At 51.4% G+C, this 104,312-nt stretch carries 103 protein-coding genes, 1 tRNA gene and 3 pseudogenes (1 of these 107 only partly in view); 34 read left to right on the forward strand and 73 right to left on the reverse strand.

Going from position 1 to position 104,312, the window contains the following annotated elements:
• The 5 genes from cysZ to crr all read left to right on the forward strand — a co-directional run.
• On the forward strand, window positions 1-394 hold the 3' portion of the coding sequence (gene cysZ / locus C4F37_RS16330) for a sulfate transporter CysZ (RefSeq protein WP_000254839.1). 368 nt of this gene lie to the left of the window's left edge; 394 of the gene's 762 nt are visible here — the last part of the coding sequence; the start codon falls outside the window, past its left edge; its stop codon occupies window positions 392-394.
• A gap of 184 nt (window positions 395-578) precedes the next feature.
• On the forward strand, window positions 579-1,550 hold the full coding sequence (gene cysK, locus C4F37_RS16335) for a cysteine synthase A (RefSeq protein WP_000034402.1): 972 nt from the start codon (window positions 579-581) through the stop codon (window positions 1,548-1,550).
• 383 nt (window positions 1,551-1,933) lie between these two features.
• A complete protein-coding gene (gene ptsH / locus C4F37_RS16340) occupies window positions 1,934-2,191 on the forward strand; it encodes a phosphocarrier protein Hpr (RefSeq protein WP_000487600.1) in 258 nt (85 codons plus the stop codon).
• Window positions 2,192-2,235: 44 nt separating this feature from the next.
• Window positions 2,236-3,963: a phosphoenolpyruvate-protein phosphotransferase PtsI gene (ptsI, locus tag C4F37_RS16345; protein ID WP_000623136.1), complete on the forward strand. Its 1,728-nt coding sequence runs from the start codon at window positions 2,236-2,238 to the stop codon at window positions 3,961-3,963.
• A 40-nt stretch (window positions 3,964-4,003) separates the two neighbouring features.
• The gene (crr, locus tag C4F37_RS16350) at window positions 4,004-4,513 is read left to right on the forward strand and encodes a PTS glucose transporter subunit IIA (RefSeq protein ID WP_000522247.1); all 510 of its coding nucleotides are present in this window, start codon (window positions 4,004-4,006) and stop codon (window positions 4,511-4,513) included.
• Between the two features lie 42 nt (window positions 4,514-4,555).
• Here crr and pdxK read toward each other — a convergent pair whose 3' ends face one another.
• Entirely contained in the window at window positions 4,556-5,407 is an 852-nt protein-coding gene (gene pdxK / locus C4F37_RS16355; RefSeq protein WP_000096640.1) for a pyridoxine/pyridoxal/pyridoxamine kinase, read from the reverse strand.
• 104 nt (window positions 5,408-5,511) lie between these two features.
• Here pdxK and C4F37_RS16360 point away from each other — a divergent pair, with 104 nt between their 5' ends.
• Window positions 5,512-5,880, forward strand: a complete 369-nt coding sequence (locus C4F37_RS16360) for a YfeK family protein (protein WP_000719965.1) — start codon at window positions 5,512-5,514, stop codon at window positions 5,878-5,880.
• 2 nt (window positions 5,881-5,882) lie between these two features.
• On the opposite strand, the gene cysM is transcribed toward C4F37_RS16360, so the two are convergent.
• From cysM to ucpA, 6 genes are all read right to left on the reverse strand, one after another.
• A complete protein-coding gene (gene cysM, locus C4F37_RS16365) occupies window positions 5,883-6,794 on the reverse strand; it encodes a cysteine synthase B (RefSeq protein ID WP_001539293.1) in 912 nt (303 codons plus the stop codon).
• Between the two features lie 134 nt (window positions 6,795-6,928).
• The gene (cysA, locus tag C4F37_RS16370) at window positions 6,929-8,026 is read right to left on the reverse strand and encodes a sulfate/thiosulfate ABC transporter ATP-binding protein CysA (protein WP_000021034.1); all 1,098 of its coding nucleotides are present in this window, start codon (window positions 8,024-8,026) and stop codon (window positions 6,929-6,931) included.
• Window positions 8,016-8,891: a sulfate/thiosulfate ABC transporter permease CysW gene (gene cysW, locus C4F37_RS16375; protein ID WP_000852686.1), complete on the reverse strand. Its 876-nt coding sequence runs from the start codon at window positions 8,889-8,891 to the stop codon at window positions 8,016-8,018. Before cysW ends, cysA begins: the two co-directional genes overlap by 11 nt.
• Window positions 8,891-9,724, reverse strand: a complete 834-nt coding sequence (gene cysT / locus C4F37_RS16380; RefSeq protein WP_000458408.1) for a sulfate/thiosulfate ABC transporter permease CysT — start codon at window positions 9,722-9,724, stop codon at window positions 8,891-8,893. Before cysT ends, cysW begins: the two co-directional genes overlap by 1 nt.
• Window positions 9,724-10,740, reverse strand: a complete 1,017-nt coding sequence (gene cysP, locus C4F37_RS16385) for a thiosulfate/sulfate ABC transporter substrate-binding protein CysP (RefSeq protein ID WP_000290263.1) — start codon at window positions 10,738-10,740, stop codon at window positions 9,724-9,726. Before cysP ends, cysT begins: the two co-directional genes overlap by 1 nt.
• A gap of 157 nt (window positions 10,741-10,897) precedes the next feature.
• On the reverse strand, window positions 10,898-11,689 hold the full coding sequence (gene ucpA / locus C4F37_RS16390; protein WP_000517443.1) for an SDR family oxidoreductase UcpA: 792 nt from the start codon (window positions 11,687-11,689) through the stop codon (window positions 10,898-10,900).
• Window positions 11,690-11,968: 279 nt separating this feature from the next.
• On the opposite strand from ucpA, the gene murQ reads away from it, so the two are divergent.
• The 3 genes and pseudogenes from murQ to C4F37_RS27880 all read left to right on the forward strand — a co-directional run.
• Window positions 11,969-12,865: an N-acetylmuramic acid 6-phosphate etherase gene (gene murQ, locus C4F37_RS16395; RefSeq protein WP_001539296.1), complete on the forward strand. Its 897-nt coding sequence runs from the start codon at window positions 11,969-11,971 to the stop codon at window positions 12,863-12,865.
• A 3-nt stretch (window positions 12,866-12,868) separates the two neighbouring features.
• Entirely contained in the window at window positions 12,869-14,293 is a 1,425-nt protein-coding gene (murP, locus tag C4F37_RS16400; RefSeq protein ID WP_001040459.1) for a PTS N-acetylmuramic acid transporter subunit IIBC, read from the forward strand.
• 2 nt (window positions 14,294-14,295) lie between these two features.
• Window positions 14,296-14,382: pseudogene (locus tag C4F37_RS27880) on the forward strand (hypothetical protein); the annotation flags it as partial.
• A gap of 88 nt (window positions 14,383-14,470) precedes the next feature.
• On the opposite strand, the gene yfeX reads toward C4F37_RS27880, so the two are convergent.
• The 4 genes from yfeX to C4F37_RS16420 all read right to left on the reverse strand — a co-directional run bounded on the left by yfeX (window position 14,471) and on the right by C4F37_RS16420 (window position 16,963).
• Window positions 14,471-15,370: a porphyrinogen peroxidase gene (gene yfeX / locus C4F37_RS16405; protein WP_000084590.1), complete on the reverse strand. Its 900-nt coding sequence runs from the start codon at window positions 15,368-15,370 to the stop codon at window positions 14,471-14,473.
• Between the two features lie 95 nt (window positions 15,371-15,465).
• Window positions 15,466-16,041: an RpoE-regulated lipoprotein gene (locus C4F37_RS16410; RefSeq protein WP_000838948.1), complete on the reverse strand. Its 576-nt coding sequence runs from the start codon at window positions 16,039-16,041 to the stop codon at window positions 15,466-15,468.
• Between the two features lie 60 nt (window positions 16,042-16,101).
• Window positions 16,102-16,551 (reverse strand): DUF2919 domain-containing protein, encoded by a 450-nt coding sequence (locus C4F37_RS16415; protein ID WP_001539298.1) that lies wholly within the window; start codon window positions 16,549-16,551, stop codon window positions 16,102-16,104.
• Window positions 16,538-16,963, reverse strand: coding sequence for a GNAT family acetyltransferase (locus C4F37_RS16420; RefSeq protein ID WP_000406000.1), 426 nt, complete (start codon window positions 16,961-16,963; stop codon window positions 16,538-16,540). The genes C4F37_RS16415 and C4F37_RS16420 overlap by 14 nt, the downstream gene beginning before the upstream one ends.
• Window positions 16,964-17,176: 213 nt before the next feature.
• Here C4F37_RS16420 and amiA point away from each other — a divergent pair, with 213 nt between their 5' ends.
• Together amiA and hemF are read left to right on the forward strand one after the other, a co-directional pair.
• On the forward strand, window positions 17,177-18,046 hold the full coding sequence (gene amiA, locus C4F37_RS16425; RefSeq protein WP_000102910.1) for an N-acetylmuramoyl-L-alanine amidase AmiA: 870 nt from the start codon (window positions 17,177-17,179) through the stop codon (window positions 18,044-18,046).
• A gap of 3 nt (window positions 18,047-18,049) precedes the next feature.
• A complete protein-coding gene (hemF, locus tag C4F37_RS16430) occupies window positions 18,050-18,949 on the forward strand; it encodes an oxygen-dependent coproporphyrinogen oxidase (protein WP_001298446.1) in 900 nt (299 codons plus the stop codon).
• Between the two features lie 5 nt (window positions 18,950-18,954).
• Here hemF and eutR read toward each other — a convergent pair whose 3' ends face one another.
• The 18 genes from eutR to maeB all read right to left on the reverse strand — a co-directional run bounded on the left by eutR (window position 18,955) and on the right by maeB (window position 36,673).
• Window positions 18,955-20,007, reverse strand: a complete 1,053-nt coding sequence (gene eutR, locus C4F37_RS16435) for an HTH-type transcriptional regulator EutR (protein WP_000753709.1) — start codon at window positions 20,005-20,007, stop codon at window positions 18,955-18,957.
• Between the two features lie 45 nt (window positions 20,008-20,052).
• Window positions 20,053-20,553, reverse strand: a complete 501-nt coding sequence (gene eutK / locus C4F37_RS16440; protein ID WP_001295463.1) for an ethanolamine utilization microcompartment protein EutK — start codon at window positions 20,551-20,553, stop codon at window positions 20,053-20,055.
• Between the two features lie 12 nt (window positions 20,554-20,565).
• Window positions 20,566-21,225, reverse strand: a complete 660-nt coding sequence (gene eutL, locus C4F37_RS16445) for an ethanolamine utilization microcompartment protein EutL (protein ID WP_001774013.1) — start codon at window positions 21,223-21,225, stop codon at window positions 20,566-20,568.
• Window positions 21,226-21,234: 9 nt separating this feature from the next.
• Window positions 21,235-22,122 (reverse strand): ethanolamine ammonia-lyase subunit beta, encoded by an 888-nt coding sequence (gene eutC, locus C4F37_RS16450; RefSeq protein ID WP_000372316.1) that lies wholly within the window; start codon window positions 22,120-22,122, stop codon window positions 21,235-21,237.
• Window positions 22,123-22,142: 20 nt separating this feature from the next.
• Entirely contained in the window at window positions 22,143-23,504 is a 1,362-nt protein-coding gene (eutB, locus tag C4F37_RS16455; protein WP_000769961.1) for an ethanolamine ammonia-lyase subunit alpha, read from the reverse strand.
• Window positions 23,505-23,515: 11 nt separating this feature from the next.
• The gene (gene eutA, locus C4F37_RS16460; RefSeq protein WP_001539303.1) at window positions 23,516-24,919 is read right to left on the reverse strand and encodes an ethanolamine ammonia-lyase reactivating factor EutA; all 1,404 of its coding nucleotides are present in this window, start codon (window positions 24,917-24,919) and stop codon (window positions 23,516-23,518) included.
• A complete protein-coding gene (eutH, locus tag C4F37_RS16465) occupies window positions 24,916-26,103 on the reverse strand; it encodes an ethanolamine utilization protein EutH (protein ID WP_001539305.1) in 1,188 nt (395 codons plus the stop codon). Before eutH ends, eutA begins: the two co-directional genes overlap by 4 nt.
• Window positions 26,104-26,619: 516 nt before the next feature.
• Window positions 26,620-27,807 (reverse strand): ethanolamine utilization ethanol dehydrogenase EutG, encoded by a 1,188-nt coding sequence (gene eutG, locus C4F37_RS16470; RefSeq protein ID WP_001539307.1) that lies wholly within the window; start codon window positions 27,805-27,807, stop codon window positions 26,620-26,622.
• Window positions 27,797-28,633 carry an ethanolamine utilization protein EutJ gene (gene eutJ, locus C4F37_RS16475; RefSeq protein WP_001539308.1) on the reverse strand — a complete coding sequence of 279 codons (837 nt, stop codon included), beginning with the start codon at window positions 28,631-28,633 and terminating at the stop codon, window positions 27,797-27,799. The genes eutG and eutJ overlap by 11 nt, the downstream gene beginning before the upstream one ends.
• A gap of 10 nt (window positions 28,634-28,643) precedes the next feature.
• A complete protein-coding gene (locus C4F37_RS16480; protein WP_001075694.1) occupies window positions 28,644-30,047 on the reverse strand; it encodes an aldehyde dehydrogenase family protein in 1,404 nt (467 codons plus the stop codon).
• An 11-nt stretch (window positions 30,048-30,058) separates the two neighbouring features.
• The gene (eutN, locus tag C4F37_RS16485; RefSeq protein ID WP_000762196.1) at window positions 30,059-30,346 is read right to left on the reverse strand and encodes an ethanolamine utilization microcompartment protein EutN; all 288 of its coding nucleotides are present in this window, start codon (window positions 30,344-30,346) and stop codon (window positions 30,059-30,061) included.
• 106 nt (window positions 30,347-30,452) lie between these two features.
• The gene (eutM, locus tag C4F37_RS16490) at window positions 30,453-30,746 is read right to left on the reverse strand and encodes an ethanolamine utilization microcompartment protein EutM (RefSeq protein ID WP_000387713.1); all 294 of its coding nucleotides are present in this window, start codon (window positions 30,744-30,746) and stop codon (window positions 30,453-30,455) included.
• A 38-nt stretch (window positions 30,747-30,784) separates the two neighbouring features.
• A complete protein-coding gene (gene pta / locus C4F37_RS16495; protein WP_000584519.1) occupies window positions 30,785-31,801 on the reverse strand; it encodes a phosphate acetyltransferase in 1,017 nt (338 codons plus the stop codon).
• Window positions 31,798-32,601 carry an ethanolamine utilization cob(I)yrinic acid a,c-diamide adenosyltransferase EutT gene (gene eutT / locus C4F37_RS16500; RefSeq protein WP_000651298.1) on the reverse strand — a complete coding sequence of 268 codons (804 nt, stop codon included), beginning with the start codon at window positions 32,599-32,601 and terminating at the stop codon, window positions 31,798-31,800. Before eutT ends, pta begins: the two co-directional genes overlap by 4 nt.
• Entirely contained in the window at window positions 32,598-33,299 is a 702-nt protein-coding gene (gene eutQ, locus C4F37_RS16505) for an ethanolamine utilization acetate kinase EutQ (RefSeq protein WP_000733877.1), read from the reverse strand. The genes eutT and eutQ overlap by 4 nt, the downstream gene beginning before the upstream one ends.
• Window positions 33,274-33,753: an ethanolamine utilization acetate kinase EutP gene (eutP, locus tag C4F37_RS16510; protein WP_000820792.1), complete on the reverse strand. Its 480-nt coding sequence runs from the start codon at window positions 33,751-33,753 to the stop codon at window positions 33,274-33,276. The genes eutQ and eutP overlap by 26 nt, the downstream gene beginning before the upstream one ends.
• A gap of 12 nt (window positions 33,754-33,765) precedes the next feature.
• Window positions 33,766-34,101 (reverse strand): ethanolamine utilization microcompartment protein EutS, encoded by a 336-nt coding sequence (gene eutS, locus C4F37_RS16515; protein ID WP_000356956.1) that lies wholly within the window; start codon window positions 34,099-34,101, stop codon window positions 33,766-33,768.
• A 292-nt stretch (window positions 34,102-34,393) separates the two neighbouring features.
• Window positions 34,394-36,673, reverse strand: a complete 2,280-nt coding sequence (maeB, locus tag C4F37_RS16520; protein ID WP_001774014.1) for an NADP-dependent oxaloacetate-decarboxylating malate dehydrogenase — start codon at window positions 36,671-36,673, stop codon at window positions 34,394-34,396.
• Window positions 36,674-36,961: 288 nt separating this feature from the next.
• On the opposite strand from maeB, the gene tal reads away from it, so the two are divergent.
• Entirely contained in the window at window positions 36,962-37,912 is a 951-nt protein-coding gene (tal, locus tag C4F37_RS16525; RefSeq protein ID WP_001003709.1) for a transaldolase, read from the forward strand.
• A 19-nt stretch (window positions 37,913-37,931) separates the two neighbouring features.
• Window positions 37,932-39,935: a transketolase gene (gene tkt, locus C4F37_RS16530; RefSeq protein ID WP_000087285.1), complete on the forward strand. Its 2,004-nt coding sequence runs from the start codon at window positions 37,932-37,934 to the stop codon at window positions 39,933-39,935.
• Window positions 39,936-40,011: 76 nt separating this feature from the next.
• Here the strand turns inward: tkt and C4F37_RS16535 are convergent, their stop codons facing one another.
• The 3 genes from C4F37_RS16535 to aegA all read right to left on the reverse strand — a co-directional run bounded on the left by C4F37_RS16535 (window position 40,012) and on the right by aegA (window position 43,803).
• A complete protein-coding gene (locus C4F37_RS16535) occupies window positions 40,012-41,055 on the reverse strand; it encodes a DUF1176 domain-containing protein (protein ID WP_001270493.1) in 1,044 nt (347 codons plus the stop codon).
• A gap of 125 nt (window positions 41,056-41,180) precedes the next feature.
• Window positions 41,181-41,756, reverse strand: coding sequence for a GDP-mannose pyrophosphatase NudK (gene nudK, locus C4F37_RS16545; protein ID WP_001296284.1), 576 nt, complete (start codon window positions 41,754-41,756; stop codon window positions 41,181-41,183).
• A gap of 67 nt (window positions 41,757-41,823) precedes the next feature.
• The gene (aegA, locus tag C4F37_RS16550) at window positions 41,824-43,803 is read right to left on the reverse strand and encodes a formate-dependent uric acid utilization protein AegA (RefSeq protein WP_001539314.1); all 1,980 of its coding nucleotides are present in this window, start codon (window positions 43,801-43,803) and stop codon (window positions 41,824-41,826) included.
• Window positions 43,804-44,008: 205 nt separating this feature from the next.
• Here aegA and narQ point away from each other — a divergent pair, with 205 nt between their 5' ends.
• On the forward strand, window positions 44,009-45,709 hold the full coding sequence (gene narQ, locus C4F37_RS16555) for a nitrate/nitrite two-component system sensor histidine kinase NarQ (protein WP_001296285.1): 1,701 nt from the start codon (window positions 44,009-44,011) through the stop codon (window positions 45,707-45,709).
• Between the two features lie 163 nt (window positions 45,710-45,872).
• Window positions 45,873-48,986: a multidrug efflux RND transporter permease AcrD gene (gene acrD / locus C4F37_RS16560; RefSeq protein ID WP_001774016.1), complete on the forward strand. Its 3,114-nt coding sequence runs from the start codon at window positions 45,873-45,875 to the stop codon at window positions 48,984-48,986.
• A gap of 98 nt (window positions 48,987-49,084) precedes the next feature.
• Here the strand turns inward: acrD and ypfM are convergent, their stop codons facing one another.
• Complete coding sequence (ypfM, locus tag C4F37_RS16565; RefSeq protein ID WP_001386977.1) at window positions 49,085-49,144, reverse strand: protein YpfM; 60 nt, start codon at window positions 49,142-49,144, stop codon at window positions 49,085-49,087.
• Window positions 49,145-49,524: 380 nt separating this feature from the next.
• Here ypfM and C4F37_RS16570 point away from each other — a divergent pair, with 380 nt between their 5' ends.
• From C4F37_RS16570 to C4F37_RS16580, 3 genes are read left to right on the forward strand one after another with little or no spacing between them, the layout of a single operon-like run.
• Window positions 49,525-49,881, forward strand: coding sequence for an ArsC family reductase (locus C4F37_RS16570; RefSeq protein WP_000258253.1), 357 nt, complete (start codon window positions 49,525-49,527; stop codon window positions 49,879-49,881).
• A 3-nt stretch (window positions 49,882-49,884) separates the two neighbouring features.
• Window positions 49,885-51,012 (forward strand): succinyl-diaminopimelate desuccinylase, encoded by a 1,128-nt coding sequence (gene dapE / locus C4F37_RS16575; RefSeq protein ID WP_001277797.1) that lies wholly within the window; start codon window positions 49,885-49,887, stop codon window positions 51,010-51,012.
• 27 nt (window positions 51,013-51,039) lie between these two features.
• Window positions 51,040-51,240: a YpfN family protein gene (locus tag C4F37_RS16580; RefSeq protein WP_000383836.1), complete on the forward strand. Its 201-nt coding sequence runs from the start codon at window positions 51,040-51,042 to the stop codon at window positions 51,238-51,240.
• An 80-nt stretch (window positions 51,241-51,320) separates the two neighbouring features.
• On the opposite strand, the gene ypfH is transcribed toward C4F37_RS16580, so the two are convergent.
• The 6 genes from ypfH to dapA form a co-directional block, all read right to left on the reverse strand.
• Window positions 51,321-52,019, reverse strand: a complete 699-nt coding sequence (gene ypfH / locus C4F37_RS16585) for an esterase (RefSeq protein WP_000679819.1) — start codon at window positions 52,017-52,019, stop codon at window positions 51,321-51,323.
• Between the two features lie 73 nt (window positions 52,020-52,092).
• Window positions 52,093-54,108: a tRNA cytosine(34) acetyltransferase TmcA gene (gene tmcA, locus C4F37_RS16590; protein WP_001539318.1), complete on the reverse strand. Its 2,016-nt coding sequence runs from the start codon at window positions 54,106-54,108 to the stop codon at window positions 52,093-52,095.
• Window positions 54,109-54,122: 14 nt separating this feature from the next.
• Complete coding sequence (gene ypfJ, locus C4F37_RS16595) at window positions 54,123-54,986, reverse strand: KPN_02809 family neutral zinc metallopeptidase (RefSeq protein WP_001267498.1); 864 nt, start codon at window positions 54,984-54,986, stop codon at window positions 54,123-54,125.
• Between the two features lie 167 nt (window positions 54,987-55,153).
• A complete protein-coding gene (gene purC / locus C4F37_RS16600) occupies window positions 55,154-55,867 on the reverse strand; it encodes a phosphoribosylaminoimidazolesuccinocarboxamide synthase (RefSeq protein ID WP_001295467.1) in 714 nt (237 codons plus the stop codon).
• A 212-nt stretch (window positions 55,868-56,079) separates the two neighbouring features.
• Window positions 56,080-57,114 (reverse strand): outer membrane protein assembly factor BamC, encoded by a 1,035-nt coding sequence (gene bamC / locus C4F37_RS16605; RefSeq protein WP_001539320.1) that lies wholly within the window; start codon window positions 57,112-57,114, stop codon window positions 56,080-56,082.
• Window positions 57,115-57,130: 16 nt separating this feature from the next.
• Window positions 57,131-58,009, reverse strand: a complete 879-nt coding sequence (gene dapA, locus C4F37_RS16610) for a 4-hydroxy-tetrahydrodipicolinate synthase (protein ID WP_001295469.1) — start codon at window positions 58,007-58,009, stop codon at window positions 57,131-57,133.
• A 145-nt stretch (window positions 58,010-58,154) separates the two neighbouring features.
• On the opposite strand from dapA, the gene C4F37_RS16615 reads away from it, so the two are divergent.
• Together C4F37_RS16615 and bcp are read left to right on the forward strand one after the other, a co-directional pair.
• Complete coding sequence (locus C4F37_RS16615; RefSeq protein ID WP_000176187.1) at window positions 58,155-58,727, forward strand: glycine cleavage system transcriptional repressor; 573 nt, start codon at window positions 58,155-58,157, stop codon at window positions 58,725-58,727.
• Complete coding sequence (bcp, locus tag C4F37_RS16620) at window positions 58,727-59,197, forward strand: thioredoxin-dependent thiol peroxidase (protein ID WP_001068682.1); 471 nt, start codon at window positions 58,727-58,729, stop codon at window positions 59,195-59,197. Before C4F37_RS16615 ends, bcp begins: the two co-directional genes overlap by 1 nt.
• Before the next feature lie 98 nt (window positions 59,198-59,295).
• Here the strand turns inward: bcp and C4F37_RS16625 are convergent, their stop codons facing one another.
• Entirely contained in the window at window positions 59,296-60,357 is a 1,062-nt protein-coding gene (locus tag C4F37_RS16625) for an AI-2E family transporter (RefSeq protein ID WP_000892033.1), read from the reverse strand.
• A 212-nt stretch (window positions 60,358-60,569) separates the two neighbouring features.
• Between C4F37_RS16625 and bepA the strand changes: the two genes are divergently transcribed.
• A complete protein-coding gene (bepA, locus tag C4F37_RS16630) occupies window positions 60,570-62,033 on the forward strand; it encodes a beta-barrel assembly-enhancing protease (RefSeq protein ID WP_000489658.1) in 1,464 nt (487 codons plus the stop codon).
• 20 nt (window positions 62,034-62,053) lie between these two features.
• Entirely contained in the window at window positions 62,054-62,413 is a 360-nt protein-coding gene (gene arsC / locus C4F37_RS16635; protein WP_001539322.1) for an arsenate reductase (glutaredoxin), read from the forward strand.
• Between the two features lie 137 nt (window positions 62,414-62,550).
• Here arsC and C4F37_RS16640 read toward each other — a convergent pair whose 3' ends face one another.
• The 3 genes from C4F37_RS16640 to upp all read right to left on the reverse strand — a co-directional run bounded on the left by C4F37_RS16640 (window position 62,551) and on the right by upp (window position 65,348).
• Complete coding sequence (locus C4F37_RS16640; protein ID WP_001307333.1) at window positions 62,551-63,252, reverse strand: DnaA inactivator Hda; 702 nt, start codon at window positions 63,250-63,252, stop codon at window positions 62,551-62,553.
• A 94-nt stretch (window positions 63,253-63,346) separates the two neighbouring features.
• Window positions 63,347-64,636 (reverse strand): uracil permease, encoded by a 1,290-nt coding sequence (gene uraA, locus C4F37_RS16645; protein WP_000198327.1) that lies wholly within the window; start codon window positions 64,634-64,636, stop codon window positions 63,347-63,349.
• Between the two features lie 85 nt (window positions 64,637-64,721).
• Entirely contained in the window at window positions 64,722-65,348 is a 627-nt protein-coding gene (gene upp, locus C4F37_RS16650) for a uracil phosphoribosyltransferase (protein WP_001295473.1), read from the reverse strand.
• Window positions 65,349-65,672: 324 nt separating this feature from the next.
• Between upp and purM the strand changes: the two genes are divergently transcribed.
• The 4 genes from purM to ppx all read left to right on the forward strand — a co-directional run bounded on the left by purM (window position 65,673) and on the right by ppx (window position 71,132).
• A complete protein-coding gene (gene purM, locus C4F37_RS16660) occupies window positions 65,673-66,710 on the forward strand; it encodes a phosphoribosylformylglycinamidine cyclo-ligase (RefSeq protein WP_001296287.1) in 1,038 nt (345 codons plus the stop codon).
• Window positions 66,710-67,348, forward strand: coding sequence for a phosphoribosylglycinamide formyltransferase (purN, locus tag C4F37_RS16665; protein WP_001028626.1), 639 nt, complete (start codon window positions 66,710-66,712; stop codon window positions 67,346-67,348). Before purM ends, purN begins: the two co-directional genes overlap by 1 nt.
• A 171-nt stretch (window positions 67,349-67,519) precedes the next feature.
• The gene (gene ppk1 / locus C4F37_RS16670) at window positions 67,520-69,586 is read left to right on the forward strand and encodes a polyphosphate kinase 1 (protein ID WP_001467886.1); all 2,067 of its coding nucleotides are present in this window, start codon (window positions 67,520-67,522) and stop codon (window positions 69,584-69,586) included.
• Window positions 69,587-69,590: 4 nt separating this feature from the next.
• Entirely contained in the window at window positions 69,591-71,132 is a 1,542-nt protein-coding gene (gene ppx, locus C4F37_RS16675; RefSeq protein ID WP_001121350.1) for an exopolyphosphatase, read from the forward strand.
• Between the two features lie 38 nt (window positions 71,133-71,170).
• On the opposite strand, the gene pdeF is transcribed toward ppx, so the two are convergent.
• Together pdeF and C4F37_RS27570 are read right to left on the reverse strand one after the other, a co-directional pair.
• Window positions 71,171-73,414: a cyclic-guanylate-specific phosphodiesterase PdeF gene (gene pdeF / locus C4F37_RS16680; RefSeq protein ID WP_000772715.1), complete on the reverse strand. Its 2,244-nt coding sequence runs from the start codon at window positions 73,412-73,414 to the stop codon at window positions 71,171-71,173.
• Between the two features lie 181 nt (window positions 73,415-73,595).
• Complete coding sequence (locus tag C4F37_RS27570) at window positions 73,596-73,748, reverse strand: hypothetical protein (protein ID WP_000017558.1); 153 nt, start codon at window positions 73,746-73,748, stop codon at window positions 73,596-73,598.
• Window positions 73,749-73,765: 17 nt separating this feature from the next.
• On the opposite strand from C4F37_RS27570, the gene C4F37_RS16690 reads away from it, so the two are divergent.
• The 3 genes from C4F37_RS16690 to C4F37_RS16705 all read left to right on the forward strand — a co-directional run bounded on the left by C4F37_RS16690 (window position 73,766) and on the right by C4F37_RS16705 (window position 75,341).
• Window positions 73,766-73,957, forward strand: coding sequence for a YfgG family protein (locus C4F37_RS16690; RefSeq protein ID WP_000076001.1), 192 nt, complete (start codon window positions 73,766-73,768; stop codon window positions 73,955-73,957).
• Window positions 73,958-74,267: 310 nt separating this feature from the next.
• Window positions 74,268-74,786, forward strand: a complete 519-nt coding sequence (locus C4F37_RS16700) for a glycine zipper 2TM domain-containing protein (protein WP_001311989.1) — start codon at window positions 74,268-74,270, stop codon at window positions 74,784-74,786.
• A gap of 15 nt (window positions 74,787-74,801) precedes the next feature.
• Window positions 74,802-75,341, forward strand: coding sequence for a DUF5384 family protein (locus tag C4F37_RS16705; RefSeq protein ID WP_001774017.1), 540 nt, complete (start codon window positions 74,802-74,804; stop codon window positions 75,339-75,341).
• Between the two features lie 194 nt (window positions 75,342-75,535).
• On the opposite strand, the gene C4F37_RS16710 is transcribed toward C4F37_RS16705, so the two are convergent.
• From C4F37_RS16710 to C4F37_RS16730, 5 genes are all read right to left on the reverse strand, one after another.
• Window positions 75,536-76,033 carry a DUF2514 family protein gene (locus tag C4F37_RS16710; RefSeq protein ID WP_000637727.1) on the reverse strand — a complete coding sequence of 166 codons (498 nt, stop codon included), beginning with the start codon at window positions 76,031-76,033 and terminating at the stop codon, window positions 75,536-75,538.
• Window positions 76,030-76,659: a glycoside hydrolase family 19 protein gene (locus C4F37_RS16715; RefSeq protein ID WP_032153852.1), complete on the reverse strand. Its 630-nt coding sequence runs from the start codon at window positions 76,657-76,659 to the stop codon at window positions 76,030-76,032. The genes C4F37_RS16710 and C4F37_RS16715 overlap by 4 nt, the downstream gene beginning before the upstream one ends.
• The gene (locus C4F37_RS16720) at window positions 76,649-76,957 is read right to left on the reverse strand and encodes a phage holin family protein (RefSeq protein ID WP_016245479.1); all 309 of its coding nucleotides are present in this window, start codon (window positions 76,955-76,957) and stop codon (window positions 76,649-76,651) included. The genes C4F37_RS16715 and C4F37_RS16720 overlap by 11 nt, the downstream gene beginning before the upstream one ends.
• Entirely contained in the window at window positions 76,944-77,348 is a 405-nt protein-coding gene (locus C4F37_RS16725; protein WP_000009883.1) for a putative holin, read from the reverse strand. The genes C4F37_RS16720 and C4F37_RS16725 overlap by 14 nt, the downstream gene beginning before the upstream one ends.
• A 72-nt stretch (window positions 77,349-77,420) precedes the next feature.
• Entirely contained in the window at window positions 77,421-79,883 is a 2,463-nt protein-coding gene (locus tag C4F37_RS16730; protein WP_032153853.1) for a tail fiber domain-containing protein, read from the reverse strand.
• 196 nt (window positions 79,884-80,079) lie between these two features.
• On the opposite strand from C4F37_RS16730, the gene C4F37_RS28280 reads away from it, so the two are divergent.
• Both C4F37_RS28280 and C4F37_RS16740 read left to right on the forward strand, forming a co-directional pair.
• Window positions 80,080-80,337, forward strand: a complete 258-nt coding sequence (locus tag C4F37_RS28280) for a hypothetical protein (protein WP_016245482.1) — start codon at window positions 80,080-80,082, stop codon at window positions 80,335-80,337.
• 317 nt (window positions 80,338-80,654) lie between these two features.
• Window positions 80,655-81,311, forward strand: a complete 657-nt coding sequence (locus C4F37_RS16740) for a phage antirepressor Ant (protein ID WP_000993735.1) — start codon at window positions 80,655-80,657, stop codon at window positions 81,309-81,311.
• A gap of 71 nt (window positions 81,312-81,382) precedes the next feature.
• On the opposite strand, the gene C4F37_RS16745 is transcribed toward C4F37_RS16740, so the two are convergent.
• From C4F37_RS16745 to C4F37_RS16755, 3 genes are all read right to left on the reverse strand, one after another.
• Window positions 81,383-81,544 carry a hypothetical protein gene (locus C4F37_RS16745; protein ID WP_000708858.1) on the reverse strand — a complete coding sequence of 54 codons (162 nt, stop codon included), beginning with the start codon at window positions 81,542-81,544 and terminating at the stop codon, window positions 81,383-81,385.
• Window positions 81,545-81,642: 98 nt separating this feature from the next.
• Window positions 81,643-82,275 carry a hypothetical protein gene (locus C4F37_RS16750; protein ID WP_001260052.1) on the reverse strand — a complete coding sequence of 211 codons (633 nt, stop codon included), beginning with the start codon at window positions 82,273-82,275 and terminating at the stop codon, window positions 81,643-81,645.
• 146 nt (window positions 82,276-82,421) lie between these two features.
• Window positions 82,422-83,117, reverse strand: coding sequence for a BRO-N domain-containing protein (locus C4F37_RS16755; RefSeq protein WP_000127505.1), 696 nt, complete (start codon window positions 83,115-83,117; stop codon window positions 82,422-82,424).
• A gap of 386 nt (window positions 83,118-83,503) precedes the next feature.
• Here C4F37_RS16755 and C4F37_RS16765 point away from each other — a divergent pair.
• Window positions 83,504-83,815: pseudogene (locus C4F37_RS16765) on the forward strand (phage antirepressor N-terminal domain-containing protein); the annotation flags it as partial.
• An 81-nt stretch (window positions 83,816-83,896) separates the two neighbouring features.
• On the opposite strand, the gene C4F37_RS16770 reads toward C4F37_RS16765, so the two are convergent.
• From C4F37_RS16770 to C4F37_RS16845, 16 genes are all read right to left on the reverse strand, one after another.
• Window positions 83,897-84,193: a hypothetical protein gene (locus C4F37_RS16770; protein ID WP_001555166.1), complete on the reverse strand. Its 297-nt coding sequence runs from the start codon at window positions 84,191-84,193 to the stop codon at window positions 83,897-83,899.
• Between the two features lie 77 nt (window positions 84,194-84,270).
• Window positions 84,271-85,119 carry a hypothetical protein gene (locus C4F37_RS16775; RefSeq protein WP_032153854.1) on the reverse strand — a complete coding sequence of 283 codons (849 nt, stop codon included), beginning with the start codon at window positions 85,117-85,119 and terminating at the stop codon, window positions 84,271-84,273.
• 1 nt (window position 85,120) lies between these two features.
• Window positions 85,121-88,510: a DUF919 family protein gene (locus tag C4F37_RS16780; protein ID WP_032153855.1), complete on the reverse strand. Its 3,390-nt coding sequence runs from the start codon at window positions 88,508-88,510 to the stop codon at window positions 85,121-85,123.
• The gene (locus tag C4F37_RS16785; protein ID WP_032153984.1) at window positions 88,510-91,257 is read right to left on the reverse strand and encodes a bacteriophage protein; all 2,748 of its coding nucleotides are present in this window, start codon (window positions 91,255-91,257) and stop codon (window positions 88,510-88,512) included. Before C4F37_RS16785 ends, C4F37_RS16780 begins: the two co-directional genes overlap by 1 nt.
• Entirely contained in the window at window positions 91,257-91,823 is a 567-nt protein-coding gene (locus C4F37_RS16790) for a virion core protein, T7 gp14 family (RefSeq protein WP_001555169.1), read from the reverse strand. The genes C4F37_RS16785 and C4F37_RS16790 overlap by 1 nt, the downstream gene beginning before the upstream one ends.
• Window positions 91,823-92,287 (reverse strand): hypothetical protein, encoded by a 465-nt coding sequence (locus C4F37_RS16795; RefSeq protein WP_000568023.1) that lies wholly within the window; start codon window positions 92,285-92,287, stop codon window positions 91,823-91,825. Before C4F37_RS16795 ends, C4F37_RS16790 begins: the two co-directional genes overlap by 1 nt.
• The gene (locus C4F37_RS16800; protein WP_022645084.1) at window positions 92,287-94,758 is read right to left on the reverse strand and encodes a hypothetical protein; all 2,472 of its coding nucleotides are present in this window, start codon (window positions 94,756-94,758) and stop codon (window positions 92,287-92,289) included. Before C4F37_RS16800 ends, C4F37_RS16795 begins: the two co-directional genes overlap by 1 nt.
• Window positions 94,758-95,363, reverse strand: coding sequence for a hypothetical protein (locus C4F37_RS16805; RefSeq protein WP_000179264.1), 606 nt, complete (start codon window positions 95,361-95,363; stop codon window positions 94,758-94,760). Before C4F37_RS16805 ends, C4F37_RS16800 begins: the two co-directional genes overlap by 1 nt.
• Window positions 95,363-95,686 (reverse strand): capsid staple protein, encoded by a 324-nt coding sequence (gene gp10, locus C4F37_RS16810; protein WP_000424495.1) that lies wholly within the window; start codon window positions 95,684-95,686, stop codon window positions 95,363-95,365. The genes C4F37_RS16805 and gp10 overlap by 1 nt, the downstream gene beginning before the upstream one ends.
• A 50-nt stretch (window positions 95,687-95,736) precedes the next feature.
• Window positions 95,737-96,072: a hypothetical protein gene (locus tag C4F37_RS16815; protein WP_032153857.1), complete on the reverse strand. Its 336-nt coding sequence runs from the start codon at window positions 96,070-96,072 to the stop codon at window positions 95,737-95,739.
• Between the two features lie 10 nt (window positions 96,073-96,082).
• On the reverse strand, window positions 96,083-96,520 hold the full coding sequence (locus tag C4F37_RS16820) for a Bbp16 family capsid cement protein (RefSeq protein ID WP_032153858.1): 438 nt from the start codon (window positions 96,518-96,520) through the stop codon (window positions 96,083-96,085).
• 51 nt (window positions 96,521-96,571) lie between these two features.
• Window positions 96,572-97,558 (reverse strand): major capsid protein, encoded by a 987-nt coding sequence (locus C4F37_RS16825; RefSeq protein WP_000268715.1) that lies wholly within the window; start codon window positions 97,556-97,558, stop codon window positions 96,572-96,574.
• Window positions 97,559-97,572: 14 nt separating this feature from the next.
• A complete protein-coding gene (locus tag C4F37_RS16830; RefSeq protein WP_032153859.1) occupies window positions 97,573-98,268 on the reverse strand; it encodes a peptidase in 696 nt (231 codons plus the stop codon).
• A 2-nt stretch (window positions 98,269-98,270) separates the two neighbouring features.
• Window positions 98,271-98,567 carry a Bbp19 family protein gene (locus C4F37_RS16835; protein WP_021517651.1) on the reverse strand — a complete coding sequence of 99 codons (297 nt, stop codon included), beginning with the start codon at window positions 98,565-98,567 and terminating at the stop codon, window positions 98,271-98,273.
• Entirely contained in the window at window positions 98,564-100,243 is a 1,680-nt protein-coding gene (locus C4F37_RS16840; protein ID WP_000852419.1) for a portal protein, read from the reverse strand. The genes C4F37_RS16835 and C4F37_RS16840 overlap by 4 nt, the downstream gene beginning before the upstream one ends.
• A 14-nt stretch (window positions 100,244-100,257) precedes the next feature.
• Window positions 100,258-100,464, reverse strand: coding sequence for a hypothetical protein (locus C4F37_RS16845; protein WP_000335899.1), 207 nt, complete (start codon window positions 100,462-100,464; stop codon window positions 100,258-100,260).
• A 427-nt stretch (window positions 100,465-100,891) separates the two neighbouring features.
• Between C4F37_RS16845 and C4F37_RS16850 the strand changes: the two genes are divergently transcribed.
• Window positions 100,892-100,968 (forward strand) — tRNA-Arg (locus tag C4F37_RS16850).
• A 198-nt stretch (window positions 100,969-101,166) separates the two neighbouring features.
• Window positions 101,167-101,589, forward strand: a complete 423-nt coding sequence (locus C4F37_RS16855) for a hypothetical protein (protein ID WP_001600316.1) — start codon at window positions 101,167-101,169, stop codon at window positions 101,587-101,589.
• A gap of 43 nt (window positions 101,590-101,632) precedes the next feature.
• On the opposite strand, the gene C4F37_RS16860 is transcribed toward C4F37_RS16855, so the two are convergent.
• The 4 genes and pseudogenes from C4F37_RS16860 to C4F37_RS16875 form a co-directional block, all read right to left on the reverse strand.
• Window positions 101,633-103,108, reverse strand: a complete 1,476-nt coding sequence (locus tag C4F37_RS16860) for a hypothetical protein (protein ID WP_032153863.1) — start codon at window positions 103,106-103,108, stop codon at window positions 101,633-101,635.
• Entirely contained in the window at window positions 103,105-103,779 is a 675-nt protein-coding gene (locus C4F37_RS16865; protein WP_001090112.1) for a terminase small subunit, read from the reverse strand. Before C4F37_RS16865 ends, C4F37_RS16860 begins: the two co-directional genes overlap by 4 nt.
• A 40-nt stretch (window positions 103,780-103,819) precedes the next feature.
• Entirely contained in the window at window positions 103,820-104,158 is a 339-nt protein-coding gene (locus tag C4F37_RS16870; RefSeq protein ID WP_016235741.1) for a hypothetical protein, read from the reverse strand.
• A pseudogene (locus C4F37_RS16875) lies at window positions 104,151-104,312 on the reverse strand (ASCH domain-containing protein); the annotation flags it as partial. The gene C4F37_RS16870 and the pseudogene C4F37_RS16875, both read right to left, overlap by 8 nt.

Consider the following 104,312-nt stretch of genomic DNA (forward strand, 5'->3'; position numbering starts at 1 on the left):
CGGAATTTTCGGTATCATGAAAGATGTGCCGCGAATCATGAAACGCGAATGGCAAAAATTTGCCTGGTATCTGCCGCGCGCAATTGTATTGCTAATTCTTTACTTCATCCCTGGCATTGGGCAAACCGTCGCGCCGGTACTGTGGTTCCTGTTTAGCGCCTGGATGTTAGCCATCCAGTATTGTGATTACCCCTTCGATAACCACAAAGTGCCGTTTAAAGAGATGCGCACCGCCCTGCGCACACGCAAAATCACCAATATGCAGTTTGGTGCTTTAACCAGCCTGTTTACGATGATCCCGCTGCTTAATCTGTTCATTATGCCCGTTGCCGTTTGTGGCGCGACGGCGATGTGGGTCGATTGCTATCGCGATAAACACGCCATGTGGCGGTAACAATCTACCGGTTATTTTGTAAACCGTTTGTGTGAAACAGGGGGGGCTTATACCGCCCCTTATTCCATCTTGCATGTCATTATTTCCCTTCTGCATATAGATATGCTAAATCCTTACTTCCGCATATTCTCTGAGCGGGTATGCTACCTGTTGTATCCCAATTTCATACAGTTAAGGACAGGCCATGAGTAAGATTTTTGAAGATAACTCGCTGACTATCGGTCACACGCCGCTGGTTCGCCTGAATCGCATCGGTAACGGACGCATTCTGGCGAAGGTGGAATCTCGTAACCCCAGCTTCAGCGTTAAGTGCCGTATCGGTGCCAACATGATTTGGGATGCCGAAAAGCGCGGCGTGCTGAAACCAGGCGTTGAACTGGTTGAACCAACCAGCGGTAATACCGGGATTGCACTGGCCTATGTAGCTGCCGCTCGCGGTTACAAACTTACCCTGACCATGCCAGAAACCATGAGTATTGAACGCCGCAAGCTGCTGAAAGCGTTAGGTGCAAACCTGGTGCTGACCGAAGGTGCTAAAGGCATGAAAGGCGCAATCCAAAAAGCAGAAGAAATTGTCGCCAGCAATCCAGAGAAATACCTGCTGCTGCAACAATTCAGCAATCCGGCAAACCCTGAAATTCACGAAAAAACCACCGGTCCGGAGATCTGGGAAGATACCGACGGTCAGGTTGATGTATTTATTGCTGGCGTTGGGACTGGCGGTACGCTGACTGGCGTCAGCCGCTACATTAAAGGCACCAAAGGCAAGACCGATCTTATCTCTGTCGCCGTTGAGCCAACCGATTCTCCAGTTATCGCCCAGGCGCTGGCAGGTGAAGAGATTAAACCTGGTCCGCATAAAATTCAGGGTATTGGCGCTGGTTTTATCCCGGCTAACCTTGATCTCAAGCTGGTCGACAAAGTCATTGGCATCACCAATGAAGAAGCCATTTCTACCGCACGTCGTCTGATGGAAGAAGAAGGTATTCTTGCTGGTATCTCTTCTGGAGCAGCTGTTGCTGCGGCGTTGAAACTACAAGAAGATGAAAGCTTTACCAATAAGAATATTGTGGTTATTCTGCCGTCATCGGGTGAGCGTTATTTAAGCACTGCATTGTTTGCCGATCTTTTCACTGAGAAAGAACTGCAACAGTAATGCCAGCTTGTAAAAAATGCGTAAAAAAGCACCTTTTTAGGTGCTTTTTTGTGGCCTGCTTCAAACTTTCGCCCCTCCTGGCATTGATTCAGCCTGTCGGAACTGGTATTTAACCAGACTAATTATTTTGATGCGCGAAATTAATCGTTACAGGAAAAGCCAAAGCTGAATCGATTTTATGATTTGGTTCAATTCTTCCTTTAGCGGCATAATGTTTAATGACGTACGAAACGTCAGCGGTCAACACCCGCCAGCAATGGACTGTATTACGCTCTTCGTGCGTCGCGTCTGTTAAAAACTGGCGCTAACAATACAGGCTAAAGTCGAACCGCCAGGCTAGACTTTAGTTCCACAACACTAAACCTATAAGTTGGGGAAATACAATGTTCCAGCAAGAAGTTACCATTACCGCTCCGAACGGTCTGCACACCCGCCCTGCTGCCCAGTTTGTAAAAGAAGCTAAGGGCTTCACTTCTGAAATTACTGTGACTTCCAACGGCAAAAGCGCCAGCGCGAAAAGCCTGTTTAAACTGCAGACTCTGGGCCTGACTCAAGGTACCGTTGTGACTATCTCCGCAGAAGGCGAAGACGAGCAGAAAGCGGTTGAACATCTGGTTAAACTGATGGCGGAACTCGAGTAATTTCCCGGGTTCTTTTAAAAATCAGTCACAAGTAAGGTAGGGTTATGATTTCAGGCATTTTAGCATCCCCGGGTATCGCTTTCGGTAAAGCTCTGCTTCTGAAAGAAGACGAAATTGTCATTGACCGGAAAAAAATTTCTGCCGACCAGGTTGATCAGGAAGTTGAACGTTTTCTGAGCGGTCGTGCCAAGGCATCAGCCCAGCTGGAAACGATCAAAACGAAAGCTGGTGAAACGTTCGGTGAAGAAAAAGAAGCCATCTTTGAAGGGCATATTATGCTGCTCGAAGATGAGGAGCTGGAGCAGGAAATCATAGCCCTGATTAAAGATAAGCACATGACAGCTGACGCAGCTGCTCATGAAGTTATCGAAGGTCAGGCTTCTGCCCTGGAAGAGCTGGATGATGAATACCTGAAAGAACGTGCGGCTGACGTACGTGATATCGGTAAGCGCCTGCTGCGCAACATCCTGGGCCTGAAGATTATCGACCTGAGCGCCATTCAGGATGAAGTCATTCTGGTTGCCGCTGACCTGACGCCGTCCGAAACCGCACAGCTGAACCTGAAGAAGGTGCTGGGTTTCATCACCGACGCGGGTGGCCGTACTTCCCACACCTCTATCATGGCGCGTTCTCTGGAACTGCCTGCTATCGTGGGTACCGGTAGCGTCACCTCTCAGGTGAAAAATGACGACTATCTGATTCTGGATGCCGTAAATAATCAGGTTTACGTCAATCCAACCAACGAAGTTATTGATAAAATGCGCGCTGTTCAGGAGCAAGTGGCTTCTGAAAAAGCAGAGCTTGCTAAACTGAAAGATCTGCCAGCTATTACGCTGGACGGTCACCAGGTAGAAGTGTGCGCTAACATTGGTACGGTTCGTGACGTTGAAGGTGCAGAGCGTAACGGCGCTGAAGGCGTTGGTCTGTATCGTACTGAGTTCCTGTTCATGGACCGCGACGCGCTGCCCACTGAAGAAGAACAGTTTGCTGCTTACAAAGCAGTGGCTGAAGCGTGTGGCTCTCAGGCGGTTATCGTTCGTACCATGGACATCGGCGGCGACAAAGAGCTGCCATACATGAACTTCCCGAAAGAAGAGAACCCGTTCCTCGGCTGGCGCGCTATCCGTATCGCGATGGATCGTAAAGAGATCCTGCGCGATCAGCTCCGCGCTATCCTGCGTGCCTCTGCTTTCGGTAAATTGCGCATCATGTTCCCGATGATCATCTCTGTTGAAGAAGTGCGTGCACTGCGCAAAGAGATCGAAATCTACAAACAGGAACTGCGCGACGAAGGTAAAGCGTTTGACGAGTCAATTGAAATCGGCGTAATGGTGGAAACACCGGCTGCCGCAACAATTGCACGTCATTTAGCCAAAGAAGTTGATTTCTTTAGTATCGGCACCAATGATTTAACGCAGTACACTCTGGCAGTTGACCGTGGTAATGATATGATTTCACACCTTTACCAGCCAATGTCACCGTCCGTGCTGAACTTGATCAAGCAAGTTATTGATGCTTCTCATGCTGAAGGCAAATGGACTGGCATGTGTGGTGAGCTTGCTGGCGATGAACGTGCTACACTTCTGTTGCTGGGGATGGGTCTGGACGAATTCTCTATGAGCGCCATTTCTATCCCGCGCATTAAGAAGATTATCCGTAACACGAACTTCGAAGATGCGAAGGTGTTAGCAGAGCAGGCTCTTGCTCAACCGACAACGGACGAGTTAATGACGCTGGTTAACAAGTTCATTGAAGAAAAAACAATCTGCTAATCCACGAGATGCGGCCCAATTTACTGCTTAGGAGAAGATCATGGGTTTGTTCGATAAACTGAAATCTCTGGTTTCCGACGACAAGAAGGATACCGGAACTATTGAGATCATTGCTCCGCTCTCTGGCGAGATCGTCAATATCGAAGACGTGCCGGATGTCGTTTTTGCGGAAAAAATCGTTGGTGATGGCATTGCTATCAAACCAACGGGTAACAAAATGGTCGCGCCTGTAGACGGCACCATTGGTAAAATCTTTGAAACCAACCACGCGTTCTCTATCGAATCTGATAGCGGCGTTGAGCTGTTCGTCCACTTCGGTATCGACACCGTTGAACTGAAAGGCGAAGGCTTCAAGCGTATTGCTGAAGAAGGTCAGCGTGTGAAAGTTGGTGATACTGTCATTGAATTTGATCTGCCGCTGCTGGAAGAGAAAGCCAAGTCTACCCTGACTCCGGTTGTTATCTCCAACATGGACGAAATCAAAGAACTGATCAAACTGTCCGGTAGCGTAACCGTGGGTGAAACCCCGGTTATCCGCATCAAGAAGTAATTCTTGCCGCAGTGAAAAATGGCGCCCATCGGCGCCATTTTTTTATGCTTCAGCCAGAGGCGGCAAAATCAATTCATCGCTCTCATGCTGCTGGGTATAGCGCATCACTTCCAGTACGCGCAATCCCGCGCGGTGTACCGCATCGGTTAACGCCTTCCCTTTCAGCAATCCACTGATAAGCTGAGCACAAAACAGGTCGCCAGTCCCTTTCAGGTCAGTTTTAACCCGGGAATGGGAAATGACATTCACGCTGTCGGCACTGACCACCACCACCTGCATCTCCTGATTTTCTTCATTGCCGGAGGCGCTGGTAATCACCACCCACTTTAATGTGTCTGAAAGCAGACTTTTTGCGGCAGCAATGGCACTGTCGAGATCGCGGCAATCTTTACCGGTCAGGATTTCCAGCTCAAAGATATTGGGGGTAATTCCCTGTGCCAGCGGCAGTAAATATTGTCGATACGCCTCGGGAAGGTCAGGTTTGACATAAATTCCGCTATCAATATCGCCAATCACCGGATCGACCATGATCAATAGGTCAGGATGGTCTTTGCGTAGCGCAGTCAGCCACTCGGCAAGGATTTTGATTTGCGATGCCGTTCCCATATAGCCCGTGGTTACAGCACGAAGTTGGCGCAGCGCATCACGCTCCTGAAGCGCACGCAAATAACCGCTAAACCATTCATCCGGAATCGCACCACCGTAGAAAGTGTCATAATGCGGCGTATTGCTCAGCAATACCGTCGGCACGGCAAAGACATTCAGGCCGTTCTGCTTTATAGCAGGCACCGCAATGCTGTTGCCTACGCTGCCGTACACTACCTGCGACTGCACGGCGACGATATCCGCCTGCAGTGCCCTGCTCTTATCGTTAAACAACAACAAACTACTCATTTAATTTTTTCTCCTTGCCGATGATCCTCATCGTATTCCAGCCGAAACTTTACCTGATTCTGGCAGTCAAATCGGCTATTACAAAACAAGGATAAGGTAATTCAGTGAAGAAAATCATTTGTCTGGTCGTTACGCTGCTAATGACACTCCCCGCTTATGCGAAGTTAACGGCCCATGAAGAAGCCCGTATCAACGCCATGCTGGAGGGATTAGCACAGAAAAAGGATTTGATATTTGTGCGCAACGGTGATGAACATACCTGCGATGAAGCGGTTTCTCATCTGCGCCTGAAGCTGGGCAATACCCGTAATCGCATTGATACAGCCGAGCAGTTTATTGACAAGGTGGCCTCGTCGTCATCGATTACCGGGAAGCCGTATATCGTGAAGATGCCCGGTAAGAGCGATGAGAACGCACAGCCTTTTTTACATGCGTTAATTGCGCAGACGGATAAAACGGTGCCTGCGCAATAATCTTAAATCCCCGCCCCCTGGCTAAAATGCTCTTCCCCAAACACCCCGGTAGAAAGGTAGCGATCGCCACGATCGCAGATGATCGCCACCACCACCGCGCCAGGGTTAGCTTTTGCCACCCGCAGTGCTCCGGCAACCGCGCCGCCGGAGCTTACGCCGCAGAAAATCCCTTCCCGCACTGCCAGTTCGCGCATGGTGTTTTCCGCATCGCGCTGATGAATATCCAGCACCTCATCCACCAGAGAAGCATTGAAAATCCCCGGCAGATATTCCGCAGGCCAGCGGCGAATGCCGGGAATACTGCTGCCTTCTTCCGGCTGCAGGCCAACAATGGTCACCGGTTTGGATTGTTCGCGCATAAAGCGTGACACGCCGGTGATAGTGCCGGTTGTTCCCATGCTGGAGACAAAATGGGTAATACGCCCGCCAGTTTGCTGCCAGATTTCCGGCCCGGTAGTGGTGTAATGGGCGTAAGGGTTATCGGGATTATTGAACTGATCGAGCAACTTTCCTTCGCCGCAATTCGCCATCTCCAGCGCCAGATCGCGTGCGCCTTCCATGCCCTGTTCTTTGGTGACCAGAATCAGTTCTGCACCGTAGGCACGCATCGCCGCACGGCGTTCCTGGCTCATGTTGTCGGGCATCAGCAATTTCATGCGATAGCCTTTAAGCGCCGCAATCATTGCCAGCGCAATGCCGGTGTTACCACTGGTGGCTTCGATCAGCACATCACCCGGTTTAATCTCGCCGCGCTTTTCCGCCTCGACAATCATCGAAAGCGCCGCACGGTCTTTTACCGATCCCGCCGGGTTATTGCCTTCCAGTTTTAACCACACTTCACTGCCGTTATCCGGCGCCATTCGCTGCAACTTCACCAGAGGCGTATTGCCTATTGTTTGTTCTAATGTACTCACGATCTCTGTCCATACGTGGTGTTGCCTGATGCGACGCTTACGCGTCTTATCAGACCTACAGGTTACAAAACCTTGCCATTAAAAAACCCGGATCGCGGGAAGCGCCTCCGGGCGTTTAACATTCACTCAACCTATCAGGCGCTTTGTGCGAGAGCAAGTTCCTCATCGCGGGTTTCAATACGCTCATCGCCGTTATACAGCCGCGCATGTTGCAGACCAACGTATAAACGATCGCCACGCTGCGGGGCATCGTCGCCATGCATCACGACCGTCAGCGGTTCGTTGTACCACCCCAGCGGCTGCACCACTAATTGGGTGTAGTGACCTTTCGGGCTGGCTTCCAGTACCTGTACGGGTAGCGGCGAATCGAGGCTGGTACGGCGGCTGATATCCACTTCCCACGGGCGCAGGAAGAGATCCACCGGCCCCTGATACGCGGGGGTGTATCCCAGCGGCCAGCGATGTGCGCCAACGTGGAACTGCCCGCCGCGAATGGTTCCCTGCAGGCGGTTTACCTCGCCCATAAACTCCAGCACAAAACGAGTCGCCGGTTCACGCCATACCTGATCCGGTGCGTCAGCTTGTTCAATATTGCCCTGACTCATCACCACTACACGATCAGCTACTTCGGTCGCCTCTTCCTGGTCGTGGGTCACGAACACGCTGGTGAATTTCAGTTCTTCATGCAGTTGACGCAGCCAGCGACGCAGCTCTTTACGCACCTGCGCATCCAGCGCGCCAAACGGTTCATCAAGCAGCAAAATTTGCGGTTCCACAGCCAGCGCGCGTGCAAGCGCCACACGCTGTTTCTGACCGCCGGAAAGCTGCGCCGGATAACGATCCGCCAGATGAGCAAGCTGCACCATCTCCAGCAATTTTGTCACTTTCGCTTTGATCGCCGCCGCATTCGGGCGTTCACGCCGTGGCAACACCGTCAGGCCAAAAGCGATATTGTCAAACACCGTCATATGGCGAAACAGCGCGTAATGCTGGAACACGAAACCGACTTTACGGTCCCGCGCGTGCAGACGGCTCACGTCGGTACCGTGAAAGCGAATATGCCCACTGGTTTGATGCTCCAGCCCGGCGATAATGCGCAGCAGCGTAGTTTTTCCGGAACCGGACGGCCCAAGCAACGCGACCATCTGACCAGAAGGAATATCCAGTGAGATATCGTTCAGCACCTGGGTGCGACCAAAAGACTTCTTAATATTGGCAATCTCAATGCTCATGATGTTCCTCCTGCTGCGCGCGTTTTTCCTGATTTTCCAGGCGCCACTGCAACATACTCTTTAAAAACAGGGTGATAATCGCCATCAGCGTCAACAACGCGGCGGCGGTAAAGGAGCCGACGGTGTTGTAGTCCTGCTCCAGCAATTCAATCTGTAACGGCAGCGACAGGGTTTCGCCACGAATCGAGCCGGAAACCACCGATACCGCGCCAAACTCGCCAATCGCGCGGGCGTTGGTCAGCACCACGCCGTAAAGCAGCGCCCAGCGGATGTTCGGCAGCGTGACGCGACGGAACATCTGCCAGCCGGACGCGCCAAGTAAAATCGCCGCTTCGTCTTCCTGGCTGCCCTGACTTAACATTACCGGTACCAGTTCGCGCACCACAAACGGACACGTCACGAAGATGGTGACCAGCACCATACCCGGCCAGGAGAACATAATTTGCAGATTATGTTCATCCAGCCAGCCGCCCAGCGGGCCGTTAGAGCCGTAGAACAGCAGATACACCAGACCAGCAACCACCGGCGACACGGCAAACGGAATGTCCAGCAGCGTCAGCAATAGCTGGCGTCCGGGGAAGTTAAAGCGCGTCACCAGCCAGGCCAGCAGAATGCCGAACACCAGGTTTACCGGTACGGCAATCAGCGCGATCATCACCGTCAGCCAGATGGCGTGCAGCATGTCCGGATCGGCCAGATTTTGTAACACCGGCATCAGTCCTTTGCTGAACGCCTGTACGAAGATATAAATCATCGGCACCAGCAGGATGAACGCCGATACCAGCATCCCGATGCCAATCAGAAACCATTTGCCCCAGTTAATCGGGCGCGCGTCATAACGCTTCAATTGTGTCACTTCCGCCATTAATGACCTACCACACGCCGACCAAAGCGACTTTGCAGAGTGTTAATTGAGAACAGCAACAGCAGCGATGCCGCGAGGATCACCGAGGCAATCGCGCTCGCCGCCGGGTAATCAAACTCCTGTAAGCGAACAAAGATCATCAGCGACGTCACTTCTGTTTTCCAGGCGATATTCCCGGCGATAAAAATCACCGCGCCAAACTCACCGAGGCTGCGGGTAAACGACAGCGCCACACCCGCCACCAGCGCCGGAGATAGTTCCGGCAGCACCACTTTGCGAAAACTCTGCCAGCGTGTTGCGCCGAGCGTTTCTGCCGCCTCTTCATATTCCGGGCCTAACTCTTCCAGCACCGGCTGCACGGTGCGCACCACAAACGGAATGCTGGTAAAGGCCATCGCCACCGCAATCCCCAGCCAGGTATAGGTGACTTTGATATCAAACTTCGCCAGCCATTCACCGTAAAAACCGTTCACGGAAAAGAGCGAGGCCAGCGTTAAACCGGCGACTGCCGTTGGCAGCGCAAAGGGTAAATCCATCAGCGCATCAAGCAGCGTGCGACCCGGAAAGCGATAGCGGGTTAAGATCCACGCCATCAGCAGACCGAAAACGCCGTTAAAAATCGATGCCACAAACGCCGACAGCAGCGTCACTTTATAGGCTGCGACCACCTGCGGGTTGGTGATCACCTCCCAGTACTGCGCCCAGCTCATCTGGGCCAGTTGCATCACCAGCGCGGAGAGCGGCAGCAGCAAAATCAGGCACACAAACAGCAGACTGGTGCCGAGGCTTAAGGTAAAGCCCGGCAGCACGCGTCTTGAAGAAACTGCAAACATTACTTACGCCCCGCCGCTAACAGCTTGTCTAACTCGCCGCCGCTGGTGAAGTGGGTTTTCATCACTTCCGGCCAGGAGCCAAATTTATCTTCCACGCGGAACAGCTCGGTCTGCGGGAATTTATCTTTCAGTTTGCCCATGACTTCCGGGTTATTTACGCGGTAGTAATAGTCGGTGATGATGGTTTGCGCCTGCGGGCTGTAGAGCCAGTTCAGGTAGGCTTTTGCCGCTTTTTCCGTGCCGTTGGCCTGTACGTTTTTATCCACCCACGCCACCGGGAATTCCGCCAGAATGTTGGTTTTCGGAATCACCACTTCAAAGCCCTGCGCTTCATACTGTTTACGGATGTTGTTCACTTCCGACTCGAAGCTGATCAGCACATCGCCCAGGCCGCGCTCGGCAAAAGTGGTGGTCGCGCCACGACCGCCAGTATCGAACACTTCAACGTTTTTCAGGAACTGGGTCATAAACTGTTCGGTTTTGGCTTTATCACCACCGTCGGCTTTGTCCGCTGCGCCCCATGCCGCAAGGTAGGTATAACGCGCGTTACCCGACGTTTTCGGGTTCGGGAAAATCAGCTTCACGTCAGAGCGTACCAGGTCGTTCCAGTCGTGGATATTCTTCGGGTTGCCCTTACGCACCAGGAAGCCCATGGTGGAGTAGAACGGCGAGCTATTATTCGGCAGGCGCGACTGCCAGTCCGCTGGGATCAGCTTGCCTTTATCGTGCAGGATTTGTACGTCGGTCACCTGGTTATAAGTGACAACGTCGGCTTTTAAACCCTGCAAAATTGCCAGCGCCTGTTTTGATGATCCGGCATGAGATTGTTTAATCGTCAGTTTGTCGCCACCGTTATCTTTTGCCCATTGTTGCTCAAACGGCGGGTTCAGGGCGGCAAACAGCTCGCGGGAGACGTCATAAGAACTGTTCAGCAGTTCCGTTGCCTGTACATGGCCCGCCAGTAGCAGAGAAGCAACCAGCACGAGTGAGTTCTTTTTCAGTAAGTTAACGGCCATTGCGCACCCTTATAAATTTAATGACTTTCTAATAGCCATCATATTTATAACGGACGTGAAAGGAGTAACGGTTTTATATACCGTTTGGTGATTTGGAAGTTGAAAAGGGAATAAGACGAAATCCTCCCCACAAATGCAGGGAGGAAACAGAGGTGAATCAGATGCCGACGCTAACCGTCTCCGGCAGTGTGCTGCCGCCATCAATCACATTCTGTGTACCGGTTAAATAGCTGGATTCATCCGATGCGAGGAAGGCCGCCAGTTCGCCGACTTCCAGCGGATCGGCGAGGCGACGCATCGGGATTGCTTTCGCCATTTCAGTCAGCACCGATTCTGGATCTTCCGGGTTCGACTGGCGGGCAATGCTTTCCGCCATTGGCGTGCGAACGTATCCAGGGCAGATGGCGTTAACGCGAATACCAGACTGCGCGTACTCCACCGCCAGCGATTTAGTCAGGCCAACAATCGCCGCTTTCGTTAAGGCGTACGCCGTTTCGCCCGGGTCTGCCACCATATCGCCAGTGACTGAAGACATCATCACAATCCGGCCATCTTTGCGGGCAATCATCTCCGGCAGCACCGCCTTCGTGACGTTCCATACGCCTTTTATATTGATATCAATATGGAAATCGCGATCTTCATCGCTCATATCAAGGAAACTGCCCAGACGACAAACGCCTGCGTTATTCACCAGAATATCAATGCGCCCTTCTTTTTCCTTAGCGCGCTTAATAGCTGCGGCTACCGACGCCGGGTCACGCACATCGGCGACAACCGCCGTACAGCGATGACCACGGCCACACAGTTCGTCCGCCAGCTTTTCGATCTCAGGGGAGATATCCAGCAAGATTAGGTTTGCGCCATGACGCGCAAAAGTTCTGGCAATTCCTTCGCCAATTCCCTGCAATGCGCCCGTAATCAGTGCTGTCTTGCCCGTGAGTTTACCCATTTTAATGCTCTCCTTGTTAATACAGAGCGTTACACTCCATTCCCTCTGAAAATACAGGATAAACAAAATATTGCTGCGGATCAGCTCACTAATTCAGGAAAATCTCAATTTAGTCGCTGCTTTATGCAGCACCTCAAACGTTACGTCAGCGCGCAATCATTTTCAGTGACATCACATGAGTAATATTCGGACTTAATGATTCCTTTGTGTCTATCAAATCGGGATATATGATCCCATTTATCTGCAATTATTTGATCGCAAATATTAAGGTCACCACCGATGCAACTTGAAAAGATGATTACCGAAGGCTCGAACGCCGCCTCGGCTGAAATTGACCGCGTATCAACGCTGGAAATGTGCCGGATTATCAACGATGAAGATAAAACCGTACCACTCGCCGTTGAGCGCGTACTGCCGGATATCGCCGCGGCGATCGATGTTATCCACACCCAGGTAAGCGGCGGCGGCCGTCTGATTTATCTCGGTGCGGGAACATCCGGTCGTCTGGGGATTCTGGATGCCAGCGAATGTCCGCCGACCTACGGCGTGAAACCGGGCCTGGTAGTTGGTTTGATTGCTGGCGGCGAATATGCCATTCAGCACGCGGTGGAAGGCGCAGAAGATAGCCGGGAAGGTGGTGTTAATGATCTGAAAAATATCGGCTTAACCGCGCAGGATGTGGTGGTTGGTATTGCGGCCAGCGGACGCACGCCGTATGTGATTGCCGGGCTGGAATACGCGCGCCAACTCGGCTGCCGTACAGTGGGCATTTCCTGTAATCCGGGGAGTGCCGTTTCATCCACCGCAGAGTTTGCTATTACGCCGGTAGTTGGTGCCGAAGTTGTTACCGGTTCTTCGCGAATGAAAGCAGGCACGGCGCAGAAACTGGTGCTCAACATGCTCTCCACCGGGCTGATGATTAAATCCGGCAAAGTGTTCGGCAACCTGATGGTCGATGTGGTCGCCACCAACGAAAAACTGCATGTGCGCCAGGTCAATATCGTCAAAAACGCTACCGGATGTAATGCCGAACAAGCGGAAGCGGCGTTAATTGCTTGCGAGCGCAACTGTAAAACGACCATTGTGATGGTACTGAAAAATCTCGATGCCGATGAAGCTAAAAAATGCCTGGATCAACACGGCGGTTTTATTCGCAAGGCTCTGGAAAAGGAATAACCCATGGCTAAAGAGATCAGCAGTGAACTTCTGAACACCATTCTTACCCGGGTCGGCGGACCGGGAAATATCGCCAGTTGTGGTAACTGTATGACGCGCCTGCGTCTGGGTGTACATGACAGTTCATTGGTTGATCCCGATATCAAAACGCTGGAAGGCGTGAAGGGCGTCATTTTGACCAGCGATCAGGTGCAGGTGGTTTTTGGGCCAGGCAAAGCGCATCGTGCAGCAAAAGCCATGAGCGAGCTGCTGGGCGAGGCACCGGTACAGGATGCCGCAGAAATCGCCGCCCAGAATAAACGCCAGTTAAAAGCCAGACAAACTTCCGGCGTGCAACAATTTCTCGCCAAATTCGCCACCATCTTCACGCCGCTGATCCCCGGTTTTATTGCCGCCGGTCTGCTGCTGGGGATAGCGACGTTAATTGCCACGGTGATGCACGTTCCGGCAGATGCTCAGGGCACGCTACCCGATGCGCTGAATTTTATGAAGGTGTTCAGCAAAGGCCTGTTCACCTTCCTGGTAATTCTGGTGGGCTATAACGCGGCCCAGGCATTTGGTGGCACGGGCGTAAATGGCGCAATTATCGCTGCGCTCTTTTTGCTTGGTTATAACCCAACTGCAACCACGGGTTACTACGCCGGATTTCACGATTTCTTTGGTCTGCCCATCGATCCGCGCGGCAATATTATCGGCGTGTTGATCGCCGCGTGGGCCTGCGCCCGCATCGAAGGCATGGTGCGCCGCTTTATGCCCGACGACCTCGACATGCTGTTGACCTCATTAATCACCCTGCTGATCACCGCTACGCTTGCGTACCTGATCATTATGCCGCTGGGCGGCTGGCTGTTTGAAGGTATGTCATGGCTGTTTATGCACCTGAACAGTAATCCGCTCGGTTGTGCGGTTTTAGCCGGGCTGTTCCTGATCGCCGTGGTATTTGGCGTGCATCAGGGCTTTATTCCTGTTTATCTGGCGTTAATGGACAGCCAGGGATTCAACAGCTTATTTCCCATCCTTTCAATGGCAGGCGCAGGCCAGGTGGGCGCGGCGCTGGCGCTCTACTGGCGGGCGCAACCGCACAGTGCATTACGCAGTCAGGTCCGCGGGGCGATTATTCCCGGTCTGCTTGGCGTTGGCGAACCGCTGATTTACGGTGTCACCCTGCCCCGCATGAAACCGTTTGTTACCGCCTGTTTAGGCGGCGCGGCGGGCGGTTTGTTTATCGGCCTGATAGCCTGGTGGGGTCTGCCGATGGGCTTAAACAGCGCATTCGGGCCGTCTGGTCTGGTGGCGCTGCCGCTGATGACTTCCGCGCAAGGCATCCTTCCGGCAATGGCGGTTTACGCTGGCGGTATTCTGGTGGCATGGGTTAGTGGGTTTATTTTCACCACACTCTTTGGCTGCCGTAACGTCAATCTGGACTGATTATGAAACGGACAATGCTCTATCTTTCTCTGCTGGCTATTAGCTGTAGCGTCAGCGCCGCAAAATACCCTGTTCTGACAGAAAGTAGTTGATCAAGTGTATGCGGCGTTAAAGCAGTAATAAAAAGGCCAGTCAGTTGTGTTACTGGCTGGCCTTTAATCAATGAATCAGAAACGCTTACAGCGCCATCAACTTGTCCAGCGACGGCGCGAAGTAATAGCCGCCAGTGACCGGTTTGGTGAAACGCAACATCGCATCACGCTTACCATCTGTATCGCCAAACATGCTCAGCAGTTGCTGCTCAATGTTATGCAGACGCGCGCAGTAGGCGCAGAAGTACAGACCGTGAGTGCCACTGGCGGTGCCGTACGGCAGGCTCTGACGAACAATCTTCAGCCCTTTGCCATCTTCTTTCAGATCAACGCGGGTCAGGTGAGAGGTTTCCGGACGTTCGTCGCCGTCAATCTCTTCGTTGGCCTCTTTGGTGCGCCCGATCATCATCTCTTGATCGTGAACGCTCATCCGATTGAGCTGTTTCAGGTTGTGCTCCCAACGCTGCACAAACACATAGCTGCCGCCCGCATCCACGCCGTCTTTGATAACAGCCACTTCGCGGCGCGTCTCTTCACCCGCCGGGTTTTCTGTACCGTCAACAAAGCCGCTCAGGTCACGCTCTTCAACCCAACGGAAGCCGTGGATCTCTTCTTTCACTTCAATGCAGTCACCAAAGGCTTCCATCGCCGCCTGAGCGACAGAGAAGTTCACGTCGTGACGCAGAGAAAGAATGTGGATCAACACATCGAACTGGGTCGTCGGTGCAAGACCTTTACCGTAGCCCGGAAAATCTTTCAGCTCTTCGGCCCCAACGCCGCCGCTCAGAGCGCGCCAAGTATTGTTACCAAAGGCAACCACCGCACCAAGATGCGCGTCCGGGAATTTCGCTTCAAAAGTTGCCAGTTTGTCGGCAAATGTTTTACTGGCCGCACGCAGGGCGTCAACTTCCCCTTTCACGTTGGCTTCGATCCAAATCGCCGCGCGGCAATGTTCTGGCAAAATGCCACTCTGAACCTGAGACATTGTTCCTCCTGAAAATAATAATGCCACGCAATCCGTGGCATTGTTGGGCGCTATTTTACGTGTTTTTTCGCGGCGGCGGTTTGTTCAGACGCAAATTAACGCCGCCAGATAATTTTACTGACTTTCCAGTTTTTCAGGGTATCGTCCGAAGGCATTAACCCTTCAGGGCCACTCCATTCCCCGCTGAACTGGTAGCTAATATGTTGACTGCCTTCGGCTTTACATTCGACGGCACGATTATCATCACTGTCGGCCTTTTGGCAATTGCCAAATGCTTTGCTGTAAAGGTCACTAAACGGTGTACCGATTTTAACACCGGTGTCAGCAGGAATATCGCTATCCAGCACATCAATGCGGCTGATCGTGCCTTGATCACCGTTAATCACCATCGCCACGTTGTCGCCTTTCATCACTTCAAAAAAGCGCACCACGTTGCCGTTCGCGGTTTTCATTCCGCTGCGCAGGCGATAATCGCCATCAAGCGCATCAGCAATGGCTTGTTCTTGCAGTGGTGTGGACGCCGTTAATTCACCCACGCCCTGCTCGCTCACTTTGGTGGATGATCCAAACCAGTTCCACGGGTTAGCGGCCGACCAGTTAACTGACGACATCGTGGAACAGCCGGTCAGCATCAACGGCATAGCGCATAACATTAAACGCAGCGATTTCATGTCACTTCCTTTGGTTATTCAATAACGTTGATTGGAGTGCAAATTCACCAAAAAGTGCCGTTATTCTTTTTCTTCATTAAAACAAGCGCGTAAACGTCGATTGGTCAGCAGCCAGATTAACGCCACGATATCCGCCACTACCAGCGCCAGACCGATACCGCTAACGGATTCACCGTTCAGCCGCAGCCACGGTTGCCAACAAAGTAAAACCACTTGCGCCAACAGCAACAGAAAATAGAGCACATGCCAGATACGGGGAAATAAAGCCCGCCGACCACTCAGCAAAAATGCCAGCACCGCCGGAATACCGGGAATCAACCCCAGCCAGAAATTATCGTGATCGGGATAAAACAGATTCAGCAGCGCAGTACCCTGCTCGCGCGACGCTCCGGCAATGACAAACAGCACCCAGGTTCGCGCCTGAAGCAATAGCACAAGCCAGAAGAGCAAGGGTAAACGCAGGCGACCGTGCGCATCATAATGGACAGGATGAAACTCAGTACTCTTCATCTTCAATCAAACGCTTACCCAGACTCAACACGTCGGCGTGTTCATATCCCAGGCGTTCATACATTCCGAGCACCATGTCGTTATCTTCCGGCACGTTGATCTGAATTTTCGGACAGCCGCGAGCAATCAGCTTTTTCTCCAGCCGATTAAGCAACGCATTAGCAATCCCACGCCCACGAAACTCGGGATGCACGCCAAGATAATAAGCAGACCCGCGATGCCCGTCATAACCGCCCATCACCGTTCCGACCACTTCACCGTTCACCTCAGCGACCAGAAACAAACTGACGTCATGGTTCATCTTACGCTCGATGTCCATTTCCGGATCGTTCCACGGACGCAGCAAGTCGCAACGCTCCCAAAGGGTGATGACCTCTTCGAAATCTTCCTGGCGAAATACGCGTATCTCCATGGTATTCGTTACCTTTTTGCGGGTTAAAAGGCTGATTATGGCGTGAACGGTCGAATTAGCCAATATCTGACGAAAATCGGTTGAAAAAGTGGCATAATGGGGAGTTGTCAACTATTGAAATGAAAAGTAAAACAATTCTCAACAGCAAACCGTCGTAACGGATTACGCGATACGATATAACATCTGGAACTTTATTATTACAACTCAGGCCGTATGAGCACTTTTAAACCACTAAAAACACTCACTTCGCGCCGCCAGGTGCTGAAAGCCGGTTTGGCTGCCCTGACGTTGTCAGGAATGTCGCAAGCCATCGCCAAAGAAGAACCGTTAAAAACCAGTAACGGACACAGCAAGCCGAAAGCAAAAAAAAGCGGCGGCAGACGTGTCGTTGTTCTCGATCCTGGCCACGGCGGGATTGATACCGGAGCGATCGGACGCAACGGTTCGAAAGAAAAACATGTGGTGCTGGCAATTGCCAAGAATGTCCGTTCCATATTGCGTAATCATGGCATTGATGCGCGTTTAACGCGTTCTGGCGATACGTTTATCCCACTGTACGATCGCGTTGAAATCGCCCATAAACATGGCGCAGATCTGTTTATGTCAATTCATGCCGACGGCTTTACCAATCCGAAAGCTGCCGGTGCTTCGGTATTTGCCCTCTCTAACCGTGGGGCAAGTAGCGCAATGGCAAAATACCTGTCTGAACGCGAAAACCGCGCCGATGAAGTTGCCGGTAAAAAAGCGACTGACAAGGATCACCTATTGCAGCAAGTGCTGTTTGATCTGGTGCAAACCGATACTATTAAAAACAGCCTGACGCTCGGCTCGCATATTCTGAAAAAGATTAAGCCGGTGCATAAACTGCACAGCCGCAACACCGAACAAGCCGCGTTTGTGGTGTTGAAATCGCCGTCGGTTCCGTCGGTGCTGGTGGAAACCTCGTTTATCACCAACCCGGAAGAAGAGCGGCTGTTAGGCACTGCAGCGTTTCGCCAGAAAATCGCCACAGCGATTGCCGAAGGCGTGATCAGTTATTTCCACTGGTTTGACAACCAGAAAGCACACTCGAGAAAGCGGTAAGTGATGAAACCCGACGCACACCAGGTTAAACAGTTTCTGCTCAACCTTCAGGATACGATTTGTCAGCAGTTGAGCGCCGTCGATGGCGCAGAATTTGTCGAAGATAGCTGGCAGCGCGAAGCTGGCGGCGGCGGGCGTAGTCGGGTTTTGCGTAATGGTGGTGTTTTCGAACAGGCAGGCGTCAACTTTTCACATGTCCACGGTGAGGCGATGCCTGCTTCCGCCACCGCTCATCGTCCGGAACTTGCCGGGCGCAGTTTCGAGGCGATGGGCGTTTCGCTGGTGGTACATCCGCATAACCCGTATGTCCCCACCAGCCACGCGAATGTGCGCTTTTTTATTGCCGAAAAACCGGGTGCAGAGCCCGTCTGGTGGTTTGGCGGCGGCTTCGATTTAACCCCTTTCTATGGTTTTGAAGAAGACGCCATTCACTGGCACCGCACCGCCCGTGACCTGTGCCTGCCATTTGGCGAAGACGTTTATCCGCGTTACAAAAAGTGGTGCGACGAATACTTCTACCTCAAACATCGTAACGAACAGCGCGGCATTGGCGGGCTGTTCTTTGATGATCTGAACACGCCAGATTTCGACCACTGTTTTGCCTTTATGCAGGCGGTAGGCAAAGGCTACACCGACGCTTATTTGCCAATTGTAGAGCGACGAAAAGCGATGGCCTACGGCGAGCGCGAGCGCAATTTTCAGCTCTACCGTCGCGGTCGTTATGTCGAGTTCAATCTGGTCTGGGATCGCGGCACGCTGTTTGGCCTGCAAACTGGCGGGCGCACCGAGTCGATCCTGATGTCAATGCCGCCACTGGTACGCTGGGAGTATGATTATCAGCCAAAAGATGGCAGCCCAGAAGCGGCTTTAAGTGAGTTTATTAAGGTCAGGGATTGGGTGTAACTCCCTCACCCCCACTCCCGCATCCGCTGATGCAGCGTCAGTGACGGCTTCTCGGCAAACAGTTGCTGATAATCCGTGGCAAATTGCCCAAGATGCCAGAATCCCCACTGCATGGCGGCGTCTTTTACCGTTGTGCTTTGTGACCACGGACTTATGAGTTCGCGGCGCACGGCGTTCAGGCGAATACGTTTCAGCCACGCGTTCGGACCAATGCCCAAAATGGCGTGAAACGCGTTTTGTAGCGTGCGGCGGCTGACATGCAGTTGATTACACAAGTCCAGCACCGTCACCGGTTCGGACATGTTTTCCAGCACATATTCACGGGCGCGGGAAAGCAACCGACGGTAACTCTGATGACTGATGCTTTCCGCCGTCACCATTGGCTGCGCTTCTTCCAGCATCGCCCCCATCGCCATTAGCAAATTATCCCCCAGCACTTTACGCACAGCAGGCTGATGAAGATTTTCCGGGTTCTCGCAAAATGTCGCCAGCGCCTGTTGGACAAAGCCCCACAGCGCGGCTTTATGCTGCTCTTTCACTTCCAACGCCGACTGGCTACGCAGCATATGTAATACCCGATCCGGATTATGCAAAAAGTTAGCCTGACGGGTGATGACATCTTCAGAAAGCACTACGCCAAGGATGGTGTAATCGTCCGGCGTACTTAATTCAAACTCGGTTCCACCAGGGCGCGTCGCTATTTCTGCGCTTCCCAGACATTGCGAACCGATAAATCCCTGCTCACCGCGCGTCGCCGGAATGCCAAACCAGAACGAATTCGGCCAGACCAGGCACGACTGACGCAGCGCCAGACCGGTGTATTCACGAAAAACCTGAATATCATCGAGTAGAATTTCCGTAAATTCACCATGAAACTTGCCCGGATGCAGCTGATCGTAAATCTGCTGCCAGGCGGTAATTGTCAAAGCATGTTCATAGACGTCCGTTGTCTGTCGTTGATGAACATTATCCACTTCGACCTTCGGCGTGAGCTTCAGGTTTTCGGGTAAGGGTTCATGATAAAGATGGTGCAAATTGGCTGTACGGGTCTTTTTCATGATGTTAATGCCGGGTGTTGTAGGACACCCGGCACCTCCGACAGGTTAATGGGGCTTGAGACGATAACGACTACTGCGTTTACGTAACGTCCCGGCAGAAAAGAGCTGTTCGAGCGCATTTCTGGCTTTTTCGAGCGGCCAGCCAAAGTGGGCTGCCACTTCTCCTGCCGTCATTCCCTGACGTACTGATGTTAACAGCGCCAACAACTCGTCAGCAGATTCCGCGACGATAACTGGCGCGTCGGGTTCCTTTACGGGTTGCTTAGGCTGGCGGTTAAAGCCAGTAACCAGCCACTGGGTGTCATCGTCTGGCCGACCGATCTCCTTGCGGCTGATGACACGCCCGGTACGCATCGCGGCAGCACAACCTGCGTCCAGCGCCGCACGACACGCCGCCAGATCGCCTTCCACCACCAGCGTTAGGCGACCAGGGTCAAGCACTTCGTGACTGAGCAGACGAACGTTAGCTGCTTTGAGCATGGCATCAGCTGCATCTATCGCGGCGACCATGCCGTCCACTTCCAGCAATCCCAGTGCATTGATCATCGGCAACCTCCGTTACGCACGCTGGATTGGATTACGCGCGATTTCCAGCACTGCATCGGTAAAGGCGTTACAGGCTGCTTTACACGCGGCCTGGCTACCGGTTAAAAATGCTGCCGAGTAGTTGGTTTCAGACGGTGGCGGGACATAGGTCACCAGCTGCACGTCGGCAGATTTCAACGCTGCATCAATGCCGTAGGTCGCTTCCAGCGGCGGTGCCACCAGATACGCCATCGGATCGCCAAGCGTGATCCCGGCGGTTGATGAGAGATAAGAACCGGTACGCGAAACTACATGTGCCAGGAAGGCTGTGTTTTCTGCGTCATTAGCCCACTGGAAAGCAGCGCCATTTTCAATATTCGCAACCATCGCATCCAGACCAGCACGCACTTCCGCCGGGTTTGGTCCACCAAGCATAATCAGCACCTCACCGACAGTCGGTGACGGACCGTGTGCAGCGCCCGCATACAGCGATCGACCATATACCACTTCGACCATCGCCTGCTTGGTCGCTTCGTCAGCCGCAATGTAGGTGACGTCATCTGAATCAGCAGAAATCAGCCCGAGGCTACGAATATGCGGCGGCAATTTCAGTTCACGTGCAAATTCGGCGTTAACGGAGGCAATCACCCGCATGGCGGTTACTGACGGTCGAATCAAATCTAAAGCTGGCATGATGCCTCCTTATCGGGTCATGTTGATGCCGGATGCTTTCTGCTCCAGCATACGTTTCGCCAAATCCACAATGACGGCTGCGGCTTCAACCGGCGGCGTGCCGCCCTGGTGAATGTTAGAGATACAGGTGCGATCGGCCTCAACGGTGGTCGCCATACGCGGCGAGTAAACGGCGTAGCAGGAGAGGCTTTCTGACTGCCCCAACCCCGGACGTTCGCCCACCAGCAGGATCACTACTTTCGCGCCTAGGATCTCACCGATCTGATCTTCAATCTTCACGCGACCATAACGTACAAAGAATGGCGTACCGACTTTCAGCCCGGCTTGCTTCAGGCCCGCCATCAGCGGCGGCAGGATCTCTTCGTAGTTCACGGTGATCGCATCAGTTGACAGGCCATCAGAAATAACGACCTGCACGTCCGGATTAGCAACACACTGTGCTTTCAGCGCTTCAACAGCTTCTGCACACAGGCGGCGGCCCATATCCGGACGAGTCAGGTAGAGATTTTTGTCGCTGATTTCGGAGCGGACTTCCAGCAAGCCCTGCGCTTTCACCCACTCTTCCGGTACTTCTTTCAGTACGGTATCTTTCGAACGAGAGTGATCGGCCAGGAAACGCAGCAACGCCTGGGTACGCGGACGCGGACCGGCACGACCGGTACAAACGCGGGCCACGGTGCTGCGACGCAGTTCTGTTAATACGTCCGCGCGATGTGGGTTTTCCACACCAATCCACGCTTTTGCTTCCGCAGAACCTAAATCCAGCGCGCAGCTTTCCGAGGTCACCGGTGCCGCACAGTTGGTGGTGGCGCACTTTGCTTCTGACGGCGCGGGGGCCGCTTGTCCCATTGACGCCATCACGCTGCGTACAATTTCTTCAATCTGTTTTTGATCCATGATGTGTTATCTCCGCGTCATCAGAAGAACAGTGACGGATCGCCCGCCCGTTTGGTCAGGCGACCGTTTGCCATAATGCCCATGCTTTCCAGCCAGCGTTCAAACTCCGGTGACGGACGCAGATTCAGTAACTGACGCACAGTGGCAGTGTCGTGGAATGCGGTGGTCTGATAGTTGAGCATGATGTCATCGCCCAGCGGCATCCCCATGATGTAGTTACAGCCTGCGGTGGCGAGCAGGATCATCAGGTTTTCGTTGAGGTTCTGGTCAGCGTCAGCGTGGTTGGTGTAGCAGCAGTCACAGCCCATAGAGATGCCGCTCAGCTTGCCCATAAAGTGATCTTCTAAGCCTGCGCGGATAATCTGGCGGTCGTTGTAGAGATACTCCGGCCCAATAAAACCGACCACGGTGTTGACGATAAACGGATCGTAATGACGCGCCAGCCCATAGTTACGCGCTTCCATCGTCACCTGGTCTGCGCCGAAGTTAGCGCCAGCGGATAGCGCCGAGCCTTGTCCGGTTTCGAAGTAGAGACAGTTTTCCCCGGCGATACGGTTGAACTCCGCGCCCACTGCGCGTGCTTCATCGAGCATCGCCAGCTCTACACCAAACTCTTTCAGCCCTTTTTCGCTGCCGCAGATACTCTGGAAAATCAGCCCGCCTGGTGCGCCACGACGGATCGCTTCGATCTGGGTGGTGACGTGCGCCAGTACGCAGCCCTGAGTTGGGATGTTGAATTTGTCGATCACGCCATAAATGGTATCCAACACGCGGCTTAAGTTTTCCACGTCGTCAGTCACCGGGTTAACGCCAATCACCGCATCGCCCACCCCAAAGGAAAGCCCTTCGTAGATTTGCGCGGCGATACTTTGCACGTCGTCACGGGTATCGTTCGGCTGCAAACGGGCGCTAAAGGTGCCCGGAATACCGATGGTGGTATTGGCCTTTTTGATCACCGGCATTTTCTTCGCGCCGTAGATCAGGTCCGCGTTGGAGCAAATCTTCGCTACCGCCGCCACCACTTCCGAGGTCAACCCTTTGCGAGTAAAGGCAATGTCGTCAACGCTGGTTTCGTCGCTCAGGACGTATTCACGCAGTTCGCTGATGCTCCAGTTTTTAATCTGGTTGTAGGCCGTTTCGTTAACGTCGTCCTGAATCAGCCGCGTCACGCAGTCATCTTCATAGGCAATCACCGGATTATTGCGGATGTCTGCTACGGTCATTTCCGACAACACCTGCTTTGCCGCCACGCGCTCCTGTGAGCTTGCCGCAGCAACGCCCGCCAGCACATCCCCCGAACGCAGTTCGTTGGCTTTAGCCAGCACCTCTTTTACATCCTTAAACTGATATACATTGCCGAACAATGTGGTCTTTAGTTTCATAAGTCGTTCCCTCAGGAAGGAAATGCGAGTGATTTCACCGTCACCGGCACAACCGATCCGCCAAAAAGAGGCGTACCAATGTCGATATAGTCCCCCGCGCGGACAATCACTTCGTCAATGACTGCCAACGGGAGTTGTTGTAGCTGTGGGCGCAACAACATGCCCAGAGCTTTACCAAAGTCCTGCCCGGCCACCACCAGCAGGGGATGCGGATTCGGAAAACGCGCGACGAAATCGACCAGCGCGTTGATGACCGTCAGTACCGCGGCGTAACGCACAGGCAGCGAGGCGGGAAGCGCCAGCACGTACGCGTCAGTTTTGGGGCAAAGATCCAGTTGAATCAGCGCCTGTTGCCAGGCACTGACCAGATCCGTTTCATCAATCGGGATCGCCACTGGCAAATTGCGCAGCGGCAGTTGTACGCCCTCCAGCCAGATTGTGCTGCCAGAGAGCGAAAGGGTATGAGCACCCGCGCCAATCACCGTGGCGCGCACGGTTTGCGCCGGAAACTGCACGTTCATCTCACGCAGACGCGGATGGTCATGCAGCGCCGTTGCCAGAAGCGGGCCGATATCGGCAAAACAGAACGGGTCGGTGGGCTGGTGGCGATAACATTCGCCTACCCCGCCAGAAAGCGTAATGATTTCGGGCGTAACACCTGCGGGCAGCAAACCGGTTTGCATCAATGCCTGCGCGAGCGGCGAGAGCGTTCCGTCAATCACTTCGACAATCAGCTCTGCCATCCGGCGGGTAACCTGCACCAGCTGCCCGCCAGTCAGCGAACGGGCGTCAGTACCGGCACCGAAGCACTCATCCACAATCATCTGCCCCGGTTTATGAGCGTAAACCACGCGCCCCTGGCTGTCGGTTTCCAGCAGGCGACCGCCGACGTTGAGGCAGGCAGTGCCGCTGATTTTTCCGGCATCGAACAGGGCGTAGTTCGCGGTGCCACCGCCGATATCGATATTCAGGACCCGACACAGCCGTTGTTCAGAAAGGGTTTGCGCCCCGGCACCGTGTCCGGCGATCACGGATTCAAGATGCGGCCCGGCGCTGGCGACGACAAAATCGCCCAGCGACCGGGAGAGCGCCATCACCGCCGGGCGAGCGTTGCGGGTTTTTGCGCTTTCACCGGTGATAATGATGGCACCAGAATCAACGCTTTCCGGCGCAATGCCCGCAGCCTGATATTGCTCGAGGATTAAGGTTTTCAGTTCCGCTTCTTTTAAACCACCCTGTTTATCGACAGGGGTAAAGAACACCGGGCTTTGCCAGCTAATTTCGCGTTTGATGAATTCGTAGCGCGGCACCTGCGACACCGCCGCACGGTTAACCAGCTCCAGGTGGGAGAAGATCACCTGGGTGGTGGTGGTGCCGATATCGATACCGACGCTCAGTAGCTGGCGAGTGTTCACGATTGCGCCTCCGCTTCAGTTTTAGCCGCGGTCGCGTCTTCTTTTGGCACCAGCATCATCGCCACGCCAATTGCCGTTACGCCGCCGATCAATTTGCCGACAATCATCGGGAAGATCATGGCGTTCATGTTGGCAGCGGCGAAGCCTAAATGGTCGCCCAGGGCGAAAGCAGCGGAAACGGCGAAGGCGCAGTTGATGACTTTGCCGCGGGTATCCATCTGCTTCATCATGCCAAACATCGGAATGTTGTTGGCAAGCGTTGCCACCATGCCGGCTGCCGCGATATTGTTCATATTCAGCACCTTACCGACGCTCATCAGCGGTTTTTCAAACCAGCGAGTCAGCAGCAGTACCATTGGATACGCCCCTAACAGAACGCAGGAGATCGAGCCGATAACTTCAATGGCGCGCATCACTTCACCGGGTTTATCGCCAGGGGCCATAAAGATAGGATCAAGACCCGGGATCAGTTCCCAGCCAAGGAGGAATTTCACTACCGCAGCGGCAAGACCGAGGGTGATCAATGCAACGAGGAATTTGGCGAAGATCTGGAAGCCGTTGATCATTTTTTCCGGGATGAATTTCAGCCCCAGCGCCACCAGCACCGCAACGATAAGTACCGGGATCATGTTCATCAGGATCAGCGCAAAGGTGAATTCAACAGGCTGGCCGTTGATCTGCACACCGGAGTACATCGCTACCAGACCACCAGCGATACAGCCAATCGGAATGGTCACTATGCCCGCCAGCACGCCGAGCGCCACCGGAATGGAAAACACAATCGTTGGCCCCATCATCGACCCGAGAATTAACCCAGAGTATAGCCACGCTGCTACGTCACCGCCCGCCAGCTCTTTGGCGAGGAAGAAGCCGCCCATATCGCACGCCAGCAGTGTTCCGGCGAACATTGACGGGTTTGCGCCGAGCATTTCGTAAACCGGGATAATCACCGGTCCGAGAACGTGGGCCAGTACCGGTGCCAGTGCGGTCATACCGACCATCGCCAGGCCCAGAGCGCCCATTGCCATAAAGCCTTCTTCGAACTGACCGCCGGATCCTTCGATACTTTTACCGAACTTACCGAGGAAACGAGCAGAACCGCCGAACTGCGACAGGATCCTGTCTACGGCAGCTATCAGCATAAAGAACATCATGATGTACATGATGATTTCGTTAATTCCCATCGCCTTTACTCCCTGTTAGTTGTTATTTATTGGCGGATGCGGCGTGAACGCCTTATCCGCCCTACATGTGCAATCCCGAAGGCCAGATAAGACGCGGCAAGCGTCGCATCCGGCAATTGCACCGCGCCACTGGCGGATGCGGCGTGAACGCCTTATCCGCCCTACATGTGCAATCCCGTCGGCCGGATAAGACGCGGAAAGCATCGCATCCGGCAATTGCACCGCGCCACTGGCGGATGCGGCGTGAACGCCTTATCCGCCCTACATGTGCAATCCCGTCGGCCGGATAAGACGCGGCAAGCGTCGCATCCGGCAATTGCACCGCGCCACTGGCGGATGCGGCGTGAACGCCTTATCCGCCCTATATGTGCAATCCCGTCGGCCGGATAAGACGCGGCAAGCATCGCATCCGGCAATTGCACCGCGCCACTGGCGGATGCGGCGTGAACGCCTTATCCGCCCTACATGTGCAATCCCGTAGGCCGGATAAGACGCGGCAAGCGTCGCATCCGGCATTTATTGCGCCGCTGCGTACAGGCCGACAATCTGCTCCAGGCTGGCGGTACGCGGGTTACTGCGCAGACAAATATCTTCCAGCGCGGCCTGCGCCCATGCGCCGTAATGCGCAGATGTCGCACCAACATCGCCCAGTCGTTTACCAATCCCAACTTCCGCTATCAGCTCACTTACCGCATTAATAGCGTCACGATCGTCGGATTTTTTAGTTCGCAGCGCCCGACCAACCTGACTAAAGCGTTCACGACAGACCATCCGGTTGAACTCCATCACCGTTGGCAGCAACATGGCGTTCGCCAGACCGTGCGGAATATGCAGCGCCGCCCCTGGCTGATGCGCCATCGCGTGGCATAACCCAAGCCCCGCGCTGGAAAACGCCATTCCCGCCATACATGAAGCCAGCAACATGCTCTCGCGCGCGGCAAGGTCATGGCCGTAGCCCACCGCTTTCGGCAGTGATTTGCCAATCATCGCAATGGCACCAATCGCCAGGCTGTCGGTAAACGGTGTAGCGTTCAGCGCGCTGTACGCTTCAATGGCATGGGTTAACGCATCAATGCCAGTCATCGCCGTGACATGCGACGGCACGCCTTCGGTCAGCACAGCGTCGAGAATCGCCACATCCGGCATCAGCGAGGCGTGGGCTAACACCTGCTTGCGCCCGCTCACCGCGTCGATAATCACCGTCACGTTAGTCGTTTCAGAGCCGGTTCCGGCGGTCGTTGGAATGGCAATCAACGGCAGGCGCGGTTGCAGAACGCTGGTTTCTGACATTTCTGCCAGCGTGCTATCCGGGTTCGTCACCAGCAACGCCACGGCTTTCGCCGCATCCAGCACCGAGCCGCCGCCAAACGCGATCACCCCGTCACAACCTGATTCACGCAACTGCGCCACGGCTGCACACACGTCGGTGATGCACGGTTCGCCCACCGGACATGGCCAGAGCGTCATGGCGATACCTTTAACGGCCAGGCTACGTGTCAGCCCGGCGGTCATCCCTGCCTGATGCAAAAAGCTGTCTGCCATCACGAACAGATGTTTCAACCCACGCGTTTGCGCTTGCTGCCCGCAACTGCTCACCGCGCCCGGACCGCAAAGCGTCACCGGTGGAACGCTAAATGTTTTTACCCGTTGCAGATTCAGGGTATCGAACGCCTGAAAAAGCGCCGTTTGCAATTCACTTTGCATAGATCCCCTCCGCTTTCTCTCGCCCACTACTGGCGATTGCCAGCGGGGTCATAAACAAACTGTGCTGCGGTAAATGCACCTGTAACGCCGGAAATTGTTTGCAAAACAGCGCCGCTACGCCCGGTTGCATACAGGAACCGCCCGCCAGCCATAAATCCGTAATGCCCTGCCCTTCAATATGCCGGGCCACAATGTCCGCCATTTTTTCGTACACCGGTTTCACCGCGGGCCAAATCTCGTCACCGTGACCGCGTTTGTACTGCTCTGCCTCTTCCAGCGAAATACGGCGATTTCCGGCGAGAGTCAGAGAGATGTGATGTCCGCCGGTGGCTTCATCCGCCGAGTACGTCACTTTGCCCTTTTTCACGATGGCAATGCCGGTAGTGCCGCCGCCGATATCCACTACACCGGCGTTGTCCAGTTGCAGCAGATCCGCAACTGCGGTTGGCTCATCCAGCACATGGCTCACTTCCAGTCCGGCAGACTCCAGCACGTTGATGGAAATACGCGGGTCCGTACCAGGAGGAAATGAGGTCGCCGCATGGCTAAAACGGCGACCGAATTGCTGCTCAAGGGTGTCGAGATGGCGACGAACAATGGTGACCGCACCGAAGAAATCCCAGACGATGCCGTCGCGGACCACATCGGCCCAGTCGAGGCATACCGCCACCGGCTGACCGTTGCGGTCGACAACCATCGACACCACATCGCAAGTGCCCAGATCCACCCCCAGCCACAGCGGAGATTCCGTCGCGGCAGGCGTCTGGTTACACAGCGTTGCCGCCGTTTGCAGACGTGGGGTGAGCCATTGTTCATCGTGCGCCATCGGTTACTCCTTAAACAATGCGAAACGCATCGACTAATACACAGCGACGCAGACGGACAAACGTCCGCGCGCTGGTTACCCCTTCACCGGTTGGCGTGGTGATGGTCATCGTGGTCCAGCCTTCCCCGCCCAGCCCCAGCCCGGCAATACACGGTCCGTTCTTAACGAAAATGCTGGTATCAATGGCGTTCGCCATCTGGTTCATGTTTTCGATATTGCGCGAGTGCATTGCCGCCGTGTGGTGGCAACCGCCTTCCAGTTTCACCGCCAGCGCAATGGCATCCGCCACGTTGGCGACGCGCACGACGGGCAGCACCGGCATCATCAGTTCGGTCACGGCAAACGGATGTTCTGCGGTGGTTTCTACAAACAGCAGTCGCGTTTGTTCCGGAACTTTAAGGTCGATTGCCGCCGCGATTTTCGCCGCATCGCGACCAACCCAGTCACGGCTGACGGTGCCTTTTCCGCACTCGTCGATATTTTTCAGCAACACCGATTGCAGTTGCTGCGCCTGCTCTGCGGTCAGTTTCACCGCATGCTGGCCTTCCATCAGACGCATCAGTTCATCGGCTACGCTATCCACAACAATCAGTACCTTTTCGTCGGCACAAATGATGTTGTTATCGAAAGACGCGCCTTTGACGATGGACTGAGCAGCACGGGCGAGGTCGGCGGTTTCATCCACCACTACCGGCGGGTTGCCAGCGCCTGCGGCAATCAGACGTTTATTGGTGTGTTTACGCGCCGCTTCCACTACCGCTTCGCCGCCGGTCACCACCAGCAGGCCGATACCCGGAAACTTGAACAAGCGTTGCGCGGTTTCGATATCCGGATTTGCTACGGTAACCAGTAAGTTTTCCGGCCCGCCTGCGGCAACAATCGCCTGGTTGAGCAGCGTAATCGCCCGCTGGGAGACTTTTTTCGCCGCCGGATGCGGGGCAAAAATGACGCTGTTGCCCGCGGCAATCAGGCTGATGGCGTTGTTAATTACGGTTGCCGCCGGGTTAGTGGAAGGCGTCACCGAAGCCACCACGCCCCAGGGTGCGTTTTCAATTAGGGTCAGGCCGTTGTCGCCAGTCAGCACTTGCGGAGAGAGGCACTCAACGCCTGGTGTGCCGCGCGCCTGAGCGACGTTTTTGGCAAATTTATCTTCAACGCGCCCCATGCCGGTTTCACTGACGGCAAGTTCCGCTAAATCTCTGGCGTGTTTTTCGCCTGCTTCACGAATGGCAGCAATGGCTAACTGGCGCATTGCCACGCTTTTTAACCCTTGCTGGGCGACTTTGGCTGCCGCAACGGCGTCATCCAGGGACGCGAAAACGCCCATCTCATGAACGGCGGCGGGCGGCGTGTCACTGCTTTGCATTTTCAGCAGTACCGCTTTCACCACCTGTTCAATATCCTGTTGATTCATGATGTTCTGCCTTATTTGTGGAAAATGACCTGACCGCCAGACACCACCTCATCGACAATGCCAATCACGCACAGATCGACCGGTGACGTTTCGCTTTTATGCGCCTGGCGGGCGGAACTGCCACTCACCAGTAACACCCACTCCCCGGTTCCCGCGCCAATATTGTCGATGGCGACGGCGCATTGCCCGTCAGGATTACCTTGTGGATCAATCATTTCCACCATCAGCAATTTGTCATGCGCCAGTCCGTGATGGCGTACGGTACAAACAATTTGTCCAGTGACGACTGCCAGTTTCATACCCGCCTCCGTGGCGTATTTCAGGTAAAAGCTCCCCCTACCCTCCGCAGAAGGTAAAATGAAAAAGGAGAGAGCGTGACGCCCGAATCGACGTCACACAAGGTGATTACAGGTTGCTGCTATCGCCTTTCAGGCCGATCGGGAAGACTTCTTCCAGGTCGCCGTGCGGACGCGGGATAACGTGTACAGATACCAGCTCGCCGATACGCTGTGCCGCTGCGGCACCTGCATCGGTCGCGGCTTTACAGGCTGCAACATCACCACGAACCATGGCAGTACACAGGCCGCCGCCAATCTGCTTAACACCAACCAGCTTGACGCGCGCAGCTTTAACCATCGCGTCAGAAGCCTCAATCAGTGCAACCAGGCCCCGGGTTTCGATCATTCCTAATGCTTCCATTGTGCTTTCCTCTTTATCAGGGTCCAGAACGGGACCGTTCATTCAACCAGTGTTTGTAAACTGCTTTCGTGGTTCACTTCTGTCTGACGCGGCACAGCTGCCACCAGCGCCAGTTCGATAATTTCCTGCACGCTACAACCACGAGAGAGATCGTGCATCGGCGCGGCAAGTCCTTGTATCAATGGCCCGACGGCACGATATCCGCCAAGTCGTTGTGCGATTTTGTAGCCAATATTTCCTGCCTCCAGCGACGGAAAAACCATCACATTAGCTTTGCCCTGTAACGGGCTGGCAGGCGCTTTTTGCGCCGCCACTTCCGGCACGAAGGCGGCGTCAAACTGCAACTCGCCATCGACAACCAGCTTTGGTGCGCGCTCACGGACGATTTCTGTCGCCTGCTTGACGTTGGCAACGCAGGGGTGACGGGCACTACCGTTGCTGGAAAACGACAGCATCGCCACGCGCGGTTCTTCTCCGGTGATGGCGCGCCAGGTTTCGGCGCTGGCAAGCGCGATATCCGCCAGTTGTGCCGCCGTCGGCTGTGGCACCACGCTGCAATCGGCAAAGCCCAACGCCGGACCGCTGTACTGTGGCAGCATCAGGAAAATGGATGAGAGCGTTTTACAGCCTGGCTGCAAGCCGATAATGCGTAATCCGGCACGCAGCACATTCGCCGTGGAAGAGAGGTTGCCCGCGATACAGACATCCGCTTTACCGGCGCTGACCATTGCGGCGGCGAACATCAGCGGATCGGTAAGTTTTTCCAGCGCATCCGGCGGCGTTTTTTCGCCCGCGCGGGCCAGCCAGCGATGAGCAAATTCTTCCCGCATTGCGAGGTTGCCATGCGGATCTATCACCTGTAGCCCGTCCATCGCCACGCCGTGACTGAGCGCAAACTGACGAAGTTCAAACGGATTGGCGACCAGAATGGGCGTTGCCAGACCTTGTTGATGTAAATATTGCGCAGCTTTCAGCACACGTTGATCTAACGCATCCGGAAAAACTACTCTGGCGGGCGCTCGCAACGCCAGTTCACGACAACGTTTAATAATCATTGCGTTTCCCCCAGTCGTTGTTGGATCTGCTTCACCGTTAGCGGCTGCTTCGTTACGCTCAGGATCATCATCACGTAGACCGTGCTGGAAAGGCGGTTCAGCGCCTGCAAAATGTCCGGGCGTAATACTTCAAAGCTGCGGGTGATAAAGACCTGCGCCGCTACGGTTTCGGTTTCCCGCACTTTGGTGCGTAACAGATTCAGCAACGCCGCATCGCGCCCGTGGCTGGCTTCCGGCACCAGATGATCGTGGTCGAGATAACGCAGCGGCTGGTGAGAAAGCCGATGCAGATCTTCGTCAGAAAGCCCGACAATCGCCTGACAGCCCAACGGTTCCCCCAGCGCATCGGCACGCATAATGTTGCCAAGACGCGAACGGATATCCGCCAGCCACGGCTGCCACGGTTCCGCCAGTTCAATTTGCAGCCACACTGCCAGCGCAATGGTGCTGTCGAGAACAGCGCGAAAACCCAGACGCGGATCGCTTTTGGCGACCATTTTTTCCGCCGACAGGTGAGTCAGCGTATCCGGCTTTTTTGCTACCGGCTGGCGGCACAGTTCGCAGCACGCCTGCGGATGTTCATCGCTACTGGTCAGCCCGTGAACGGGCTGCGGCTGCTGCTGTTCATCGTCAACAAACAGGCGGCCCTGCTCGTCAATAAACTTGATGCGCAGATGGCGGCTTTCCAGTAACTCCCGGGCAGAGGGCGTCAGGCGACTGTCCGCAGGGAGATGGATCTCTGCGCCTTCGCTGAGCGTATGGTTCGCTCTTAGCCATGCTTCGGTGATGAAATCTTTCATAGGGATTGCCAGTTAGCCGGCCAGGCGACATACAGGAATTTCACGCTGGATGTCGTACCAAATTCGATACTGGAGCCTTTCGGGATAAACATCACATCGCCCGCTTTGGCGATCATAGTTTCGCCTTCGTGGCGAACATGCAGCTCCCCTTCCAGCACCATGTCGATTTCGTCGTAGTTCAGGGTCCACGGGAAGAATGCGTTCTCCCACTGCATAAAACCAGCGGCCATACTGCTGCCGTCGTCTCCGGTCACGAGATCAGTCAAGCCTACGCAGTGTGGCTGTGCGCCGTCGAAACGACCAAACTTGACGCTGCTGCCATCAATAACTTTGATGCCGCCTTTGCCGGTCACCGATTTAAAGCTCGGCTGCAGTGCACCCTGTTCCAGCGACTGTTTTTCCTTCATCACTTTTTCCATCAGCTGCGCGACCAGGCTTTCGGTAAACTGACCTTCCGGCAGTTGGGCGATAATGGTTTCACGGATGCGCTGGCTTTCGGTTTTATCGGCTGATGCGCTGGCGGGAACAGACGCCGTTACCGGGATCGATTCATCACATTCGGTGATGGTAAAACCCAACAGATCAGCCACTTCACGAGCTTCCGGGGTAATAATGCTGGCGCGCAGAACCACGGACATTGCCAGTTCGCCGCGCGCGTGTGCTTCACGAATATCATTCGCTGTGATGAGTTTTTTCACCTGCTTCCTCCTGTTTGGTGAGAGATGCCAGATAATCCACCAGTTGCTGCACGCTTTGCGGGTCGTGGCTGTTTAGCTCGAAAATCGGCTCTTCGAAGCCCGTCTCAAGCAATAACTTTCGCGTTGCGGCGACGTCAGCATCTGGCATGTCCGTTTTACTGATGACGGCGATTTGCCGTTTGCTGACGCCAATATCCAGCAACCCAGCAGGCAACCGACTTTCCGGGTCATTCGCGCCGTGGACATAGATCAGCATGTCCACATCCTGTAGCGTGGTAATTAAGGCGTGATACCAGCGGGGATGGCTAAAATATTCACCCGGTGTATCAATATCGCCATTATCATTAAATTCCACGGTCTGTGTTTTTCTTGCGAGGGTATAATTCCCCTGCAACGCATTAAATAACGTTGTTTTTCCTGCCCCGACGGTACCCACAAACGCAATTCGTTTCATGAATGCCTCGTATTAACTTTTGGTCATTTCACAAAGCGTATAATTTAATAAGCGTCCTAAACCACTGACGGTTTGTGATAACGCTTCTTCTACTGCGCCCACCGAGCCATAAATCACCAGCGCGCCGCTAAAACGGTCGAGAAAACCGATATGCACATCGGCGGCTTTCAACGCTAAATCACCGGCGATCATCGCCGTTTCTCCGGGAGTTAGCGTCATAATGCCGATTGCGCCCGCATCCGGAACGCCGATTTTCTTCGCCAGTTCCTCGCCGGGATGCGCGATGAGATGCGCCAGTGTGACCTGTTTACCGGGCACAAATTCCTGAATGATGCGTTCTTTATCCATGAGTCGCCGCCTGTGAAAAACTTTCGTGTATCGTGACAATTTTTCGTCAGAGTAAATAACAAAATTCGGCAAGCGCGTTTAAAAGGTGAGGTAGATCACTAAGAATGGAGAGATATTTGCTGTGGTGCATAAACTTTCATATGCAACGCATGAATATAAATAAAATAATATCGAGATATTTTATATACTGATTTTTTTATTATTCGCAAACTCAGTAATAAACTTTACTAATATATTGCAGCTAAACCGCTTACCCTGAATATTCAGGGTAAGCGTGAGAGTTAAAAAAGAATTACAGCGGTTGGGTTTGCGCTTCAACCACGGCCAGCGCCACCATGTTGACGATACGACGTACCGATGCGATCGGCGTTAACACGTGAACCGGTTTCGCCACGCCCATCAGCACCGGACCGACAGTCACACCTTCCGAGCTGGAAACGCGCAGTAAGTTGTAACTAATGCGGGCAGCTTCCATGTTCGGCATCACCAGAATATTAGCGGAACCTTTCAAAGGGCTGTCCGGCATACGGTCGTTGCGAATCGCTTCCACCAGCGCTGCATCGCCGTGCATTTCACCATCAATCATCAGTTCTGGCGCACGTTCCCTGACCAGTTCCAGCGCCTGACGCATTTTGCTCGACGACGGGCAGTCAGAAGAACCAAAGTTGGAGTGCGACAACAGAGCCACACGCGGCTCAATACCAAAACGACGAACAGTTTCTGCCGCCATCAAGGTGATCTCCGCCAGCTCTTCTGCATCAGGCTCATCATTGACGTAGGTATCGGCAATAAAGGTATTACCACTCGGCAACAGCAGCGCGTTCATTGCACCTGCGGTGTGAACGCCATCGCGATAACCAAAGACATTTTTCACCACGCTAAAGTGTTCATGATAATCGCCCACCGTACCGCAAATCATTGCATCGGCTTCGCCACGCTGAACCATGATCGCGCCGATCACTGTCGGGTTACTGATCAGCGCACGCTGCGCCTGTTCCTGAGTGACACCGCGACGCTTCATGATCTGGAAGTATTCGGTCCAGTACTCTTTAAAGCGCGGATCGGATTCGTTATTGACGATCTCAAAATCAACGCCCGCCTTGATCTGCAAGCCCAGTTTCTGAATGCGCATTTCGATCACGTTCGGACGACCAATAAGGATCGGTTTCGCCAGTCCCAGCGTTACCAGTTCCTGAGTGGCATGCAGAACGCGCGCCTCTTCCCCTTCCGGCAGAACTACGCGCTTCGGCGCTTTGCGAGCCTGGGAGAAAATCGGCTTCATAAACAGGTTAGTTTTGTAAACGAACTCTGTCAGCTTGTCGATGTAGACGTCGAAATCAGCAATCGGACGCGTCGCCACGCCCGACTCCATCGCCGCTTTCGCCACCGCAGGAGCGATCTTAACGATCAAGCGCGGATCAAACGGTTTTGGAATGATGTATTCCGGACCAAAGCTCAGATCCTGATCGCCATACGCTGAAGCCACCACTTCACTCTGTTCCGCATGGGTCAGTTCTGCAATCGCGCGTACCGCCGCCAGTTTCATCTCTTCGTTGATGGCGGTTGCGCCAACGTCCAGCGCGCCACGGAAGATAAACGGGAAGCAAAGGACGTTGTTCACCTGGTTCGGGTAGTCGGAACGGCCGGTACAGATGATGGCATCCGGACGCACTTCTTTCGCCAGCGGCGGCAGAATTTCCGGTTCCGGGTTCGCCAGCGCCAGGATCATTGGCGCACGGGCCATTTTCTTCACCATTTCCTGGGTCAGCACTTTCGGGCCGGAACAGCCGAGGAAAATATCCGCGCCTTCAATCACATCATCGAGGGTACGTTTACCGTCATCCACCACCGCGTATGCGGCTTTGGTTTCCGCCATGTTTGGCTCACGGCCCTGATAGATAACGCCTTTTGAATCGCAAACCACGATGTTATGTTTTTGCAGACCCAGCGCTACCAGCAGGTTCATACAGGCGATTGCTGCGGCACCCGCGCCAGAAACCACCATCCGCACGTCGGAGATGTTTTTCTCCACCACGCGCAAGCCGTTGAGGATGGCGGCAGTGCTGATAATTGCCGTGCCGTGCTGATCGTCGTGGAATACCGGAATATTCATCCGCTCGCGCAGTTTCTGTTCAATATAGAAACATTCTGGCGCTTTAATGTCTTCGAGGTTGATGCCGCCGAAGGTCGGTTCGAGCGCAGCGACGACTTCAATAAATTTGTCCGGGTCGAGTTCATCAACTTCAATGTCAAATACATCAATCCCGGCGAATTTCTTAAACAGAACGCCCTTGCCTTCCATCACCGGTTTGCCTGCCAGCGCGCCAATGTTGCCTAACCCCAGCACCGCCGTACCGTTAGAGATCACCGCTACCAGGTTACCGCGCGCGGTATATTTGTAGGCTTTTAACGGGTCTTTTTCGATTTCAAGACAAGGTGCGGCAACGCCTGGTGAGTAGGCCAGCGCCAGATCGCGCTGCGTTGCCAGAGGCTTGGTTGGAGAAACCTGGATTTTCCCTGGAACTGGAAATTCATGGAAATCAAGTGCACTTTGTTTTAACTGGTCATCCATTTGGTTGTTCCTTTCACGTAACGTTCACAAATAAAGTGTGTGGGCAACAGCCCCTGTCCACAACGTGGCGCACATTATTACCCTGCCGGAGTCTACAGACTTTGAGCAAGTCCAAACTCTCACCATTAATATAATGTTTTGGTAATAATCCTATAACACTGATGTTACCTGCTTAATCCAGCAATACCATGCCTGTCTGCTATGCTTTTTTGATGCGTTTAGCGAAATTTCTCAGAAGTGTGAATTAACGCACTCATCTAACACTTTACTTTTCAAGGAGTATTTCCTATGAACGAGTTAGACGGCATCAAACAGTTCACCACTGTCGTGGCAGACAGCGGCGATATTGAGTCCATTCGCCATTATCATCCCCAGGATGCCACCACCAATCCTTCGCTGTTACTCAAGGCTGCCGGATTATCACAATATGAGCATTTAATAGACGATGCTATCGCCTGGGGTAAAAAAAATGGCAAGACCCAGGAACAACAGGTGGTCGCAGCGTGTGACAAACTGGCGGTCAATTTCGGTGCTGAAATTCTCAAAATCGTACCCGGTCGCGTGTCAACAGAAGTTGATGCACGCCTCTCTTTTGATAAAGAAAAGAGTATTGAGAAGGCGCGCCATCTGGTGGACTTGTATCAGCAACAAGGCGTTGAGAAATCACGCATTCTGATCAAGCTGGCTTCGACCTGGGAAGGAATTCGCGCGGCAGAAGAGCTGGAAAAAGAAGGTATTAACTGCAACCTGACGCTGCTGTTTTCTTTTGCACAGGCGCGGGCCTGTGCAGAAGCAGGCGTTTTTCTGATTTCGCCGTTTGTCGGGCGTATTTATGACTGGTATCAGGCACGCAAGCCGATGGACCCGTATGTGGTGGAAGAAGATCCAGGCGTTAAATCAGTACGCAATATCTACGACTACTATAAGCAACACCACTATGAAACCATTGTGATGGGCGCGAGCTTCCGTCGCACCGAACAAATCCTCGCCTTAACCGGCTGCGACCGACTGACTATCGCACCGAATTTGCTGAAGGAGCTACAGGAAAAAGTTTCGCCAGTGGTACGTAAATTAATCCCACCTTCTCAGACGTTCCCACGCCCAGCTCCCATGAGCGAAGCGGAGTTCCGTTGGGAGCACAATCAGGATGCGATGGCGGTAGAAAAACTGTCTGAAGGCATTCGTCTGTTCGCCGTTGATCAACGCAAACTGGAAGATCTTCTTGCCGCCAAACTATAAACCAGCCACGGAGTGTTATATGTCCCGAAAAGACCTTGCCAATGCGATTCGCGCACTCAGTATGGATGCGGTACAAAAAGCCAATTCTGGTCATCCCGGCGCGCCGATGGGCATGGCTGATATTGCCGAAGTGCTGTGGAACGATTTTCTTAAACATAACCCCACCGACCCAACCTGGTATGACCGTGACCGCTTTATTCTTTCCAACGGTCACGCGTCGATGCTGCTCTACAGTTTGCTGCATCTGACCGGTTACGACCTGCCACTGGAAGAACTGAAGAACTTCCGTCAGTTGCATTCGAAAACCCCTGGTCACCCGGAAATCGGCTATACGCCAGGTGTTGAAACCACCACCGGTCCTCTTGGACAAGGTTTGGCGAACGCCGTCGGGCTGGCGATAGCAGAGCGTACGCTGGCGGCGCAGTTTAATCAGCCGGATCATGAAATTGTCGATCACTTCACCTATGTGTTTATGGGCGACGGCTGCCTGATGGAAGGTATCTCTCACGAAGTCTGTTCGCTGGCGGGCACGCTGGGGCTGGGCAAGCTGATTGGTTTTTACGATCACAACGGTATTTCCATCGACGGTGAAACCGAAGGCTGGTTTACCGACGATACCGCAAAACGATTTGAAGCCTATCACTGGCATGTGATCCATGAAATCGACGGTCACGATCCACAGGCGGTGAAGGAAGCGATCCTTGAAGCGCAAAGCGTGAAAGATAAGCCGTCGCTGATTATCTGCCGTACGGTGATTGGCTTTGGTTCGCCGAATAAAGCAGGTAAGGAAGAGGCGCACGGCGCACCACTGGGGGAAGAAGAAGTGGCGCTGGCACGGCAAAAACTGGGCTGGCACCATCCGCCATTTGAGATCCCTAAAGAGATTTATCACGCCTGGGATGCCCGCGAAAAAGGCGAAAAAGCGCAGCAGAGCTGGAATGAGAAGTTTGCCGCCTATAAAAAGGCTCATCCGCAACTGGCAGAAGAGTTTACCCGTCGGATGAGCGGCGGTTTGCCGAAGGACTGGGAGAAAACGACTCAGAAATATATCAATGAGTTGCAGGCGAATCCGGCGAAAATCGCTACCCGTAAGGCTTCGCAAAATACGCTTAACGCTTACGGGCCGATGCTGCCTGAGTTGCTCGGCGGTTCGGCGGATCTGGCTCCCAGCAACCTGACCATCTGGAAAGGTTCTGTTTCGCTGAAGGAAGATCCGGCGGGCAACTACATTCACTACGGGGTGCGTGAATTTGGTATGACCGCTATCGCCAACGGCATCGCGCACCACGGCGGCTTTGTGCCGTATACCGCGACGTTCCTGATGTTTGTTGAATACGCCCGTAACGCCGCGCGGATGGCGGCACTGATGAAAGCGCGGCAGATTATGGTTTATACCCACGACTCAATTGGTCTGGGCGAAGATGGTCCGACGCACCAGGCTGTTGAGCAACTGGCTAGTCTGCGCTTAACGCCAAATTTCAGCACCTGGCGACCGTGCGATCAGGTGGAAGCGGCGGTTGGCTGGAAGCTGGCGGTTGAGCGCCACAACGGACCGACAGCACTGATCCTCTCCAGGCAGAATCTGGCACAGGTAGAACGAACACCGGATCAGGTTAAAGAGATTGCTCGTGGCGGTTATGTGCTGAAAGACAGCGGCGGTAAGCCAGATATTATTCTGATTGCCACCGGTTCAGAGATGGAAATCACCCTGCAAGCGGCAGAGAAATTAGCGGGAGAAGGTCGCAATGTTCGCGTAGTTTCCCTGCCCTCGACCGATATTTTCGATGCCCAGGATGAGAAATATCGGGAGTCGGTACTGCCTTCAAATGTTTCTGCCCGCGTGGCAGTAGAAGCGGGTATTGCCGATTACTGGTACAAATATGTTGGCCTGAAAGGGGCAATTGTCGGGATGACAGGTTATGGGGAATCAGCTCCGGCGGATAAGCTGTTCCCGTTCTTTGGCTTTACCGCCGAGAATATTGTGGCAAAAGCGCATAAGGTACTGGGAGTGAAAGGTGCCTGATGGTGATCGCCGGATGCTGATTGTCGGATGTGACGCTGGTGCGCCTTATCCGGTCTACATGTCCCCGCCATTTTGTTTAACGGGTGATCCACAACGTGGGCCAGGCGTCTGGCCCATGCCAGTTATCGCAGGTGGGTTCTGCGGCGTAACGCACCAGGCGAAAACGCTGACCGTCAAAGCGCCAGCGCGCCTGAATGCCACAATCGCTTAATCCGCGCCCTTTTGCTAAGGTCACCAGTTCACGCGATTTTTCATCGAATGTTGCGTTCATCAGTTCCAGTTCATTGGTCTCCTGACCGTTGTTGAACGGCAAACGCAACCGTACCGGGCGCGAGGCCAGCGGCTTTTTACGCGACACAATCCATGCCAAATCAATGGTGTTATAGGCCCCAGCCTCACAGCTAATCATCATCAGCGCTTTATCATCGGTCAGCGCAGTGACATTCACCTCACGACGTAACGGATCAAGCGAGCAGCGCAGACCATTCATCCGCCAGTTTCCATAATCCAGCAAATCGTTACGTTCTTCGAGTGAGAGTGGCGTCGGCGTTGGGTTAACCACCGCGACCTCTTTCAGCGCAGGCGCTGGCGGTACGCTGAGCGGCGGTTCGTCCCCTTTCTTTATCCACGCGGTCTCACTGCCAACGCGCTTTTGCTGGGCATCAATAAACAACAACGCCGCTTTTAAGCCACTGAGAGAAATAGTCTGATTGCCGTCGCGTAAGGTGATCGCCCTCCCTTCCTGAATCATCTGCAAAAACGCGGTGATGGTTGCCGTATCATCGGTTACTAATAACCATGGTGAAATCCGCCACTTGTCACCACTTAACGCCAACGGCTCACCATCTAACAGCAGCCGTGGCGCTATCTCCCCTTCTGACGCATCCGGCGACTTCAACCCGCCGCGCTCAATACGTAAAACGGCATCGGTATGCGCCCCGGCGCTGCGGCTCAGGGTCATCACCAGTCCATTATGATCGCCCGTATTGCGCGCTACACAGAAATTTTGATTATTACAGGTGACCTGCCAGTCGGAAAACGCCCGTTGCGCTGGTGCCGCCCACACCAAAGACATCGGCAACAAAGCGAAAAAAAAGAGAAGGAAAATGCGATATCGCATGGACGGTACGACCCCAGAAGTTCAAACAAACAGCATAAGTCGTATCTTCGTTGCGCAGGTAGCGCGGCTCAATCGGATTTGTCGGATTGAGCCAATAATAAACAACGAAATATTATTGTTATTTTTCAGTCCATTAAATGTGACATTTGCAAATAGTTAAGCAATAACACCGTCTTACCGTCACGTATCTCGCCGGTTTTAATCATCTCCAGCGCCTGGCTGAACGGCAGCTCAAGCACTTCAATATCTTCATCTTCGACACCACCACCGGCGTTAGCGCGCTGGCTGTCACTGTATTCGGCGATAAAAAAGTGGATTAGCTCAGTCACACCGCCTGGCGACATATACAGTTCAAATAATTTGCGGACTTCGCCAACTTCATAGCCCGTCTCTTCAATCGCTTCTTTGCGAATGCACACTTCCGGTTCGTCGTTATCCAGCAGCCCGGCGCAGGTTTCAATCAGTTGCCCGCTTTCATTGCCATTAACCCAGGTAGCGACGCGGAACTGGCGAATCAGAACCACGGTCTTTTTCTTCGCGTTGTACAGGAGGATCGTCGCACCATTACCGCGATCGTAAACTTCACGTTTATGGCGGATAACTTCGCCATCTTTGCGCGTGAGATCGTAAGTAATGTTGTGCAGGGTGAAATAGTTATCGGAGAGAATTTTGTCTTTAACGAGGGTGATTTGTTGCGTCATACCGACTCCACAGCGCGAAATGAACAATTATCTTACGCTGTGAAGTCGGGTTTGTCTGCGCAGGCTATCAGTGAGATTTGACTGATTTTACGCCCAGCCAGTCAATGATCCCCTGTGCCGCATGACGTCCTTCTGCCATTGCGGTAACCACCAGATCCGCACCACGCACGGCGTCACCACCGGCGAAGATTTTCGGATTCGTGGTCTGGTAACGGTACTGGCTTTCCACATCCGCGATGATGCGGCCCCATTTGTCTACCGTTACACCGTGCGACTCCAGCCACGGCATCCCGTGCGGATTGAAGCCAAACGCCATAATCACCGCATCGGCTGGCATGACAAATTCACTGCCTTCCACCGGCACTGGACGCCGACGCCCCTGGGCGTCCGGCTCGCCAAGACGTGTGCGCAGGAAACGAATCCCGCAGACGTGACCTTGTTCATTCAGTTCAAGCGCCACCGGCTGGACGTTAAATTCGAAGTTGGCCCCCTCTTCACGGGCGTTCTTCACCTCTTTCTTCGAGCCTGGCATGTTAGCTTCATCACGACGATAAGCGCAGGTGACGTTACTCGCGCCGTGGCGCAGCGCAGTACGCACACAGTCCATCGCGGTGTCGCCGCCGCCCAGTACCACGACGTTAAGTCCGGCCGTATTGATAAACGGCTCTTCCGGTAGCTCTTCGAGTCCCATCACCTGTTTAGTGTTGGCGATGAGGAACGGCAGCGCGTCATAAACGCCCGGCGCATCTTCATTGGGTAAACCCGCTTTCATGGAACGGTAAGTGCCTACGCCAACGAAGACCGCGTCGTATTGTTCCAAAAGCGAATTCAAAGAGACATCTTTACCCACTTCACAATTGAGTTCGAAGTGAATCCCCATCGCGCTGAAGATTTCCCGACGGCGTGCCAGCAGGGATTTATCCAGTTTGAAAGAAGGAATGCCGAAAGTGAGCAAGCCACCGATTTCTGGATGGCGATCGTACACCGTCACCGCCACGCCATTGCGGGTGAGAACATCTGCACAGGCCAGCCCTGCCGGACCCGCACCGATAATCGCCACCCGCTTGTCCACTTTGGTGACATGGCTTAAGTCAGGACGCCAACCTTTCGCCAACGCCTGATCTGAAATGTAGCGTTCAATGTTACCGATAGTTACTGCGCCGTGCTCATCGCGAATAGTACAGGCACCTTCACACAAACGGTCTTGCGGGCAAACGCGTCCGGTAATTTCCGGCAGGGTGTTGGTCTGGTGAGAAAGCTCGACGGCGGCGTCGATGTTTCCGGCTTTCACCAGTTCAATCCACTGCGGTATATGGTTATGCAGCGGGCAGGTCCATTCACAAACGCTGTGCTCGCCGCACTTAAGGCAGCGCGAGGCTTCCCGTTGTGCCTGATCGGCACGGAATGGCAGATAAATTTCATCAAAACCGGTTTTGCGCGCTTCAATCGCCAGTTTATCTGGCTCGCCACGCGCGGGCGTTGCCTGCATTTGCTCGACTTTACTCATTACCGGCATTTCTTGCGCCGCGGTACTGGCATGCCACGGTTGTTGTTCCTGACGTGCGGTGCGCAAGCGGCGGGATTTCGCCATGCCGGAGAGTGCGGCGTCAGTGACCAGTTGCAGCGCGTCCGCCGGGCAGTTTTCGACACAGGCAGGACCGTTTTCGCGCCCTGCACAAAGGTCGCATTTATGCGCCGTGGCTTTTACTTTTCCTGCCGCGACGGGTGTCAGAACGATTTGCATCGTACCAAATGGACAGGCCACCACGCAGGATTTACAGCCAATACACTTTTGCTGATTGACCTGAATGCTGTCATCAACGTGGCTGATTGCGCCATTAGGGCAGCTACGGGCGCAGGGCGCATCTTCACAATGGTGACAGGTCACTGCACTACGTTGCTGCTGATGTTTGATAACCGTAATTCGGGGATGAAAATGGTGTTGGCTCAGGACATGTTGCTCGTCATTGTGAGCCATGACACAGGCGATTTCACAAGCATGACAACCCAGACATTGCTGACTGTTGGCCATAATAAAACGATTCATAACGACCTTCTTTTTTGGTTGTAAAAACCTTATTCTTTATATGAGTGTTGTTATTACCCGACTTACAGGGGAATCGGCAATGTTCATGTGCCCAGAATAAGTAACTATTTCGCTATAAACTGTGGCAGATCAAATAATCCCATCACTGACTAAATTGCGTTTCAGCGAACTGGAACATTAATGATTTTTTGTGGAGAAGACGCGTGTGATTGTTAAACGACCCGTCTCGGCCAGTCTGGCCCGGGCCTTTTTTTACATTGTGCTGCTGTCGATTCTTTCCACGGGTATCGCTCTGCTAACGCTGGCGAGCAGTTTGCGCGACGCTGAGGCTATCAATATTGCCGGATCGCTGCGTATGCAGAGTTACCGCCTGGGCTACGATTTGCAAAGTGGCAGTCCACAACTCAATGCACATCGCCAGTTATTTCAGCAGGCACTGCATTCACCGGTATTAACCAATCTCAACGTCTGGTATGTGCCAGAGGCAGTAAAAACCCGCTATGCGCATCTGAATGCCAACTGGCTGGAGATGAATAATCGGCTCAGCAAGGGTGATTTGCCGTGGTATCAGGCCAATATTAATAATTATGTTAATCAGATAGACCTGTTCGTACTGGCTTTACAGCACTACGCTGAACGCAAAATGCTGCTGGTGGTGGCGATTTCCCTGGCTGGCGGCATCGGTATTTTCACGCTGGTCTTTTTTACTTTGCGTCGCATACGCCATCAGGTGGTTGCCCCGCTGAATCAGCTGGTTACCGCCAGTCAGCGTATTGAACACGGGCAGTTCGACTCGCCGCCGCTGGATACCAGCCTGCCGAATGAGCTTGGCCTGCTTGCAAAAACCTTTAACCAGATGTCGAGCGAGCTGCATAAATTGTACCGTTCGCTGGAGGCGTCAGTAGAAGAAAAGACCCGCGATCTCCACGAGGCCAAGCGTCGTCTGGAGGTGTTGTATCAGTGTTCGCAGGCGCTAAACACCAGCCAGATTGATGTGCATTGTTTCCGCCATATTTTGCAGATTGTTCGCGACAATGAAGCGGCTGAATATCTGGAGTTAAATGTCGGTGACAACTGGCGGATTAGCGAAGGGCAGCCAAACCCGGAATTGCCGATGCAGATTTTACCGGTGACAATGCAAGAGACGGTTTACGGCGAACTGCACTGGCAAAATAGTCACGTTTCATCATCAGAACCGCTGCTTAACAGCGTTTCGTCGATGCTGGGACGCGGTTTGTACTTTAATCAGGCGCAGAAGCATTTTCAGCAGTTATTGTTGATGGAAGAACGTGCGACCATCGCCCGCGAATTGCACGACTCACTGGCTCAGGTACTTTCTTACTTACGTATCCAGTTGACGTTACTGAAGCGTTCGATACCGGAAGATAACGCCACCGCACAAAGTATCATGGCCGATTTTTCCCAGGCGTTGAATGATGCTTATCGGCAGTTACGCGAGCTGTTGACTACTTTCCGCCTGACGCTGCAGCAGGCGGATCTCCCCTCCGCGTTGAGGGAAATGCTGGATACGTTACAAAATCAAACCAGCGCCAAACTGACCCTCGACTGCCGTCTGCCAACCCTGGCGCTGGATGCGCAAATGCAGGTGCATTTGTTGCAAATTATTCGCGAAGCGGTGCTGAATGCGATGAAGCACGCCAACGCCAGCGAAATCGCCGTTAGCTGCGTCACCGCGCCGGATGGCAATCACACAGTCTATATTCGCGACAACGGGATTGGCATCGGTGAACCGAAAGAACCCGAAGGCCATTATGGTCTGAATATCATGCGCGAACGCGCGGAAAGATTGGGTGGGACGCTGACTTTTTCACAACCTTCCGGCGGCGGCACGTTAGTGAGTATTAGCTTTCGCTCTGCGGAGGGTGAGGAAAGTCAGCTGATGTAATGCCTCTTATTGACCAAAGAATAGTGGCACTTAAGGTTCAGTATAAAAGGGCATGATAATTTACATTAACTCCTTTTTTTCTCCACGATTGGCTCGTACCTTGCCGCTACAGTGAAGCAAGCCAAGCCTACAACGATACGCAGAAACACGAGGTCCTCTTTTAATGGCGAATTTCTTTATTGATCGCCCCATTTTTGCCTGGGTGCTGGCAATCCTGTTGTGTCTGACAGGTACCCTGGCGATTTTTTCATTGCCCGTTGAACAATACCCCGATCTCGCGCCACCGAATGTGCGAGTGACCGCTAACTATCCCGGCGCATCGGCCCAGACGCTGGAAAACACCGTGACCCAGGTTATCGAGCAAAATATGACCGGCCTCGATAATCTGATGTATATGTCATCTCAGAGCAGCGGCACCGGTCAGGCATCTGTCACGTTAAGTTTTAAAGCAGGCACCGATCCGGACGAAGCCGTGCAGCAAGTACAAAACCAGCTGCAATCAGCCATGCGAAAGTTACCGCAGGCGGTGCAAAATCAGGGCGTGACGGTGCGTAAAACCGGCGATACCAACATTCTGACCATTGCCTTCGTCTCTACCGATGGTTCGATGGATAAACAGGATATTGCCGATTATGTTGCCAGTAATATTCAGGACCCGTTAAGCCGCGTGAATGGCGTCGGGGATATCGATGCCTATGGTTCGCAATATTCCATGCGTATCTGGCTGGACCCGGCGAAACTCAACAGTTTCCAGATGACGGCTAAAGATGTCACCGATGCCATTGAATCACAGAACGCGCAGATTGCGGTTGGGCAACTTGGTGGTACGCCTTCCGTCGATAAGCAGGCGCTCAACGCCACCATTAACGCCCAGTCACTGCTGCAAACACCAGAACAGTTCCGCGATATCACCTTGCTGGTGAATCAGGACGGCTCAGAGGTAAGGCTGGGCGATGTCGCCACCGTCGAAATGGGGGCGGAGAAATACGATTATCTTAGCCGCTTCAATGGTAAGCCAGCCTCCGGGCTGGGGGTTAAACTGGCCTCCGGCGCGAACGAAATGGCGACAGCGGAGCTGGTGCTCAATCGTCTCGACGAGCTGGCGCAGTATTTTCCACACGGACTGGAATACAAGGTGGCGTATGAAACCACCTCGTTTGTTAAAGCCTCCATTGAAGACGTGGTGAAAACGCTTCTGGAAGCTATCGCCCTGGTTTTCCTCGTTATGTATCTGTTCCTGCAAAACTTCCGCGCCACGCTGATACCCACTATCGCCGTGCCAGTGGTGTTGATGGGAACCTTCTCCGTGCTTTACGCCTTCGGTTACAGTGTCAACACCTTAACCATGTTCGCGATGGTGCTGGCGATCGGTCTGCTGGTGGATGATGCCATCGTGGTGGTGGAAAACGTCGAACGTATTATGAGTGAGGAAGGACTCACTCCTCGCGAAGCCACACGTAAATCGATGGGGCAGATCCAGGGGGCACTGGTCGGGATTGCGATGGTGCTTTCGGCGGTATTTGTGCCAATGGCCTTCTTCGGCGGCACCACCGGTGCCATCTATCGCCAGTTCTCTATTACCATTGTTGCGGCGATGGTGCTGTCAGTACTGGTAGCGATGATCCTCACTCCTGCTCTGTGTGCCACGCTACTTAAGCCACTGAAAAAAGGTGAGCATCACGGGCAAAAAGGCTTTTTTGCCTGGTTTAACCAGATGTTTAACCGCAACGCCGAACGCTACGAAAAAGGGGTGGCGAAAATTCTCCACCGTAGCCTGCGCTGGATTGTGATTTATGTCCTGCTGCTTGGCGGCATGGTGTTCCTGTTCCTGCGTTTGCCGACGTCGTTCTTACCGCTGGAAGACCGTGGCATGTTTACTACCTCGGTACAGTTGCCCAGCGGTTCAACCCAGCAACAGACCCTGAAAGTCGTTGAGCAAATCGAGAAATATTACTTCACCCATGAAAAAGACAACATCATGTCGGTGTTTGCCACCGTGGGTTCTGGCCCTGGGGGTAACGGGCAAAACGTGGCGCGAATGTTTATCCGCCTGAAAGACTGGAGCGAACGCGACAGTAAGACCGGCACCTCGTTTGCCATTATCGAGCGTGCAACGAAGGCGTTTAACAAGATTAAAGAAGCTCGCGTTATCGCCAGCAGCCCGCCAGCAATTAGCGGTCTTGGTAGTTCTGCGGGTTTTGATATGGAGTTGCAGGACCACGCTGGAGCGGGTCACGATGCGCTGATGGCAGCACGAAACCAGTTGCTGGCGCTGGCAGCGGAAAACCCGGAGCTAACCCGTGTGCGCCATAACGGCCTCGACGACAGTCCGCAGTTGCAGATTGATATCGACCAGCGTAAAGCTCAGGCGCTGGGCGTTGCTATCGACGATATTAACGACACACTGCAAACCGCCTGGGGTTCTAGCTATGTGAATGACTTTATGGATCGCGGTCGCGTGAAGAAAGTCTATGTGCAGGCAGCTGCGCCGTATCGCATGCTGCCAGATGACATCAATCTCTGGTATGTCCGAAATAAAGATGGCGGCATGGTGCCCTTCTCTGCTTTCGCGACCTCACGCTGGGAGACAGGCTCGCCGCGTCTGGAACGCTATAATGGTTATTCTGCGGTTGAGATTGTTGGGGAAGCCGCACCGGGGGTCAGTACCGGTACGGCGATGGATATTATGGAATCGTTAGTGAAGCAGTTGCCAAACGGCTTTGGTCTGGAGTGGACGGCGATGTCGTATCAGGAGCGGCTTTCCGGCGCGCAGGCTCCGGCGCTGTACGCCATTTCCTTGCTGGTGGTATTCCTGTGTCTGGCGGCATTGTATGAAAGCTGGTCGGTGCCGTTCTCGGTAATGCTGGTCGTGCCGCTGGGGGTTATCGGCGCGCTGCTGGCAACCTGGATGCGCGGGCTGGAAAACGATGTTTACTTCCAGGTGGGTCTGTTAACGGTCATTGGTTTATCGGCGAAAAACGCTATCCTGATCGTCGAGTTTGCTAACGAGATGAACCAAAAAGGCCACGACCTGTTTGAAGCGACGCTCCACGCCTGCCGTCAGCGTTTACGCCCGATTCTGATGACCTCGCTGGCATTTATCTTCGGCGTATTGCCAATGGCAACCAGCACAGGTGCCGGTTCCGGTGGTCAGCATGCGGTGGGTACTGGCGTAATGGGCGGGATGATTTCGGCCACTATTCTGGCTATTTACTTCGTGCCGCTGTTCTTTGTGCTGGTGCGCCGCCGCTTCCCGCTGAAGCCGCGCCCGGAATAAGCAATAAAAAAGGCGACATGCCAATGTGTCGCCCTTTTCAACTTTCCGATTAAGAACCTGCTCAGCGGGTTCTTGCTGTTTGTACTTTGTCTCAGGAATTACTTACGAAGCATAACTTCGATAAAGTCTTTCCAGTTCCCCAGTTCACGTTCAATCATAACAACCTCTCTTATAATTATGGGTATTCTACGGAAACAATATACCGTGGTGAAGCTAATTTACTCGATTGCTGTGATGACTACCTCCGGGGGACAAACCTTATGTAAATACTATGGTCCTGCGGTGATGATTTGTATGTGATGCACCGCAACATTTCGAGATATTCATACGGCATCTAATACTGATTTAATTCTGGTTAAAATACAGACAGATAACAAGATGAATATTCTTAATGTTTACGTTAAAAATGTTTAATGTTATTTAATGGTTGTTAATTTGAATACTTCGATAATGTTATATTTCCTGATAATCATTTGCAGGCAAAATGTTTTCACCTTTAAATGAGTATTTATTCTCATAAATCGAAAAAGGATTCATTATGGTTACACTTTACGGCATCAAAAATTGTGACACCATTAAGAAGGCTCGCCGTTGGCTGGAAGCTAATAACATCGACTATCGTTTTCATGATTACCGCGTCGATGGATTGGACAGCGAATTATTGAACGGTTTTATCAACGAATTAGGCTGGGAAGCGTTACTCAACACCCGTGGTACAACCTGGCGTAAACTGGACGAAACCACCCGCAATAAAATCACCGATGCGGCCTCTGCAGCGACATTAATGACTGAAATGCCTGCAATTATCAAACGTCCATTGCTCTGCGCGCCTGGTAAGCCTATGCTGCTGGGTTTCAGTGAATCCAGTTATCAGCAATTTTTCCATGAGGTGTAGTCTATGTCGTGCCCGGTTATTGAGCTGACACAACAGCTTATTCGCCGCCCTTCCCTGAGTCCTGATGACGCAGGATGCCAGGCTTTGTTGATTGAACGTTTGCAGGCGATCGGTTTTACCGTTGAACGCATGGACTTTGCCGATACGCAGAATTTTTGGGCATGGCGTGGGCAAGGTGAAACATTGGCCTTTGCCGGGCATACCGACGTGGTGCCGCCTGGCGACGCCGATCGTTGGATCAATCCGCCGTTTGAACCAACCATTCGTGACGGCATGTTATTCGGGCGCGGTGCGGCAGATATGAAAGGCTCGCTGGCGGCGATGGTAGTAGCGGCAGAACGCTTTGTCGCACAACATCCCAACCATACGGGGCGACTGGCATTTCTGATCACCTCTGATGAAGAAGCTAGTGCCCACAATGGTACGGTAAAAGTCGTCGAAGCGTTAATGGCGCGTAATGAGCGTCTCGATTACTGTCTGGTTGGCGAACCGTCGAGTATCGAAGTGGTAGGTGATGTGGTGAAAAATGGTCGTCGCGGATCGTTAACCTGCAACCTTACCATTCATGGCGTTCAGGGGCATGTTGCCTACCCACATCTGGCTGACAATCCGGTACATCGCGCAGCACCTTTCATTAATGAATTAGTGGCTATTGAGTGGGATCAGGGTAATGAATTCTTCCCGGCGACCAGTATGCAGATTGCCAATATTCAGGCGGGAACGGGCAGTAACAACGTTATTCCAGGTGAACTGTTTGTGCAGTTTAACTTCCGCTTTAGCACCGAACTGACGGATGAGATGATCAAAGCGCAGGTGCTTGCCCTGCTTGAAAAACATCAACTGCGCTATACGGTGGATTGGTGGCTTTCCGGGCAGCCATTTTTGACCGCGCGCGGTAAACTGGTGGATGCGGTCGTTAACGCGGTTGAGCACTATAATGAAATTAAACCGCAGCTACTGACCACAGGCGGAACGTCCGACGGGCGCTTTATTGCCCGCATGGGGGCGCAGGTGGTGGAACTCGGGCCGGTCAATGCCACGATTCATAAAATTAATGAATGTGTGAACGCTGCCGACCTGCAGCTACTTGCCCGTATGTATCAACGTATCATGGAACAGCTCGTCGCCTGATGAGTGGTTCTGCAAGAGGAAATAAGCATGGACTGGCTGGCTAAATATTGGTGGATTCTGGTGATTGTCTTTTTGGTAGGCGTCCTGCTGAACGTGATTAAAGATCTCAAGCGCGTCGACCATAAGAAATTTCTCGCCAACAAGCCGGAGCTTCCCCCGCATCGTGATTTCAACGATAAGTGGGACGATGACGACGACTGGCCGAAAAAGGATCAACCGAAGAAGTAAGCTAAGTGGCCGGATAAGGCGTTAACGCCGCATCCGGCCATGATGCCTGATACAGTCTTATCAGACCTACCCGGCTATTATTACATCATTTCAATCACATCATCATCGCCAGGCTTACCGCCGCTTAGCGCTTCGTCGAAATAATGTTTCGGAATGGTATAACGCAAGTGATCCAGGGCTAATTGCATACTGCGATTGTCGATCGCATGGCCTAAATCCTCCACGATATCCAGCGTCACATCGCCACCGGCACTGATTAACGCTTCCTGCGCCGCAACCGCATGCGCCAGATCGATAACCGGATCTTCACCGCCATGAATCAAGTGAATTGTTGTGGCTGTAGACGCGGTTTCCGGCAGGCTCGCGTAGCGTCCGTTGAAGGCAATGACGCGCGAAGCAAGGCCCGGTTCGGCTTTAATGCTCTCCAGCGCCATAATCGCGCCTTGTGAGAAACCGATTAGCGCCGTGGCATTAGCCCCTACTCCGCTTTGTTTCTGCCAGTAGCGCACCGTCTCAATAAACGTCGGCATGATGGCATCCACACGCGCCTGGCGATTATCTTCCGTAATACCCTGCACCGAAAACCACTGACGCCCCGCCGGATTACCGCTCGGCTCCGCGCCACCGACACTCACCACCAGCGCATCAGGAAACAGCGGCGCAAACCAGCTGCCTATTTCCCCCATTGCCACCGGGTTATCCCCGACACCGTGGAAAAGCAGTAACAACTGTTGTGCTGGTTTATCCGGGCTTTGAACAACAAAATGGTCATGTTTCATGGCGAACTCCTTAACTGATGTCATTAATTTTACGCCGCTGACTCACAATGACCATGGGAGAAAATTGAAGGAGTCAGTGAAAAAATTGCCATTGCGTTATGCGATCGCGCAGACGCTCAGTGCGAACATCATCAAGTGCGAATAGCGCCTGCGCGGCCTCTTCCCGCTGGCGAACCAGTAACAGCTTACGGCCTGAAAGTTTAAGTGTGGTACATAACTGCGCGTCACTGGCGTTTTTCTGTAAACGCCCACGCAGCGCCGGTAATGCCAGTTCGCTGGTTTGTAACAGACGCATTAAGCAACCTAACGACGTTAATAGCGGACGATGAGCGAAAGCAAAACCGGCCAGTTCAAGCCAGTCGTCGTCAGAAAGGACGGCATCGTTTAGTGGATCAACAGGAAGCATTTCGCCATTCCACTGCGCGAGAGCTTGCGCATCGCGACGTAAACGGTAATGCTCACGTTCAGCCAGCTGTTTACCCGCATCACTCATCGGTAACAGTGCCATCGCCGTATAGCAACCGCTGCTGGCTTCACGATGATTACCCATTCGCACCAGCACAAAACCGCAGCGTTGCCAGAAACGCCATAATTCCCCGGTGTAACCAAAACTCACCGAAAGATAGTCGAGGTCCTGCGTATATTGCAAAGCACCAGCAATCAGTTGCTGACCTGTGCCTTCCCGCTGACGAGCCGGATGAACTGCTATTCGGCTGACCCGCCTTCCGCGCAATGTCGCCGCCAGTGGATTGCTGCCGTGCGCCGCCAGCGACTGGGCCACCAGATTACCCCGCGGGCGACGAAGACCTGCCCATACCGCCTGACTGAGTTCTTGAGATAATCCGCCCTCATCCACCAGCCACAGCGCCCCGGCAATCTCGTTTTCGCCAGCCGCCTGTAAAAAATGTTGCCCTGGTGCATCCATCATCCGGCGTAAATCCAGCGGCGAAGTCCGGTAGTGCGCACCAGACAATAACTGATAAACCTTTAACGGCGTTTCTGGCTCGCTTCGCCATAACGTCTGTTCAAATGCGGAAATAACGATATTGCCTTGTGGTGTATGGGTGAAGTTTTCATCGTCAAAAACCAGTGCCTCACTAACCATTTTTTCCAGCGGGCATCCCTGCGCCCAACGGATCGGCTGTTGTAGTTCAAAACGGTGTAAATGCGGAAAGCGAGCGCAAAATTTCAGCAAAAAACCACGTCCGGTGCCTTCGTAGCCCTGCACCGTAGTGGTTAACAACGTTCGAGGAAAACGCGATACCAGTTGATGCAACAACGGCGCAGGTATAGCTGCGGCTTCATCGACCACCAGCCAATCGGCTTGCTCATCGCTGGCTAACAAGGCATCCGGTGCAATAAAGCGAAACTTCTCGCCCGCAAATTGTGCCAGTACATCCGTTGCCGCTTTTGCGGGCGCGGTGACAATCGCACTGCCCGCAATACGAGAAATGAGTTGCCCTGCCAAGGCCGACTTACCGCGCCCACGCGCAGCAGTTACCGCTGCCACGCCCGGCGGCATGGTCAGTAGCTGCTGTAAGAGTTGCTGTTGTTCTGGTTGTGGTGCGCCGGTAGCGGGGTGCCAGTCAGTACGGGGAGTAAAATGCGCCAACGAGAACGGCTGGTTTTGCCGCCAGAGGATAGCGTCGTTATTCGCCGTAAGTACGCGTTTGAAATGCTGGACAAAATGCGGCGTCGCAATAGGGTCAGGGCAATCACTCCAGCGCAGCGAGTCGGCATCAGGTTGGTTTTCCCACTCATCCCATACAGGGAGTAACAACACCAGCCAGCTTCCCGCTTTCAACGTTCCGCTAAGTGCCGCAAAGGCAGCGGCATCAAAGCCTTGGCGGGCGTCGAATACCGCATGCCGGAACTCGCGCCCAAGTAAAGTTTGTAGTGCCGAGGGAGAACAGTGGTTTTCAGCATCTGGCTGCGGCGAAATCCACAGCCAGTCGCCAGGTAAGGCATCACGCAACTTAAGCGCATGATCAAAACACCAACGCTCTTCCCCGCTCAACACCAGCAAGCGGCGGATCCCTTCACGTTTCATTTGCGCTGTTAATGTGTGAAGCGCAGTCAGTTCAGCCATCCCTGCCCCGGAAGTTAAATGCTTTTACCAAAAGTATTGCATTGTGCCGGATCGCCGCTGTCGAAACCACGTTTAAACCAGCTGTAGCGTTGCTGAGAAGTGCCATGAGTGAAACTGTCTGGTACTACTCGCCCCTGACTTTGCTGTTGTAAACGGTCATCGCCGATGGCCTGCGCCGCGTTCAGCGCCTCTTCCAGATCGCCGGTTTCCAGAACACCTTGCTGCTGCATACTATGCCCCCAGACACCGGCAAAACAGTCGGCCTGGAGTTCCATACGCACAGATAAGCGGTTTACTTCCGCCTGCGTCGCGTTTTGTTGCAGTTGACGAACTTTCGGCTCGATGCCTAACAGTTTCTGCACATGATGACCGACTTCATGAGCGATAACGTACCCCTGGGCAAAATCGCCATCCGCGCCAAGTTTGTCTTTCATGTCATCATAGAAGGAGAGATCGATATAAACTGTGCCATCCGCCGGGCAATAGAATGGCCCCATTATGGACTGGCCCGCCCCGCAGCCGGTACGCGTCATTCCACGGTACATGACCAGCTTCGGTTGCTGATAGGTTTTACCCATCTTCTCGAATTGCTGTCCCCAGGTGTCTTCCGTGGTTGCCAGAATCACCGAGGTGAATTTTGCGGCTTCGTCTTCATTAGGGCTAATTGACCGCGTTGATTGCTGTTGGGAAACCGGCTGTCCGGTCATCAACCCGGTTAAATCAACGCCATAGTAGCCTGCAACCAGTACGACTATCAGTAAAATCAGCCCGCCTTTACCGCTTGGCAGGCGAAAACCGGGACCGCCCATTGACGGACCGCCGGAGCTATTGCGCCTGTCTTCAACATTGTCACTTTCACGTCGCCCTTGCCAACGCATAGATACCTCAACATTATATTCATTATAGAAATGATCGTAGGTGGTTCAGAGGAAGATTACCACAGGAAAGCGGGATGAAATGGCGGAGGAATGAGCGTTCAATGCACATCTTATGAGAGCGGTTGTCTTGCCGTGCCAGCAGCACGGCAAGATGATGAACAGAAAAATCAGTCCAGCTGTACACCCAGGCGGCGGGCAACGGCTTCATAGGCTTCGATCAGGCCACCGAGGCTCTGGCGGAAACGGTCTTTATCCATTTTCTCCAGCGTTTCTTTGTCCCACAGGCGGCTGCCGTCCGGGGAGAACTCATCGCCCAGTACCACTTCACCTTTGTACAGGCCAAACTCCAGCTTGAAGTCGACCAGAATGAGACCAGCATCATCGAACAGTTTTTTCAGCACGTCGTTCGCTTTGTAGGTCAGCTCTTTCATACGCGCCAGGTTCTCTTTGCTCACCCAGCCAAAGGTTTCGCAGTAAGATTCGTTGACCATCGGATCGTGCATGGCGTCGTTTTTCAGGAACAGATCGAACAGTGGCGGGTTCAGCTCAATACCTTCTTCGATTCCAAGACGTTTCACCAGAGAGCCAGCAGCACGGTTACGCACGACACACTCAACCGGCACCATATCCAGCTTTTTCACCAGACATTCGGTATCGGAGAGCAGACGCTCCATTTGAGTCGGGATACCCGCTTCAGCCAGTTTGCTCATAATGAAGTAGTTGAACTTGTTGTTCACCATACCTTTGCGATCAAACTGCTCAATGCGCGCGCCATCCCCTGCTGACGTATCATTGCGGAATTCGAGCACCAACAGGTCCGGGTTTTCCGTGCTGTATACGGTTTTCGCTTTACCACGATACAACTCAGCTTGCTTTTGCATCTTTATCACTCCTGGGTGTGAATTAACGTTTTAAAATCTTTTGCTGTCTGGTGTGCCGGATGTTTTGTCGGATGCGGCGTAAACGCCTTATCCGACCTACGTCCGACAAACAAATTTCGTGCGAATTACCGCTAAAATCGCGTTTTTCTGTCGACGCACACGTTTGCGTATCATATCAGAAAAAAGGGCCGGATGACTCCAGCCCTGTATTTTTACTTGCTAAACGCAGCCTGGAAGACAGCTACCAGCGCGTCGTTCTGACTCTGAGTCAGAGTATGACCTTTCGGATCGATGAACTGTAGGCTGCTGCGGTTATCTAAATCGCCAACCTGCAGTTTATAGTCACCGGATGCCAGACCTGGATCGCTCGCGCCCAGTTCGTGCCATTCGCTGTCAGACAGCGGCTTATAAGTTACGGCCATGTTGCCCTGCGAACGGGTGCTGTCGGTCACTTTCATGCCCACTTTTTCTAGCGCAGCTGGCAGACGTTGCCAAACCACATTGAACGGCCCGCGTACGACCAGCATTGGTAAACCGGTGTCATCAGCTGCACTTTGTACGTCCATAGTGGTGGAGGCACGATTTTGCGCAGCGTTCGCGGCGTCAGTGGCAGATTTATCCAGACCGGCGGAAATAACGTTCATCATCTCCGTGCTGTAACGCTGCATGGAAGCCGCGTCTGCAACCGGTTTGCCCGCCTGTTCCAGGTTCAGCAGTTTAACCGTAACCGCCTGCTGATAACCCTGCGGCTTAACAGAGATTTGATAACGACCACGATACTGCTCGTCTTCGTCCAGACGGTTCCATTGTACCCAATCGGTGGTCAGTGTCTGACCAGCATCATCACGTTGGGTGATGGTGTAGTTTTTCGCCTGCAGCACGCTAACCACCTGCAGCCACAGAGTATTGCCACGACCATTTTCCACCAGCAATGAAGCGGTATCGCCCGTGAACTGGGTACGCGCGCCAGAAACCAGTGCCAGCGGCTGGGCTGGTGGACGAATGTCCAGCGCCTTACCGACAGCACCACTACCGTTGGTCACCGGGATTGCATAATCACCGGAGGTCACCGGCAAGATCATTCCAGCCGGGGCATGAAGCTCCGCAAGCGGTGCCGCTTCCAGGTAGGCTTCATCACCACTGACCTGACGCTTATAGCGTGAGTCAGAACTACAGGCAGCGAGTAATAAAACAAGCGAAACACCCGCAACCTTTGCCAGGCGCGACTTTTGAACAGAGTAAGCCATCAAATCTCCCTAAACTTTACAGCAAACCGGCATGCTTAAGCGCCGCTCTGACCGTCTCACGACCACTGTCGGTGATAGGTGTCATTGGCAGGCGCAGCGTATCGGTCGCCACAAGACCCAGTTCCTTACATGCCCATTTCACCGGGATTGGATTGGGTTCGACAAATAGTTTGTTGTGTAATGGCATCAGACGCTGATTAATAACGCGTGCCTCGGCAAAATGCCCTTCTGCTGCCAGTTTGCACATCTGGGCCATATCACGCGCTGCGACGTTAGCCGTAACGGAAATAACCCCATGACCGCCTAATTGCATGAAGTCCAGCGCGCTCGCATCATCGCCGCTCAGCAGAACAAAATCATCTGAAACCAGCTCTTTGATCTGGTTTACACGCGTTAAGTTCCCTGTTGCCTCTTTGATTCCGATAATATTTTTTACTTTCGCCAGACGGCCCACCGTTTCCGGGAGCAGATCGCAGCCAGTACGGGACGGCACATTATACAGAATTTGCGGCAGGTCAGTATGTTCAGCGATGGCTTTGAAATGCTGATACAAACCTTCTTGCGACGGACGATTGTAGTAAGGGGTTACCGTCAGGCAGCCGACGATACCGCTGTCATTGAAGCGCTGCGTCAGGCTAATGGCTTCCGCAGTAGCGTTAGCACCGGTCCCGGCAATCACCGGAATGCGCCCGTCAGCCAGCTCCAGCGTCATCATCACCACATCAGCATGTTCGTCATGATTTAAGGTAGCGGACTCGCCAGTGGTGCCAACAGAAACGATCGCCGAAGTACCGCTGGCGACATGATAATCAATCAGTTTTTTCAAGCTAGCCCGACAGACATTACCTTTTTCATCCATCGGAGTAACAATCGCGACAATACTTCCCGTGAACATGGGCCATCCTCTGTGCAAACAAGTGTCTCAATGGTACGTTTGGTATGGCATTAAAAGCAAGCAGACAGAACCGTTCTGATTGTTGTATGCATGTTTTTTTTATGCTTTCCTTAAGAACAACTCACCCCTTGAAGGAATAACCAGTTTGACACTGTCATCGCAACATTATCTGGTGATCACTGCGTTGGGTGCCGATCGCCCTGGAATAGTGAACACCATCACCCGTCATGTCAGTAGTTGCGGCTGTAATATTGAAGACAGTCGCCTGGCGATGCTGGGAGAAGAGTTCACGTTTATCATGCTGCTTTCCGGTTCATGGAATGCCATTACTCTGATTGAATCAACGTTACCGTTGAAAGGTGCCGAGCTGGATCTTTTAATCGTGATGAAGCGCACGACGGCGCGTCCGCGTCCGCCAATGCCAGCATCTGTCTGGGTTCAGGTCGATGTGGCAGACTCCCCGCATTTAATTGAACGCTTCACAGCACTTTTCGACGCGCATCATATGAACATTGCGGAGCTGGTGTCGCGCACGCAACCTGCTGAAAATGAACGGGCTGCGCAGTTGCATATTCAGATAACTGCCCACAGCCCCGCATCTGCGGACGCAGCAAATATTGAGCAAGCGTTCAAAGCCCTATGTACAGAACTCAATGCACAAGGCAGTATTAACGTCGTCAATTATTCCCAACATGATGAACAGGATGGAGTTAAGTAATGAATCCACTGAAAGCCGGTGATATCGCACCGAAATTTAGCTTGCCGGATCAAGACGGAGAACAAGTTAATTTGACCGACTTCCAGGGACAGCGTGTTCTGGTTTATTTCTACCCGAAAGCCATGACCCCCGGCTGTACCGTACAGGCCTGCGGCTTACGCGATAACATGGATGAGTTGAAAAAAGCGGGCGTTGATGTGCTGGGTATCAGCACCGATAAACCCGAAAAACTCTCCCGTTTTGCGGAAAAAGAGCTGCTTAACTTTACGCTCCTGTCTGATGAGGACCACCAGGTGTGCGAACAATTCGGCGTCTGGGGTGAAAAGTCCTTCATGGGCAAAACCTACGATGGTATTCATCGCATCAGCTTCCTGATTGACGCTGATGGCAAAATCGAACATGTCTTTGACGATTTCAAAACCAGCAATCACCACGACGTTGTGCTGAACTGGCTGAAAGAACACGCCTGATTACTTTGCTCCATTCCGTGCTGGCTGCGCTTGCGGCCAGCACATCTCAAATCTTCTCACTGCCCTGCAACACTCGTTTAAAATTTTTTCGCTGAAGGTCAGTCTTGCGCGATTTGCCCATCAGGCCAGGCGTGAATCACGGCTTTGATCAGCGTCGCCAATGGAATAGCGAAGAATACGCCCCAGAATCCCCACAAACCACCGAAGATCACCACTGATAAAATAATCACCAGAGGATGCAGGTTAACCGCTTCGGAGAACAACACCGGTACTAACAGGTTGCCGTCCAGCGCCTGAATAATCAGATACACCGCGAAGCAGCTCCAGAATTCCGTGCCAGCACCAAACTGGAATAGCGCCACGCCAACCACCGGAATGGTCACCACAAATGCGCCAATGTACGGAATAAGTACCGAGAAGCCGACCAGCACCGCCAGCAGCAGCGAATAGTTCAGCCCAAAGAGCAAGAACCCCAGCCAGGTGGCGATCCCTACCACGATCATCTCCAGCACTTTGCCGCGGATATAGTTGGTGATTTGTTGATTCATCTCCTTCCACACCTGTCCTGCCAGTCCACGGTTGCGCGGCAGCACCCGGCGAACGGCGTTCAGCATCTGCTCTTTGTCTTTCAGCAGGAAGAAGACCATCAATGGCACCAGCACCAGATAGACGGCAATGGTCAGCAAACCAACCAACGAGGCGAGGGAAATTTTCACCACCGAATCGCCCATGGTCAGCATCCTACTGCGCATATTTTCAGCCATTGCATCAATAATGCCCGCATCCATTAACGCCGGATAGCGGCGCGGCAACGTGGCGGCAAAGTCAGAAAGCTTATTGAGCATCCCCGGCATATCGCGGATTAAGTAGATGCCCTGCTGCCAGGCGATAGGCAGTACCACGAACGCCATCAGTAGCAGGATGCCCACAAACAGGATCAGCACGATAGATGTCGCCCAAGGGCGGGAACAGCCAATAGACTGCAGGCGGACAGTCGGCCATTCCAGTAAATAGGCCAGCACAATAGCCACCAGCAACGGCGCGAGTAGGCCGCTAAAGAAAAAGATAATGCCAAAACCAGCAACCAAAATAACCAGCAAGGCAATCGCTTCCGGGTCGCTAAAACGGCGGCGATACCATTGCATCAACATTTCGAGCATACAGACCTTCCCTGAACCTCAAGAGCGGGATTGCGATCCGCAATTGTATCGAAATGTCACAAAAAAGACTTCGCTTTTTATGACGGATTCAGGAAACTGAAAAGTCATTTGAGTGGGCTAATCTTCGCCGTTACACTCAAAGGCGGCGCGGTGGGAACGATATTTCACAGTATCGGTCAAATGACTATCTCCAGAAATACAGGATAGAGGTTATGTTCAGGCAGTTGAAAAAAAACCTGGTTGCAACCCTCATTGCTGCTATGACCATTGGTCAGGTAGCCCCGGCGTTTGCCGACAGCGCAGACACCTTGCCGGATATGGGAACCTCCGCAGGAAGCACACTTTCCATTGGTCAGGAAATGCAGATGGGCGACTATTATGTCCGCCAGTTACGCGGCAGCGCGCCGTTAATTAATGATCCGCTGTTAACGCAATACATTAATTCGCTAGGAATGCGTCTGGTTTCGCATGCCAATTCGGTTAAGACACCGTTTCATTTCTTTCTGATCAACAACGATGAAATTAACGCCTTTGCTTTCTTTGGCGGCAACGTGGTGCTGCACTCTGCCCTGTTCCGTTATTCCGATAACGAAAGTCAACTGGCTTCAGTTATGGCGCACGAAATCTCCCACGTCACCCAACGTCACCTGGCGCGAGCGATGGAAGATCAGCAGCGCAGCGCGCCGCTGACCTGGGTCGGCGCGTTAGGTTCTATTTTACTGGCGATGGCCAGTCCGCAGGCGGGGATGGCGGCGCTGACCGGTACACTGGCGGGAACGCGCCAGGGGATGATCAGTTTCACCCAGCAAAATGAACAGGAAGCGGACCGCATTGGTATTCAGGTGCTGCAACGCTCGGGATTCGATCCGCAGGCGATGCCGACCTTCCTCGAAAAATTACTCGATCAGGCGCGTTACTCTTCGCGCCCGCCAGAAATTCTGCTCACTCACCCACTACCGGAAAGCCGTCTGGCTGATGCCCGTAACCGTGCCAATCAGATGCGCCCGATAGTGGTGCAATCGTCAGAAGATTTCTATCTGGCAAAAGTGCGCACACTGGGGATGTACAATTCAGGGCGTAACCAACTCACCAGTGATTTGCTGGATGAATGGGCGAAAGGAAACGTTCGTCAGCAACGAGCGGCGCAATATGGTCGTGCTTTACAGGCGATGGAAGCCAATAAATACGACGAAGCGCGTAAAACGCTGCAACCGTTACTGGCGGCAGAACCTGGCAACGCATGGTATCTCGATCTGGCTACCGATATCGATCTTGGGCAAAACAAAGCCAATGACGCTATCAATCGCCTGAAAAATGCCCGCGATTTGCGCACCAATCCGGTGTTGCAGCTCAACCTGGCGAACGCTTATCTGCAAGGGGGGCAACCACAGGAAGCGGCCAATATTCTGAATCGCTACACTTTTAACAATAAAGATGACAGCAACGGCTGGGATTTACTGGCACAGGCGGAAGCCGCACTAAATAACCGCGATCAGGAACTGGCTGCGCGAGCAGAAGGTTATGCGCTCGCCGGGCGACTCGATCAGGCTATTTCCTTGTTGAGTAGCGCCAGTTCTCAGGTGAAATTAGGCAGCCTGCAACAAGCGCGTTACGATGCGCGCATCGACCAGTTGCGCCAGCTGCAGGAACGCTTTAAGCCTTATACCAAGATGTAATTCGCATTAAAGGAAGAACAATGACCAAACAGGTAAAAATCTACCATAACCCACGCTGTTCAAAGAGCCGGGAAACGCTGAACCTGCTGAAAGAAAACGGCGTGGAGCCAGAAGTGGTGCTCTACCTTGAGACACCCGCCGATGCGGCAACGCTGCGTGATTTGCTGAAAATGCTGGGGATGAATAGCGCTCGTGAATTGATGCGCCAAAAAGAGGATCTTTATAAAGAACTGAACCTGGCTGACATTTCACTTAGCGAAGAGGCGCTGATTCAGGCGATGGTGGATAATCCGAAGCTAATGGAACGCCCGATTGTGGTCGCGAATGGCAAAGCACGGATTGGTCGTCCACCGGAGCAGGTACTGGAAATCGTGGGTTAAGATGTGCTCCATCGCTAGTTGAAGCACATTGCCGGATGCGACGCTTGCCGCGTCTTATCCGGCCTACGAATACTATGGATTAACTTCGCGTAGGTCGGATAAGGCGTTCGCGCCGCATCCGACAATAAACACCTTATCTACAACTTCAGAATTTCTTTCACAAAAGGAATGGTCAGCTTGCGTTGCGCGGTAATCGACGCACGATCCAGCTGATCCAGCGTCATAAACAACGTGCGCATTTCTCTGTCGAGCCGCTTCAGCAAGAAACGCCCCACATCTTCCGGCAGTTCAAAACCACGCAAACGCGCGCGTAACTGTAGCGCCTGCAACTTATCTTCATCAGAAAGTGGCTGCAATTTGTAGATCTGCCCCCAGTCGAGACGCGACGCGAGATCCGGTAATCCCAGATTCAACTGCCGCGGTGGACGATCGCCGGTGATCAACAACCGTGTTTTGCCCGATTCCAGAATTCGATTGTAGAGATCGAAAATCGCCATCTCCCACAACTCATCGCCGGCAATACACTCAATGTTGTCAATACAGACCAGCGACAAATGCTCCATACCGTCGAGCACTTCCGGAACAAACCAGGTGCGTTTATCCAGCGGGACATAGCCCACCGCATCGCCACGCTGTGACAATTCCGCGCAAGCCGCGTGCAGCAGATGGCTGCGCCCCGCGCCTTCGCGTGCCCAGAGATAGATGTAACCGCTATGTTCCTGACGCAGCACGTTTTGCAGCGCGGCCAGTAAAGAGGAGTTATCCCCCGGCCAGAAACTTGCAAAGGTTTCGTCGTCAGGAAGATAAAGTGGCAAAGAGAGCTGTGCCGGTGTGTTCAGAGATACCTCAACCAGGATTTCACAAAATCGCGAGAAGTTTACCACAGAATCCCATGATGTTTGAACCGGGCAGCAACACTGCCCGGTCGGTACATTATTTGTCTGTTATATCCGCGTCTTCTGCGTCCAGCACCACTTCTTCAGGGCGCAGCATACTAATCAGTTTGAAGATCAAACTTAAGCCGATACCGACGATGGTCGCCAGCGCCATACCTTTCAGCTCCGCCGCGCCAATGTTTACCTTCGCACCACTGACGCCGATGATCAAAATAACGGAAGTCAGGATCAGGTTCTGTGCTTTGTTGTAATCCACTTTCGATTCGATCAACACACGAATACCGGAAGCACCGATGACCCCGTAAAGCAGCAGCGAAACGCCGCCCATCACCGGCAATGGAATCATCTGGATAGCAGCAGCCAGTTTACCGACGCAGGAAAGCAGGATAGCGAAAATCGCCGCACCGCCGATAACCCAGGTACTGTAAACACGGGTGATCGCCATCACGCCAATGTTTTCTCCGTAAGTGGTGTTTGGTGTGGAACCAAAGAAACCGGAGATCACGGTCGACAAGCCGTTAGCAAACATCGAACGGTGCAGACCTGGATCGCGCAGCAGATCTTTTTTGACGATATTAGCCGTTACGACCAGGTGCCCTACGTGTTCGGCAATAACCACTAACGCCGCTGGCAGAATAGTCAGAATGGCAAACCACTCGAAGCGCGGCGTATAGAGGGTCGGCAGCGCAAACCAGTGAGCATTAATAATCGGCGTGGTATCGACAATTCCCATTGCGAAAGAGAGCGCGTACCCCACCAGCACGCCAATTAAAATCGGGATAATTGCCAGGAAACCACGAAACAGCACGGAACCTAAAACCGTGACCGCCAGGGTGGTAATAGAGATGATGATGGTTTTGGAGTCTGGCGTTTGCCCTTCAGCCGGGAGTAAACCCGCCATACCGGCAGCTACGCCCGCCAGCTCCAGACCGATGACGGCAACGATTGCGCCCATTGCCGCAGGTGGAAACAGCACGTCCAGCCAGCCGGTCCCCGCTTTCTTCACGATAAAAGAAACCAGGCAGAACAGCACGCCGCACATAATAAAGCCGCCCAGCGCAACTTCATACCCCAACGGCAACAGTAACAATACCGGTGAAATAAAGGCAAAGCTGGAACCAAGATAAGCCGGAATTTTCCCTTTACAGATGAAGAGATACAGCAGTGTTCCTATACCGTTAAATAACAGTACAGTCGCCGGGTTAATATGAAATAAGACGGGCACCAGGACGGTTGCACCAAACATGGCGAACAAATGTTGCAAACTAAGCGGGATTGTCTGTAAAAGTGGCGGTCTTTCACTCACCCCGATAGCACGGCGCGTCATAGTATTATCCTCTGTATTATGTGTTATAGGCGCTTTACTCAAAAAAAAGCCGACTCTTAAAGTCGGCTTTAATTATTTTTATTCTTTATTTCGTACCAAAGATTTTGTCACCGGCATCGCCGAGGCCCGGAATAATGTATCCGTGCTCGTTCAGTCCCTGGTCAATCGATGCAGTATACAGTTCGACGTCCGGGTGCGCTTTTTCCAGCGCAGCGATACCTTCTGGTGCAGCTACCAGCACCAGAACTTTGATGCTGCTGCAGCCCGCTTTTTTCAGCAGGTCGATGGTCGCGATAACGGAACCACCGGTTGCCAGCATTGGGTCAACGATCAGCGCCATACGCTCATCGATGTTAGAAACCAGTTTCTGGAAGTACGGTACCGGCTCCAGCGTTTCTTCATTACGGTACATACCGACGACACTGATGCGCGCACTCGGAACGTTTTCCAGCACACCGTCCATCATCCCAAGACCCGCACGCAGAATTGGCACAACGGTAATTTTCTTACCTTTGATCTGGTCGATTTCTACCGGGCCGTTCCAGCCTTCGATAGTGACTTTTTCCGTTTCGAGGTCGGCGGTCGCTTCGTAAGTCAGCAGGCTACCCACTTCGGAAGCGAGTTCGCGAAAGCGCTTGGTGCTGATATCTTGCTCACGCATCAGTCCCAGCTTGTGTTTGACGAGTGGGTGTTTGACTTCCACGATCTTCATACTCTTTCTCCTTTGAGGGGCAGCCACAAAAAAAATCGACGGATTATACCTCCTTTCTTCAAGGCGGCAATATTATTTTCGTTGACTTTAGTCAAAATGATAACGGTTTGAGATAAAGTTATTTTATATTCAAATGGTTATGGAAGAAGATTATTCCATCCGAAAACGATCCTTTGCCCTGGTACAAGTATTCTTTCGCCGCGCGCCTGGGGAAAAGACGTGCAAAAAGGTTGTGTAAAGCAGTCTCGCAAACGTTTGCTTTCCCTGTTAGAATTGCGCCGAATTTTATTTTTCTACCGCAAGTAACGCGTGGGGACCCAAGCAGTGACCGATAAAACCTCTCTTAGCTACAAAGATGCCGGTGTTGATATTGACGCGGGTAATGCTCTGGTTGGAAGAATCAAAGGCGTAGTGAAGAAAACGCGTCGTCCGGAAGTGATGGGCGGTCTGGGCGGCTTCGGTGCGCTGTGTGCATTGCCGCAAAAATATCGTGAACCTGTGCTGGTTTCCGGCACTGACGGCGTAGGTACCAAGCTGCGTCTGGCGATGGACTTAAAACGTCACGACACCATTGGTATTGATCTGGTCGCCATGTGCGTTAATGACCTGGTGGTGCAAGGTGCGGAACCGCTGTTTTTCCTCGACTATTACGCAACCGGAAAACTGGATGTTGATACCGCTTCAGCGGTGATCAGCGGCATTGCGGAAGGTTGTCTGCAATCGGGCTGTTCACTGGTGGGTGGCGAAACGGCGGAAATGCCGGGGATGTATCACGGTGAAGATTACGATGTCGCTGGTTTCTGCGTTGGCGTGGTAGAAAAATCAGAAATCATTGACGGCTCTAAAGTCAGCGACGGCGATGTGCTGATTGCACTCGGCTCCAGCGGCCCGCACTCGAATGGCTATTCGCTGGTGCGCAAAATTCTTGAAGTCAGCGGTTGTGATCCGCAAACCACCGAACTTGATGGTAAGCCATTAGCCGATCATCTGCTGGCACCGACCCGCATTTACGTGAAGTCAGTGCTGAAGTTGATTGAAAAGGTCGATGTGCATGCCATTGCGCACCTGACCGGCGGCGGTTTCTGGGAAAACATTCCGCGCGTATTGCCAGATAATACCCAGGCAGTGATTGATGAATCTTCCTGGCAGTGGCCGGAAGTGTTTAACTGGCTGCAAACGGCAGGTAACGTTGAGCGCCATGAAATGTATCGCACCTTCAACTGCGGCGTCGGTATGATTATTGCCCTGCCTGCTCCGGAAGTGGACAAAGCCCTCGCCCTGCTCAATGCCAACGGTGAAAACGCGTGGAAAATCGGTATCATCAAAGCCTCTGATTCCGAACAACGCGTGGTTATCGAATAATGAATATTGTGGTGCTTATTTCCGGCAACGGAAGTAATTTGCAGGCAATTATTGACGCCTGCAAAACCAACAAAATTAAAGGCACCGTACGGGCAGTTTTCAGCAATAAGGCCGACGCGTTCGGCCTTGAACGCGCCCGCCAGGCGGGTATTGCAACGCATACGCTCATCACCAGCGCGTTTGACAGTCGTGAAGCCTATGACCGGGAGTTGATTCATGAAATCGACATGTACGCACCCGATGTGGTCGTGCTGGCTGGTTTTATGCGCATTCTCAGCCCGGCGTTTGTCTCCCACTATGCCGGGCGTTTGCTGAACATTCACCCTTCTCTGCTGCCGAAATATCCCGGATTACACACCCATCGTCAGGCGCTGGAAAATGGCGATGAGGAGCACGGTACATCGGTGCATTTCGTCACCGATGAACTGGACGGTGGCCCGGTTATTTTACAGGCGAAAGTCCCGGTATTTGCTGGTGATACGGAAGATGACATCACCGCCCGCGTGCAAACCCAGGAACACGCTATTTATCCACTGGTGATTAGCTGGTTTGCCGATGGTCGTCTGAAAATGCACGAAAACGCCGCGTGGCTGGATGGTCAACGTCTGCCGCCGCAGGGCTACGCTGCCGACGAGTAATGCCCCCGTAGTTAAAGCGCCAGCTCTGCCGCTGGCGTTTTTCAATTCACCTGTAAATCGCAAGCTCCAGCAGTTTTTTTCCCCCTTTTCTGGCATAGTTGGACATCTGCCAATATTGCTCGCCATAATATCCAGGCAGTGTCCCGTGAATAAAACGGAGTAAAAGTGGTAATGGGTCAGGAAAAGCTATACATCGAAAAAGAGCTCAGTTGGTTATCGTTCAATGAACGCGTGCTTCAGGAAGCGGCGGACAAATCTAACCCGCTGATTGAAAGGATGCGTTTCCTGGGGATCTATTCCAATAACCTTGATGAGTTCTATAAAGTCCGCTTCGCTGAACTGAAGCGACGCATCATTATTAGCGAAGAACAAGGCTCTAACTCTCATTCCCGCCATTTACTGGGCAAAATTCAGTCCCGTGTGCTGAAAGCCGATCAGGAATTCGACGGCCTCTACAACGAGCTACTGCTGGAAATGGCGCGCAACCAGATCTTCCTGATTAATGAACGCCAGCTCTCCGTCAATCAACAAAACTGGCTGCGTCATTATTTTAAGCAGTATCTGCGTCAGCACATTACGCCGATTTTAATCAATCCTGACACTGACTTAGTGCAGTTCCTGAAAGATGATTACACCTATCTGGCGGTGGAAATTATCCGTGGCGATACCATCCGTTACGCGCTGCTGGAGATCCCATCAGATAAAGTGCCGCGCTTTGTGAATTTACCGCCAGAAGCGCCGCGTCGACGCAAGCCGATGATTCTTCTGGATAACATTCTGCGTTACTGCCTTGATGATATTTTCAAAGGCTTCTTTGATTATGACGCACTGAATGCCTATTCAATGAAGATGACCCGCGATGCCGAATACGATTTAGTGCATGAGATGGAAGCCAGTCTGATGGAGTTGATGTCTTCCAGTCTCAAGCAGCGTTTAACTGCTGAGCCGGTGCGTTTTGTTTATCAGCGCGATATGCCCAATGCTCTGGTTGAAGTGTTACGCGAAAAACTGACTATTTCCCGCTACGACTCCATCGTCCCCGGCGGTCGTTATCATAATTTTAAAGACTTTATTAATTTCCCCAATGTCGGCAAAGCCAATCTGGTGAACAAACCACTGCCGCGTTTACGCCATATTTGGTTTGATAAAGCCCAGTTCCGCAATGGTTTTGATGCCATTCGCGAACGCGATGTGTTGCTCTATTATCCTTATCACACCTTTGAGCATGTACTGGAACTGCTGCGTCAGGCTTCGTTCGACCCGAGCGTACTGGCGATTAAAATTAACATTTACCGCGTGGCGAAAGATTCACGCATCATCGACTCGATGATCCACGCCGCACACAACGGTAAGAAAGTCACCGTGGTGGTTGAGTTACAGGCGCGTTTCGACGAAGAAGCCAACATTCACTGGGCGAAGCGCCTGACCGAAGCAGGCGTGCACGTTATCTTCTCTGCGCCGGGGCTGAAAATTCACGCCAAACTGTTCCTGATTTCACGTAAAGAAAACGGTGAAGTGGTGCGTTACGCACACATCGGGACCGGGAACTTTAACGAAAAAACCGCGCGTCTTTATACTGACTATTCGTTGCTGACCGCCGATGCGCGCATCACTAACGAAGTACGGCGGGTGTTCAACTTTATTGAAAACCCATACCGTCCGGTGACATTTGATTATTTAATGGTGTCGCCGCAAAACTCTCGCCGTCTGTTGTATGAATTGGTGGACCGCGAGATCGCCAACGCGCAGCAAGGGCTGCCCAGTGGTATCACCCTGAAGCTAAATAACCTTGTCGATAAAGGCCTGGTTGATCGTCTGTATGCGGCCTCCAGCTCCGGCGTACCGGTTAATCTGCTGGTGCGCGGAATGTGTTCTCTGATCCCCAATCTGGAAGGCATTAGCGACAACATTCGTGCCATCAGTATTGTTGACCGTTACCTTGAACATGACCGGGTTTATATTTTTGAAAATGGCGGCGATAAAAAGGTCTACCTTTCTTCCGCCGACTGGATGACGCGCAATATTGATTATCGTATTGAAGTGGCAACGCCGCTGCTCGATCCGCGCCTGAAGCAGCGGGTGCTGGACATCATCGACATATTGTTCAGCGATACGGTCAAAGCACGTTATATCGATAAAGAACTCAGTAATCGCTACGTTCCCCGCGGCAATCGCCGCAAAGTACGGGCGCAGTTGGCGATTTACGACTACATCAAATCACTCGAACAATCTGAATAACCCTATGCCAATACACGATAAATCCCCTCGTCCGCAGGAGTTTGCTGCGGTCGATCTTGGTTCAAACAGTTTTCACATGGTCATAGCCCGTGTGGTAGATGGTGCCATGCAGATTATTGGCCGCCTGAAACAGCGGGTGCATCTGGCGGACGGCCTGGGGCCAGATAATATGTTGAGTGAAGAGGCAATGACGCGCGGTTTGAACTGTCTGTCGCTATTTGCCGAAAGGCTACAAGGGTTTTCTCCTGCCAGCGTCTGTATAGTTGGTACCCATACGCTGCGTCAGGCGCTGAACGCCACTGACTTTCTGAAACGCGCGGAAAAAGTCATTCCCTACCCGATCGAAATTATTTCCGGTAATGAAGAAGCCCGTCTGATTTTTATGGGCGTGGAACATACCCAACCGGAAAAAGGTCGCAAACTGGTTATTGATATTGGCGGCGGTTCTACAGAACTGGTAATTGGTGAAAATTTCGAACCGATTCTCGTTGAAAGCCGCCGGATGGGTTGTGTCAGCTTTGCCCAGCTTTATTTTCATGGCGGGGTCATCAATAAAGAGAATTTTCAGCGCGCTCGCATGGCGGCAGCACAAAAACTGGAAACGTTAACCTGGCAATTTCGAATTCAGGGCTGGAACGTGGCAATGGGCGCTTCCGGTACCATAAAAGCCGCCCATGAAGTGTTAATGGAAATGGGCGAGAAAGACGGGATAATTACCCCGGAACGTCTGGAAAAACTGGTAAAAGAAGTTTTACGGCACCGTAATTTCGCATCGCTGAGTTTACCTGGTCTTTCCGAAGAGCGGAAAACAGTCTTCGTTCCTGGACTGGCGATTTTATGCGGTGTGTTTGATGCTTTAGCCATCCGTGAACTGCGCCTTTCTGACGGGGCGTTACGCGAAGGCGTACTGTATGAAATGGAAGGACGTTTCCGTCATCAGGATGTGCGTAGTCGCACTGCCAGCAGCCTCGCCAACCAGTATCACATCGACAGCGAACAGGCCCGACGGGTGCTGGATACCACTATGCAAATGTACGAACAGTGGCGGGAACAGCAACCGAAGCTGGCGCATCCACAACTGGAGGCGCTACTGCGATGGGCCGCCATGCTGCATGAGGTCGGGTTGAATATCAACCACAGCGGTTTGCATCGCCACTCCGCTTATATTCTGCAAAACAGCGACTTGCCGGGTTTTAATCAGGAACAGCAGCTGATGATGGCGACACTGGTGCGCTATCACCGTAAAGCGATTAAACTCGACGATCTGCCGCGCTTTACCTTGTTTAAGAAGAAACAGTTCCTGCCACTGATTCAGCTATTGCGCCTTGGCGTATTACTCAATAATCAACGTCAGGCAACCACCACACCGCCAACATTGACGCTGATTACTGATGACAGTCACTGGACACTGCGTTTCCCGCATGACTGGTTTAGTCAGAATGCGCTGGTACTGCTTGATCTGGAAAAGGAGCAAGAATACTGGGAAGGCGTGGCTGGCTGGCGGTTGAAAATTGAAGAAGAAAGTACACCAGAAATCGCCGCTTAATGCTTTGCGGGCCGACGAGAAATGTCGGCCCGCATTATTCAGGCACTTTCGCGAATGGGTTCGATTTCATTCAGCGTATCAATTAACGGTTGCGGCTTACCAATAAGATAACCCTGCATATAATCGATCCCCAAAGAGAGCACCGCCTCGCGGATCTCTTCGTTTTCAACGTACTCTGCCACTACCCGCATTTTCTTCATTCGCGCCAGGTGGCAAATCGACGCCACTATCTGATAATCCAGACTATTTGACACAATATTGCGGATAAAACTGCCGTCAATTTTAAGCAGATCGGCATTCACATTTTTAAGCCGCGCATAGCTGGCGTAGCCGGTGCCGAAATCATCAATCGCAATCTGGCAGCCTAATTCCTGAAGATGCTGCAAGGTGATTTGCGCCTGCTTAACATTGGTCAGAGCATTACTTTCGGTGACTTCAAAAATAAGTTGCCACGCTTCAATCTGATATTTAGCCAGCAGCTGACTGACTTCAACAGGAAAACGAGCCTGACATACCGAGGTTGGAGACAGATTAATAGCAAAACGGTGAGCGGGCATCTTCGCTCTGTTTTCAGCCATAAATTGCAGCGTATGCTCAATGACCCACATGTCGATACTCGACGATAAACCAAATTCGTGCGCGACCGGTAAGAAGCTATCGGGGCTGATCAGTTCATCATTCTCACCTTTCATGCGCAGAAGAATTTCATGGTAGACATCACCACGCATACCGGTAATCGGCTGGGCCATCAGGAAAAAATGGTTGTGTTCCAGCGCCCGCTGTAGCCGATTCATCATCGCGACTTTATCTTTCAATTCGCGTTGCAAATACATTGCTCCGCGACGCTGCATATTTTCCGGGGCGTTGGTCACGATGGAAAGTTCGGCCACTGTATTTAGCTCTCCCAGCAGCAGGTAGATATGATTCACTGGCGAGCGCACATAGCAGTAACTGACGCCAATCTGCGGTTGCATCGGCATTCCATCCCAAAAGAAACGAAATTGCTTGAGATGGCTATCCAGTGCGGTAATGCGCTCCTGGTGCGATTCTGTATTCAGCCGCAGCGCGAGATCGTTACCCGAAAGCTGATAAACATCTTCACCCGGTTCCAACAATGGTGACAGCCAGTGAGAAAGTTTTTGCTTGTATTGAATCCGCAGCATGATGCCATAATTCTTAACCAGCATTTCCATGCCAGGGATGCGTAAATAACAAAGCGCAGACCAGGGGGCATCACGTAACGCGCGATTCAGGGCGCGAACATTTGGCAGATGAACCACCGGGTCCACATACGCAAGCCGCTGAATGCGTCTGACTACCGCTCGCTGACGGGTTGCCAGTACAGCCATGTAATTGACAATAAAAGAGAATACCAGATAACTGGAGGAGGTTATGGTGAGCTGCGTGGTATAGCCAGGATAAATGGGAATGTAATTTTGATAGCTGTGGATGCTGATCATCAACACGACCGCCCAGAGCAATGAAATCAGCTTATAACCATAGCGCATCGCTCCCCACATCATCAGGGGCAGCAATAATGACAAGGTGTAATTGGTGCTAAAAATCGTGCTTTTTTCATTTAACGGCATGCATAACAGCAATAGTAAAGCACCTAATGCCAGTAGCCAGATTGCGAACTCTTTTTTGGTAACTTTGGCATCAACCTGCTGTTTTAATTGCGAATAATAGCTACGTAAATAAAACGGATTTCGCACCACCCGAATGATGAAGTAGCACAGCGGGACACCAATCAGATTACCCACCAGCAAGGCCTGATAATTGATTAAGGTCCCGAGGTTAAAGGGCATGACGCCGACCAGATTTTCTCTGCTCGCCAGTAACCCTACAAACGCAGCAAACTGGAAAAGTATCAGAAACAGCGTTGCAGGAAACACAATCTGCCAGAATAGTCGCTGGGAAATTAAACGGCTATCACCATGTGAAACGTTGTTACGCCGGGGGGTAAAAACCCTGTAACCGCCCCAACAGAGAATGATAATGATAATAAAATTAGCCGTTAATGAGAGCGTTTCGTAAAAACCCAGCTCTGCATATTTGCGGACAAAAATCCCTAAGGCGATCCCTGGCAATGCCGCCCAGCTGAAAAACATCATCATGCTGATCATCAGTGCCAGTGGCAGATAAAAGAGAAAAACTTCACCGGAAGAAATATGCGCGAAAGTATTAATGTGGGCGAAAATGGGCAAGATTAAAGAAGGCAGGAACAGCGGAAGCCCCCACCATTTATCACGTATTTTTATATAAGTTGCATTCAGTTTCATAGATGCTCAGCAGAATCCCCCACATCCTGAAGGAGGTGTATTCAGACAGGCATCCCACCTGACTTCGAATGATGATTATTCATCACTATAGAGAGCAATGATTCTAAGTGTCATATGAAAGTTCCAATTGATATATATCAAACAAAATAACCCTGATTAATGAATTATTACGTTTATCATGTTAACTCATCATTATTACATCATCATTGTAAATAATTAAATTAACTTTCATAACATTAAAATATGTATCAACTGACGCTTTTTTACATAACGAAGAATTGACCATTTTGTCCTGTTGTGCCTTAATGTAAGTACCGTCCACGGCGTGGGACATACTTCAAGGAACCTTTTGTGAGTCAGGCAACCAGTATGCGAAAACGACACCGATTTAACAGTCGCATGACCCGTATCGTACTGCTCATCAGCTTTATCTTCTTCTTTGGCCGTTTTATCTACTCGTCCGTCGGTGCCTGGCAGCACCATCAGAGCAAAAAAGAAGCTCAGCAATCCACACTCTCCGTCGAATCACCGGTACAACGTTAGCGGTTACCTTCTCCACTCTCACAGAACATAACGGCACCTCGCTGTCGGATGCTTTTGCTCTTTGGGATTATCAAAGCGGCAGATATTTTTTCATCTTAAATTTTACGTCTTTGTTCTGACTGAAGTTCATCCTGTTCGGCTGCGAAATAAATACATCATTAATACATATGTTGTGATGATGTATTTTTATAAATTATTTCCCGCATGAATTTTAATAAATTTAATCTATTCCTTTATACGCAATACATTTACTTTCCTCTTTTGATGATCTTAAATGTCTTATTTTTCGTAATGTGTATAACAAGGAATAGTGATGAAATTTAAAAAATGTCTTCTGCCTGTGGCAATGTTAGCGTCATTCACTCTGGCAGGATGCCAGTCAAATGCTGATGATCATGCCGCCGATGTTTATCAAACCGATCAACTGAATACCAAACAAGAAACTAAAACCGTTAATATTATTTCCATTCTTCCCGCAAAAGTTGCCGTAGACAACGCCCAAAATAAACGAAATGCACAAGCCTTCGGCGCGCTTATTGGTGCAGTCGCTGGCGGTGTAATCGGCCACAACGTGGGGTCTGGCAGCAATTCCGGAACGACGGCAGGTGCAGTTGGCGGCGGAGCTGTTGGCGCGGCAGCGGGTTCTATGGTGAATGATAAAACCTTAGTGGAAGGTGTTTCTCTAACGTATAAGGAAGGCACCAAAGTGTATACCTCCACCCAGGTGGGTAAAGAGTGCCAGTTTACGACAGGTTTAGCCGTTGTTATTACCACGACGTATAACGAAACGCGTATTCAGCCAAATACGAAATGTCCTGAAAAGAGCTAATGATCAGGAGGAGTCATGAAGAAAGTTTTTCTTTGCGCCATCTTAGCCTCCTTAAGCTATCCGGCTATCGCCTCATCATTGCAGGATCAACTCTCGGCTGTCGCAGAAGCGGAACAGCAAGGTAAAAATGAAGAGCAAAGGCAGCATGACGAATGGGTCGCGGAGCGCAACAGGGAAATCCAGCAAGAGAAGCAACGTCGCGCAAACGCCCAGGCCGCGGCTAATAAAAGAGCGGCAACGGCAGCGGCGAATAAGAAAGCTCGTCAGGATAAACTGGACGCCGAAGCCACTGCGGACAAAAGACGCGATCAAAGTTATGAAGATGAGCTACGCAGCTTAGAGATTCAGAAGCAAAAACTGGCGCTGGCGAAAGAAGAAGCCCGCGTTAAGCGAGAAAACGAATTTATCGATCAGGAACTGAAGCACAAAGCTGCGCAAACCGATGTGGTGCAATCTGAAGCTGACGCAAACAGGAATATGACTGAAGGCGGTCGCGATCTGATGAAAAGCGTGGGCAAAGCAGAAGAGAATAAATCAGATAGCTGGTTTAATTAATCGATGTTAGTAACTTCAATCCTATGATTCGTGAGTATAAAAAACCCTCTGTAGTAACAGAGGGTTTTGTTCATTCATAGTGCAGAGTCAAATCATTCCCACTCAATTATTTACGATACACATAAACAATTGACTGATAACAACTTTCTTCCAAATGATTTTCACCGTACCGTTTTATATACCGTCACCGGAAATCAGTGCCACGATTTTTGCTTCTTCAGTGAATCGTATTGCTGTTCGCAGGATTCTCCTGCAATCCGATACTTTTCAGCCTCAGCTGCTGTTGCGTTGTAAACTCGGTTGCTTTCTTCAAGCATGTCGGCGAGCACACCGATGACCTTGCTGGCTGGCGTGCCAGTGGGGAAAGATCCGGTATAGTGTTCGGCGAGTCGCTTGGTTTTGTCAAGCTCGGCGCGCAGGCTGTCAGCAGCGGCATTAGCATGCTCAGCATCAACACGCGCCACATCGATACGGGACTGTGCTTCACGTTCAATTTGTGTTTTCTCCTGATCACGTTGTGACCTGGCCTTATCATCAGCCTGTTTCTGATCTTCCTGTGCCTGCGCATACCCGGCGTCGTACTGACGACTGCCGTGTGCATTCCAGGCTACAACTCCTGATATGACCAGAACAGCAAGCATCGCCATGATAACCAACTGTTTCCAGTATGCTTTTGCGAATGCCCAGATCATACCGCCAGCACCTTACTGGCAGTGATGTACCGCGCGCGCCGGTCGTCGATGCCGTTCCGGCCACCATTGATAATCAGAGTTACACGTGCAATATCGCCGGTATACTTCATGCATCCTTTGCTGGCAAAGAACCACGCCGCGCTACGAGCCGCGTATTCGTCCTGCGCCAGCAGTTCAGGACTCTCCAGCAGGTCAACCTTAAGACCGTTTCCACAGTCACGATAGTTATTCAAACCGGTAATCTGGATAAGTCCGCGACCACGGTAATTCCAGCCATCACCAGAGGCATTGTTACCCATGCGTTTGCTGTACACCAGATTTGCGATCGCGCGCTGGCGCTCAAGTGGCAATGGTGGCTCACCAGCACGGCGGCCCAGTGCGTTAGCCTGTCCCTGGGTGAGACGCCCAGCCCGAACGAAGTTAGCCAGTCCGGTGACGCTGTAGTTGAAATTTTCCTGCAACCGGTTGAAGCCACCAGACTCATGCCCGACCTGAGCAATAAACATTGCCTGATCTTCGGGTTTGCTGATACCAAACTCTTTCATCGCAGAAGTTATATGCGAGAACCAGCGAGCGGCCAGCGCCTCGCTAATACCAGCAGCTCGCTGGAATTGTTTAATCTCCATGTTTAGACCTCGATATTTTGAAAATATGAACAACGTTACCGCGTGTTTTAATAACCGCGGCAAGCATGACAGCGTTGATAATGACCTCAGATAAATCCACAGCCATTGGCGTGCGTAACCAGATTGCATAGACGACACGAACAGGAATACTTGCCGCAGCAACAATAAGGAAATAAGCAAGCCACCCTCCCCATCTTCGATGTTGAGAGCCGTTACGCCGGAATGTGACAACGCGAATTGCTATGCCAGTACAAATAACTGCATTGGTGATAAGCAAAAAAAACTCATGCGTTACCATCGTCTTTTCTCCCCGGAATTAACTCGCGTGGATTATCGGAACGGTGATAGAGCCAGATGCCAATACGCACGGCGACAATTGCTGACACGAATGCGCCTGCAGAGAAAACAATCCCTTTTTCAAAAGAGTCCTGCGTGATGGTAGGGATCAGGCTGGCTATGCCGATAAGAATTGATGCTGCTGGTTTGTAAAAGAGAAGGCCGCAAAGAAAGCTGAGCATCGACAGGAGCACCCGGCGACGGATGGGGTACTCTACTGCAGAGGTAACAAAAATTACCGCCCCAGCCAAAGCCCCTAAAGCAACCTCCGGAGGGACACCTGCAATAACCGCAGCAAGAGAACTAACACTAAGCCACTGATTTGAAGTTTCATTGGTTAGTTGGAATGACATAACGAAACCCGTTTATTTGCAAACACCCTGCTTCAGGAAAAGTATACCGCGCAACAACACACCATTTACGGTTCAATTCCCTGTTAATTGCAAAACTTGCTCTTCCAGCTTTTTAACCCTGCGTCTCATCATCGCAGATTCCAGAATCAGAGCCTCTTCATAACGGATACCGTAACATTCACCAGCCTCGACGGCTTCGCGTACCAGAACCTTTGTCTGTATAAGTGGGTAAACTCCTGCAGAATGCTCTTCTTCCGTCACATCCCTGTATTCTGCCGGGGTCTCATTCCACTTGTCATAACAGATAAATGCCAGTCGTGACACATCTATGCCTTCATTCTGAAATACACTGATAACATGCTGCGCAACTGCACCAAAGTGCCATCTTGCTCCGTCTTTACCTTTCACTTCGATCCTGTCAAGGTACTGGTATGAAACCCATTCCACTCTTTCCCATGCGTCCAGTATTTTCTCATCAATAACCTCTGGAGCAGTCTTGAAACGCGCATCGGACAGCACCGTAAACGCTGACTGGGTAAATCCCCCCGACCATGCACGACCAGCCAACCCAAGAGAATAAGTATTCGTTGTCGATGGTGTCATGGCTGAATCAGAAAACTGTATATATTCTGAATTTCCAGTAGATATTCGAATATTTCCATTTATTAGCGACATAGTGCCTTTAGTATTATCACTATTGAATAATTTCAATTGCGAACTTATACCGCCTCCCACAGCCAGAGATACATCGCCTTCAGCAAGCATTCTGAATTTATCTGCAGAAACAAGCGTCTGGTTAGCAAGGTTAAAATATTTAACCCACCATTCAAAACGCCCTGACATAGTCCCAACGTACTGACCAAGCGCAGGGACGTGAACAACATTGCTATTTGTAGTGCCGTCTATACTGGAAATACCAGTCACCGCTGATGCAGAACTCAGAATATTATTTCTGTCACCCGGATGTTTAATTTCAACAAAGTTCCTGATACACCCTTCCTCGAAGGTAACCACGCCGGAAGAACTATACATGGGGAATATTGACGCATAATTACTGCGTGCAGCATCTAAGAAACGAATGGTTGTAGATGTCTGCAGATCTCCTGATTCATTTTTCCCATCACACCCAGTCATTAGAATATTACTGGCAATATTATTATTTCCCTGAACGGTGACTCCGTGCGCCTGCTTTGCGTCCGATTCAGAGTAATCAACCAGCACATTCGAAATCAGGTTACCAGTCCCCTTGCCAACAACTACTGCGGCGTATTTTGGGTTGTTAGCCATTACACTGCTAATGATATTATTCGTTGGGGCAGTTTCCGTCTCAGTTCCATTGTAAACAACGTGCTGACACTCTTCACCAATAACATTGCTGACAATGTTATATTTTGCTGCTGTTTTAAGTTCCACTGCACCAAACTGAGGATAATTTCTGGCTATCACACCATCAATTAGCGTATTTTGCGATGAATCAAAAAGCACACAACCTGCTTTTTTATTATTTGCGAACCCTAAATACTCTCCTCTTATATCTCTAACAATGTAACCTGACGGAATACCATTATTCGGATAAGCGATCAAGCTAAATCCTGTTCCTCGCGTATTTGTAAATCTGATATTTTTAACCGATACATCATGGCCACCTGAAAATGACACCTGGTGTCCCTGCACACTATCATCTGATTTATTTCCCATAATTGTTAGCGTACTAAGCATGCCACCATCGGGCATGTTAAAAACCAGATGATTACCATCTCTGTCATACTGTTTTATCGTTCCCCCACCTGTTCCGTACAAGCCACAACGTGAAAGAGAAACTAAAGATGTATTGAATACCCCTTCCGGAACAAAAACACTGCTAAACGAATGTAATGATTTTGTAAAAGCCTCCTTGTTATCATTTAAGATTCCATTTTGAGCTCCAAAATCCTTAATGCTGACACCATCACGCATCTTATCCTGGAGTGTTCTGTATACCGCTCCAGAACCATACTGAATAAACCAACCAAAACCACCAACAACCCCGGCGATTGCAGCATCGACATAATTACGCATTGAGCGATTATTTACAGCGTCCTGCTCAAGTGATGGATCGGCAAGGTTAGATATTCTGTTTTGCTTTGCATCGTAATATTTTGCAAGCAAAGATGGTTTCATCAATGCACGTCTGAACCACCCAAAACATCGCTGGATCAGCATCGTCAGGTAGTCAAATGCATCCTCATGAACTTCGGGGAAAAATTTTCCCTGATTGCGAAGATCAGTCTCCTGCACCACATCAAGCACACGCTCTATCGTGATTCGCCAGCCAGCAGCAAGCGGCGACGGAAGAACCACTGCACCGCCACTATAAGTTCCCGCCCCTGTTACCGTATAACCAGCATCCAGCACTAGTTTTGTAACGTTACCGTTAAGGTCAGACACCTGAACAACCAGGTCGGATTTTTTGAAAATACGGAAGGTATACGGAAATGATGTCGTAACGCCGTTACCTGTGTATTCGTTGTGGTCAACTTCGGTTGAGACCGTCATGTTAAATCTCCAGATAGTCGCAGCACCCGTTGCGCCGCATATCTGGTTATTCTATTACCCGAAAAACCATATATGGATAGAGAGACTGTGAATATGAATAGATATTACCTTTCAGGTAATTTTCAAAACGTGCTGGATAGCAAACAAATTATTTGCTACTGTATAAATATACAGTTATTGCATGGAGAAGATTAAGATGCAGCAGTATCACTATCCACTGGAAGAGGGATTTACCGAAAGGATTCACACGCCGGGAGGCGTCAGGTCACTGGTGGAGGGATCGCACTTGATGAAATTACTCCGGGATCTCGATAAGGATGGATTTAATGTCGATGGTCCACTTGCCGAACTGACTGCACTGATTAACTACGTCACCAGCTCACAGATGTCTATGCGGGATCTGCAAACACATCTCGACTATTGTGCCGAACAATTACGAAAACAAACCAGATAAGGTTTGTAATTACCAAGTGGAGTGCTTATATTTACCTTTGCGGTAAATTTACACCGCACTCCTCTTGTGCCATAGTAATCGGGCACTGGCAAAATCCAGTGCCGGGATTGGTCTCCCGGATTACTAAGTGGCGCATACCACGCCAGACGTGGTTTTTTTATGCGTATAGCACAGTCATGCCAGAATTATGGTGGGCTGAATGGGGGTCCGAAAGGACGCCGGTACCACTTAGGCCGGTAAGACCAACTCCGTTCAGTTCACCACCATCTGATTGGTCTCAGCGGTGGTGATGTAATTCGCTAAGTGGAGACGCCATCATGAACGCTCAACTCATCCCCGTATTCAACGGCACTATCGCCAACGAAACCACTCTTCTCGTTAATGCTCGCGATTTACATACTTTTCTTGGGGTAGGTAAACGCTTTGCATCGTGGATTACAGAACGCATTGCTGAATATGGTTTCGTTGAAAATCAGGACTATATTTTGGTTTCCCCAAATCGGGAAATCAAAGGTCGAGGAGGCGATCGCCGTAGCAAAGACTATCACCTCACCCTCGATACGGCCAAAGAAACTGCGATGGTCGAGCGCAACGAAAAAGGCCGCCAGATACGCCGATACTTCATTGAATGCGAGAAACGTTTAAGACAACAAGAAACAAAGGTGGAGAAGGTCTTGTCAGGCTTCATGCCCGCCATTATGGAGGCGATCAAGCTGGAAGACAAAAAAGAATACAGTGCCCCACTGAAGCCCGGCTACCGCAGTCTGATTCACTCGCCGTCGGGTGTTCTCGGCCTGACGGAGAACTCACTGCTGATGAATCTGCTGAACCAGTTACAGGAAGACGGGCACGACGTATCGGGCGCGGCGGCGGAGCTGACCACCATGTTCTGCTACATCGTCGGTGTGAGCAAATGCCTGCGTGATATCCAGACCCACGCGGAGTACATCAACGACAAGGCAGGGTTCTTCTGACGGCGGCGGCACAGGGACGTGCAAAACGAAACTATCGTGACATGTCACAGGCCGCTTTCGCGGCCTTGTTTTTAACGAATGCCACCGCCGCCTGGGCGGGAATCCGCAGAACGCCCACCGCAGCGGGAGCCGTCAGCGGCAGTATCGCTGTCGTGCTGACAACGACCGGCAAAGGCCTGAGTTGAAGCTACCAGAGACAACAAAACGAACAGTGCAGCAAATGCTTTTTTCATTGTGAAATTTCCATCTATAAGCCACCTCAATGTGGCGTCAATGAGTGTAGCACTGACTTTTGTTTCGTCCACAAAAAAGCCCGCGCTGCGGGCTTCTATTAATGCAGTTTATCTTTGCTTATAACCAGTAGTCTGTGGGTATGCACATCTTTATCACTGCCCCAACAGAAATCAGCCCACTGGCTATAGAAATCATCCCATGATGTCATGAAGCTAAGAGGTCTATCTTCTTCAGAGCCATCTGAAACGTATACATTATATCCTGGGGTGTTTATAGCCCAAGAAATCATTCTTTCCCAGAATCTTCTCCCATCGATTGTTTGTTGCTCATCAGATACAACGATCGCATATTGCTCTAGGAAGAACTGAAAAAAAATCTGAGGCAAACCATGAACAGCACGGTCATGAATAACATTAGGCGTACGCCATACCATGATCTGCGTACATGTTCTTTTGGCTTCGACGATATCTTCCCGAAAGATTAACTTAACCGCATACACCGTTTCTGGAGTATCGCTGGTAGTAATCATTCTGTAATGATCGCCATTACAAGATTTTACAAGGCGATAACCATAAGGTGTTGTGAATCCCGGAAGAACGAAATCAACCACACCTTTCGCTAAGTAGCTTTCGGTGTGACTAGTGTTCTTCTCAGACATGTTCAGTTTTCTATCGAAATCTGCTTCTGGGATAATGTATGGCATCGCTTTTCTTGTTGTATTTGTTCTCATTTCGTCCTCCCATGTTTGGCTACAGGACGCGTTTTGAAGGGAAGATTAAAAATGCTTTCTTACCCTTGAGGTAATAGTACGCTATTCACCCCCAGTCTGCAATCTGTACAGAATTATTTAAAGGCACATCCCTGTGCCGCCGCCCGTCAGAAGAACCCTGCCTTGTCGTTGATGTACTCCGCGTGCGTCTGGATATCACGCAGGCATTTGCTCACACCGACGATGTAGCAGAACATGGTGGTCAGTTCCGCCGCCGCGCCCGATACGTCGTGCCCGTCTTCCTGTAACTGGTTCAGCAGATTCATCAGCAGTGAGTTCTCCGTCAGGCCGAGAACACCCGACGGCGAATGAATCAGGCTGCGGTAGCCGGGCTTCAGCGGGGCACTGTAGGTTTTGTTCTCTATCTTCATCGCCTGCATTACTGCTGACGCCGTGGCGTTGGCTACCTGGTCGGCAACCATCTTTATGCGTTCTTCCTGCGGGAGCGAGTTTTTAATGTAACTTCCGGTGCGGCGGATCTGAGGAAGAACCTCACCTGTAACCCATTTACGAAAGCGGTATGGGATAGTGCCTGGTGTCACCGCATCGCGGCAGCGGAGGATCAGTGTGTAGAGGCCTGACTCGGAGATAATGATCGATTCTTGCTCACCGCCAGGGGTGTCGGTTGAAGCGACGCCCTTCTCATCATCATCAAGTTTTCGAACAGCATCTCGATGGTTTGCTATGCCTATAGCCCGACAAACATCTGAAGCGATAAACCATGGCTCACCATTAATGACGATTACCCGTATATCGGCTTGAGATTCGAAAGAAAAAATGGACGTGCTTTTTGTAGCTGTCATAGTGGTTACCTTTTAGTCTGGTTAATCACCACTACCGACGCCAATCGGTTGGTGGTGAACTGTGCAGGGTTGGCGTAACCGGCTAAAAGGACCCGGCGCACCTTTCGGTGCCCCCACACAGCCCACCATAATACGAATGTGGCCGTGCTATACGCATAAAAAAACCGCTTGCGCGGTGAATGCGCCTTTTAGTAATCCGGGACGCCAATCCCGGCACTGGATTTTGCCAGTGCCCGATTACTATGGCACAAGAGGAGTGCGGTGTAAATTTACCGCAAAGGTAATGATAGACACAGACAAACATTAAAATCAACCATATTTGGTTAATGTGTGTAAAAGAGCCAGCAGCGAGAAATTGTGCCGCGACGTAAAATAACGAGCATCTGCTGGCTTACAACCAGCGATGTTTCAAATTTGTCACTACTATCAACGTGCCATTACACGGCGCAGAGCTTTATGTCGTCAATCACAACGGCGAACCGTACACCCCAATGAAACCTATCGTTGAAGGCATGGGTATGGTTTGGGCTGCTCAATTTGTTAAATTAAAACAGAGATTTGTCAAAGGTATTTCGGAAATCGAAATACCTTCTGCTGGCGGTAAACAGTTAATGATATGCCTTGCCTTTCGTAAGTTTGCGGCTTGGCTTTCAAGCATTCAGCCAAACAAAGTCTGCCCTGTAATCCGCGAAAGTATTGAAACATCAACCGTATCGATATCGACACGGTTGATTATGACGGTAACTTATTTCCGTGTGTACTATTTCTCCCGCCACTAACTAATTATATTTGTCTTTAAAAATTTCATGGAATGATTGAGAGTAAGACTTGCCATACTTCAAATAACATTCTTCATCCAACTTTCTTAATGAACTTCGAACCTGTTCGTGGCATACAGCAAAAAAAACAAGTCCGCCGCCTATTAATACCCCTATTGATATTGGGTTCGCAACATCCCATAAAAAATCGGCTAACAGAGCAAATACCCCACCGCCGCCAATAAATGCCCCTATAGCTCGGTTCGTTTTAGCTTGCTCATAGCGTCTCTCTAACTCACTAAACTCTTTAATATCCATATAAGCACCTCTATAAAATTACTTCATCACCGGATCCACCTGGTTTATTAGTGGCGCAATCCAGAACAGATGTTTTATTATTGTGAAGTTTTCATTGCACGATTTTCAGCTCTGAATTCAAGAACCGTTTCAATATTTCTTTCCTTCAGCATATCCATAACATTTTTATTCATTTGACTATCACTGGTTAATAACTGATAAACGTTTCTTTTCTCTTTATCAGAATTTTCTTTAACAGCTGATTTGCATGACAAATGCTTATTGAAATTTTCTACATCGCTAGTACATGAATTTACGGCTGCGGATGAAATATCAGACGCTGAAGAAACACCGTCATCTAAACGTTTTATAGCATTTTCTATACATGAGTTAAGGGAATAAACGACAACTGAGCGATACCCTTCAGACGCACACCATTCTAAATTTCTTGAAGGATCGAGTGGTTTTACTTCGCTGGATTGAATTAACTTGTCAAACACTGACTTATATTCAATCTGTTTTTTATCTATAGCCCATACCTCAGTAGCTGATTTATAATGCCCAGTATGCTTATTAACATCAAACCCATGTTTTATAAGCAAATCTGCCCATGAAAGATTTATTGATTCATTGTTATGAGGCCATTTCCCTGTCAGAACCGCCCCCATAGACCCCATATATCCGCCATATGATGGTATAGCACCATGGCTCAATAACTTCTCAGCAACCACAGGGCAATTAATTACATAGGAGACGTAAAGCCCATTCCATAAAGCCCCTCTATAGTAATCGCCGCGATTAGGTTCTTTTAAGTCGATAGCCTTTGATAATTGTTCACACGTTTTGCATGCATCAAAGTTATCCTTATTGCATTGCAATGAACTGGCGGCTGTAGGATTTACAGCGACTATTGAAAGCACAATGCCAAACAAATTTATTTTTTTCATCCTATTTCATCTGCTCTTCAACTTTATTCAGTAATGGTGATATCGCCCACAGGTTCTGAAAAGGTAGCATTTTACGGACCGCGTGGGTTTGCTGGCTGTCAAATTCTCCGTTAAGTACACCATTCGCAACCGTCGCGGCATCACCGCCAAGATCAAAGGTAGGACCAAGTAAAGCACCAATAGCATTACGACTCTGAAACCTTGATACCGGAGGCGCACCAAACATCGCGCCAAGACCAAACCTACCGCCGCTTATGTTCTCAACGGTATTCAGCGGCTCAGAGAGCCAGCCAAGCATTCCGCCCCGGTCGATCCCCTCTTTCACAAGGTTATTCCAGCTGTAGTCGATATCGCGACCGCTTAACTTCTGTTTCATCATATAGACCATTGAGCCAAGCGCAATCGTGCCAAGCGCACCAAGATAGAATGCAGCATCGCCCTGCTGGATACCAGATACCAGCACCCTGTTATGCTGTGCGAAGATAAACGTTTTGAACTGCGTGATCATCTTCCAGCCTTCTTTACTAAAAAACAGCGGTGTATCACCTACGCCAGGCGTTACAATCACTGAGTCTACATCTTTCAGCACTGCAGACTGGAAAATCTCTCTAGCGAAACGGTCATCCCACAGATGACTATGCCCGGTTAACAGCCCGTCCATATCCTCTCCGTGCTTCCCGAATTGCTCCCCGATTCGGCGCAGAACATCTTCATTGATGCCGACCTGTGCCATCTTCCGCATTTCACTTTTGGAGAGCGTGCCACCAGCAGAAACTTGGCGAGCCGCGTCAAGTATCCTCGACTGCACTATCATCCCAGACCATGATTTAAGTGCGCTGTTCCACTGATTCATCAGCGTCCAGTTACCGAATTTCTGCGTCATCCAGTTCAGACCTCGCTCAGCGGCGCTTCTCCGGCTATAGGGGTCAGTAAGATCCGCTATAGCCTTTGTACGCGTAGACAGGACATAATCAAGCCCAACTGCCATTTCTCGCAAATCCCTGGTTGCAATTTTCACTGAGTCCATATTTTTAAGCATGCTTACCATTGGTCCGAGAGATTTTCTCAGGCCATGCTGCATCATCGGTCGCATCAGATCAGTTGCAGCGGAGACGGTCATTCCACCAAGCAAACGGAGGAAGTTAATATTCCTAGCAACTCGCCCGGCACGAACAAAGAAACTGCGTGGATCTTGAGGTGCGCCGTAAGTACCAAGCAGTCGGTCACGCATAGCCGTAATATCCCTAATATCAGCCTCCCGTTGCTTCTCAAGAGCTGCACGTCGTTTAGGTGTTTTAGCCTCTTTTATTAGCCGGGTATATTCCTCACTAACCTGACGGATTTGCTCCCCCATATCTTTACGGCCAAACTGCGCAGTCAGCTCAATTTCTGGTGCCACCTGCCGGAGATAACTTTCCATGATGTAGTTAACATCTGATTCAAGAAAATCTTCTATACGCTCATCAGGAATAAGCAGCGTTCGGCTTTTAGTGAAACCAGCCCGACCAACGAGTCTCTCTGGGATAATATCGGCTGGTACAAGCCCGGAAGGTGCGCCTATTATTTTATTCACGATCTCGTCAGCAGCGTCCTCTGCTTCCTCTCGGGATAGAGGCTCCATCTGCTTCAGTGCTCGCTCGCGGCTTGCATTCAGCCTTGTGGTTGAATTTGCCCGTTTTTGCAGTCGGCGAAGCTCAGAACGATATTTCCGTGGATTATCCAGCAACTCCATATGGCGCTGATAGACAGGAAGCTCACTCTTTGCCTGCGCTATATCATCAAGGCGTGTTTTAAGGTCAGAGCTTTCTTTCATCATTCTTGCCTGAAGTTTTTCTGATGAAGTCTCGGCCAACTCTTTTTCTATTCTTGTAAGACGCGCCTGTGTGTCAGTCTCCTGAGATATAAGCTTATTTCGTTTATCCAGTTCTTCCATGAGTAGAATTTTTTTACCAGACCATTTCTCCGCTTCAGCGATTTCACTAGCGAGAGCATCAGCGCGCGGTGCTGATTCCTCTGCAGTTTTTAGCAATGAATTTATCTTTTCAATTCGCTGACCTGCTTTGTCAGCACCTTTGGCACTAATCCCTTGTATCCAGTTGGCAATTCGCCCTCTGAATTCAGTGCGGTCGGAAAGTATCTTATCGAACTTATAAATGCGGGGAAGATAACTCTTCGCCGTCACGACATCGATATCCTCAGGAAGGATCCCCAATTCCTGCATACGGGCTTTTGTGGTCTCAAAAATGGGGCGGATTCTGGCGGCTGCTTGTGAAACCTCAGGAATATCACTCTGATCACCACGGCGCATAGCCATGCCAACAGCTTCATTGAAATCAATAAAGTTCATCCTCTTCACGCCGCGGGCGCTGACAGATTTGCTGTACTGCTGGTAAGCATCACGAGTAGCTTCCATCTGCTTATAAAGCATGGCGTCGTATTGCTTAATCTTAGTCTCGACTGCCGTAAACGTAGCCAACCCCTCATCATTTTTGGCGAAGAAATAGTTATTTTCGGCAAGCTGCTGGTTAATCTGACGGGAAACAAGAGATGGTGATTGCGCCAAGCGGCCAGCAGGAGTGACACTCAACGTTTTGTTAGCAAGTCCAAGTCCAGCAAGCTGTTCCTGATCGAGTGTGGTATTGAAAACCTGAGCTGCACCAATGCTTTGAGGAGAATCCATACCTCGCAAATGATTACCTACTGAGTTAACCACTGCCTCGCGCGCGCTAGGTCCAGCAAGTAGCTGTGCACCAGCACCAAGGATCCCACCAACGAGAGCATCAACAACAACGTTCGATACGCTCTCCATCGGTGAGCGAGCTTCCTGAGTGGCCTGCAATGCGGCCTCTGAAGCAACACTGCCAGCAGCATTGGCTAAAGCAAAACGTCCGGCTGTTTCTGCAATACGACCGCCACGAACGACAGCGCCGAACGGAATAAACATAGAAATCGCATTGAATGGATCTGCTAATCTCATTGCTACAGAAGAGACTGTACCAGCAAATCCCAAGCCTGAATTGTATTCCATGTCAGCTCTCTGCTGATCGATTCGATGTTTAATTGCCATTGTTTCTTCATGCGAACCGGAGTTGATAAACGAATCTGCAAAATCTTCATAGCCTTTAATATCTGCTGCATCGTTATCAAATGGGTTATATCCTTCAACCCTGTCAAACTGACTGAAAGGAGCACTGGCAATAAAGCTACCCAGCGTGTTATCTATACGAAATGCTGCTTGTCTAGACCTTTGAACGCGTTGATCACTGGTAAATGGGTTCACAGCAGAAAGCAAAGAAGGTGTTTCCATATAGAAATTACTGTCATCAGGTGCTGCTATTTGCTGAATACCCTCGCCAAGCAACTCTTTAGGATCCTGTTCATATATCGGCATTATTTGCCCCCTGCGTATATATTGCTCGGAAGGTAATTGGCTGAACCATAACCGAATGGTTTTGTCAGATCTGGAGGAGTATATCCATCTTTATTGCTGAACTGCGGCAGCGGATTGCCTTCTCTCCGCACTCTAGCCTCATCAACACGCTGTTGCTGGAACTGAATGGTTTGCCTGTACATTGGAGATGTCAGCTGATCCGGCTTGAAACGAACAGGGAGACCATTTTCTCCAATATAATTTCTCGGTTCTATCGCTCCGTTTGCGTCAGGCTGTAAAACCATAACAGCATAACTCCTATCCCTTGCCGTAAGGCCATCAGAAACAAGTATTAAGTCCGTATCACTGCGAGGACCGCCAAAGGATTTTGATTTAAGCTCGCGTTTTTCCTGCTCCCACTGCCCCTGTATCCAGTTACCAGCACCATTATTTACTCCGTACAATGCCTCAGGTGCATACTTCATAACCTCTGCTTTGCCATTAACCGTAGAAACTCCCCAAGTGGTTCTGATCATGGCATTGGTCATTTTCTCAGCCTGTTCTGCATCGCCACCTGTCTGTACAAAGTTAGCATCGTAAATTGTCTGGTAATCTCGCTGATAGGCCGCATTTGATTTTCCTGGATCGGTAATATCCGGAGACCACGAACCAAAGGAAGTCAGACTGCTGGCGTTATTTTGTGCAGCAGTTGCCCTCGCCGCGACATATTTTTTGTCTCGCATGGCAGTGGAAAGCATCTGTTTCATTCGGTCATCCTGTTGGAACACCTGGCTGTAAGCCATATCAACAGCCTTATCCTCCGGCACGCCAGCGCGGGAATAATCGTAAACCTTGCCGTAAAATGCCATCGTACTTTTATCAAGTGTTGCCGCTGCCGCCGGATTATTATCGAATAACTGACCGTAGAATTTTGCCATCGGGACAACCAGCGCAGGATCTCTTGATGTCGCTCCACTGTTAAGCATTGTTTTAATCTGAGTTGGTATCATGCCGCTTTTAGTTGTGACGGTGACCAGTGTATTGATGCTCTGCGGATCAGATATGGAAAACGAAGGCGCGATATCCTGCGCGAAATAACGGTCTACCGCTGCCTGATTGTTTTTGTCGTTCGGGTCCAGCGGGAAGTTATTTTGCATTGAAGACACGAACCTGTTTCTTCCCTGCTGAATCTCCCACTCCCTATCCATCTCTTTAAATTTGGCCTGCATTTTCTCCCAGCGTTGCTGGTTAGCTGCAAATCCAGGAGCGTTTGGATCCTGTGGACGTAAACGTTCAAGAATGTCTTGCCGTCCTTCTGGAGTGAGGTCTTTAGCGGCACCAATGACACCTCCATATTGTATCTGCGCCTGCATATCCTTCCACTTCATAGCGCCAATGCGCGGACCATTGGCCCGGATAAAATCGTCCTCAGAAGGTAACTTCTCAGGTTTCAATCCTTCATCAAGGGCTGAATATGCATCTTTAACTACGGTGCTAAGCTGGTCCGCATACTGCTGGCGGTACTGATTTCTCAGCTCATTAGCCTGCCTCAATGCCTGTATTTGCATTTGAGGGCTCATAGCATCAAATGCCGCATTGCCCGTATAACGCTTAGGTGAATCAAGGTTAGTTAGACCAAGGGCTGCCGAGATACCAGTTTCAAGCTGTTCGGTGCTATAAGGCATACTGCCATTTTCGTGTTTAATAATCCCAGCACATAAAGCAGCTAGTGTCTTTGGGTTAGAGATATCAAGCTGATCATTCTCCCCAACACCAAGCTCACCACACAATGCCCTAATATAAGCATCAGTATTATTACCATCACTAGCCGGAGCATAGCGATTAACAATCTCGCTAACGGTGTCATAGCCTTGACGCTGGTAAGACAACATATTTTTACCCAACGCGCGGATTCCATGCTCAGGGGTAGCAAACGTTGCAAAACGTCCATCGCTACCGATCTGACCTTCCCACGGGTTAGATTTGCTCGCTTCAATATTACCGGGGTTATTATTACGTAAACCACGAGCATCCAATGAATTACCATGTGATATTGCACGACTCACACCATCAAGATCCCCTGGCTCTCCATTAACCTGAAGAAACTCGTTGTATTTTTGAGCGATATTTCCTATCCATGCTTGCTGCCCCATTTGTTCCTTGAGCTGAGTTTTCTGCTGAACACGCCACTCATCAGGAAGCCCATGCGCATCAGCGTATTGATCAATAGATTCAAATCGCTGCTTGGCTAAATCGACAAATGCTTGGTTATCGCTATATAGCCCCGCAGACTGAGTGACAGCCAATGCATTTCCTGACAAATACGTTTGATCTTGGAATTGCTGAAACTGCCCAACTTCATATCGACGTGCCTGATTGTAATAAGACTGCATAGACTGCTGGAGTTGAAAGGATAATTTATTCCTTTCCTCACTTTCAGGAATTGAGCCTAATAATGCCTGAGCCCTTTCCTGCATATTTTTCATAACAGCGTCACTCTGACCAAGAGCGTTTTTACCCTGTTTAGAAATCAGCCCATTTTCAGGGTTGTTAATCTGGTCATCTGCAAATTGGTTAAATTGCAGTAACGCCTCCTGGGCCATAGCAACATTCGCTTTCTGCCTGGCTTCACCATATGCCACCGCATACTGATCTGCGACATTCGCCAGCACCTGACCTGCTTGAGGAACATCGAAGGTCTGAAAACCACCGGTTTGCACACCACGACTTTGCACCTGGCGTCCGGATGTAGTAGGAACAACAGGCATCAGTAACCTCCTATTTTGAATCGGGAGTCAGAATTCATAAAACCTGAGTTAGATAACATTGGCGTGTTTCCTTGCTTACTAATCGGATTGATACTTCCGCTACCCAACTTATATGCACCGTATGCTTTTAGTGGTGCCGTTAACAAAGTGCTGGTCATCGATGATTTAGCAGCCGACTGAGCAGCAGCCCCCTGTGCCTGAGCATTCATTCCCTGAACCTGATACCCATATGCCTCACGCTGAGCATTATTCACTGTCGTTAACGCATCAAGAGTGCCGAACTGAGCATTATCCGCAAAAACGTCAAGAGCTGTTCCGCTACTTAATTCCGCACCGGTAGCCCCCATAGTGGCCGCCGCAGTGCCTGAGCGTTGACGCATTTCACGACGACGCTGATCCGCTTCAATATTCCCACGATTGATTGAATCCTGTGCCTGAGCTTCAGCAATTTCAGCATTCCGATCAGCTATGGCTGACTGGTATTTTGCCTGCTTGCTCTGGCTGTACATTGACGCGGCTGTGGATGCCACTGTGACGGCAACCAAAGCGATGGCTGGGTTACACATTATTTTCTCTCCATGTGAAATCTGTGGAAATTAAGACCAAGAGCACCATAAGGCGCGGCTTCTTCAAGCCTGAATCCAAGCCAGTGCAGCCATGCTTTGGCAACATGGTTTCGCTCGTCGACATAGTTTTCCAGGCGCGGATAAACTGCCAGCATCTGCTGCAATACAGGGCGGCAGTGGCGAAGAAATGTCTTCTGATATTTTTCGATGCGGCTGGTTCCGACCAGCCAGGGCGTACCATTGCCACCGATCATTGACGCCGGAGATACGCCAAACATGGTTACCAGTTCTCCGTTCGCAAATCCTGACCAGGCCATAGTCGCAGTACGCAGACCAACACGCAGCGCATCTTCGGTAGTCATCAGTGATACCGCATACAGTTCGTCAATATCAGCCTGACGAACATCCGGCAAAATCATCTGAAGATGCTCTTCGGTTGCGGGAATAATTTGAACATCGATCATCAGAATCCCCCAACAGTAAGGCGAGGAATAACGGCAAGAACAGACAGCGGCAACGGATCAAGCTGACGGATTTTTACACGTCCGTTTTTGCCCCAGTTACTGTCCAGTTTCACTTCTACTTTTCCGGTAGCATCATCAACAGGATCATCGTAGAACTCGAATTCACGCTGTGGATATTCGTACCATTTACCGCCGGGCGTAGTCGCCCAGATGCCGCGACTGGCATTCACAACCAGAGTAACGGACGGGATCACCTGTTTTTTGTCCAGCAGCGTTTCCTGTCCGTTAATGTTGATATCCAGTGTTTCGAATTCAGCAGTTATTGGCAGGCCGATGTGCACTACAGCCCCCGGAGATTCCAGCGTGACGGCACCTCCGGAAACCACTTTCTGTGGTTCCACGTTCGCATCAGAGAGGATGTTTACGGTCTGGCCTTCAAGATGAGACAAGCCGCCAAATGTCCGGCGCGCCATCTGCCAGTTCGTGGTGGCCACATTCCTGAGGGATGGCGGGACGTTCCTGTTAGCACGAACCACTACAGCGGTATTGCTGGTTACAGAAATAATGTCGCAACGTAATTCTTTTGACACTTCATCGCCAGTATCAGGATCAGTTCCGGTATAAGGGAACTGTAGTTGCGCGCCGACATCACTACTGGTGAAGTACGCACCACCAGAAACACTGATTGTATATTCCGCATGGTAATCCCATTCACCAGAACCACCAGTGATGGTCATCGTTCTGTCAGACGTATTTCTTCCATCATAGCTAAGGCCAGAATCAACAAAGAAAGCATCTTCATCGCTGGTAAATAAACGGCTGGACAGTCGCTCGATGTATCTCACTGTTTGCCCGTTAACGGTTCGGTTAACGACGAAATACACCGCATCTTCATTGCCTTCGCTGATACTGCATGTGCTTTCATATTTTCCGGTACTGGATTGTGGTGCCCATGCAAAAACCTGCTGATCACGCAAATAGGTCATCACCAGTAATTTACCGTCATCACGAATGCAGAAGGCACTGGAGTAAGGGACAATCGAGAAGCACCAGTCAACAATGCTGTGCTTCTGAAAAAGATGATTGGCAAGGATGGTCAGGTCGTTCCCCTGATAGCCGTCAACATCGAATGAGTAGGCCAGATCACGGACAACGCTGCCTTTCTCCTGGACGAACAGAGCAATATTCGCCACGGCAATTGGCGGGACGTTGCTTGAGCCATTTGATCCCTGAGAGCTGAATGCAAATGATGATGGGGTTAACACTTTGTTCTGGTCGCCGGTGATGACGTACTCACCTCCGGAAGTCAGCGCCACCAGAGAACCAACATCAATCAGGTGGCGGATCTCATTAACCTGACGTCCGGCATAGGTGTAGATAATTCTGTCGTCATCCTGCGTAGGATTGCTTTTGCCAAAATCCTTATAATCCCCGGTACGGCTGGCCCAGATAGTCTGAGGAAACGCAGTCGATGCGGCGAAGTAAAGACGTTGTTGATAATAAACAACAGTGCCAGGATAACCATTAACACTGTTCCAGGCATATTTAGCCCATTTATAGCTGGCATTATCCTCGCCAACGACCTGCGAAGGGATATAGGAAATCACCTCAGCAGTTGCAGTAGTGCCATTTGCAGCAGTGATACGGGCAATGCCAAAACCACTGTGCAGATACTCCCACTCAATGCCAGTATCATCATCACCGGATCCGCCCCAGCCATCCCATGATGTGCCTTCTGTATGCGAAGGGCGCAAAGTACCTGTTTTGCCTGCTGTAACGGCGCGATAGTAGTTACTGTCTGCACGGCGAATATCGCCAATCGACGTACTCTTACTGGTTTCCCATACCGGCACAGAATCCACTGCAGGCTGTTCCAGATAGAACAATTTGCCTACCTGCTCCGCGCCAAAAATAGAGGCGCTTGCCGTTAACGTAATTGTCCCGGTGCTGGCGCTGGCATAAACCGTCACTGACTCGTCAATATTGATATCTTCAAATGGCCCGTTCTTCGTTACCACATCAACCAGTTGCCAGTTGTCATGCGCATAGCGGCGCAACTCTTTCGGCGGGTATGCCGGATGAACCAGCGTAAGCACGTCTGCGCTTTGCGTGAATTTAATTCGGAACAGATCGGCTTCAGTATATGGCGTGGAAATTTCATAAATAACATTGCTGCTGTTCAGCACCAACGCACCATCTTTGATAACGCGCATGTACTGGTGTCCGAACTCCAGAGCATAGGTCTGAACCGTCGAGAACTGGAACGGGATCAGGCGGCATTTCCGATTTGGGTATTTGGCGGCACCGACAAAACGCGTACCAGGTCGATTCTCAACGCCGCCATACTGCCGCACGATAAAGTTATCGCACTTGCGCAATGCCACCTGGTACTTCGCCATGTCGATACGACCGTACAACGACGGTCCAATCTCACCACCGGCAAAGCTGGGCTGTATCCAACTGATAGCCATCAGGACAACCTCGCAATGGTAAACTCGTCAACCGGTGGCTGTGGTTCCTGTGATTCATTCTGGCTATGCGAGCCAGCACTAAGAATCACGCGATTGTACATATTGAGGGCAAACGTACCGAGGTCTGCATTCCCAGTCAGCGCCATGTTAATAGCTGCCGCAAGACGCCAGGCCAACGCCTCCATAAAAATGGCATCAAACATGTTCACATCTGTAACGCGAGAGACATACTTGAGCCATGCCTGAGGCTGGTCTGTGTAGATCAACTTTCCTGTTCCGTTGGTGTCTACACCTACTTCGTACTGAACGCGCATTGCTGCTGTTGGATTGCGTACACCAGGAAGCATAATTTCAGTAATGCGCAGACAATCGGACGGGTACTGATACGCATATTCCCAGTCAGGCGGTGGATTGCTCGTATCTGCCAGCGCCACGCGTTTGGTAGCAAAGTTCCAGTCAAAATCAGAAAGCACAGCATCACGGCAGGCCTCAAAGTGCAGCGAACATTCCCCCGCTTCCTTGCTGGCTTCCGTCAGGCTGTTAATGCTGCGGCTATTGCCAATATTGGACAGCGCACGATTGCAGATCTCTACTACAGAGGCCATTACTCACCCCCATTGCCGTACAGGGTTTCAGCCGCTGATTTTTCTACATCCCCGGAAACAGGAGCGATCGCCATATCAGTGATCTGCAGATCGGCGCTGCGATTAACACCATCGTCAGTTTCTCTGGCAGACAGGCCTCGAATAACAGCCTTTGCAGTTATCATCACTTCTGTTCCGACGCCCTGAGGTTGCGCCTTCAGCTTATTCAATGTGTCGTTATTAAGAGTGATGCACAGCCCCCACGGGTATTCATCGCGAGTTCTGGTTTCTCCGCTCTCATCCTGGTAGCTGTCAGTGCCGGTTTTGAGGTTTACGAGTTCCATATACACTCCTGCAATAAAGGGGCCGAAGCCCCTTGTCTGATCCGCGAGGCTTACACGCCCAGTTCTTTACGCTTATCTGCGATCTTCTCGCGGAGCGTTTCGGCTTTGGCGTTATGGTGTGGCTTCTCGTTAAAGAGCAATTCGTACTCTTCACGGAGCTTATCCAGTTCACCATCATCTGACACATCGTTGATGATTTTGGTGCTGGTTGCTGCCATTGACTCTTTTCCTGCAACTTTTGCTTTTGCCTGTCTGGCTGCATCGTTAACAGGTTCCAGTGCGCTACCAGGCTCACCTTCGTATTCGATTTCTGCCCCCTCCGGCCACAGAGTGTTATGGATATGAGAGAGGCGCAGAACGCGGTATCTTGGTTTCTCACCTGACATCAATATCACCTTAACCAGTTACTTTTGAGCGGATCGGATACGGCGTATTGGCATCAACATCAAGATTGATACCCGCAGTGAATTTGCCAGCCGTTAGTGGGCCAGTTGCGACGGAGTAGTTAACACGCAGATATCGCTGAACACCGGCTGGCACCTTTGCAGAAACAACTCGCTTACCTGCTGTCAGGGTGGCCTTTGCCAGTGCGCCACTATCATAAATAGTGGACCATGAGCTGTTATCCTCACTCGTCTGCAACTGGATGTTTACAGTTGCATCACCGCTTGCTGCGGCGGCTGTGTTAACCAGCGCCCAAAACTCAAGCGGGTAACCCACGCCGATATCACGACGTTTTCCGTCAATTGGACCGAGATCGATTACGTCAGTAGAAGCCGCGGTATCAGTTACCGCCTGTGCTTCGGAGAACATCAACAGTTTGTCGGTGATCATCTTCTTTCTCCATTAGTGGGTCTGTTACGACCCACAGGTTAATAACAGGCGTTACACCACGCGGGCTTCTGTTTCCAGAAGCGCATCAGTTTCACGGATTGGTACACCACGGAATGAAGTCCACCACTCGCCTTCTGTCTCTTTTACGCTGATCGCCAGAGATGTTTTCTCCAGAGATTGCAGATCAAGAGCCTGGCCTACAGTGCGGTTCATGTAGAACACCGGGCGACCCATGCCACGATTTGGAATGCGATGCAGTGCTTTAACCATCAACTTCGCAATATTTGCGGCAGAGGAAGGTTCTGAAAGATTGCTGACATCGATGTTTGCAATGCGAACAACATAACGCCAGTCACGCAGAGCAAGTCCGTTATCCCATTTGTAATGGGTGCGATAGCCTTCGTACTTGCCGCCATTAGCATCTTCCAGTGTCACCTGGCCTTTATCTTCCATCTGGATGCCAGCCTTCTGCCCTTTCGGGAAGATGCCATGCACGGTGTTTTCGCCCCACACCACTAACCAGATTGAGGTGTTATCTGTACCCGTGCCACCAGCATCAATGATGTTCTGAGCATTACCCGCAGACAGGCTGGAATAGCGGGAGGACAGTCCCATAAACTGCTGAGGGTTAACGCTGGAATCACCATAAAACAGCGTCTGCGCCATCTGCTGATTCATCGCTTCAATAAATGCGCGGTCTTCAGACAGGCGGAATTCGGCGGTATTGCCGTTCAGATCAGCCAGTGACTTATCGACTTCCGCATAGGTTTCCAGCATGCCAACGGAATCGGTTACCTGTACTGTGGTTGATTTGCTTGGCTGTACGCCATAGTTCAGCAAACGCCAGGTAGCTGAAGGTAAACCAGAACGAATGGTGGTTCGGTGTCCGGTAGGAAGGTTCCCTTCGACAAAAGGCATATCCTGAAGGATCGGGTTAGTTTGACCGAGAAGCTCGATAATCTTATCGACTTTCCCGTTTGGATCGACGCGCTTACCCCAGTCAGCCAGCGTTAGCGCAGTTAAGCCTTTAACAGCCATTGTCATTTCCTCTCTTATTTGCCATAGAGCACTTCGGCCGCACTACGCTGGCCTTCATTACCACCGGTGACCATGCCATCTTCAGACATCGCCTTTCCGATTTTCACGAACGTTTTGACCAGATCAGGGTGATTACCCAGCCCGGTGGTGTTCAGATATTCTTTGAGTTCAGGTGTCCCGAACTGGTCAAGCGCACGCTGTGCGGCGCTAAGGTTAGAAATCAACTTGTCGCCACCGATTTCTTTGTCAGCTTTTACATCAGCAGCCCACTGCTCGGTTGTTTTCTGCCAGGCTTCTGCCTGGCGCTGCTGAACACCTGCCAGAATCTTCGGATAAGCATCAACCAGCTTTTGCGCTTGCTCGTTGGTCAGGTTTAGTTCTCGCGCCACCGGCTCGAATTCCTTCAACGCTTCTGTATCCAGCTCTACGCCTTCGGCAGCCTGAAACTCGTACTTCTCAGGCGCACCCTCTGTTTTATCGCCGTCCTTTTTTTCATCCTGCTTATCGTTTTCAGGCTTTTTGTCATCAGCAGGTTTATCGCCATCAGCAACAGGTTGTGGCTTATCACCTTCCGGTTGTGATGGATCACCAACTGGAGCAGGGTTATCACCTGCAGGCGCTGACGGTTCTGACGCAGCCGGAGCTGCTCCACCATCGACTGGTTGCTCATTGCAAAGACGGCGATACAGCAAACGCTCAAATAAATTCATGATCACTCCTGTTCACTGGCCTCTTTGGCCATCTTCAAATACTGTTCAGGGCAATGCGCCATAACGCGCTGAAACAGTTCCAGCGCCAGATTGCGTTGCCCCTCATTAAATGCCATAGCCATAGCGTCCATCGGTGAGATAGCGGAAAACACACGGCCTTTCTCCAGCACCGACCAGACAACGCGACGCCCCTGTTCACTGCTCATGACAAAGCAAATGTCATCAATTTCACGCTGTGCCATGTCACGTTGCTTACGGGCGTTTTCTTCTTTCAGTTGATCGTCTTCGTAATCTGTCATTGTGATTGCCCACCCTGACCACTAACTGCATTCGCCATAGCTGACAAAACACTCGGATCCGAAGTTTTAGCTTCGCTTAGCGTCTTGGCACCCTGTGCCGCCGCCATCCCCATCGCCATCATTTGTTGCTGCTGTTGTTGCTGTGCCCGTTGCTGGCGAGCCTGCTCAACCTGTTCCTGCGGAACAATGACGGTTGGAGACACTCCGGACATATCAGCGAATGCATCGATCGCCTGATCAACGTTGAGTTTGTCGAGAGCTTCTGGTTTCGCTTGCGCAAGTTGACCAATGAAGTTGACCGTAGACGCCAGACTGGACAGGCCGATAGACTTCTGCGCCTGAGCCATGACGGAAATGTATTCGACCTTCAGGGGCATACCTTCCATCGCGTCAGGCGGTGGCGGCAGCATGTTTTTACGCACCATCATCGAGAAAGCGCGGTCAATGAGAGGATTAAGACATTCGTCGTTCAGACGCTCCAGAACCGGCCCCAACATCAGAAGTTTTTCTTCTTTCATTTCGATCACCGCTTCAACAGGCATCGAGCGGGTATTGATGTTCTGCAACATCATGAACAGATCGACAAAGTAGGCGCTGTTAATGATTTGACGGGTGTCCTGAATGTCTGCCACCAAATCTGCTGTACTGGGGTTAACCAGATAAGCAGGCCTGAAACCATCCTGACCAGTAATCTGATCGATATACGTGATGTCGCCAGGAAGAAGGGAGGCACGCTGATTCTTGAGGGAAGTCGGAGCAACCATCGGCGGATTGGTGGCTTTATCAATCAACTGCGACTTGCGCTTCTGGAGAAGCTGCAATGCCTTAACAGGTCCAAGCGCCAGCATACCCGGGCATGATGATCCATAAACATCTTCGCCGTTAACTTCCCAGCGCGGAGCCATAATTGGAAACTCATCGAATCCGGACTCACGCAACAACTTGTCGTTATCGCCACCAACCTCGTAATAAACCGATTTGAATGGCTTGTTCTTGCTATCCAGCTTCGATGTATCGCGGTCAATGTTCGGGTAAACCGAATGCATCACTTCAATCCACTTCTCGTAGGTTCCGCTTTCCCACATGCTTTTTACGGATTCGCTGACGTTATTTAGCCCGAACTCCTGAACAAGCTGACGAACAGTCATAGAGAACTTGCGAAAACAGGTGTCCACACTGCCACGAGGTGAGTTAGCCAGGTAGTAACTGCCTATCGGGAATGGCATTGTGCGAATGATGTCCTCGTCATCCTCCAGCACTGCCATTGCACCAGTGCTGTATGTGCCGAGGCTTCCGTATAACTGCGGCAGCGACTGATAGAGATTCGACTTATTGAACATATCGTTCATGCGGTTCTGCACCGCCTCAAGCCACAACTTAACAGGGCCATAATCCATCATTTCAGGATCTGGCGTAGCCAGGCGAAACCACGGACGCGCGGGGCTTGTGATGCCTGACATCATGCCGCTGGCGAGAGTGCGCGCCGCCATAGTCCCGGTCGAATCAATAATGCGTGTATTGCGTCGATCGTTACGGTTAACCTCAGAAGTCAGAAAGCGGGAACCACGCGGGTTGATGTAATCACTCAACTCGCGCCAGTGCGGCTCGAACGACTGACGCTCGCTTTCAAGTTGTGCGAACTGTTTGTTCAATCGCTCTTTAGTTGTTTCCGCCATTTCAATGACTCCGGTTACTGACCAAGCAGCGTTTTACCGCTGGTATTAGCAGTTGATGTGTCGCCCTGAGAACCGGTAAGCAGCGTAGAACTACGACCAGCAGCAGCGCGACGGCGACGAGTTTCTTCGTCGCGGGCATCAACAACGGCGGCATCCTGCTCCTGTGGTGCTGCCTGAACTTCTGGTGTTGCAGGCACTGATGGTGAGCTACCCATGCACATATCAATGACTCCGTACGCAATTAAATTATTACCAATTTAACCACATATGATTTATTTATCGTAGACAGTTGACATTTAACGTGCGAATTATTACCTTTCAGGTAACCAAAGAGTTCATTCCGGTTACTAACCTGACTGGCTTGTCGTTAAATTGAACAGGTGGAGTGAGCTTTTATTTTGAGCAGTACGGCGTATGGCACATGCGCCGATAGCGGTCTGGATGCGTTTAAGGGGCACCCTCCCTGGCTGTGGCAAACGAACCAGGTAGCCGGAATGTGCAAGTCGAGCGGTTTTATTCCGCGCACGGGGATTCACCATCCCGGCGATTCGGTGTGACGCCTCGGAAGAGACGAGGGTACAACGATGAGAGCATTTATGGAGCCGCGACAAAGTGTGGCGCCTTAACAGGCTAAGTGCTCTCAGCGTTGTGGCATTAGCTCAGTTGGACAGAGCAACCGCCTTCTAAGCGGTTGGTCGCAGGTTCGAATCCTGCATGCCACGCCAGAATCACGCCTAAGGACCGTGATGCCAGAAGTTCCAGGGGCTTGGCGGTGATGGTTTCCCTTGAAGGACTATCACCGCCCTTTTTACAGCAGGACGCCATTGCGATGACTTCATGCTGTAAACCAGTACAGCCACGGAAGGCATAACTCATTGCTTCCAGTTCGCCCGGTTCGCCGGGCATTTTTTTAAGGTGAGATCATGAAAACAGCCGACATGCTAGCTAAATATCTAAATGAATGGCCGTGCAAATATGTACGCATTGTTCAGGGTGATGACTCAATTTTTTATGGTGTTTTTGCAGGAAATGAAATGCTTTGTGAAGCAATTCCAGGTGAGCGACTTGCCGGGTTAACGCTTAGCGATGACCATGGAATAGGAGTTACTTGCCATGACTGGATTTCAGCGCAGAAAACTGAAATGGAAAAAGGCAATGTGTTTGATATTTCTCGCGCTGTATACGCCAAAGAAAAAAGTGATGATGATTACATGCGCGAAAACTTATACAACATGAAGTTACAATGCCTGGCTGAAGTGCTTAGTAAAAGATCTTTACTTGATGTGGTTGGTGCTGAGCAGGACGCCAAGGCAATCAACGCCGCATTCGATAAAATAACCTTCTAACGCCGTGACATGTCACAATCAGCCCGCCGATTCGCGGGCTTTTTTATGCAAAAGGATCATAGTCTGTGATGGCTTTGCCTTGCTGGTTCTGCTGCCCAGGAATTCGCAGACGCTTCGACACAGGGAAAGCAAACGTCAGCAGTAGCGCATCGCCTTTACCCGGCGAACGCCCAAGCCGCTCCTTGATATCTTCCTTCGGTTCGATAACGATTTTACCGTCCACACGAACTTTGTACTCTGCTGCCGACAGGTCGTCCGCTGTTTCCTGGTCATCCAGCATGCCGCCGAGCCTCAGCCATGTCTTGCATGAGTTGAACATCTCCCCACGCTTGTTGAGCATCTGCGGGTCAGTAGACGCGCCACCGAACGGAACAAGTTGCCATGTACGACCCCAGCCGTCACCGATTGACTTCAGACCAGTTCCGTAACCGAAGTCGATGAACACTGCGTCAGCCTGGTACTGGTCTTCAAAGTCAGCGATACGCTTCGCCATAATCAGATCGTCAGTGGTCTTGTTGCCAGTCCACAGCACCTTACTGTGCAGCCCCTGCCGCAGGTATATCACAGCGTCATCAACGCCTGAGTATGCCGGGTCAACGCCGATTATCACCGGAGCATGTGCAACCTGCGCAGCGGTTACCACCCGTTTCATTGCCTCGTCAGTAAGACCGGTAGGGATAAACTGCAATTCAGATGCATCAGGGAATATGCCGCGCACACGGATTTTAACGAAGTCGCTATCTTCCCCGTAGTCATCAACCCATTTCTGCAACTGCTGTTTGTTAGTGCCTTCCACCGTCCGGCTGTCAATCTGCGCAGTTTTCCAGCGGTGTTTATATTTGCGGAAACATTCGCGGAAACGCCCGGTGTTACGTGTAGGGTTTCCGAACGCTACCCAGATAATCTCAGTGTCTTCGTCCGTAAGCGCACCCTCAGCAACTTCCCACACCAGATCCGCAATGTTCGACGCTTCATCGAATACCACGATGATGCGTTTGCGCTCGTTGTGTAGTCCGGCGAACGCCTCAGTGTTGTGCTCAGACCAGGGGATTGCGTCAGCTCGCCACCGCTTGTCGTGCCCAGGGTCATTGCTGTACATCGCGGTAGCGGTACAGGTAAACCAGTCTTTCGTGATAGCAAGGTTCGACCACTTGATAATTTCCGGCCAGGTCTTCGTTCGTAGCTGGTTGTCGGTGTTGGCGGTCACCACAACCTTACAATCCTCGCAAGTGGACATGCCCCAGTTGATCAGCATTGAGATGAATGCGGATTTACCAATACCGTGACCCGAAGCGCGTGCCAGCATAAGCGGCTGATAGCGCGTCTCTGGATTCTGCAGGTGATCACGTATCTCTCGGAACGCATCAGCCTGCCACTGACGTGGACCGGTGGCATGTGCCAGTTCAGTCCCATCTTCCCCCCACGGGAACGCATAGAGGGCATAGCCAAGCGGATCGTGAGTGAACCCTGCAATATCCTCGATTAACTGCTCTTCAGGAGATAACGCTGTATCTGTCACTGATTACCATCCTGACGTTCTTTGAGTCGCTTCCTGGCTGCTGCTATGCGATCAGCAATTGTCACATTCACATTAACATCCAGACGTTCTTTGAATGCGTTGACATCAACATGCTTACCAATCAGCTCAAGGTTCTTCACCTTGTCAGGCCATTTAATTTTTTTGAGGATTGTCTCTATTGAATCCTCGTTCATGTTCATGATGGTCGATGACAGATCAAAGCCACTAAGCGTAGTGCGCCAGATTTTCGGCCACTCACGGATTGGTTTAAGGCTCCCATCGTCGTTGAGGATGTCGATCACGTCCATCTGGTCGATCTCCACCAGGCGCATGAGAACGTAATCAGCACTGACACGCATTCGTTTGTTGCGCTCCTCCATCAACTCGGCAATCCGTTTCTGAATGCGTTCATCGCGCATCATGACACTGGCTTTAACTGCCGCTGTATTTGGGGAGAATCCTGCGTTAATCGCAGCCTGAGTCTGGTTTTCAGGCGTTTTGATGTATGACTGGCAATAAGCCTCCTGCATTGCTGTGAGCGGCTTAAATTGCGTTGATTTGCGTTTATAGGTTTTAGGTTCAGCAGGCATCATAACTACCGTGGTAATTGTTACCGTTGTGGTAATAATACCATGCAAAATAAAGCCGCCATAGTTGGCGGCAGTATTCAAAATCCATCAAATTCATCATGCATAATCTACTCGTGACATGTCACACTATTAATTTCGTTTCATGCCAGCCTTTAGTCACCCAGCATTGTGAGTCACCATTACACGGACATGAATTAACTGGAACTCTCTCGCCGCACTTACCGCAACGTGTTCTGCTGATCGATTTTATACGCCCGTGCACGCGTGCATCATCCTGGCGGATCAGTAACGCTATATACTCACCAAATTCGTAAGGCGCACGCCCGGGGCGACGCGTGGCACAGTTACGCTCCAGAATTTCAATTTCCTGAGCATCAAGCACAATCTCCAGCTTACGCACACCAGATGCAGCTTGTCTGGCTCTCTGAGCGGCTTTGCGCTCTGCTGCTGATTTAGCCATCAATATTTACCTTTATCGCGAACACCTTTACCGGTTTATCACCGAAGTGCGGATGTGTGATTGTCTTTATTTCATATCCGTTATACGGGACGTCAATTCTGCGACTGAAGTCTTCGCGCTTCGGATATCCCTTTGTGATAATCAGGCGGTAATA

The sequence above is a fragment of the Escherichia sp. R1 genome (assembly GCF_003000935.1).
Lineage (GTDB): Bacteria > Pseudomonadota > Gammaproteobacteria > Enterobacterales > Enterobacteriaceae > Escherichia > Escherichia coli.

Excerpts from the sequence above, each read along its gene's own strand:
- cysK (WP_000034402.1), top strand. The coding sequence starts at position 579 with ATGAGTAAGATTTTTGAAGATAACTCGCTGACTATCGGTCACACGCCG.
- ptsH (WP_000487600.1), top strand. The coding sequence starts at position 1,934 with ATGTTCCAGCAAGAAGTTACCATTACCGCTCCGAACGGTCTGCACACC.
- ptsI (WP_000623136.1), top strand. The coding sequence starts at position 2,236 with ATGATTTCAGGCATTTTAGCATCCCCGGGTATCGCTTTCGGTAAAGCT.
- crr (WP_000522247.1), top strand. The coding sequence starts at position 4,004 with ATGGGTTTGTTCGATAAACTGAAATCTCTGGTTTCCGACGACAAGAAG.
- pdxK (WP_000096640.1), bottom strand. The coding sequence starts at position 5,407 with ATGAGTAGTTTGTTGTTGTTTAACGATAAGAGCAGGGCACTGCAGGCG.
- cysA (WP_000021034.1), bottom strand. The coding sequence starts at position 8,026 with ATGAGCATTGAGATTGCCAATATTAAGAAGTCTTTTGGTCGCACCCAG.
- cysW (WP_000852686.1), bottom strand. The coding sequence starts at position 8,891 with ATGGCGGAAGTGACACAATTGAAGCGTTATGACGCGCGCCCGATTAAC.
- cysT (WP_000458408.1), bottom strand. The coding sequence starts at position 9,724 with ATGTTTGCAGTTTCTTCAAGACGCGTGCTGCCGGGCTTTACCTTAAGC.
- cysP (WP_000290263.1), bottom strand. The coding sequence starts at position 10,740 with ATGGCCGTTAACTTACTGAAAAAGAACTCACTCGTGCTGGTTGCTTCT.
- ucpA (WP_000517443.1), bottom strand. The coding sequence starts at position 11,689 with ATGGGTAAACTCACGGGCAAGACAGCACTGATTACGGGCGCATTGCAG.
- murQ (WP_001539296.1), top strand. The coding sequence starts at position 11,969 with ATGCAACTTGAAAAGATGATTACCGAAGGCTCGAACGCCGCCTCGGCT.
- murP (WP_001040459.1), top strand. The coding sequence starts at position 12,869 with ATGGCTAAAGAGATCAGCAGTGAACTTCTGAACACCATTCTTACCCGG.
- yfeX (WP_000084590.1), bottom strand. The coding sequence starts at position 15,370 with ATGTCTCAGGTTCAGAGTGGCATTTTGCCAGAACATTGCCGCGCGGCG.
- C4F37_RS16410 (WP_000838948.1), bottom strand. The coding sequence starts at position 16,041 with ATGAAATCGCTGCGTTTAATGTTATGCGCTATGCCGTTGATGCTGACC.
- C4F37_RS16415 (WP_001539298.1), bottom strand. The coding sequence starts at position 16,551 with ATGAAGAGTACTGAGTTTCATCCTGTCCATTATGATGCGCACGGTCGC.
- C4F37_RS16420 (WP_000406000.1), bottom strand. The coding sequence starts at position 16,963 with ATGGAGATACGCGTATTTCGCCAGGAAGATTTCGAAGAGGTCATCACC.
- amiA (WP_000102910.1), top strand. The coding sequence starts at position 17,177 with ATGAGCACTTTTAAACCACTAAAAACACTCACTTCGCGCCGCCAGGTG.
- hemF (WP_001298446.1), top strand. The coding sequence starts at position 18,050 with ATGAAACCCGACGCACACCAGGTTAAACAGTTTCTGCTCAACCTTCAG.
- eutR (WP_000753709.1), bottom strand. The coding sequence starts at position 20,007 with ATGAAAAAGACCCGTACAGCCAATTTGCACCATCTTTATCATGAACCC.
- eutK (WP_001295463.1), bottom strand. The coding sequence starts at position 20,553 with ATGATCAATGCACTGGGATTGCTGGAAGTGGACGGCATGGTCGCCGCG.
- eutL (WP_001774013.1), bottom strand. The coding sequence starts at position 21,225 with ATGCCAGCTTTAGATTTGATTCGACCGTCAGTAACCGCCATGCGGGTG.
- eutC (WP_000372316.1), bottom strand. The coding sequence starts at position 22,122 with ATGGATCAAAAACAGATTGAAGAAATTGTACGCAGCGTGATGGCGTCA.
- eutB (WP_000769961.1), bottom strand. The coding sequence starts at position 23,504 with ATGAAACTAAAGACCACATTGTTCGGCAATGTATATCAGTTTAAGGAT.
- eutH (WP_001539305.1), bottom strand. The coding sequence starts at position 26,103 with ATGGGAATTAACGAAATCATCATGTACATCATGATGTTCTTTATGCTG.
- eutG (WP_001539307.1), bottom strand. The coding sequence starts at position 27,807 with ATGCAAAGTGAATTGCAAACGGCGCTTTTTCAGGCGTTCGATACCCTG.
- eutJ (WP_001539308.1), bottom strand. The coding sequence starts at position 28,633 with ATGGCGCACGATGAACAATGGCTCACCCCACGTCTGCAAACGGCGGCA.
- C4F37_RS16480 (WP_001075694.1), bottom strand. The coding sequence starts at position 30,047 with ATGAATCAACAGGATATTGAACAGGTGGTGAAAGCGGTACTGCTGAAA.
- eutN (WP_000762196.1), bottom strand. The coding sequence starts at position 30,346 with ATGAAACTGGCAGTCGTCACTGGACAAATTGTTTGTACCGTACGCCAT.
- eutM (WP_000387713.1), bottom strand. The coding sequence starts at position 30,746 with ATGGAAGCATTAGGAATGATCGAAACCCGGGGCCTGGTTGCACTGATT.
- pta (WP_000584519.1), bottom strand. The coding sequence starts at position 31,801 with ATGATTATTAAACGTTGTCGTGAACTGGCGTTGCGAGCGCCCGCCAGA.
- eutT (WP_000651298.1), bottom strand. The coding sequence starts at position 32,601 with ATGAAAGATTTCATCACCGAAGCATGGCTAAGAGCGAACCATACGCTC.
- eutP (WP_000820792.1), bottom strand. The coding sequence starts at position 33,753 with ATGAAACGAATTGCGTTTGTGGGTACCGTCGGGGCAGGAAAAACAACG.
- eutS (WP_000356956.1), bottom strand. The coding sequence starts at position 34,101 with ATGGATAAAGAACGCATCATTCAGGAATTTGTGCCCGGTAAACAGGTC.
- maeB (WP_001774014.1), bottom strand. The coding sequence starts at position 36,673 with ATGGATGACCAGTTAAAACAAAGTGCACTTGATTTCCATGAATTTCCA.
- tal (WP_001003709.1), top strand. The coding sequence starts at position 36,962 with ATGAACGAGTTAGACGGCATCAAACAGTTCACCACTGTCGTGGCAGAC.
- tkt (WP_000087285.1), top strand. The coding sequence starts at position 37,932 with ATGTCCCGAAAAGACCTTGCCAATGCGATTCGCGCACTCAGTATGGAT.
- C4F37_RS16535 (WP_001270493.1), bottom strand. The coding sequence starts at position 41,055 with ATGCGATATCGCATTTTCCTTCTCTTTTTTTTCGCTTTGTTGCCGATG.
- nudK (WP_001296284.1), bottom strand. The coding sequence starts at position 41,756 with ATGACGCAACAAATCACCCTCGTTAAAGACAAAATTCTCTCCGATAAC.
- aegA (WP_001539314.1), bottom strand. The coding sequence starts at position 43,803 with ATGAATCGTTTTATTATGGCCAACAGTCAGCAATGTCTGGGTTGTCAT.
- acrD (WP_001774016.1), top strand. The coding sequence starts at position 45,873 with ATGGCGAATTTCTTTATTGATCGCCCCATTTTTGCCTGGGTGCTGGCA.
- C4F37_RS16570 (WP_000258253.1), top strand. The coding sequence starts at position 49,525 with ATGGTTACACTTTACGGCATCAAAAATTGTGACACCATTAAGAAGGCT.
- dapE (WP_001277797.1), top strand. The coding sequence starts at position 49,885 with ATGTCGTGCCCGGTTATTGAGCTGACACAACAGCTTATTCGCCGCCCT.
- C4F37_RS16580 (WP_000383836.1), top strand. The coding sequence starts at position 51,040 with ATGGACTGGCTGGCTAAATATTGGTGGATTCTGGTGATTGTCTTTTTG.
- ypfH (WP_000679819.1), bottom strand. The coding sequence starts at position 52,019 with ATGAAACATGACCATTTTGTTGTTCAAAGCCCGGATAAACCAGCACAA.
- tmcA (WP_001539318.1), bottom strand. The coding sequence starts at position 54,108 with ATGGCTGAACTGACTGCGCTTCACACATTAACAGCGCAAATGAAACGT.
- ypfJ (WP_001267498.1), bottom strand. The coding sequence starts at position 54,986 with ATGCGTTGGCAAGGGCGACGTGAAAGTGACAATGTTGAAGACAGGCGC.
- purC (WP_001295467.1), bottom strand. The coding sequence starts at position 55,867 with ATGCAAAAGCAAGCTGAGTTGTATCGTGGTAAAGCGAAAACCGTATAC.
- bamC (WP_001539320.1), bottom strand. The coding sequence starts at position 57,114 with ATGGCTTACTCTGTTCAAAAGTCGCGCCTGGCAAAGGTTGCGGGTGTT.
- dapA (WP_001295469.1), bottom strand. The coding sequence starts at position 58,009 with ATGTTCACGGGAAGTATTGTCGCGATTGTTACTCCGATGGATGAAAAA.
- bcp (WP_001068682.1), top strand. The coding sequence starts at position 58,727 with ATGAATCCACTGAAAGCCGGTGATATCGCACCGAAATTTAGCTTGCCG.
- C4F37_RS16625 (WP_000892033.1), bottom strand. The coding sequence starts at position 60,357 with ATGCTCGAAATGTTGATGCAATGGTATCGCCGCCGTTTTAGCGACCCG.
- bepA (WP_000489658.1), top strand. The coding sequence starts at position 60,570 with ATGTTCAGGCAGTTGAAAAAAAACCTGGTTGCAACCCTCATTGCTGCT.
- arsC (WP_001539322.1), top strand. The coding sequence starts at position 62,054 with ATGACCAAACAGGTAAAAATCTACCATAACCCACGCTGTTCAAAGAGC.
- uraA (WP_000198327.1), bottom strand. The coding sequence starts at position 64,636 with ATGACGCGCCGTGCTATCGGGGTGAGTGAAAGACCGCCACTTTTACAG.
- upp (WP_001295473.1), bottom strand. The coding sequence starts at position 65,348 with ATGAAGATCGTGGAAGTCAAACACCCACTCGTCAAACACAAGCTGGGA.
- purN (WP_001028626.1), top strand. The coding sequence starts at position 66,710 with ATGAATATTGTGGTGCTTATTTCCGGCAACGGAAGTAATTTGCAGGCA.
- ppk1 (WP_001467886.1), top strand. The coding sequence starts at position 67,520 with ATGGGTCAGGAAAAGCTATACATCGAAAAAGAGCTCAGTTGGTTATCG.
- ppx (WP_001121350.1), top strand. The coding sequence starts at position 69,591 with ATGCCAATACACGATAAATCCCCTCGTCCGCAGGAGTTTGCTGCGGTC.
- pdeF (WP_000772715.1), bottom strand. The coding sequence starts at position 73,414 with ATGAAACTGAATGCAACTTATATAAAAATACGTGATAAATGGTGGGGG.
- C4F37_RS27570 (WP_000017558.1), bottom strand. The coding sequence starts at position 73,748 with ATGTCCCACGCCGTGGACGGTACTTACATTAAGGCACAACAGGACAAA.
- C4F37_RS16705 (WP_001774017.1), top strand. The coding sequence starts at position 74,802 with ATGAAGAAAGTTTTTCTTTGCGCCATCTTAGCCTCCTTAAGCTATCCG.
- C4F37_RS16710 (WP_000637727.1), bottom strand. The coding sequence starts at position 76,033 with ATGATCTGGGCATTCGCAAAAGCATACTGGAAACAGTTGGTTATCATG.
- C4F37_RS16715 (WP_032153852.1), bottom strand. The coding sequence starts at position 76,659 with ATGGAGATTAAACAATTCCAGCGAGCTGCTGGTATTAGCGAGGCGCTG.
- C4F37_RS16720 (WP_016245479.1), bottom strand. The coding sequence starts at position 76,957 with ATGGTAACGCATGAGTTTTTTTTGCTTATCACCAATGCAGTTATTTGT.
- C4F37_RS16725 (WP_000009883.1), bottom strand. The coding sequence starts at position 77,348 with ATGTCATTCCAACTAACCAATGAAACTTCAAATCAGTGGCTTAGTGTT.
- C4F37_RS16730 (WP_032153853.1), bottom strand. The coding sequence starts at position 79,883 with ATGACGGTCTCAACCGAAGTTGACCACAACGAATACACAGGTAACGGC.
- C4F37_RS28280 (WP_016245482.1), top strand. The coding sequence starts at position 80,080 with ATGCAGCAGTATCACTATCCACTGGAAGAGGGATTTACCGAAAGGATT.
- C4F37_RS16740 (WP_000993735.1), top strand. The coding sequence starts at position 80,655 with ATGAACGCTCAACTCATCCCCGTATTCAACGGCACTATCGCCAACGAA.
- C4F37_RS16745 (WP_000708858.1), bottom strand. The coding sequence starts at position 81,544 with ATGAAAAAAGCATTTGCTGCACTGTTCGTTTTGTTGTCTCTGGTAGCT.
- C4F37_RS16750 (WP_001260052.1), bottom strand. The coding sequence starts at position 82,275 with ATGAGAACAAATACAACAAGAAAAGCGATGCCATACATTATCCCAGAA.
- C4F37_RS16755 (WP_000127505.1), bottom strand. The coding sequence starts at position 83,117 with ATGACAGCTACAAAAAGCACGTCCATTTTTTCTTTCGAATCTCAAGCC.
- C4F37_RS16770 (WP_001555166.1), bottom strand. The coding sequence starts at position 84,193 with ATGGATATTAAAGAGTTTAGTGAGTTAGAGAGACGCTATGAGCAAGCT.
- C4F37_RS16775 (WP_032153854.1), bottom strand. The coding sequence starts at position 85,119 with ATGAAAAAAATAAATTTGTTTGGCATTGTGCTTTCAATAGTCGCTGTA.
- C4F37_RS16780 (WP_032153855.1), bottom strand. The coding sequence starts at position 88,510 with ATGCCGATATATGAACAGGATCCTAAAGAGTTGCTTGGCGAGGGTATT.
- C4F37_RS16785 (WP_032153984.1), bottom strand. The coding sequence starts at position 91,257 with ATGCCTGTTGTTCCTACTACATCCGGACGCCAGGTGCAAAGTCGTGGT.
- C4F37_RS16790 (WP_001555169.1), bottom strand. The coding sequence starts at position 91,823 with ATGTGTAACCCAGCCATCGCTTTGGTTGCCGTCACAGTGGCATCCACA.
- C4F37_RS16795 (WP_000568023.1), bottom strand. The coding sequence starts at position 92,287 with ATGATCGATGTTCAAATTATTCCCGCAACCGAAGAGCATCTTCAGATG.
- C4F37_RS16800 (WP_022645084.1), bottom strand. The coding sequence starts at position 94,758 with ATGGCTATCAGTTGGATACAGCCCAGCTTTGCCGGTGGTGAGATTGGA.
- C4F37_RS16805 (WP_000179264.1), bottom strand. The coding sequence starts at position 95,363 with ATGGCCTCTGTAGTAGAGATCTGCAATCGTGCGCTGTCCAATATTGGC.
- gp10 (WP_000424495.1), bottom strand. The coding sequence starts at position 95,686 with ATGGAACTCGTAAACCTCAAAACCGGCACTGACAGCTACCAGGATGAG.
- C4F37_RS16815 (WP_032153857.1), bottom strand. The coding sequence starts at position 96,072 with ATGTCAGGTGAGAAACCAAGATACCGCGTTCTGCGCCTCTCTCATATC.
- C4F37_RS16820 (WP_032153858.1), bottom strand. The coding sequence starts at position 96,520 with ATGATCACCGACAAACTGTTGATGTTCTCCGAAGCACAGGCGGTAACT.
- C4F37_RS16825 (WP_000268715.1), bottom strand. The coding sequence starts at position 97,558 with ATGGCTGTTAAAGGCTTAACTGCGCTAACGCTGGCTGACTGGGGTAAG.
- C4F37_RS16830 (WP_032153859.1), bottom strand. The coding sequence starts at position 98,268 with ATGAATTTATTTGAGCGTTTGCTGTATCGCCGTCTTTGCAATGAGCAA.
- C4F37_RS16835 (WP_021517651.1), bottom strand. The coding sequence starts at position 98,567 with ATGACAGATTACGAAGACGATCAACTGAAAGAAGAAAACGCCCGTAAG.
- C4F37_RS16840 (WP_000852419.1), bottom strand. The coding sequence starts at position 100,243 with ATGGCGGAAACAACTAAAGAGCGATTGAACAAACAGTTCGCACAACTT.
- C4F37_RS16845 (WP_000335899.1), bottom strand. The coding sequence starts at position 100,464 with ATGTGCATGGGTAGCTCACCATCAGTGCCTGCAACACCAGAAGTTCAG.
- C4F37_RS16855 (WP_001600316.1), top strand. The coding sequence starts at position 101,167 with ATGAAAACAGCCGACATGCTAGCTAAATATCTAAATGAATGGCCGTGC.
- C4F37_RS16870 (WP_016235741.1), bottom strand. The coding sequence starts at position 104,158 with ATGGCTAAATCAGCAGCAGAGCGCAAAGCCGCTCAGAGAGCCAGACAA.